The sequence below is a fragment of the Thiothrix winogradskyi genome, assembly GCF_021650935.1.
Taxonomy (GTDB): domain Bacteria; phylum Pseudomonadota; class Gammaproteobacteria; order Thiotrichales; family Thiotrichaceae; genus Thiothrix; species Thiothrix winogradskyi.
On sequence record NZ_CP091244.1, the window covers coordinates 57672 to 171237 of the forward strand.

121 protein-coding genes and 2 pseudogenes (2 of these 123 only partly in view) are annotated in these 113566 nt (G+C 52.3%); 61 read left to right on the forward strand and 62 right to left on the reverse strand.

Annotation, left to right across the window (positions count from 1 at the left end; all coding sequences use genetic code 11):
- The 5 genes from L2Y54_RS00335 to speA all read right to left on the reverse strand — a co-directional run.
- A protein-coding gene (locus L2Y54_RS00335; RefSeq protein ID WP_236499042.1) for a M14 family metallopeptidase crosses the window boundary here: on the reverse strand, positions 1-136 show its 5' portion. Its footprint begins 872 nt before the window's first position; 136 of the gene's 1008 nt are visible here — the first part of the coding sequence; the start codon lies at positions 134-136; its stop codon lies off the left edge, out of view.
- A gap of 12 nt (positions 137-148) precedes the next feature.
- Positions 149-1567, reverse strand: a complete 1419-nt coding sequence (locus L2Y54_RS00340; RefSeq protein WP_236499043.1) for a glutamate-cysteine ligase family protein — start codon at positions 1565-1567, stop codon at positions 149-151.
- 63 nt (positions 1568-1630) lie between these two features.
- A complete protein-coding gene (locus L2Y54_RS00345; protein WP_236499045.1) occupies positions 1631-1879 on the reverse strand; it encodes a YcgL domain-containing protein in 249 nt (82 codons plus the stop codon).
- A 4-nt stretch (positions 1880-1883) separates the two neighbouring features.
- Positions 1884-2594: an LSm family protein gene (locus L2Y54_RS00350; protein ID WP_236499047.1), complete on the reverse strand. Its 711-nt coding sequence runs from the start codon at positions 2592-2594 to the stop codon at positions 1884-1886.
- Positions 2595-2615: 21 nt separating this feature from the next.
- Positions 2616-4517, reverse strand: coding sequence for a biosynthetic arginine decarboxylase (gene speA / locus L2Y54_RS00355; RefSeq protein WP_236499049.1), 1902 nt, complete (start codon positions 4515-4517; stop codon positions 2616-2618).
- Between the two features lie 425 nt (positions 4518-4942).
- On the opposite strand from speA, the gene L2Y54_RS00360 reads away from it, so the two are divergent.
- A complete protein-coding gene (locus L2Y54_RS00360; RefSeq protein ID WP_236499051.1) occupies positions 4943-5266 on the forward strand; it encodes a DUF1840 domain-containing protein in 324 nt (107 codons plus the stop codon).
- A 2-nt stretch (positions 5267-5268) separates the two neighbouring features.
- Entirely contained in the window at positions 5269-7539 is a 2271-nt protein-coding gene (locus tag L2Y54_RS00365) for a hybrid sensor histidine kinase/response regulator (protein WP_236499052.1), read from the forward strand.
- 60 nt (positions 7540-7599) lie between these two features.
- On the opposite strand, the gene L2Y54_RS00370 is transcribed toward L2Y54_RS00365, so the two are convergent.
- From L2Y54_RS00370 to L2Y54_RS00410, 9 genes are read right to left on the reverse strand one after another with little or no spacing between them, the layout of a single operon-like run.
- On the reverse strand, positions 7600-8028 hold the full coding sequence (locus tag L2Y54_RS00370) for a F0F1 ATP synthase subunit epsilon (protein WP_236499054.1): 429 nt from the start codon (positions 8026-8028) through the stop codon (positions 7600-7602).
- A 12-nt stretch (positions 8029-8040) separates the two neighbouring features.
- Positions 8041-9417: a F0F1 ATP synthase subunit beta gene (gene atpD, locus L2Y54_RS00375; RefSeq protein ID WP_236499056.1), complete on the reverse strand. Its 1377-nt coding sequence runs from the start codon at positions 9415-9417 to the stop codon at positions 8041-8043.
- A gap of 39 nt (positions 9418-9456) precedes the next feature.
- Positions 9457-10314 (reverse strand): F0F1 ATP synthase subunit gamma, encoded by an 858-nt coding sequence (atpG, locus tag L2Y54_RS00380; protein ID WP_236499058.1) that lies wholly within the window; start codon positions 10312-10314, stop codon positions 9457-9459.
- A 15-nt stretch (positions 10315-10329) separates the two neighbouring features.
- Positions 10330-11871, reverse strand: coding sequence for a F0F1 ATP synthase subunit alpha (gene atpA / locus L2Y54_RS00385; protein ID WP_236499060.1), 1542 nt, complete (start codon positions 11869-11871; stop codon positions 10330-10332).
- 27 nt (positions 11872-11898) lie between these two features.
- The gene (locus tag L2Y54_RS00390; protein ID WP_236499061.1) at positions 11899-12435 is read right to left on the reverse strand and encodes a F0F1 ATP synthase subunit delta; all 537 of its coding nucleotides are present in this window, start codon (positions 12433-12435) and stop codon (positions 11899-11901) included.
- A gap of 11 nt (positions 12436-12446) precedes the next feature.
- The gene (locus tag L2Y54_RS00395; RefSeq protein WP_236499062.1) at positions 12447-12917 is read right to left on the reverse strand and encodes a F0F1 ATP synthase subunit B; all 471 of its coding nucleotides are present in this window, start codon (positions 12915-12917) and stop codon (positions 12447-12449) included.
- Between the two features lie 43 nt (positions 12918-12960).
- Positions 12961-13248 carry a F0F1 ATP synthase subunit C gene (atpE, locus tag L2Y54_RS00400; protein WP_210229885.1) on the reverse strand — a complete coding sequence of 96 codons (288 nt, stop codon included), beginning with the start codon at positions 13246-13248 and terminating at the stop codon, positions 12961-12963.
- Positions 13249-13296: 48 nt separating this feature from the next.
- Complete coding sequence (gene atpB / locus L2Y54_RS00405; protein ID WP_236499064.1) at positions 13297-14172, reverse strand: F0F1 ATP synthase subunit A; 876 nt, start codon at positions 14170-14172, stop codon at positions 13297-13299.
- 42 nt (positions 14173-14214) lie between these two features.
- Complete coding sequence (locus L2Y54_RS00410) at positions 14215-14565, reverse strand: ATP synthase subunit I (protein WP_236499066.1); 351 nt, start codon at positions 14563-14565, stop codon at positions 14215-14217.
- A gap of 224 nt (positions 14566-14789) precedes the next feature.
- Here L2Y54_RS00410 and L2Y54_RS00415 point away from each other — a divergent pair, with 224 nt between their 5' ends.
- Positions 14790-15278: a thioredoxin family protein gene (locus L2Y54_RS00415; protein ID WP_236499067.1), complete on the forward strand. Its 489-nt coding sequence runs from the start codon at positions 14790-14792 to the stop codon at positions 15276-15278.
- A 57-nt stretch (positions 15279-15335) separates the two neighbouring features.
- Here L2Y54_RS00415 and L2Y54_RS00420 read toward each other — a convergent pair whose 3' ends face one another.
- Together L2Y54_RS00420 and L2Y54_RS00425 are read right to left on the reverse strand one after the other, a co-directional pair.
- Positions 15336-16082, reverse strand: coding sequence for a LytR/AlgR family response regulator transcription factor (locus tag L2Y54_RS00420; RefSeq protein WP_236499068.1), 747 nt, complete (start codon positions 16080-16082; stop codon positions 15336-15338).
- Between the two features lie 6 nt (positions 16083-16088).
- Positions 16089-17120 carry a sensor histidine kinase gene (locus L2Y54_RS00425; protein ID WP_236499070.1) on the reverse strand — a complete coding sequence of 344 codons (1032 nt, stop codon included), beginning with the start codon at positions 17118-17120 and terminating at the stop codon, positions 16089-16091.
- A gap of 250 nt (positions 17121-17370) precedes the next feature.
- Here L2Y54_RS00425 and argH point away from each other — a divergent pair, with 250 nt between their 5' ends.
- Positions 17371-18774, forward strand: a complete 1404-nt coding sequence (gene argH, locus L2Y54_RS00430) for an argininosuccinate lyase (RefSeq protein ID WP_236499071.1) — start codon at positions 17371-17373, stop codon at positions 18772-18774.
- A gap of 86 nt (positions 18775-18860) precedes the next feature.
- Here the strand turns inward: argH and lspA are convergent, their stop codons facing one another.
- On the reverse strand, positions 18861-19382 hold the full coding sequence (gene lspA, locus L2Y54_RS00435; RefSeq protein WP_236499073.1) for a signal peptidase II: 522 nt from the start codon (positions 19380-19382) through the stop codon (positions 18861-18863).
- On the reverse strand, positions 19375-22194 hold the full coding sequence (gene ileS / locus L2Y54_RS00440) for an isoleucine--tRNA ligase (RefSeq protein ID WP_236501974.1): 2820 nt from the start codon (positions 22192-22194) through the stop codon (positions 19375-19377). Before ileS ends, lspA begins: the two co-directional genes overlap by 8 nt.
- A 194-nt stretch (positions 22195-22388) precedes the next feature.
- Between ileS and L2Y54_RS00445 the strand changes: the two genes are divergently transcribed.
- From L2Y54_RS00445 to hflX, 5 genes are all read left to right on the forward strand, one after another.
- Entirely contained in the window at positions 22389-24299 is a 1911-nt protein-coding gene (locus L2Y54_RS00445; protein ID WP_236499075.1) for a PDZ domain-containing protein, read from the forward strand.
- Positions 24299-26197: a DNA mismatch repair endonuclease MutL gene (gene mutL, locus L2Y54_RS00450; protein ID WP_236499077.1), complete on the forward strand. Its 1899-nt coding sequence runs from the start codon at positions 24299-24301 to the stop codon at positions 26195-26197. Before L2Y54_RS00445 ends, mutL begins: the two co-directional genes overlap by 1 nt.
- The gene (gene miaA / locus L2Y54_RS00455; protein ID WP_236499079.1) at positions 26197-27123 is read left to right on the forward strand and encodes a tRNA (adenosine(37)-N6)-dimethylallyltransferase MiaA; all 927 of its coding nucleotides are present in this window, start codon (positions 26197-26199) and stop codon (positions 27121-27123) included. Before mutL ends, miaA begins: the two co-directional genes overlap by 1 nt.
- 158 nt (positions 27124-27281) lie before the next feature.
- Positions 27282-27512, forward strand: coding sequence for an RNA chaperone Hfq (gene hfq / locus L2Y54_RS00460; RefSeq protein WP_028490436.1), 231 nt, complete (start codon positions 27282-27284; stop codon positions 27510-27512).
- A gap of 34 nt (positions 27513-27546) precedes the next feature.
- On the forward strand, positions 27547-28827 hold the full coding sequence (gene hflX / locus L2Y54_RS00465) for a ribosome rescue GTPase HflX (protein WP_236499080.1): 1281 nt from the start codon (positions 27547-27549) through the stop codon (positions 28825-28827).
- 38 nt (positions 28828-28865) lie between these two features.
- Here hflX and rho read toward each other — a convergent pair whose 3' ends face one another.
- On the reverse strand, positions 28866-30125 hold the full coding sequence (gene rho / locus L2Y54_RS00470; protein ID WP_236499081.1) for a transcription termination factor Rho: 1260 nt from the start codon (positions 30123-30125) through the stop codon (positions 28866-28868).
- A gap of 297 nt (positions 30126-30422) precedes the next feature.
- On the reverse strand, positions 30423-30749 hold the full coding sequence (gene trxA / locus L2Y54_RS00475; RefSeq protein WP_236499083.1) for a thioredoxin TrxA: 327 nt from the start codon (positions 30747-30749) through the stop codon (positions 30423-30425).
- A 144-nt stretch (positions 30750-30893) separates the two neighbouring features.
- Here trxA and L2Y54_RS00480 point away from each other — a divergent pair, with 144 nt between their 5' ends.
- The 10 genes and pseudogenes from L2Y54_RS00480 (at position 30894) to L2Y54_RS00530 (ending at position 37437) form a co-directional block, all read left to right on the forward strand.
- Positions 30894-31580, forward strand: coding sequence for a DUF3108 domain-containing protein (locus L2Y54_RS00480; protein ID WP_236499085.1), 687 nt, complete (start codon positions 30894-30896; stop codon positions 31578-31580).
- Positions 31581-31731: 151 nt separating this feature from the next.
- On the forward strand, positions 31732-32415 hold the full coding sequence (locus tag L2Y54_RS00485; protein ID WP_236499087.1) for a response regulator transcription factor: 684 nt from the start codon (positions 31732-31734) through the stop codon (positions 32413-32415).
- Positions 32412-32747: a hypothetical protein gene (locus L2Y54_RS00490; protein WP_236499089.1), complete on the forward strand. Its 336-nt coding sequence runs from the start codon at positions 32412-32414 to the stop codon at positions 32745-32747. The genes L2Y54_RS00485 and L2Y54_RS00490 overlap by 4 nt, the downstream gene beginning before the upstream one ends.
- Before the next feature lie 267 nt (positions 32748-33014).
- Positions 33015-33882, forward strand: a pseudogene (locus tag L2Y54_RS21940) (IS982 family transposase).
- Positions 33883-33941: 59 nt separating this feature from the next.
- Positions 33942-34157 (forward strand): hypothetical protein, encoded by a 216-nt coding sequence (locus L2Y54_RS00505; RefSeq protein ID WP_236499091.1) that lies wholly within the window; start codon positions 33942-33944, stop codon positions 34155-34157.
- A 211-nt stretch (positions 34158-34368) separates the two neighbouring features.
- Positions 34369-35085 carry a ribonuclease PH gene (gene rph / locus L2Y54_RS00510; protein WP_236499092.1) on the forward strand — a complete coding sequence of 239 codons (717 nt, stop codon included), beginning with the start codon at positions 34369-34371 and terminating at the stop codon, positions 35083-35085.
- Entirely contained in the window at positions 35082-35681 is a 600-nt protein-coding gene (rdgB, locus tag L2Y54_RS00515) for an RdgB/HAM1 family non-canonical purine NTP pyrophosphatase (RefSeq protein WP_236499094.1), read from the forward strand. The genes rph and rdgB overlap by 4 nt, the downstream gene beginning before the upstream one ends.
- Positions 35678-36223: a D-glycero-beta-D-manno-heptose 1,7-bisphosphate 7-phosphatase gene (gmhB, locus tag L2Y54_RS00520; protein ID WP_236499096.1), complete on the forward strand. Its 546-nt coding sequence runs from the start codon at positions 35678-35680 to the stop codon at positions 36221-36223. Before rdgB ends, gmhB begins: the two co-directional genes overlap by 4 nt.
- Positions 36220-36957 carry a lysophospholipid acyltransferase family protein gene (locus L2Y54_RS00525; RefSeq protein ID WP_236499098.1) on the forward strand — a complete coding sequence of 246 codons (738 nt, stop codon included), beginning with the start codon at positions 36220-36222 and terminating at the stop codon, positions 36955-36957. Before gmhB ends, L2Y54_RS00525 begins: the two co-directional genes overlap by 4 nt.
- Positions 36958-37113: 156 nt before the next feature.
- A complete protein-coding gene (locus L2Y54_RS00530) occupies positions 37114-37437 on the forward strand; it encodes a hypothetical protein (RefSeq protein ID WP_236499099.1) in 324 nt (107 codons plus the stop codon).
- Between the two features lie 88 nt (positions 37438-37525).
- On the opposite strand, the gene L2Y54_RS00535 is transcribed toward L2Y54_RS00530, so the two are convergent.
- From L2Y54_RS00535 to L2Y54_RS00565, 7 genes are all read right to left on the reverse strand, one after another.
- A complete protein-coding gene (locus L2Y54_RS00535) occupies positions 37526-38149 on the reverse strand; it encodes an outer membrane beta-barrel protein (protein ID WP_236499101.1) in 624 nt (207 codons plus the stop codon).
- 90 nt (positions 38150-38239) lie between these two features.
- On the reverse strand, positions 38240-38632 hold the full coding sequence (locus L2Y54_RS00540; protein ID WP_236499103.1) for a group II truncated hemoglobin: 393 nt from the start codon (positions 38630-38632) through the stop codon (positions 38240-38242).
- 79 nt (positions 38633-38711) lie between these two features.
- Positions 38712-39272, reverse strand: a complete 561-nt coding sequence (locus L2Y54_RS00545) for a hypothetical protein (RefSeq protein ID WP_236499104.1) — start codon at positions 39270-39272, stop codon at positions 38712-38714.
- 12 nt (positions 39273-39284) lie between these two features.
- A complete protein-coding gene (locus L2Y54_RS00550; protein WP_236499106.1) occupies positions 39285-39773 on the reverse strand; it encodes a hypothetical protein in 489 nt (162 codons plus the stop codon).
- Between the two features lie 43 nt (positions 39774-39816).
- Entirely contained in the window at positions 39817-41235 is a 1419-nt protein-coding gene (locus tag L2Y54_RS00555) for an OmpA family protein (RefSeq protein ID WP_236499107.1), read from the reverse strand.
- Positions 41236-41238: 3 nt separating this feature from the next.
- Positions 41239-42393, reverse strand: a complete 1155-nt coding sequence (locus tag L2Y54_RS00560; protein ID WP_236499109.1) for a hypothetical protein — start codon at positions 42391-42393, stop codon at positions 41239-41241.
- Positions 42394-42438: 45 nt separating this feature from the next.
- The gene (locus L2Y54_RS00565; protein WP_236499111.1) at positions 42439-43221 is read right to left on the reverse strand and encodes an RICIN domain-containing protein; all 783 of its coding nucleotides are present in this window, start codon (positions 43219-43221) and stop codon (positions 42439-42441) included.
- Between the two features lie 113 nt (positions 43222-43334).
- On the opposite strand from L2Y54_RS00565, the gene L2Y54_RS00570 reads away from it, so the two are divergent.
- Positions 43335-44279, forward strand: a complete 945-nt coding sequence (locus L2Y54_RS00570; protein ID WP_236499113.1) for a ribokinase — start codon at positions 43335-43337, stop codon at positions 44277-44279.
- Here L2Y54_RS00570 and L2Y54_RS00575 read toward each other — a convergent pair.
- A complete protein-coding gene (locus L2Y54_RS00575; RefSeq protein WP_236499115.1) occupies positions 44239-45063 on the reverse strand; it encodes a GntR family transcriptional regulator in 825 nt (274 codons plus the stop codon). The genes L2Y54_RS00570 and L2Y54_RS00575 overlap by 41 nt on opposite strands.
- A 182-nt stretch (positions 45064-45245) precedes the next feature.
- Between L2Y54_RS00575 and typA the strand changes: the two genes are divergently transcribed.
- Positions 45246-47087, forward strand: coding sequence for a translational GTPase TypA (gene typA / locus L2Y54_RS00580; RefSeq protein ID WP_236501975.1), 1842 nt, complete (start codon positions 45246-45248; stop codon positions 47085-47087).
- A 68-nt stretch (positions 47088-47155) separates the two neighbouring features.
- Positions 47156-47326: a hypothetical protein gene (locus L2Y54_RS00585; RefSeq protein ID WP_236499116.1), complete on the forward strand. Its 171-nt coding sequence runs from the start codon at positions 47156-47158 to the stop codon at positions 47324-47326.
- Positions 47327-47329: 3 nt separating this feature from the next.
- On the opposite strand, the gene folE is transcribed toward L2Y54_RS00585, so the two are convergent.
- A complete protein-coding gene (gene folE / locus L2Y54_RS00590; protein ID WP_236499118.1) occupies positions 47330-47881 on the reverse strand; it encodes a GTP cyclohydrolase I FolE in 552 nt (183 codons plus the stop codon).
- A 185-nt stretch (positions 47882-48066) separates the two neighbouring features.
- On the opposite strand from folE, the gene L2Y54_RS00595 reads away from it, so the two are divergent.
- The 3 genes from L2Y54_RS00595 to L2Y54_RS00605 all read left to right on the forward strand — a co-directional run bounded on the left by L2Y54_RS00595 (position 48067) and on the right by L2Y54_RS00605 (position 49311).
- Entirely contained in the window at positions 48067-48225 is a 159-nt protein-coding gene (locus L2Y54_RS00595) for an NADPH-dependent FMN reductase family protein (protein WP_236499120.1), read from the forward strand.
- Between the two features lie 472 nt (positions 48226-48697).
- Entirely contained in the window at positions 48698-48922 is a 225-nt protein-coding gene (locus L2Y54_RS00600; RefSeq protein WP_236499122.1) for an AbrB/MazE/SpoVT family DNA-binding domain-containing protein, read from the forward strand.
- The gene (locus L2Y54_RS00605; RefSeq protein WP_236499124.1) at positions 48919-49311 is read left to right on the forward strand and encodes a type II toxin-antitoxin system death-on-curing family toxin; all 393 of its coding nucleotides are present in this window, start codon (positions 48919-48921) and stop codon (positions 49309-49311) included. The genes L2Y54_RS00600 and L2Y54_RS00605 overlap by 4 nt, the downstream gene beginning before the upstream one ends.
- Positions 49312-49351: 40 nt before the next feature.
- Here the strand turns inward: L2Y54_RS00605 and L2Y54_RS00610 are convergent, their stop codons facing one another.
- Complete coding sequence (locus tag L2Y54_RS00610; protein WP_236499125.1) at positions 49352-49915, reverse strand: cold shock domain-containing protein; 564 nt, start codon at positions 49913-49915, stop codon at positions 49352-49354.
- Positions 49916-50012: 97 nt separating this feature from the next.
- Entirely contained in the window at positions 50013-50198 is a 186-nt protein-coding gene (locus tag L2Y54_RS00615) for a GNAT family N-acetyltransferase (RefSeq protein ID WP_236499127.1), read from the reverse strand.
- Here L2Y54_RS00615 and L2Y54_RS21800 point away from each other — a divergent pair.
- Positions 50157-50273 (forward strand): DUF559 domain-containing protein, encoded by a 117-nt coding sequence (locus L2Y54_RS21800; RefSeq protein ID WP_414718436.1) that lies wholly within the window; start codon positions 50157-50159, stop codon positions 50271-50273. The genes L2Y54_RS00615 and L2Y54_RS21800 overlap by 42 nt on opposite strands.
- 68 nt (positions 50274-50341) lie before the next feature.
- On the opposite strand, the gene purD is transcribed toward L2Y54_RS21800, so the two are convergent.
- Positions 50342-51628, reverse strand: a complete 1287-nt coding sequence (gene purD / locus L2Y54_RS00620) for a phosphoribosylamine--glycine ligase (RefSeq protein WP_236499128.1) — start codon at positions 51626-51628, stop codon at positions 50342-50344.
- 130 nt (positions 51629-51758) lie between these two features.
- On the opposite strand from purD, the gene L2Y54_RS00625 reads away from it, so the two are divergent.
- From L2Y54_RS00625 to L2Y54_RS00645, 5 genes are all read left to right on the forward strand, one after another.
- A complete protein-coding gene (locus L2Y54_RS00625; protein ID WP_236499130.1) occupies positions 51759-52103 on the forward strand; it encodes a hypothetical protein in 345 nt (114 codons plus the stop codon).
- A gap of 47 nt (positions 52104-52150) precedes the next feature.
- On the forward strand, positions 52151-52582 hold the full coding sequence (locus tag L2Y54_RS00630) for an FKBP-type peptidyl-prolyl cis-trans isomerase (RefSeq protein ID WP_236499132.1): 432 nt from the start codon (positions 52151-52153) through the stop codon (positions 52580-52582).
- 148 nt (positions 52583-52730) lie between these two features.
- Positions 52731-53525, forward strand: coding sequence for a metallophosphoesterase family protein (locus L2Y54_RS00635; protein ID WP_236499134.1), 795 nt, complete (start codon positions 52731-52733; stop codon positions 53523-53525).
- Between the two features lie 38 nt (positions 53526-53563).
- A complete protein-coding gene (locus tag L2Y54_RS00640; protein ID WP_236499136.1) occupies positions 53564-54136 on the forward strand; it encodes a DUF1415 domain-containing protein in 573 nt (190 codons plus the stop codon).
- Positions 54133-54696 (forward strand): rhomboid family intramembrane serine protease, encoded by a 564-nt coding sequence (locus L2Y54_RS00645; RefSeq protein ID WP_236499137.1) that lies wholly within the window; start codon positions 54133-54135, stop codon positions 54694-54696. Before L2Y54_RS00640 ends, L2Y54_RS00645 begins: the two co-directional genes overlap by 4 nt.
- A gap of 10 nt (positions 54697-54706) precedes the next feature.
- On the opposite strand, the gene L2Y54_RS00650 is transcribed toward L2Y54_RS00645, so the two are convergent.
- From L2Y54_RS00650 to L2Y54_RS00685, 8 genes are all read right to left on the reverse strand, one after another.
- Positions 54707-55123, reverse strand: coding sequence for a CBS domain-containing protein (locus L2Y54_RS00650; RefSeq protein ID WP_236499139.1), 417 nt, complete (start codon positions 55121-55123; stop codon positions 54707-54709).
- Positions 55124-55144: 21 nt separating this feature from the next.
- Positions 55145-55381 (reverse strand): (Na+)-NQR maturation NqrM, encoded by a 237-nt coding sequence (gene nqrM / locus L2Y54_RS00655; RefSeq protein WP_236499141.1) that lies wholly within the window; start codon positions 55379-55381, stop codon positions 55145-55147.
- A gap of 183 nt (positions 55382-55564) precedes the next feature.
- On the reverse strand, positions 55565-56785 hold the full coding sequence (gene nqrF, locus L2Y54_RS00660) for an NADH:ubiquinone reductase (Na(+)-transporting) subunit F (RefSeq protein WP_236499143.1): 1221 nt from the start codon (positions 56783-56785) through the stop codon (positions 55565-55567).
- Between the two features lie 13 nt (positions 56786-56798).
- A complete protein-coding gene (gene nqrE, locus L2Y54_RS00665; RefSeq protein ID WP_236499145.1) occupies positions 56799-57395 on the reverse strand; it encodes an NADH:ubiquinone reductase (Na(+)-transporting) subunit E in 597 nt (198 codons plus the stop codon).
- A 1-nt stretch (position 57396) separates the two neighbouring features.
- The gene (locus L2Y54_RS00670; protein ID WP_236499147.1) at positions 57397-58059 is read right to left on the reverse strand and encodes an NADH:ubiquinone reductase (Na(+)-transporting) subunit D; all 663 of its coding nucleotides are present in this window, start codon (positions 58057-58059) and stop codon (positions 57397-57399) included.
- On the reverse strand, positions 58056-58856 hold the full coding sequence (locus L2Y54_RS00675; protein ID WP_236499149.1) for a Na(+)-translocating NADH-quinone reductase subunit C: 801 nt from the start codon (positions 58854-58856) through the stop codon (positions 58056-58058). Before L2Y54_RS00675 ends, L2Y54_RS00670 begins: the two co-directional genes overlap by 4 nt.
- Complete coding sequence (locus L2Y54_RS00680; RefSeq protein ID WP_236499151.1) at positions 58853-60073, reverse strand: NADH:ubiquinone reductase (Na(+)-transporting) subunit B; 1221 nt, start codon at positions 60071-60073, stop codon at positions 58853-58855. Before L2Y54_RS00680 ends, L2Y54_RS00675 begins: the two co-directional genes overlap by 4 nt.
- 3 nt (positions 60074-60076) lie before the next feature.
- A complete protein-coding gene (locus tag L2Y54_RS00685) occupies positions 60077-61417 on the reverse strand; it encodes a Na(+)-translocating NADH-quinone reductase subunit A (protein WP_236499153.1) in 1341 nt (446 codons plus the stop codon).
- Between the two features lie 293 nt (positions 61418-61710).
- Here L2Y54_RS00685 and L2Y54_RS00690 point away from each other — a divergent pair, with 293 nt between their 5' ends.
- From L2Y54_RS00690 to L2Y54_RS00730, 9 genes are all read left to right on the forward strand, one after another.
- Positions 61711-61992, forward strand: coding sequence for a type II toxin-antitoxin system Phd/YefM family antitoxin (locus tag L2Y54_RS00690; protein ID WP_236499155.1), 282 nt, complete (start codon positions 61711-61713; stop codon positions 61990-61992).
- A complete protein-coding gene (locus tag L2Y54_RS00695) occupies positions 61983-62444 on the forward strand; it encodes a type II toxin-antitoxin system VapC family toxin (RefSeq protein WP_236499157.1) in 462 nt (153 codons plus the stop codon). The genes L2Y54_RS00690 and L2Y54_RS00695 overlap by 10 nt, the downstream gene beginning before the upstream one ends.
- 70 nt (positions 62445-62514) lie before the next feature.
- A complete protein-coding gene (locus L2Y54_RS00700) occupies positions 62515-62877 on the forward strand; it encodes a hypothetical protein (protein ID WP_236499159.1) in 363 nt (120 codons plus the stop codon).
- 8 nt (positions 62878-62885) lie between these two features.
- Entirely contained in the window at positions 62886-64571 is a 1686-nt protein-coding gene (locus L2Y54_RS00705; protein WP_236499161.1) for a CHAT domain-containing protein, read from the forward strand.
- Positions 64511-66067 (forward strand): ATP-binding protein, encoded by a 1557-nt coding sequence (locus tag L2Y54_RS00710; protein WP_236499163.1) that lies wholly within the window; start codon positions 64511-64513, stop codon positions 66065-66067. Before L2Y54_RS00705 ends, L2Y54_RS00710 begins: the two co-directional genes overlap by 61 nt.
- A gap of 110 nt (positions 66068-66177) precedes the next feature.
- Complete coding sequence (locus L2Y54_RS00715; RefSeq protein WP_236499165.1) at positions 66178-66963, forward strand: type IV toxin-antitoxin system AbiEi family antitoxin domain-containing protein; 786 nt, start codon at positions 66178-66180, stop codon at positions 66961-66963.
- Positions 66944-67858 carry a nucleotidyl transferase AbiEii/AbiGii toxin family protein gene (locus L2Y54_RS00720; protein WP_236499167.1) on the forward strand — a complete coding sequence of 305 codons (915 nt, stop codon included), beginning with the start codon at positions 66944-66946 and terminating at the stop codon, positions 67856-67858. The genes L2Y54_RS00715 and L2Y54_RS00720 overlap by 20 nt, the downstream gene beginning before the upstream one ends.
- A 77-nt stretch (positions 67859-67935) precedes the next feature.
- On the forward strand, positions 67936-68178 hold the full coding sequence (locus L2Y54_RS00725) for a helix-turn-helix transcriptional regulator (RefSeq protein WP_236499169.1): 243 nt from the start codon (positions 67936-67938) through the stop codon (positions 68176-68178).
- Entirely contained in the window at positions 68171-69379 is a 1209-nt protein-coding gene (locus tag L2Y54_RS00730) for a type II toxin-antitoxin system HipA family toxin (protein WP_236499171.1), read from the forward strand. The genes L2Y54_RS00725 and L2Y54_RS00730 overlap by 8 nt, the downstream gene beginning before the upstream one ends.
- Here the strand turns inward: L2Y54_RS00730 and L2Y54_RS00735 are convergent.
- Positions 69357-70616, reverse strand: a complete 1260-nt coding sequence (locus L2Y54_RS00735) for an ATP-binding protein (protein ID WP_236499173.1) — start codon at positions 70614-70616, stop codon at positions 69357-69359. The two genes, L2Y54_RS00730 and L2Y54_RS00735, sit on opposite strands and share 23 nt — an antisense overlap.
- 193 nt (positions 70617-70809) lie before the next feature.
- Between L2Y54_RS00735 and L2Y54_RS00740 the strand changes: the two genes are divergently transcribed.
- The 4 genes from L2Y54_RS00740 to L2Y54_RS00755 are packed head-to-tail and all read left to right on the forward strand — an operon-like array spanning position 70810 to position 74237.
- A complete protein-coding gene (locus tag L2Y54_RS00740) occupies positions 70810-71244 on the forward strand; it encodes a bacteriohemerythrin (protein ID WP_236499174.1) in 435 nt (144 codons plus the stop codon).
- Positions 71231-71788: a DOMON-like domain-containing protein gene (locus L2Y54_RS00745; protein WP_236499176.1), complete on the forward strand. Its 558-nt coding sequence runs from the start codon at positions 71231-71233 to the stop codon at positions 71786-71788. Before L2Y54_RS00740 ends, L2Y54_RS00745 begins: the two co-directional genes overlap by 14 nt.
- Positions 71789-71830: 42 nt before the next feature.
- Positions 71831-72997 (forward strand): RNA-binding domain-containing protein, encoded by a 1167-nt coding sequence (locus tag L2Y54_RS00750; RefSeq protein WP_236499178.1) that lies wholly within the window; start codon positions 71831-71833, stop codon positions 72995-72997.
- Between the two features lie 31 nt (positions 72998-73028).
- On the forward strand, positions 73029-74237 hold the full coding sequence (locus L2Y54_RS00755; protein WP_236499180.1) for an exo-beta-N-acetylmuramidase NamZ family protein: 1209 nt from the start codon (positions 73029-73031) through the stop codon (positions 74235-74237).
- Positions 74238-74242: 5 nt separating this feature from the next.
- On the opposite strand, the gene L2Y54_RS00760 is transcribed toward L2Y54_RS00755, so the two are convergent.
- The 16 genes and pseudogenes from L2Y54_RS00760 to L2Y54_RS21805 form a co-directional block, all read right to left on the reverse strand.
- The gene (locus tag L2Y54_RS00760) at positions 74243-75061 is read right to left on the reverse strand and encodes a transglycosylase SLT domain-containing protein (protein ID WP_236499181.1); all 819 of its coding nucleotides are present in this window, start codon (positions 75059-75061) and stop codon (positions 74243-74245) included.
- A gap of 72 nt (positions 75062-75133) precedes the next feature.
- Complete coding sequence (gene gorA / locus L2Y54_RS00765) at positions 75134-76498, reverse strand: glutathione-disulfide reductase (protein WP_236499182.1); 1365 nt, start codon at positions 76496-76498, stop codon at positions 75134-75136.
- Positions 76499-76511: 13 nt separating this feature from the next.
- Complete coding sequence (locus L2Y54_RS00770; protein ID WP_236499183.1) at positions 76512-77246, reverse strand: glutathione peroxidase; 735 nt, start codon at positions 77244-77246, stop codon at positions 76512-76514.
- Positions 77247-77374: 128 nt separating this feature from the next.
- Positions 77375-80002 (reverse strand): PAS domain S-box protein, encoded by a 2628-nt coding sequence (locus tag L2Y54_RS00775; RefSeq protein WP_236499184.1) that lies wholly within the window; start codon positions 80000-80002, stop codon positions 77375-77377.
- 106 nt (positions 80003-80108) lie between these two features.
- Positions 80109-81635, reverse strand: coding sequence for a complex I subunit 5 family protein (locus L2Y54_RS00780; protein ID WP_236499185.1), 1527 nt, complete (start codon positions 81633-81635; stop codon positions 80109-80111).
- Positions 81635-83158 carry a complex I subunit 5 family protein gene (locus L2Y54_RS00785; protein WP_236499187.1) on the reverse strand — a complete coding sequence of 508 codons (1524 nt, stop codon included), beginning with the start codon at positions 83156-83158 and terminating at the stop codon, positions 81635-81637. The genes L2Y54_RS00780 and L2Y54_RS00785 overlap by 1 nt, the downstream gene beginning before the upstream one ends.
- On the reverse strand, positions 83155-84609 hold the full coding sequence (locus L2Y54_RS00790; RefSeq protein ID WP_236499188.1) for a complex I subunit 5 family protein: 1455 nt from the start codon (positions 84607-84609) through the stop codon (positions 83155-83157). Before L2Y54_RS00790 ends, L2Y54_RS00785 begins: the two co-directional genes overlap by 4 nt.
- On the reverse strand, positions 84602-84901 hold the full coding sequence (locus tag L2Y54_RS00795; RefSeq protein WP_236499190.1) for a cation:proton antiporter subunit C: 300 nt from the start codon (positions 84899-84901) through the stop codon (positions 84602-84604). Before L2Y54_RS00795 ends, L2Y54_RS00790 begins: the two co-directional genes overlap by 8 nt.
- Positions 84901-85839: a Na(+)/H(+) antiporter subunit B gene (locus L2Y54_RS00800; protein WP_236499192.1), complete on the reverse strand. Its 939-nt coding sequence runs from the start codon at positions 85837-85839 to the stop codon at positions 84901-84903. The genes L2Y54_RS00795 and L2Y54_RS00800 overlap by 1 nt, the downstream gene beginning before the upstream one ends.
- A complete protein-coding gene (locus L2Y54_RS00805) occupies positions 85826-86125 on the reverse strand; it encodes a cation:proton antiporter (RefSeq protein WP_236499194.1) in 300 nt (99 codons plus the stop codon). Before L2Y54_RS00805 ends, L2Y54_RS00800 begins: the two co-directional genes overlap by 14 nt.
- Positions 86122-86382, reverse strand: coding sequence for an MrpF/PhaF family protein (locus L2Y54_RS00810; protein WP_236499196.1), 261 nt, complete (start codon positions 86380-86382; stop codon positions 86122-86124). The genes L2Y54_RS00805 and L2Y54_RS00810 overlap by 4 nt, the downstream gene beginning before the upstream one ends.
- Positions 86379-86867: a Na+/H+ antiporter subunit E gene (locus L2Y54_RS00815; RefSeq protein ID WP_236499198.1), complete on the reverse strand. Its 489-nt coding sequence runs from the start codon at positions 86865-86867 to the stop codon at positions 86379-86381. Before L2Y54_RS00815 ends, L2Y54_RS00810 begins: the two co-directional genes overlap by 4 nt.
- 165 nt (positions 86868-87032) lie before the next feature.
- Positions 87033-88181, reverse strand: a complete 1149-nt coding sequence (locus tag L2Y54_RS00820; RefSeq protein WP_236499200.1) for a hypothetical protein — start codon at positions 88179-88181, stop codon at positions 87033-87035.
- A 143-nt stretch (positions 88182-88324) separates the two neighbouring features.
- Positions 88325-88651 (reverse strand): heavy metal-binding domain-containing protein, encoded by a 327-nt coding sequence (locus L2Y54_RS00825; protein WP_236499202.1) that lies wholly within the window; start codon positions 88649-88651, stop codon positions 88325-88327.
- A gap of 86 nt (positions 88652-88737) precedes the next feature.
- Positions 88738-88872 carry an oxidoreductase-like domain-containing protein gene (locus L2Y54_RS00830; protein WP_236499204.1) on the reverse strand — a complete coding sequence of 45 codons (135 nt, stop codon included), beginning with the start codon at positions 88870-88872 and terminating at the stop codon, positions 88738-88740.
- A 26-nt stretch (positions 88873-88898) separates the two neighbouring features.
- A pseudogene (locus L2Y54_RS21805) lies at positions 88899-88982 on the reverse strand (oxidoreductase-like domain-containing protein); the annotation flags it as partial.
- A gap of 109 nt (positions 88983-89091) precedes the next feature.
- Between L2Y54_RS21805 and L2Y54_RS00835 the strand changes: the two are divergent.
- The 6 genes from L2Y54_RS00835 to L2Y54_RS00860 all read left to right on the forward strand — a co-directional run bounded on the left by L2Y54_RS00835 (position 89092) and on the right by L2Y54_RS00860 (position 91479).
- Positions 89092-89367, forward strand: coding sequence for a hypothetical protein (locus L2Y54_RS00835; RefSeq protein WP_236499206.1), 276 nt, complete (start codon positions 89092-89094; stop codon positions 89365-89367).
- 75 nt (positions 89368-89442) lie between these two features.
- Positions 89443-89697: a UPF0175 family protein gene (locus tag L2Y54_RS00840; protein ID WP_236499208.1), complete on the forward strand. Its 255-nt coding sequence runs from the start codon at positions 89443-89445 to the stop codon at positions 89695-89697.
- Positions 89684-89896 carry a hypothetical protein gene (locus L2Y54_RS00845; protein ID WP_236499210.1) on the forward strand — a complete coding sequence of 71 codons (213 nt, stop codon included), beginning with the start codon at positions 89684-89686 and terminating at the stop codon, positions 89894-89896. Before L2Y54_RS00840 ends, L2Y54_RS00845 begins: the two co-directional genes overlap by 14 nt.
- Before the next feature lie 40 nt (positions 89897-89936).
- A complete protein-coding gene (locus L2Y54_RS00850; protein ID WP_236499212.1) occupies positions 89937-90158 on the forward strand; it encodes a DUF2281 domain-containing protein in 222 nt (73 codons plus the stop codon).
- Positions 90155-90571, forward strand: coding sequence for a type II toxin-antitoxin system VapC family toxin (locus L2Y54_RS00855; RefSeq protein WP_236499214.1), 417 nt, complete (start codon positions 90155-90157; stop codon positions 90569-90571). The genes L2Y54_RS00850 and L2Y54_RS00855 overlap by 4 nt, the downstream gene beginning before the upstream one ends.
- A gap of 98 nt (positions 90572-90669) precedes the next feature.
- On the forward strand, positions 90670-91479 hold the full coding sequence (locus tag L2Y54_RS00860) for a S1 family peptidase (RefSeq protein WP_236499216.1): 810 nt from the start codon (positions 90670-90672) through the stop codon (positions 91477-91479).
- 25 nt (positions 91480-91504) lie between these two features.
- Here L2Y54_RS00860 and L2Y54_RS00865 read toward each other — a convergent pair whose 3' ends face one another.
- The 3 genes from L2Y54_RS00865 to L2Y54_RS00875 all read right to left on the reverse strand — a co-directional run bounded on the left by L2Y54_RS00865 (position 91505) and on the right by L2Y54_RS00875 (position 96242).
- Positions 91505-93757: a nitric oxide reductase activation protein NorD gene (locus tag L2Y54_RS00865; RefSeq protein ID WP_236499218.1), complete on the reverse strand. Its 2253-nt coding sequence runs from the start codon at positions 93755-93757 to the stop codon at positions 91505-91507.
- 158 nt (positions 93758-93915) lie between these two features.
- Positions 93916-94719, reverse strand: coding sequence for a CbbQ/NirQ/NorQ/GpvN family protein (locus tag L2Y54_RS00870; protein WP_236499220.1), 804 nt, complete (start codon positions 94717-94719; stop codon positions 93916-93918).
- Between the two features lie 143 nt (positions 94720-94862).
- A complete protein-coding gene (locus L2Y54_RS00875; protein WP_236499221.1) occupies positions 94863-96242 on the reverse strand; it encodes a ribulose-bisphosphate carboxylase in 1380 nt (459 codons plus the stop codon).
- A gap of 122 nt (positions 96243-96364) precedes the next feature.
- Between L2Y54_RS00875 and L2Y54_RS00880 the strand changes: the two genes are divergently transcribed.
- The 9 genes from L2Y54_RS00880 (at position 96365) to L2Y54_RS00920 (ending at position 112518) form a co-directional block, all read left to right on the forward strand.
- Positions 96365-97333, forward strand: a complete 969-nt coding sequence (locus L2Y54_RS00880) for a LysR family transcriptional regulator (RefSeq protein WP_236499222.1) — start codon at positions 96365-96367, stop codon at positions 97331-97333.
- A 106-nt stretch (positions 97334-97439) separates the two neighbouring features.
- The gene (locus L2Y54_RS00885; protein ID WP_236499223.1) at positions 97440-98357 is read left to right on the forward strand and encodes a LysR family transcriptional regulator; all 918 of its coding nucleotides are present in this window, start codon (positions 97440-97442) and stop codon (positions 98355-98357) included.
- Positions 98358-98498: 141 nt separating this feature from the next.
- Positions 98499-99965, forward strand: a complete 1467-nt coding sequence (locus L2Y54_RS00890; RefSeq protein WP_236499224.1) for a complex I subunit 4 family protein — start codon at positions 98499-98501, stop codon at positions 99963-99965.
- Complete coding sequence (locus L2Y54_RS00895; RefSeq protein WP_236499225.1) at positions 99962-103156, forward strand: DUF2309 domain-containing protein; 3195 nt, start codon at positions 99962-99964, stop codon at positions 103154-103156. The genes L2Y54_RS00890 and L2Y54_RS00895 overlap by 4 nt, the downstream gene beginning before the upstream one ends.
- On the forward strand, positions 103149-104711 hold the full coding sequence (locus tag L2Y54_RS00900; RefSeq protein ID WP_236499227.1) for a proton-conducting transporter transmembrane domain-containing protein: 1563 nt from the start codon (positions 103149-103151) through the stop codon (positions 104709-104711). The genes L2Y54_RS00895 and L2Y54_RS00900 overlap by 8 nt, the downstream gene beginning before the upstream one ends.
- Positions 104712-104724: 13 nt before the next feature.
- Entirely contained in the window at positions 104725-107949 is a 3225-nt protein-coding gene (locus tag L2Y54_RS00905; RefSeq protein WP_236499229.1) for a putative inorganic carbon transporter subunit DabA, read from the forward strand.
- Positions 107942-109495: a proton-conducting transporter transmembrane domain-containing protein gene (locus L2Y54_RS00910; protein WP_236499231.1), complete on the forward strand. Its 1554-nt coding sequence runs from the start codon at positions 107942-107944 to the stop codon at positions 109493-109495. The genes L2Y54_RS00905 and L2Y54_RS00910 overlap by 8 nt, the downstream gene beginning before the upstream one ends.
- 9 nt (positions 109496-109504) lie before the next feature.
- Complete coding sequence (locus L2Y54_RS00915) at positions 109505-111040, forward strand: complex I subunit 4 family protein (protein WP_236499233.1); 1536 nt, start codon at positions 109505-109507, stop codon at positions 111038-111040.
- Positions 111040-112518 carry a complex I subunit 4 family protein gene (locus tag L2Y54_RS00920; protein WP_236499235.1) on the forward strand — a complete coding sequence of 493 codons (1479 nt, stop codon included), beginning with the start codon at positions 111040-111042 and terminating at the stop codon, positions 112516-112518. Before L2Y54_RS00915 ends, L2Y54_RS00920 begins: the two co-directional genes overlap by 1 nt.
- A 20-nt stretch (positions 112519-112538) precedes the next feature.
- Here L2Y54_RS00920 and L2Y54_RS00925 read toward each other — a convergent pair whose 3' ends face one another.
- Positions 112539-112709 (reverse strand): hypothetical protein, encoded by a 171-nt coding sequence (locus tag L2Y54_RS00925; RefSeq protein ID WP_236499236.1) that lies wholly within the window; start codon positions 112707-112709, stop codon positions 112539-112541.
- A 98-nt stretch (positions 112710-112807) separates the two neighbouring features.
- On the opposite strand from L2Y54_RS00925, the gene L2Y54_RS00930 reads away from it, so the two are divergent.
- Together L2Y54_RS00930 and L2Y54_RS00935 are read left to right on the forward strand one after the other, a co-directional pair.
- Positions 112808-112978 carry a hypothetical protein gene (locus L2Y54_RS00930; RefSeq protein ID WP_236499237.1) on the forward strand — a complete coding sequence of 57 codons (171 nt, stop codon included), beginning with the start codon at positions 112808-112810 and terminating at the stop codon, positions 112976-112978.
- 14 nt (positions 112979-112992) lie between these two features.
- The gene (locus tag L2Y54_RS00935; RefSeq protein WP_236499239.1) at positions 112993-113313 is read left to right on the forward strand and encodes an element excision factor XisI family protein; all 321 of its coding nucleotides are present in this window, start codon (positions 112993-112995) and stop codon (positions 113311-113313) included.
- A 40-nt stretch (positions 113314-113353) separates the two neighbouring features.
- On the opposite strand, the gene L2Y54_RS00940 is transcribed toward L2Y54_RS00935, so the two are convergent.
- A protein-coding gene (locus L2Y54_RS00940; protein WP_236499241.1) for a hypothetical protein crosses the window boundary here: on the reverse strand, positions 113354-113566 show its 3' portion. 87 nt of this gene lie beyond the right edge of the window; the window shows 213 of its 300 coding nt (coding positions 88-300); the start codon falls outside the window, past its right edge; it ends in the stop codon at positions 113354-113356.

Here is a 113566-nt window from a genome sequence, read left to right on the forward strand (position 1 = left end):
AAATAAACACACGCGGCTCACGCTTGCCCTGCAAATGCAACAGCGTTGGGTTTGGCATCAAAGTGTGCAAATCACGCGGGCTGCGCAACGCAAAAAAGCCCGCTGGTAAGGTATCCAATTCAGTCAATGTCAGCATGTGTGGTTGTTCTCAATCCATAGCCCAAGTGTGAACAGGTGTGTGAGTACGCTGCAAGCGCACATAATCCAGCAATAGTCGGTAAAAACTGCCCTGAGTCCGCGCCAGATGACGCTGTTGCCACACCGCCCCGGTTTGCCCAGTTTCAATCCGTGCTGCAATAATACTCAGATAATGGCGAATATCCACCTCCGCAATTCCCAATTGTGCCAAACCATCTGCTGCTTGCGGCAATAGCTCATCCAGCATCAATGGCGGCACCTGCCATTCCTGACGCTGCCAACGCAAGGAAGCATCCAAACCCACCCGCGCCGCGTTATAGAAATTTTCCCGTGCGGTGGCAAATGCCATCGGCAAGGGTTCGCCAGCACACAATTGCGCCGCGATATACTGGGTCAACCCGTAAAATAACGCCGCATTCGCCAGCATATCCGGCACACTAGGGCCTGCGGGCAAAATGCGGTGTTCGAGACGAATATGCGGCGTACCGTCAGGATCAAACCCCACCAACGGGCGATTCCAACGCCAGACCACGCCATTGTGCAAGCGCAAGTGGGCAAAGCGTTCGGCGGGTTCATCCAGCAACTCCGGCAATAACACCGGGTAAATGTCGCGGTTCTCCTCAAAACATTCCGCAATACTGTTATCTGCAAACCCCGAACCGAAACTCACCCGTGCCGGACTCTCGCGCCCGGCATCCACCGCTTGCTCAAACACCGGAATCCGCGTTTCCTGCCACAAGGCACGCCCGAACAGAAACGGCGAATTCCCCGCCACCGCCATGATCGGTGCGGATGCAATCAGTGCCGCATTGTAGAAATGATGGGCAACGTCTGCCGACACTTGCCAATGCACCTGAAGCGATGTCGTCACCGCTTCCAGCATCACATTATCGTGGTGAATGTGCAGTGATTCGCGCCCATCAATTGCCATGCGCAACGGTCGCCCCTGCCGCGCTTTGAGGATTTCAGCATTCAACACATGGTAGCGGTTGGAATCGGTCATGGTCGCCAACCCAAAATCACTTTGCACCGCACTGGGCAAAATGCCGATCAGTAAGAAGTTTGCATCGACGGTTTGCGCCGCAGTATTCGCACGATCCAACAATTCACGCAGGGAAGTTTCAAATTCAGACAACATCAACGCCGTCAGCGGGCGCGGGGAAGTATTCAGCTCAATATTAAACTTTGCCAGTTCCGTGGTCGCCAGCGGGCTGTTTAATGCCTGTAAGAACGCGGTATTGCAAGACAAGGGGCGTAAATGTGCATCCGTGAGCCAGCCTTCCAACTCAAAGCCACCCATTGCCGCTTGCTGTGAAAACTTCCCAGCCGTTAGCTGTTCACGCAGCAAGCGGGTTTCAGCATCCAAACGCTGCGCGTATTCCCGCCAGTCTTCAGGACTAAAATGGTCGTGCGCAATTTCCTGACCCATCTGTCACCTCCCCTAAGCATGAAGTAATTATGCCACGTTTAAGGGCTTAGTGATTGACACTCGTCAGCAAGGCAGCTCTTCGTTGGGTGGAAGTTGCAGGAAAAAGCCATTTTCCTGCATCACGCGCCGCACTTCGCTGGCAGTAACCTGGAATTGCAACTGGCGCTCATCGTCCAGAAAAAACTCAAACGAGAATTCAGGCACCCCAAAAATTTTCAGTAAGACCTCAGGGACTCGCGCAAAATTATCCTTTTCCGGCAGAAACAGGAACGAACCCTGCTTGCGCCGACTGCGGTAAACGTAGCATTGCATCGCGTTACTCCTTGCCTTGTTCGTGCGTCATAATAGCGGCATCGCGGAGGTCAGCCGTTTTCAACGTGCGCGTTACCGTGCCGCCCTCCATACGCTCTTCCAGACCGATGTCGTTGGCTGATGCCGTCACGAGCTTGCCTTCACGCTTACGCCCGTCTTTCTGGGTAATGCGCACATATTGCCCGACATTGCTGGACAATTTCCCCAACTCCAAGGGCTTGAACACCACGTGGTATAAAGCGCTGGAAGGCAAACTTTTCGCCCCCGCCAACACATCCTCTGGTTTAGGCTCAGGAGCGGGAGCAGGCGTTGTTGGTGCGGCTGCGGCAAGCGCTGGCTGCTCAGCACGGGCATTGGGCGGAATGTCGATGGTATGCGTAACCGGCGCGGCTTCTGCTGGTATTGCGACCGTTTGCGCGGCAGCACTCACCGGCGCAGACACATTCATCCCCATCGCTTGCGCATGGCGATAAACGTGCTGGTTCGCACCCGCAAACCATGCCACCGCCGCCAATAACACGCCGATAAAGCTGGTAATCACCCAACCACCTACCCGATGCCACATCGCTGGCAAAGTCAGCACATTAACGCCCGGAATCAATGCCACCAAGCCCGTGACCGGATGCCTCTGGAAACACAAGCCCGCCATCACCAACCAACCCAGCAAAAATAACGCCACACCTAACAGCAGCACACCTAACAATACGTATTCCATGATTTTCCTATTTGCCCCGAATTAATCTTCGAGGTAAGTATAACCGATTAAACCTGCTTCTATTTTACGCAATAGCATTTTTTGTCGCTCAGAATCGTCAACGGCGGCGGCGAGTTTGCGACGGCATTGCGCCAGCAAGTCTTTCGGCTCGAAATGCACGTAGCGCAATAGTTCATCAATGGTATCACCACGCTCCGGTTCGGATAGCTTGTAACCGCCATCCGGCAACAATTCCACATTGATGGAATCGGTGTCACCAAACAGATTATGCAAATCGCCGAGGATTTCCTGATACGCGCCCACCATAAAAATTCCCAGCAAATACGGCTGCCCTTTTTGCAACGAATGCAGCGCCAACGTGCTTGCCAGCCGCCCACTTTCCACGTAATGCGACACCGTGCCGTCGGAATCGCAAGTTAAATCTTGCATGGTGACGCGCCGATCCGGGTTTTCCTGCAAGCGGTGCAGCGGCATAATCGGGAAAATCTGCTCGATTGCCCAGGCATCCGGCATGGACTGGAACAGCGAGAAATTGCAGAAATACTTGTCAGCCAATTTTTCCTGCAAGCTGGTTTGGATTTCCGGCTCTAAGGCTTCAAACAATTCCGGCTGGCTGAGCAGTTTGCGGCAAATGGCGCGATGGAATTCTTCCGCCCGCGCTCGCTGATTGAGATCGATAGAACCGTGCGCGTACATGCCGTGGGCATCGTCTAACCAATACGCCGCGTCGTGGTAGATTTCCGAAGGCGGCAAGCGCTTACGGTTGTGATACAAGCGGAACAGGTTGTGCAAAATCATCGGGTCATCATCATCCGGCTCACTTAGCGTCGGTTGCACTTCCGGCTGTTCCGGGTCAGTGTCGATAACGTTGGTGATTAAAACCGCGTGATGGGCGCTTAAACCGCGCCCGGATTCGGAGATGAAATCGGGAAACGGCAGTTCGTATTCTTCGCACACGTCCTGCACGCTGCGCACGATGGTATTGGCGTATTCCTGCAAGCTGTAGTTGATCGAGCATTCGTTGCGCGAACGGGAGCCGTCGTAATCCACGCCCAAACCGCCGCCGACATCCACCACGCGAATGTTGGCACCCAAGCGATGTAATTCCGCAAAATACCGGCTAGCTTCGCGCATCCCGCGTTGAATATCTTGGATATTGGCAATCTGCGACCCCATGTGGAAATGCAGCAATTGCAGGCAATCGAGTTTCCCAGCGGCTTGCAATTGCTCAATCATGTACAAGGCTTGCGCGGCAGAAAGCCCGAATTTGGATTTTTCCCCGCCAGTGTTTTGCCACTTGCCTTTGCCGAGGGTGTACAAACGGGTGCGAATACCGAGTAAGGGTTCGATGCCGAGTTTAGTGGCTTCTTCCAGCGTTTCGGCGAGTTCCGAGGGTTTTTCAACCACGATGAAAATGCGATGCCCCATTTGCCGTCCGATCAAGGCGAGGCGCAGATATTCGCGGTCTTTGTAGCCGTTGCAAATAATGGTGCTGCCGCTAGGGGCGGAACCGAGAACTGCCATGAGTTCGGGTTTGCTGCCTGCTTCCAAACCGACCTGTGTGCCACCGCCTTTGAGTATTTCTTGCACAACGCTACGTTGCTGATTGACTTTGATGGGGTAAATCGCGGTGTACTGGCTGCTTTGCCCGCAATCAGCAATCGCTTGGTTGAATGCGCCTTGCAAGCGTTGCACCCGATCATGCAAGACATTGACGAAACGTACTAACAATGGGAAACGCATTCCGTCTTCGTTGTGGACGCGCATGGCGAGGGCGTGTAAATCAACTTGTTGCGTCGGGTTGCCGGGGACGCACATGGCGACATTGCCAGCGGCATTTATGTCGAAATAGCCATCACCCCAATGCTGGATGCTGTATAGGCGACGGGCGGCTTCAATGTTCCAAGTGTTGTGGGTGTACATGGTATTCCTGCTGGCGTGGATGGCACGGTTTTAAGGTGTGCAGGATACTAGAAAAGTTGCCAAAATAAATACCCCCGCTATTGAGCCGGGGGTTAGAGGAGTCGAAGCATGGTCAGGCAAGTTATTGTTATTGATGTTTAAGCCTGCTCTCTGCCTCTTGGGGCTTGCTGATAAATTCTTTATGTTGTTTCGCTGTTCTGACTGAAAGGACTATTGCAACCCCTGTGCCAACTCTCAAAAAAACCATAAGCTAATGATAATTTTGACCTTTTAGGCATTCGCGCAATAATAGCCAACTAGCGAAACTAAGCAACACTGTCAGAAAACGACACTTATCACGTCAATGGCTGACAAACCTGCCAGTGCCGCAAGCTTTAGGTATATGATTGACAGATGACTTTTGTGATTTTAACAAGGAGCAAGCCATGATCCGCTTCACCAGCCCCGCCGCCGCCAGTGTTTCCATGTTTGAAAAGGATGCGAAAGCCCTGATTCGCATGATGGGGCATAGTGGCACTATCCCCAGCGCCATCCGTGCTGAAGACGTGGCAACAGCGCTGCAACACCTCGAAGCTGCCTTAAAAGCACAAGCAGCACAAACGGAATCTCCCGCCAAACAACCAACAGAGGAAGCCGAAGCGCCAGTGGTCAGCCTCAATGTCCGTGCTTACCCTTTATTGGAATTGCTGAAAACCGCCATTGCCACACAGAAAAATGTCATGTGGGAACAAGATAAAGCCTTTTTCTAACCTTGCTGAAACGCCTCTTCTTACTACTCATCCTGCTGACAAGCTGTCAAACGTGGGCGGCAGGTTTGCTTGTACCCGATAGGCGGGTGCAAGCCATTGACCTTGCCCCCTACCTCGAATTGCTGGAAGACCCAACGGGGCAACTCGACATTGCACAAGTCAGTTCCACCGAATATTCACATCATTTTGAGGCGAATACCGCCAGCGTGCCAGACATGGGGCGCACCCGTTCAACGTGGTGGGCGCGTTTCCAACTGCATTCCGGGCAAGCGCAGGAATGGTATTTATTGCTGGATCGCCCCATCGGTGGTTCAGTCGAAGCCTTCGTGTCGTCACAAGGTGTGCACAGTCTGCTGCACCGACTGGATAAATTCCGTTTACCGGCATGGCATTTGCCAATGAAAGCCGGAGATAACGTCACCGTCTACTTACGCGCAAACAATGGGCAAGCATTACTGACATTGCCGCTCAAGCTAATGGATGCTGAAACCTTGCTGACCAGCAACAGCCAAGAAGAGATTCTGTTTGCTGCTTTGTTTGCGGGAATGTTGGTGTTAGCCGTGTATAACTTATTGCTATTTTTCAGCTTACGGGAATACAGCCACCTGAGCCTGACATTACTACTGTTTGCTAGCAGCTTATTCTTTTTACGGGATACCAATCTATTTCCTGCTCTCACTTGGCTGAATGACTCAAATCAGTATTTTTACACCACCCCATTACTCTTGATGTTTGTTACGGGCTTCCATTATTGGCGTTATATCAATAAGGGGGCAAGCAGAGTCATAGAATATTTGTGTCAATGGATGCCCCACCTGTCTGTGGTCGCGATCCCTTTTATGGGATTGGTGTACCGGGGAGAACAAATAATTTTTGGTATTGCCTTGTCCATGATGCCTGTTTTTTTTGTCCTCACCGGTCTAAACGTGTGGCATGGGCATCGTGCTAGTCGTATTGCATACTGGGCATTGATTACCCTGATTATTGCTGCTGTTCCTTATTCCGCCGCACAGGTTGGCTGGTTCACGTATGACAAACCCGCTGTCTACTTCACTGCAAGCGGTTTTTTGCTGACCGCGTTGTTATTGTCTTTCGTTCAGGCAGAGCAAACCCACTTACTACGGGAAGAAAAAGAACGCATGGAAGCGACTAACCAAGCCAAAGACAATTTTCTCACCACCATGAGCCACGAATTGCGCACGCCTGCTCATGCCATTGTCGGGTTTGCGAACTTGTTACAGACTACCCCGCCACCCGCCGAGCAAACGGCCTACCTGAGTAAACTATTGGCCTCAACTCAACACTTGCAAGCGCTGGTGGATGATGTGCTGGATCTGGCGCGAATCAATACGCAACGTTTGGAACTGGAAAGCACGCCGTTGGAATTGGGGGACGAATTACACAAAATCCAGCAAATGTTCAGCCTGACCGCGCAACAAAAAGGCTTAACGTTAACGGTGACAACATTATCGCAACCATTATGGGTACAAGGTGATCCGGTGCGTTTGCGACAAGTATTGGTGAATTTAGTGGGCAATGCCATCAAATTCACCGAACACGGCAGTGTCAAGGTGGTGATGCAGCCGCAAACGGCAACGCAAACGCAAGCTGTGCAGGTGTATTTCGAAGTGGCGGATACCGGCATTGGCATTTCGCCACAGCAGCAACAACGTTTATTTCAACCCTTTTCGCAAGCGGACAGTTCCACCACGCGGCATTACGGCGGCAGCGGTTTAGGCTTAGCCATTAGCCACAAACTGGTCAACCTGATGGGCGGAGAACTGGAAATGGCAAGCAAACCGACGCACGGCAGCCGATTCTTTTTCACCTTGAATTTCCCGCTGGTGACACCTGAAACAAATGCGGCCCCCTTGTCTCCACTAACGAATAACAACGACCTGAGCGGATACCGTGTGTTACTGGTCGACGATGACATCTTGAACTGTTACCTCGCCGAACTGATGCTGGAACGTTTGGGCGTTAAAGCCACCGTCGTAAATAGCGGACAGGCAGCTCTGCAACAAGTAGAGCAGCAAACGTTTGATTTGGTAATGATGGATGTCAGTATGCCCGACATGGACGGTTATACCACCACACGCCATATACGCAATGCAGGACACACCCAATTACCGATTATCGCCGTCACTGCCCACGCGATTGAAGGCGAACGCGAACGCTGTCTAGCGGCGGGCATGAATGATTACCTCACCAAACCGTTTGATCTTGCAACGTTACATCGCGCACTTATCAGCAACCTAATGAAATCTAATTGAGATAATAGCAAAAAGGCTCCCGAAGGAGCCTTTCTGTTTTTTGCGGACTTGCGTCGAAACTCAGTGACCGCGTAGCTTGCCAATCCGGTGCAGCATTTCGATCTGCGCCTTCGCTGACTCTAGCTCAGTCTGGATCGCCTCATAGTCGAGGTCTTCCGGGTCTTTGCCTTGCAGCGCGTCTTGGGCTTGCTTCACTGCTTCGCGGGCGGCTGCCTCATCGAGGTCTTCCGCACGCATCCCGGTGTCAGCCAATACTGTCACGACGTGTGGCTGAACTTCCAGTACACCGCCAGAGACGAACAACGATGCCATCGCGCCTTCTTCGGTTTTGTACTGCAATTCGCCTGCACGCAGCTTGGAAATTAACTGTGAGTGACGTGGCATAATGCCTAAGTCACCCATTGCACCCGGTGCAATCACTTCTTCGACGATACCAGAGAACAACGACTGTTCTGCTGTCACCACGTCCAAATGAAATGTCATCGCCATGATGCCCTCCTATCAGAGCTTCGTAGCTTTTTCGACCACTTCTTCGATGCCGCCGACCATGTAGAACGCTTGTTCTGGCAGGTGGTCGTATTCACCGTTGAGAATTGCTTTGAAGCTGCTCAAGGTTTCTTTCAAGGTAACATACTTACCCGGTGAACCCGTGAACACTTCCGCTACGAAGAACGGCTGGGACAGGAAACGTTGGATACGACGCGCACGACCAACGACTTGTTTGTCGTCGTCGGAAAGTTCGTCCATACCCAAGATCGCAATGATGTCCTTGAGTTCTTTGTAACGTTGCAGGATACCTTGCACGCCACGCGCTACACCGTAGTGCTCTTGACCAACAACCAACGGGTCAAGCTGACGCGAGGTGGAGTCAAGTGGGTCTACCGCCGGGTAAATACCCAGTTCCGCGATGTTACGTGACAATACCAGTGTCGCATCCAAGTGGGCGAACGTGGTGGCTGGGGATGGGTCAGTTAAGTCATCCGCAGGTACGTAAACCGCTTGGAACGAGGTGATCGAGCCGGTTTTGGTGGAAGTGATACGCTCTTGCAGTGCGCCCATTTCTTCCGCCAACGTTGGCTGATAACCTACCGCAGATGGCATACGACCCAACAGTGCTGATACTTCCGTACCCGCCAGTGTGTAACGGTAGATGTTGTCAACGAACATCAGAACGTCACGACCTTCGTCACGGAAGTATTCCGCCATCGTCAAACCAGTCAACGCTACGCGCAGACGGTTGCCGGGTGGTTCGTTCATCTGACCGTAAACCAGTGCTACCTTGTCGATAACGCCGCCTTCCGTCATTTCGTGGTAGAAGTCGTTCCCTTCACGAGTCCGTTCACCAACACCCGCAAACACGGACAAACCGCTGTGTTGCTTAGCAATGTTATTGATCAACTCCATCAAGGTTACGGTCTTACCTACACCCGCACCACCGAACAGACCGATTTTACCACCCTTGGCGATTGGCATGATCAGGTCGATAACCTTGATGCCGGTTTCCAAGATGTCGATACCAGATGACAATTCATCATACGCCGGTGGCGCACGGTGGATTGGCATTTTCTTGTCGTGAACGATGTCGCCAGCGTTATCAATCGCTTCACCCAGAACGTTCATGACACGTCCCAAAGTGCCTGCTCCAACCGGAACAGAAATTGGCGCACCTGTATTCACCACTTGCATACCGCGCTTTACGCCGTCAGACGTACCCATCGCGATAGTGCGTACAATGCCGTCGCCCAACTGCTGCTGGACTTCCAAGGTCAGACCTTGGTCGGCTACTGTTAACGCATCGTAGACCGCTGGCACAGCAGAGCGTGGGAATTCCACGTCAACAACCGCGCCGATGACTTGAACGATGTTTCCAGTACTCATTATTCAGTACCTCACTAAAATTTAAAATCCGTAACAGCCTTAGACAGCCGCAGCACCTGCAACAATCTCGGAAATTTCCTGAGTAATCGCCGCCTGACGCGCTTTGTTGTAGATCAGCTTCAAATCGCCAATCATTTTACCGGCGTTGTCGGAGGCGCTCTTCATTGCGACCATCCGCGCTGCCATTTCACAGGCAACGTTTTCAACAGCACCTTGGTAAATCAGCGATTCAATGTACCGCTGCATCAATGCGTCAATAACTTCTTTCGACTCAGGCTCGTAGAGATAGTCCCAATGGTGCTTGATTGAATCCGTCGCGTCTGCCACCAGCGGGATGAGCTGAGTCACCTGCGGTTTTTGCGTCATGCTGTTGACGAATTCATTCTCGACCAAGAAAAGGCGATCAATCCGGCCTTCCTCGTAAGCATCCAACATCACCTTGATCGTGCCGATCATATCCGCCACTTTTGGGGCATCGCCCATGTGGGTTTTCTGAGCGACAATCCCATAGCGACGGAACGCAGCAGATGCTTTAGCACCAAAAACACAGATGTCGACTTCAACATCCTGCTTTTTCCACTCAGCAATACTGCGCAACGCCTGCTTAAACAAGTTGACGTTCAAACCACCACACAAGCCCCGGTCAGAGGACATGATGATGTAGCCAACCCGTTTCACGGTTTCGCGTGTCTGGGTATAAGGGTGTTTGTACTCAAGATGACCATGAGCCACGTGACCAACCACTTGGCGCATTTTCTCAGCATAGGGACGGCTGGCTTTCATCCGGTCTTGCGCACGGCGCATTTTGGATGCAGCAACCATCTCCATTGCTTTAGTGATCTTCTTGGTATTACTAATGCTCTTGATCTGGCTTAGTATTTCTTTACCACCTGCCATAGGAATAACCTCCCATTACCAAGTGTTTTTCGACTTGAAAGTTTCCAGCGCGGTTTTCATCGCACCAGCAATCTCGTCGTTGAAATCACCTTTCTCGTTGATCTTGTCCAACAGTGCCTTCTCAGAAGAACGCAGGTAGCTCAGCATTGCTGCTTCAAAATCCACGATTTTCTTCGCGTCCACGTCATCGAGGAAACCCTCGTTAGCGGCGTACAGGGAGAAAGCCATTTCTGCTACAGACAGCGGGGAGAATTGTGGCTGTTTCATCAGTTCGGTAACACGTTGACCACGCGCCAAAGACTTACGAGTGCCTTCGTCGAGGTCAGATGCGAACTGGGAGAACGCTGCCAATTCACGGTACTGCGCTAGTGCCAAACGCACACCACCACCGAGCTTCTTGATGATCTTGGTTTGAGCAGAACCACCGACGCGGGAAACCGACAAACCTGCGTTGATCGCAGGGCGGATACCGGCGTTGAACAGGTCGCTTTCCAAGAAGATCTGACCGTCAGTGATCGAGATTACGTTGGTTGGAACGAATGCAGAAACGTCACCACCTTGGGTTTCGATGATTGGCAGTGCGGTCAATGAACCGGTTTGACCTTTCACTTCACCTTTGGTGAACTCTTCAACGTATTCTTTGTTAACGCGGGAAGAGCGTTCCAGCAAACGGGAATGCAGGTAGAAAACGTCCCCTGGGTAAGCTTCACGACCCGGTGGGCGGCGCAGCAACAGGGATACTTGACGGTAAGCCCATGCTTGCTTGGTCAAGTCGTCGTATACGATCAGGGCGTCTTCACCACGGTCACGGAAGTATTCACCCATGGTGCAACCCGCGTAAGGCGCGAGGTATTGCATGGAAGCAGGGTCTGCCGCAGTAGCCGCAACCACAACGGTGTATTCCAGTGCGCCGTACTCTTCGAGTTTGCGTACTACGTTAGCAACGGATGACGCTTTCTGACCAATCGCGACGTAAACGCATTTTACGTTTTTGCCTTTTTGGTTGATGATTGCGTCAACAGCTACCGCTGTTTTACCGGTTTGGCGGTCGCCGATGATCAATTCGCGTTGACCACGACCAATGGGAACCATTGCGTCCAGTGCTTTCACACCGGTTTGCAGCGGTTGGTCGACCGATTTACGTTCGATAACGCCCGGTGCTACACGCTCAATAGGCGCGAAACCGTCGTTTTCAACCGGGCCTTTACCGTCAATCGGGTTGCCCAGTGCGTCAACGACGCGACCCAGCAAACCACGACCGTGGGGTACTTCCAAGATACGACCAGTACATTTTACAGTGTCGCCTTCAGTGATACTTTTGTAATCACCAAGGACAACCGCACCGACGGAATCACGTTCTAGGTTCAAAGCCAGACCGTAAGAGCCGTTGGAGAATTCGATCATCTCGCCGGACATTACATCGCCAAGCCCGTGAAGGCGGACGATACCATCCGTAACGGAGACAACCGTACCCTCAGTGCGAGCTTCAGCACCAGACTCAAAGCTGCTGATGCGCTTTTTGATCAGGTCACTGATTTCAGTTGGGTTAAGTTGCATATGCTATTCCTCAATTATCGGCTGGGCTTAACGCGCCAACGCCGCCTTCATATCTTTCAGCCTGCTCTGGATTGAGCCGTCAATCACCAAGTCACCCGCGCGGATAATTGCGCCACCCATTAGGGCCGGGTCTACTTTAGTAACGAGCTTAATCTCACGTCCCAAGCGTTTTTGGAGTGCCGCAGCAATGGTCTGCTGCTGGTCATCGCTCATTTCCTGTGCAGAAATGATTTCCGCTTCAATCGCACCCTCTGCTTCCGCCTTCATTTGTTCAAAGATGGTGGAAACTTCAGGCAACAATGAAAACCGGTCATTCTCCGCCAGTGCCTTGAGCAGATTACGACCTTGATCGTCGAGTGCATCACCTGCAATCTCGGCGAATACGTCCGCTTTCTGTTCTTTGGTCATACGAGGATGAGCCAACAAGGCAGATGAACCTTCAGCCGCGACCACCGCAGACATAGCCGCCAGTTGCGCTGACCATTCGGTCAGTTTCCCAGCTTCCTGCGCCATCTCAAACACCGCACGGGCATAAGGACGGGCAGCGGTTGTCAAATCAGACATGGTTCACCACCTTAAATTTGCGCAGCCAGTTCATCCAATGCTTTAGCATGAGCTTTGGCATCCACTTCGCGACCAAGAATCTTTTCCGCCCCGGCAATCGCCAGTGCAGACACCTGTGAACGCAAGCTTTCACGAGCACGGGAAACTTCCTGCTCGATGTCTGCTTGAGCTGCCACTTTTACGCGACCAGCTTCTTCCACAGCAGCATTCTTGGCTTCATCAACGATTTCAGACGCACGCTTTTGCGCTTGTGCGACGATTTCGGCAGCTTCAGCTTTGGCTTTTTTCAACTCATCCAAGGCATGTTTGCGAGCCAATTCTTCTTCGTGCTTGCCTTTTTCGGCAGCGGCAAGACCATCAGCGATACGCGCTTTACGGTCTTCCAGCACTTTCAGCATCGGTTCCCACAGTACGCTCTTGACGAACCAGATTAAGATCGAAAAAACGATCATCTGACCAATCAGGGTTGCAGTTACGTTCATGTTAACCTCCGAATGTTAGTAACAACGTTTAACAATCGGGGAATTAACCAGCGCCCAGTGCTGCTTTAGCTGCGCCGATGAACGGGTTAGCAAAGATGAACCACATGGAGATACCCAGAACGATCATTGGGAACGCTTCCATCAAACCACCGGTAAACAACATTTGACCAGTCAATTGCGCACGCATTTCAGGTTGGCGAGCAATGCCTTCGATAAATTTAGAACAGATCATACCCCAGCCCAGTGCTGAACCCAGACCAGCAGCCGCGAGGATAATGCCAACGCCTACAGCAGTGTAGGAATAGATCATTGCAATTGCATTTGCATCCATTGTGAAGTCTCCGAAAAGTTAAAAGTTAAAAAGTAAAATCAAAAAATCTTAATGGTGTTCATGGCTCTGGCTGGCTAACCCCAAGTACACAATGGTCAGCAGCATAAAGATAAACGCCTGCAATGGTACAACCAACATGTGGAAGATTGCCCATAACGTACCCAATGCAACTTGTGCAGGCATTGCCCAAACTGAAAACGCTAACAGTGCAATCAACAGGAACAGCAGTTCACCCGCGAACATGTTTCCGAACAAACGCAGACCGAGACTGACAGGTTTCGCAATCTCTTCAATCAATGTCATTAGGAAGTTAATTGGCGCGAGAATAATCTTAACGATCACATTTTTGGCGGAAAACGGATGGAAGAAGAAGGAAGTCAGATAACCGACTAAACCTTTACTTTTGATATTGTAGAAAATAATCAAGCCGAAGACGCTCAATGCTAAACCAAAGGTGGTATCCAAGTTGGTGGTTGGTACAACTTTCATATACACATGATGCGGATCAGCACCAAACAAACTGGCAATGCCGCCTGCCAACGCAGGTAACAAGTCCACAGGGATAAGGTCCATCGAGTTCATCAGCAGCACCCAGACAAAAATTGTCAGTGCCAGCGGCCCGATCAGACGGTCAGCATTCGGGAAAATATCCTTGACCTGTTGGTTAACAAACTCAACCAATGCCTCAACGACATTTTGCGCCCCCGTGGGCGTATCAGGATTCAGACTCTTACCGACTTTCCAAGCAAAGTAAGCAAACAAACCTGCGAGTAGCGAACTAAACAACAAAACATCGACGTGCAACACGCTGAAGTCAACAATTTTGACTTTCTCACCGTGTTCAACGCCAACACTCCAGTTGGTCAGATGGTGCTGGATGTACTCGACAGGATTTGAGATTGCTGGCGCATTAGACTCGCTCACAATTCACCCCGTACACTAAAGTTAAAAAACCGTTGGCTGGCATCACCCGACTTGGCGGGTTCCCATCAGCATATAAGCCAGTTGCGACACCATAAACGTGCCTAACAAAGGAACGGGGGACAACTTCAAGTAGCCCAAACCTAACCCTAACGCAACTAACACAAATACAAATCGTTGTACCACACCAAAATACAAAGCGTTCACGCTTTGCTGTGGACTAGTTTTTGCTATCTCACCCGCCTGAGTCACACGCCGTGACAACAACAAGGTGTTAGCGAGTGCAATCGCACCACCGTAAAATGCAGGCAACAGAGCTGAATCACCTTGATACGACCAAGATACGGCGACACCGCCCAGCATCAGGATGAATTGAATTATAAGAATGCTTCGCATCTGCTCCTCTGGAGAAGGCTAAATCATAACCTGCTCTCGTCTAAATCCCGGTGGAGTATAAATACATACTAATATACGGTCAACCACTAGGGCTTACCCTGACCACATCGGGCAATAGCGGGGCATTATATATCCCTTTCGGCATATCCTGCCACAACAAAATGCCCTATATTTTGTCTACAAAGTTTAATAATGATAGCGGCTTATCTTTAGGAGAGAATTTCATGCACACAAACTCACACCTCACGACAAAATGCCTGCTTGCCATCACACTATGGATGGTATCACTGACACCAGCAGCCTTTGCCGAAGCAACCATTCCTGAAGCAATCGACTTTCAAGCATTGCAACAAGAAATGCAAAGCAAGGGGCTGCCGTTGCTGTTAGCTGTTCGCGCTGATTACTGCGGATTTTGCCGACGGCTCGAAACCGAGCACTTAGAACCCATGCTACGCAGCGGCGAATACGATTCACGGATTTTGATCCGTCGGTTTGATTTAGGCAGCGAGCAAACGGTTGTCGATTTCAGCGGTGAGCGAATTGCGGCTGATGAGTTTGCAGCACGGCATCAAGCGTCGTTAACCCCGACACTGCTGTTTTTGGACGCGCAAGGCAAAGAAGTAGCGGAACGCCTGCTTGGCTACAATAGCCCAGACTTTTACGGTGCTTACCTGGAGGATGCGATTACCAAAGCACAACGTGCACTCCATTAATCGCAAAAAATAGGGGCGTGATGTACTCACGCCCCAAACAGGAGAAAACAGGAGAAATTAACGGTTGCGCACAAAGCGACGCACTTCAGCCAGATGACGGCGGCTCACTTCCAGTTGGTCATTGACGTTATCCAGCACAATCTGGGTGCGCCCGACGGAAGACTTGGACAGCCCCGCAATTGCACTTTTAGAGACCAGAGCATTGCGATGAATACGGATAAAACGATCCGCCAAATCCGTTTCCAGTGACTTCAGCGACTCTTCAATAATGACCTCGCCTTTTTTATGACGCACGGTCACGTATTTTTGATCGGCTTGGAAATACACCACATCCTCAATCGGAATCAACTCAAGGTTGCCACGCATCCGCGCACAAATATGCTTACGTGACAGCAGATTACGCCCCTCGCGGTTTTCCAGCGCTTCCATACGTTGTGCACGGTTCAGTGAACGGGCTTGTTCCAGACTTTGTAATAATTGTTCTTGTCTAATAGGCTTCATAAGATACCCTGTTGCTTTTGTTGAAAATGCTTCTAAAGCATACTCACCATACGCTGTGGTGAATATGACGGCTGGTGGGCTATCCATGCCCGAAATGTGCCGAGCCGCTTCCAACCCATCCATACCTGGCATGGAAATATCCATGAGCACGATGTCAGGTTGATAACGTTCGGTCATAATCACTGCATCCACCCCGTTTTCGGCTTCTGCAAAAACTGTGTAATCGACTTGACTTGCCAATAACCCTTTAATGCGGGCGCGAGCATATTCTTCATCGTCGACGACTAAAACTTTCAATGTCATAATTTTCTACTCCTTGGGGATGGAAAACGAAACCCGGTATTGTTGTACGTTTTTCTGGATTTTCAGGTTGGCACGGTCGCCATAAGCAAGATGCAAACGCTTCACCATATTTTCCTGGGCAATGTGATTTCCTTTGGTATGGGTGCTCATACCAGAAGGTGGCAATGGATTCGTCACACTGACATCCAGCCGATCACCTGCATCGTAAAGACTGAGCGTCACCAAACCACCGTCTTGACGCGGCTGCACGCCGTGATAGACGGCATTTTCCACCAAGGGCTGCAACAAAAACGGCGGAATATCCATATCCAAAGGCAAACTGTTTTGGTCCATATCGAGCTTGATGTGCAACCGTTTTTCACCCAAGCGCAAACTTTCCATACGCAAATACGCCAGTGTCAACTCTAACTCTTCTTTGAGTGCTATCCGCGACCGCTTGTCGAGTGTAAGGCGCATAATATCGGCTAAGTCCAATAAAGCCGCCTCCGCCTTGTTCGGATCAATGTGTACCAAGTGCGCAATGGTATTCAGGCTATTGAATAAAAAATGTGGGCGCATCCGTGCTTGCAAGGCATCGTACTTGGCTGCTGAATCGGCTTCGACCGTTTCCTCCCACTGCCCGTGGATATAAAAGTACCGCAATAGCACCACAGTAATGAGCAGGCTGATGACCAAATTTTTAAATACAAACAAGATGCTGCCCAGCGCATCATTATTGCCAGACATCAATAAACCCAGCACCGAAGCCAGCAAGGTAAAGCCAGTAATCGTAGCCAGTACAATCACAGAGGCGTGAAAAACCGTTGGTTTTGTCAAAAAACGGCTCACGAAACACAGGGTAAAAATGGAAGCCAGCGTTACCCACAGTACAAACAACGAGTGCAGCCCCAAACTGACAAAAAAGCCGCGCAAATCCGTTGCTACCACCAAAGCCAGCACCATAGCCAGCAATTCAGCAGCCAATACAGCACGCAACAATGCCTGAGGAGCACAAAGATTGGGCAGATAACTTAAGGTTTTTCCATTGAATGATGGCATTTTTTGCTCTCAAATCAGGCACACCACGCACAACAAGGTTGTTGCAAAGCTTTATCCCGACCCAGTTATAGTGTTTATATTTTTTATAATTCCCTGACCCGCCGTAGCAGGTTGAGCATTTCCTTGTATACTACGTGGCAACCAATGTTGCACGAAATACCACATCAAGAATTGCGTTTTTCATTCTTCCACAATGTGATAATGTTTGGCAACTTTTTTTAGCAACCTGATGAAAATTCAACATTAACTCATGAGCCAACAACAATCAGACAGCACCAAGGACAAACCTTGGGGCGGACGTTTCAGCGAATCTACCGATGCCTTCGTTGAAGCCTTCACTGCATCCATCCCCTTTGATAAGCGCCTGTACCGGCACGACATCCAAGGCTCTCGTGCCCACGCCCGCATGTTGGGTAAAACAGGCTTATTAAACACCATTGAAGTTGAACAAATCCTGAGTGGATTGGATGAAATCGAACAATCCATCGAAACAGGCGAATTGGAGTGGAAAATTTCGCTGGAAGACGTTCACATGAATATCGAAGCCCGCCTGACCGACCGTATCGGCATTGCTGGCAAGAAACTACACACAGGACGTTCCCGCAATGACCAAGTGGCCACCGACGTGCGCCTGTGGCTGCGCGATCAGGTCGACGGCATCAGTCACGAATTGCGCCGCCTGCAACGCGCCTTGGTCGACCTTGCTGAACGCGAAGCGGACACCATCCTTCCCGGCTTTACCCACTTGCAAGTGGCGCAACCGATCACCTTCGGGCATCACATGCTCGCATGGTTTGAAATGTTGCAACGCGATTTCGAGCGCCTACAAGATTGCCGCAAACGCATCAATGTCATGCCCTTAGGTGCAGCCGCCTTAGCAGGCACAACCTACCCTATCGACCGTGTTTACACCGCCGAATTACTCGGTTTTGATTACCCGGCACGTAATTCGCTGGATGCAGTCAGCGACCGTGACTTCGCCATTGAATTCACCTCAGCCGCTGCCCTAATCATGATGCACTTGTCACGCTTCTCCGAGGAATTGGTGTTGTGGACATCCGCGCAATTTGACTTCATCCGCCTACCGGATCGTTTCTGCACCGGCTCATCCATCATGCCACAAAAGAAAAATCCAGACGTACCGGAATTAGTGCGTGGCAAAAGCGGGCGTGTTTTTGGGCATTTATTCGCCCTGCTAACCCTGATGAAAGGCCAACCACTGGCTTACAATAAGGACAATCAGGAAGACAAAGAACCGTTGTTTGACACCGTGGATACTCTGCTGGGTAGCCTGCGTGCCTTCGCTGACATGATGCCGCACGTCCAACCCAAGCCGGAAAAAATGCGCAAAGCGGCGATGCAAGGCTTCTCCACCGCGACCGACTTGGCGGATTACCTAGTGCGCAAAGGCTTACCATTCCGCGATGCGCACGAAGTTGTCGGCAAAGCAGTCGCGCTGGGGGTCGAAACCGAACGTGATTTAAGCGAAATGCGGCTGGAAGAGTTGCAAGCGTTTTCCGACACCATCACCGATGATGTGTTTGCTGTGTTGACGTTGGAAGGTTCGGTTGCTGCGCGTAACCATCTGGGCGGCACAGCCCCGGCGCAAGTAAAGCAGCAAGTGCAAGTAGCACGGGCATTGCTGTCGTCTTGAACTAAGATTTACAGGATTAGCAGGATGGTGGAGACTCTTCAATCCTGCTAATCCCTAAATCCTACGAATCTTAGTTCAAAACAGTGCTATTCAATCTGGTCAGAGGCAAACAAACTCAAAAACACCAGCAAAATCGCCCCACAGGTAATCGCTATATCCGCCACATTAAAAATGGCAAAATGATAATTATCCATCACAAAGGGAATATCAAAATACACATCAATGAAGTCAATAACCTTGCCGTATAGCAAGCGATCAATCAGGTTGCCAATGGCACCGCCCAAGACAAGGCTTAAGCCCACTGCCGCCCAAATCTGCGTTTTTTTCAGCTTACGCAGCCAGTTGACAATAAAAACACTCACCACTATGGCCAATATCGCAAACAACCAACGCTGGATGCCGCCCAAATCGGACAAAAAGCTAAACGCCGCGCCCGTATTGTACGCAAGTGTCATATTCAAATGCGGAATTACCGCAAACGGCTCCCCCATTTCCAAATTGGCTTCTGCCATCCACTTGGTTAACTGATCGACTGCAACCACCACAGCCGATAACCACAACCAACCTAACATTCCGGTATCAGCGGAAAGCGAACGAAAACTACGCATATTCGCGCACCTCCCCAGCACCTTCAACATTATCAATGCAACGCCCGCACAATTCCGGGTGTGCGGCATGACTACCCACATCCTCACGGTGATGCCAGCAACGGGTGCATTTGCCATGCGCAGAACGGGAAACTTGCACAAACACCTGATCCAAGATTTCCACCGCATCGGCTGGCACTGCCGCCAAATCGTGCAAATGCACCGCAGACGTAATCAGCACAAAACGTAATTCGTCACCCAATTTCAGCAAGGGATCGGAGTTCACTTCCGGGCTGCCTTTGCGGTAATAAATCGCCACCTCAGCATCCAAGCTCGCGCCAATCTGACCGGCAACCCGCACCTCTTCCAGTTGCTTGCTAATCAACTCGCGCAGGGCAAAGACATAACTCCACTCACTGGCGGACAGCTTATCGTTAGCATCCAGCCTAAACAGCCCGTCATACCACTGGGTAAACAGCACAAAGTCCTCAGCTTTTTCACCCGGCATACTCTGCCAGATTTCCTCAGCCGTAAAACTCAACACCGGATACAACCAACGCACCATCGCATTCAAAATATGCCAAGCGGCGGTTTGCGCCGAACGCCGCCCCACACTCCCCGCCTGCATGGTGTACTGCCGGTCTTTGGTAATATCGAGGAACAAACTGCCCAATTCCACCGTGCAGAAGTTCAGCACTTCCTGGGCAATCAGGTGGAAATGGAAATTATCGTAAGCCGTCAGCACCTTATCCTGCACTTGTGCCGCCTGATCCACCGCCCAACGGTCTAACGGCAGCATCTCGGAAGCTGCGACCAAATCGGTTGCTGGATTAAAGTCGTTCAAATTTGCCAGCAAGAAACGCGCGGTGTTACGAATACGGCGATACGCATCCGCCGTGCGTTTGAGAATTTCATCGGAAACCGACATTTCCCGGCTGTAATCGGTCGACGCTACCCACAAACGCAGGATGTCCGCGCCCAAAGAATCCGTCACCTTTTGCGGCACGACGATATTGCCCTTGGATTTGGACATTTTCTCGCCCTTACCATCCACCACGAAACCGTGGGTCAAGACAGTGCGGAAAGGTGCCGCGCCGCGTGTCCCAATCGCCGTCAACAAGGATGACTGAAACCAGCCACGGTGCTGGTCAGAGCCTTCCAAATACACATCGGCAGGGAATTGTAGGTCGGCACGGCGTTCGAGTACCGATGCATGGGTGACGCCCGAATCGAACCACACATCCAGCGTATCGCTCACCTTATCGTAGTGCGGGGCATCGTTACCCAACAATTCTTCTGCGCTCAGGCTGAACCACGCATCAATACCGTGTTGCTCAATCCGCTGCGCCACCGCTTCAATCAGCATCGGCGTTTGCGGGTGCAATGCGCCGGTTTCCTTGTGAATGAACAGCGCAATCGGCACACCCCAAGTGCGCTGCCGTGAAATACACCAATCGGGGCGGTTTTGCACCATCCCCTCGATCCGCGCTTTACCCCAATCGGGAATCCACTTCACGCCTTGAATCGCTGCCATCGCTTGCGGGCGCAAGCCATTCTGCTCAAGGCTGATAAACCACTGCGGGGTGGCACGGAAAATCAATGGCGTTTTGTGCCGCCAGCAATGCGGGTAACTGTGGCGCAACTTATCCGCTTTCAGCAACTTGCCACGTTCCGTCAGCACTTCCAAGACATGCGGATTGGCTTTATGAACCGATTCACCCGCAAACAATTCGGTATTCGGCAAGAAACAGCCGTCGTTACCCACAGGGTTATCCACCGGCAAGCCGTATTTCAAACCCACCACAAAGTCTTCCTGACCATGACCGGGCGCGGTATGCACCGCACCTGTACCCGCGTCGGTGGTCACGTGATCACCCAAAATCACGGGGACTTGCCGTGCGTAAAACGGATGTTGTAACAGCAAACCCTCCAGCTTATCGCCAGTACAGCGGGCAATAATGGCGTATTCGCTGATCTCGGCACGTTGTAACACAGACTCATGCAAGGCATCAGCCACCAGCAAACGCTCAGCAGGCGTTTGCAATACCACGTATTCCAGTTCAGGGTTCAGTGCCACCGCTTGGTTGGCAGGCAACGTCCAGGGTGTGGTTGTCCAAATCACCACCGACAAATCACCTTGCCCCGTCGCGTCGGGCAAACGTTTCAGCACTTCTGCCTCATCCGCCACCGTAAAGCGCACATCAATCGAGAACGAGGTTTTATCGGCGTATTCCACTTCCGCTTCCGCCAACGCCGAGCCACAATCGGTACACCAATGCACCGGCTTTGCGCCTTTATGCAAATGCCCGTTAGCCGCAATCCGCCCCAAGGCACGTACAATGTCAGCTTCGGTTTGAAAATCCATCGTCAGATAGGGGTTTTCCCAATCCCCCAACACGCCCAGACGTTTGAAATCCTTACGTTGCAAATTAATTTGTTCCGCCGCGTATTCACGGCACGCCTTGCGGAAAACCAATGCATCGACCTTATCGCCCGCTTTGCCAAGTTTTTCTTCGACTTTTAACTCAATCGGCAAACCGTGGCAGTCCCAACCCGGCACATAGGGCGCATCAAAACCGCTCAGGGTTTTGCTTTTAACAATAATATCCTTGAGAATTTTATTAACAGCATGACCAATGTGAATCGTACCGTTCGCGTACGGCGGGCCATCGTGCAGAATGAATTTCGGACGACCTTGTGCTTTCTCACGCAATTGTTGATAAAGCTGGCGATTCTCCCAGTCTGCCAGCATCCCCGGCTCACGTTTTGCCAAGTCGCCGCGCATCGGAAACAAGGTGTTCGGCAGGTTGAGAGTGTGCTTGTAGTCCGTCATCATTCGATCCTATTGTCTTCTTGAGGCGTGTGCCATGCGGTAAGTGCCGAAGAATACCAAGTTTTACCCTAAAAACCGATAGATTACCGTCAGATTAAAGTGTTTTCACTCGACCGACGGATACGCTATAGTCCTTTAATTATTTATGCCTCTCGATTTGGGCTGTTATTATTTTCAATATGGGACTCCAAAAAATGCGCCAAACAACTCTTATTACTAGCACATTCCTATGCCTTGGCTTAGCCATTTCACCTAGCTTACTGGCTGAAATCAGCCTTAACCCACCGGTTTCACCCTCAGCTACCCAAGCCGTAACGCCTGCGCCAGCGGCTCCAGATACCGCGACGCCAGAAACACCCGCACCGGCTGCCAGCTCAGTTGAAGCCAGTTCCAATACAGCCCCACTCGAAGACGAAGTAATCACCACGCCTGATGGTTCGGATCCGCGAGCTAAAATCAAAGACGCCGTTGTCAAAGTCCATGTTGTGCAACACACTTACGATACGCTATCCCCTTGGAACTCCGATTCGCAAAAAGGTTCTGGCTCCGGTTTGATCATTGATGACAACCTGATTTTAACCAATGCCCACGTTGCTTCTGACGCCACTTTCTTGGAAATTCAACGCCATAGCGAAACCAAGCGCTATGAAGCCGAAGTTGTCTACATTTCACACGAGTCCGACCTAGCGATTTTACGCACCAAAGACGCCACTGCTTACAAAGATGTTACCCCGCTGGAACTGGGCGATCTGCCTAAAATGCAACAATCCGTCGAAGTTTACGGCTTCCCAATCGGTGGTAACACGCTCAGCGTGACCCGTGGGGTAGTGTCACGTATCGAAAAGCAAAATTACGTGCATACCGGTGAAAACCTGATTGCCGTGCAAGTTGACGCCGCGATTAACTTCGGCAATAGCGGTGGCCCGGTTATCTCCGATGGCAAAGTCGTCGGGGTAGCCATGCAATCGGGGTTCCTGACCGAAAATATCGGTTACATGATCCCCACCCCGATTATTCGCCATGTATTAGCCGATGTGAAGGATGGCAAAGTGGATGGCTACGGCTTCCACGGCTTCCTCGCCCAGTCGATGGAAAACCCGGCGATGCGCCGTAAATACGGTCTGGGCGACAATCAAACCGGCATGTTGGTACACAAGGTTTACAAGAACTCCCCGGCGGATGGCAAAGTGCAAATCGGTGACATTATGACCGAAATTGACGGGCACAAAGTCGAAAACAATGGCACTGTCGAATTCCGCCCCGGCGAATTCATCGACCATACACACTACATTGACATGCACCAGATCGGCGAAAACATCACTTTCAAAATCTTGCGGAATGGTCAAGAGCAAGTCATTAGCCTGCCACTCGACAAGCCGGGCAAAGAATACTTACTGGTAAAACCAAATCAGTACGACAAACAACCCACCTACTTCATTTTCGGCGGGCTGGTTTTCATGCCGCTGAACCAAGACGTGATTGATAGCCTAGACGGCACACCTGCACGCATCGGCGCACTGACTTACGAATCCCCTGATGAAAAGCGCAGCGAAGCGGTGGTTCTCACCAAAGTGCTACCGGCGGACATTAACAAAGACTACCACCACGACCGCAGTTTGCTGATTGAAAAAGTCAACGGTGAAAGTATTCGCGACTTTAAGGATTTCTACCAAAAAATACAGTCATCCAACGTCGATTACATTACCTTGGAAACGTCAGACCACTATCAGTTGGTGATTGACCGTAAAGAAGCGATTGAACGTCAGCCGAAGATTCTGACGCAATACGGGGTGAATGCCGACCGCTCCAAAGACTTGCAAGCCATCGCTCAAGCACCAGCGCCAGCAGCGCCCGCCGTATCCGAAGCAGCGCCACCGGCAGCAGCAGTGCCACCAGCAGCGACTCCCGCTCCGGCAGTACCAGCGACGGCAGTTGTGGTGCAACCAGCACCTGTTGCAGTACCAACCACACCCGTTGCCACGACACCCGCGCCCATCGCTGTGCCACCACAGCCAATGATGCCGCAACCCGTGATCCCGCAACCGGTGCTCCCACCGCAAGTGGCACCGCAAACACCACCAGCCGCTGGCAGTACCCAACCCTAATGCCAATACGCCAGCTTCCTGCCCATCTCATCAACCAAATCGCCGCTGGCGAGGTGGTTGAGCGCCCCGCGTCGGTGGTCAAGGAATTGCTGGAAAACGCGCTCGATGCGGGTTCAACCCGTATCGAGATCGACATCGAACAAGGTGGCAGCAAACGTATCCGCATCCGCGACAATGGCAGCGGCATTCCGCATGAGGAATTAGCCTTAGCCCTAAGTCGGCACGCCACCAGCAAAATTGCCAGCCTTGACGATCTGGAACAAGTGCGCAGCCTCGGTTTTCGTGGTGAAGCCCTGCCCAGTATCGCCTCGGTTTCACGCTTAATTCTTAGTTCCCGCCACACTGATGCACCCCAAGGGTGGCAACTGTTTGGGGATGGACAAGAAGTATTCGACGCGCCCGAACCCGTGGCACACGCCACCGGCACGACGGTGGATGTAGTCGACCTGTTTTTCAACATCCCCGCACGGCGCAAATTTCTCAAAACCGAAAAAACCGAATTCGGGCATATCGAAGACATGGTGCGTAAAATCGCCCTGAGTCGCTTCGATGTCAGCTTTGAACTCAATCACAATCAAAAAAACGCCCTACGCTTACGCCCGGCGGAAGATCGCAGCGGTGCAGAACGGCGCATTGCCGAGATTTGCGGCAGCACGTTTGTCGAGCAAAGCGTGTATCTGGACTACGAAGCCGCTGGCTTGCGCTTGTGGGGTTGGGTTGGCTTGCCCACCTTTTCGCGCTCGCAAGCGGACCTGCAATATTTCTACGTCAATGCCCGCAATGTACGTGACAAACTGATTACCCATGCCGTGAAACAAGCGTATCAAGACGTGATGTATCACGGGCGACACCCCGCTTTTGTGCTGTTTCTGGAATTGAACCCGCAATTGGTGGATGTGAATGCACACCCCACCAAGCAAGAAGTGCGGTTCCGGGAAGGGCGGCTGGTGCATGATTTTTTGTTTCGTACTTTGCATCAGGCGTTAGCGGATATTCGACCGGGGGATGAGGGAACCTCACCCCCTAACCCCCTCTCCTTGACAGGAGAGGGGGAACAAGAGCAGCCTGCTTTTCCTCCTCCTTTTCCCTCCCCCTCTCCTGTCAAGGAGAGGGGGTCGGGGGGTGAGGTTCCGCGTGGCGACTACGCCACTTATCAGCCGCGCTTACAGATGCCCGTGCGTGAACAGATGGCAGCTTATCAGCAGCTCTACCAGCCGGTTGTGCCACTGGACAAAGATGTCGGGCTGAAGCCCGACCTACAACCAGAACGTAGGTCGGACTTCAGTCCGACAATCCCCCCCCACGATGATGATATGCCACCACTGGGCTATGCCATCGCGCAGCTCCACGGCATTTACATCCTCGCGCAAAACGCCAGCGGCTTGGTGGTAGTGGATATGCACGCCGCGCACGAACGCATTACCTACGAATACCTCAAGCAAAGCATGGCAGCCGATGCCCTGCGCTCGCAGCCACTGCTCGTGCCCGCCAGCCTCAATGTGAGCCGCAAGGAAGCCGATTACGCCGAACAACACGCCGACACCTTCCACACCCTCGGCTTTGAGCTGGATCGCATGGGACAAGAAAAACTCACCATCCGTGCGGTTCCCAGTTTGCTGAAAGAATCCGACACCGAAGCACTGGTACGTGACGTACTCGCGGATTTGATCACGCACGGCGCAAGCAATCGCATTCAGAATGCCATGAATGAAATCTTGGCGACGATGGCTTGCCACGGCTCAGTCCGCGCCAACCGCAAACTCAGTATTCCTGAAATGAACGCACTCTTACGTGACATGGAACGCACCGAACGCAGCGGGCAATGCAACCACGGTCGCCCGACTTGGACACAAATGTCGCTGGAACAAATCGACAAACTGTTTCTGCGAGGTCGCTAATGCACAAAGCGATCTGCATTATGGGACCAACGGGCACGGGCAAAACCGACCTTGCGGTAGCATTACGCAAACATTTTCCTGTCGAAATCATCAGCGTCGACTCTGCCCTCGTGTATAAAGGCATGGATATTGGCAGCGCCAAACCCGATGCCGCCACCCTAGCAGAAGCACCACACCGCCTGATCGACTTTCTTGACCCTGCACAACCCTATTCCGCCGCCGAATTCCGCACCGATGCGTTGCGTGAAATGGCGGACATTACCGCAGCCGGACGTATTCCGCTGTTGGTGGGCGGCACAATGCTCTATTTCCGCGCCCTCGAATACGGTCTGTCGGAATTGCCAGAAGCCGACCCTGCCATTCGCGCACGGCTGGAAGCGGAAGCTGCCACTCACGGCTGGCAAGCGCTGCACGACCGTTTAGCCCGCATTGATCCTGTGGCAGCGCAACGCATCCACCCCAACGACCCGCAACGCCTGCAACGCGCTCTGGAAGTCTTTGAACTGACAGGAAAATCGTTAACCGAATTGCAACAAGCGGCTTGGCATGATGCCTGCCCTTACCAATTATTAAAAATTGCCTTGATCCCCGAAAATCGGGCATGGTTACACGCACGTCTTGCACAACGCTTCGACCAGATGTTGGCACACGGCGTGGTTGACGAAGTACGCCAACTCTTGATGCGCGGCGACCTAAATACCCACCTGCCCGCCATAAGAGCCGTGGGTTATCGGCAAATTTGGGATTATTTAATTAATGAAATAGACTACAATCAAATGCGCGATCGTGCTATTGTCGCTACACGGCGGCTTGCTAAACGTCAAATGACGTGGTTGCGATCCGAGAAAGGCATTATTAGTTACGATCCCCAAGAACTTAACCTTTCATCGGTCATCAGCAACGCTTCAACGTTTATTGGCGGATGAACGGATACGTCCGACAAACTGGCATTCTGGTGAGACGATAGAACTGATAAGCTTTTAGGCGTCGAAGGAAACAAGCGACTGGCTCACGACCACCCCCTAGCTTTAGGTGTGAGACCATAACAACCACAAACCCGAGAATATTTTTTTAGGAGAAGCTCATGTCGAAAGGGCACACATTACAAGAACCCTTCCTTAATGCTCTGAGAAAGGAACGGATTCCTGTCTCGATTTACTTGGTCAACGGCATCAAATTACAGGGTCATGTTGAATCATTTGACCAATTTGTTGTTTTGCTGGGGAATACCGTCAGCCAATTAGTCTACAAACACGCTATTTCCACGATCGTGCCTGCTCGCCCGATCAAATTGGCATTAGCACCAGAAGAATAAATCATTCTACTGAAATCATCAGGAAGGTTGCCGATTGGAACTATTTGAACGCCCCGGCGGCGGTGAAAATGCCGTGCTCGTTCAAATCAGTTTCAATGCGGCAAAAACGGCACAAGATGAAAAGGAATTCATCGAATTGGCGGATTCGGCTGGCGCTCAGGTAGTCGGATTCGTTAATGGATCGCGCCAACGACCTGACCCACGTTACTTTGTGGGCACAGGTAAAGCCGAAGAAATCCGGCAGTTACGTGAATTACGTGACGCTAATCTGGTTATTTTCGACCATTCCCTTTCCCCTGCCCAAGAACGTAACTTGGAAAAATTACTGGAATGCCGTGTCATTGACCGCACGGGTTTGATTCTGGATATTTTCGCCCAACGCGCTCGCAGCCATGAAGGCAAACTTCAGGTTGAACTCGCGCAGCTCAAACACTTGTCTACTCGACTGGTACGCGGCTGGACGCACCTTGAACGCCAAAAAGGCGGCATTGGGATGCGCGGTCCTGGTGAAACCCAGTTAGAAACTGACCGGCGTCTGATTGCCGAACGCATTAAACAAATCGACCGTCGCTTGGAAAAAGTCCAAAACCAACGCGAACAAGGTCGTCAATCACGCAAAAAAGCCGAAATCCCCACCGTTTCACTGGTTGGCTACACCAATGCGGGCAAATCCACCTTATTCAATGCGCTGACCCACGCGGGGGTTTACGTGGCTGACCAACTGTTTGCCACTCTTGACCCGACCTTGCGCCAAGTGCAACTGCCGAATCAACAAGAAATTATTCTCGCCGATACCGTGGGTTTTATTCGTTATCTGCCCCACGATTTGGTGGCGGCGTTCCGCTCGACGTTACAAGAAACCATTGACGCTGACTTGCTGCTACACGTTATTGACAGCCACGACGAACAACTGGAGTTGTTCCGCGAGCAAGTCAATAACGTCATCGCCGAAATTGGGGCGGAGCATGTGCCACAAATCGAAGTCATGAACAAAATCGACCTCGGTGGCTTAAGCCCGCATATTGAGGAAAGCACCGGCACGAACCCTACCCGCATTTACGTGTCCGCCCAGAACAATCTAGGGCTGGATATATTGCTGGAATACTTAGGGAGTTACTTTGCCGGACACATGTTCCAAGGCGATTTGACACTCAAACCCCAACACGCTCGCTTACGCGCCAAGCTGTACGCTGACAAAGCGATCCAGCAAGAAAACATCACGGATGACGGCAACTTCAGCCTGAAGATACTGATCGACCAGCGCAGACTGGAACAATATTTGCGCGAAGAAGGGTTGGCGTTAGACGATTTGTAACAGTCGTAGGGGCGGTTCATGAACCGCCCCTACCGATATTACCCGCGACGCATCACGTCGAAGAATTCACTATTCGTTTTGGTCTTGGAAAGCTTGTCGAACAGCAATTCCATTGCATCCAGATCATCCATGCTGTGCAGGAATTTACGCAACACCCACAGGGTTTGCAGTTCGTCTTGCGTGGTCAGCAACTCTTCGCGACGGGTGCCGGAACGGTTAATGTTAATCGCCGGGAATACACGCTTCTCGGAAATACGGCGATCCAGATGGATTTCCATATTGCCCGTGCCCTTGAATTCTTCGTAGATAACCTCGTCCATTTTGGAACCGGTATCAATCAGCGCGGTGGCAATAATGGTCAAGCTACCACCTTCTTCAATATTACGCGCCGCACCGAAGAAGCGTTTGGGGCGATGCAAGGCATTCGCATCCACACCACCCGTCAATACCTTGCCAGACGACGGCACCACGGTATTGTAAGCCCGCGCCAAGCGGGTAATGGAGTCCAGCAAAATCACCACGTCGCGCTTGTGTTCGACCAGACGCTTGGCTTTTTCGATGACCATTTCGGCAACCTGAACGTGACGCGCTGCCGGTTCATCGAAGGTCGAAGACACCACTTCGCCTTGCACCATGCGTGACATTTCCGTCACCTCTTCCGGGCGTTCGTCGATCAAGAGCACGATCAGGTAACTTTCCGGGTAATTAGAGGCAATGCTCTGCGCAATGTTTTGCAGCATAATGGTTTTACCGGCCTTCGGCGGCGCGATAATCAAACCACGCTGACCTTTACCAAACGGCGCTACGATGTCGATAACGCGGGCAGTAATGTCTTCACGGCTGCCGTTACCACGCTCCATGCGCATCCGTTTATCGGCGTGCAGCGGGGTCAGGTTTTCAAAGGCAATTTTGTTACGCGCACTTTCGGGCGGCTCGAAGTTAATGGTGTCAACTTTCAGAAGTGCAAAGTAACGCTCACTGTCCTTCGGCGGACGAATCTTACCCGATACCGTATCACCGGTACGCAGACCAAAGCGGCGAATCTGGCTGGGGGAAACGTAAATATCATCCGCCCCAGCCAAATAGCTGGAATCATCGGAACGCAGGAAACCAAAACCGTCTTGCAGGATTTCCAGCACGCCATCCCCGTGGATGTCAACGTTGTTGGCTGCATTGGCTTTCAGCAAGGCAAAGATGATGTCTTGTTTGCGGGTGCGAGAAATGCTCTCGATTCCCATGGCTTGTGCCATTTCAAAGACTTCGGCGGCAGATTTCTTTTTGAGTTCAGACAGGTTCATATAGTGATGAATTTGATGGGGATAGTAGGTGTAAACAATCAGGAAGCCCCTGCTCGTGCTGTGTTTCTCAATCGGAAAGCGTGGCTGAATGCCTTACCTTTGCCGTAATCGAAGCTATCGCCCGTTACAGTCTACGCAGAAATCTAGTGATTAAGAAAACGAGACAGGATTTTCAGGAATGAATCTGGATACAGACTCAAGTGCGATTAAACTAGCACGTCAGTTTCACAGAGTCCAGCAAAATAATCCCCGCAAGCCCCAAGGAGACGAAAAATCTCCAGGGGCACGAAGGTCTGTTTAGAGATTTTGGTTAAGGAATGCGGTTAACTGTGATTTAGACAGTGCACCTACCTTAGTCGCAGCCACTTCACCGTTTTTAAACAGCATGAGAGTGGGAATGCCACGGATGCCGTAACGCGGCGGAACACCTTTATTCTCGTCAATGTTCAACTTGGCTACTTTCAGCTTGTCGCCAAACTCACTGGCAATTTCATCCAGCAAGGGGGCAATCATTTTGCACGGCCCGCACCACTCCGCCCAGTAATCAACCAGCACGGGTACAGTGGATTTCAGCACATCTTGATCAAAAGTCGCATCGGAAAGGTAAATAATGTTGTTACTCACAGAAGGGTTCTCCCTGATTTTCGAGGTTTCACGACCGCTATTCTCTACTATTTTGCGCTATCTTTGTAGTATAGCGTTTAAGAACCAATACGGCTTGCGCTAGTCTAATCAGGTCGATAGCGTTTAACCAGAAGGAATACACTCATGAAGCTCTTGTGGATCGTTTCAGCAGCTTTAGCCTTAGCAACATCGACCAGCGTCGCCGCCCCTGATGCGTTTCAAGCCAGTTATACCGTCAGTGCCAAAGGGTTAGACATGGGCATTATGAATGCCAGTTTACACTACGACGGTGAGACGTATACCTACCAAAAAACCACCAAGGCAAACGGTTTAGCCGCCTTACTCAGTGGCGACACCTTGACCGAACGCAGCACTGGCAAGAAACAAGCAGCACAATTAATTCCCGAACAGTACCTGCACCACCACAAAAACAAACGCAAGGACCGAAAAGACGAATTTCGCTTCACCACCCCCACCCAAGTGGAAGGCACCTTTGATGGCAACGCCTATCAGCTCAGCGTTCCCAAGGGCACTTTGGATATGGCTGCGCTGGAATTGCATCTAATGGAGGCGCTTGCCACCAATCAAGCACTCAATTACCGCCTGATAAGCAAAGGAAAACTTCGGGATTACCGCTTGCGCAAACTCGGCAAAGAAACCATTGAGGTTCCCGCTGGCAGCTACGTATGTGAAAAGGTGGAAGTCATACACGACAATAATGAGCGCGAAACCACTCTATGGTTAGCGCCCAAACTGGATTACGCCATTGTACAGGTACGCCATAAAGAAGAGGGCGATGTGATCGAAACCCGTTTAAAACAATACCAATAACAGGGAAATACCATCGACAACCCTAATAATGGCAGCACCAGCCGACATTTTTTAGATTTTTGCAGCAAGACCCACTAAAATGTGGCGACGTCTGTTTTCAATGCTGTAATTTCTGGAAAAAATGAGTATCAATCACTATGAACACCACAACATGCCTCGCCGGGAGATTCTGCTAGTCGATGATGACGTGGTATTACATGCACTGTTACAAGAATATTTAACGGAACATCACTACCGCATTCATACTTTATTGAATGGCGAAGAAATAGATAGCTTTTGCCAAAACTCTCAACCGGATTTGATTTTGCTCGACATTATGTTACCTGGCAAAGATGGGCTATATTGGCTTGAATGGATAAAAAAACACCACCCGCACTTGCCAGTGATGTTATTGTCTGCAAAGAAATCAGCCGATGAGCGTTTGGCAGGGCTAGAGGTCGGTGCGGATGACTACCTCACCAAGCCATTTCATCCTAAAGAATTGCTTATCCGTCTCCAGAAAATTATCCGTAACCCTGCCCCCCCCAATAACCTCATAGCCATTGGTGACAACCGGTTTGACCCCCTGCACGAGAAGTTAGAGCGGGATGGCACGGTTATTAAACTCACCACGCAAGAAAACCGTTTATTAGAATTTTTTTGCCAAAATGCCGGGCAAGTGTTAACCCGCGACGCAATCTCCCACGCAATGAGCGGCAATGAACACCTGCCCCTCAATCGCAGCATCGACATGACCATCAACCGTTTACGCAAAAAACTGGGGGATGATGCCCATGACCCACAACACCTGCGCACCATTTGGCGCAAAGGTTATCGCCTGCTCATCAACGCATGAGCAGCGGCGTTTTATTTAGCACACTGATTGAGATGCTAGGCAAGGAAGCAGCCCATCGCTTTCTCACCCTAGCGCTGCCAGAACTTCAGCGCTCCCAACAGATGCTAATGACTAACCTGCAACAACAAGACTGGCAAGCGGCTGCGGCACTTGCCCACAAACTCATTGCCACCGCGCATTTGTACGACGTCGCCCCCCTGCAAGACACGCTGATCCACATTAAAGAGCGGAATCTGGCAGCGTTGCAACACCCCTCATTCATTCCCTCCCTCGCCCAGACATTCCAGCAAGTTCAGGACAATATCCTACTTTTCATATCGGATAATTATTGACCGAACCTTGTCCTGTTACATTTTCTTACAATTTTTTACGTTACAAACTCGGTAGCATTCGTTAAGGTTGTGTACGGCAAATAAAATAAGCTTGCTATAGAAAAGAAAAACTGATTAAGGATGTGGTCAATGATCAAGGGAATAAAAAGTGCAGTGTGTGCATCATTGCTACTTAACCTGAGTTCGGGATAAGGTAAGGCGCAGCCTTTCATGGGAGAATGTGAGTAACCACACACAACATTGACCCCACCAAAGGCTGCTACTGAGATGCTAACACGGTTATTCTGTGCCATTGACGATTTTTGTCAGGACTTTCATCCCGAATGGAACAAAACGTTATTGACCCCGAAAGGCGGGCATCGTCGTCGCCACAGTGGTCTTGGCGATAGTGAAATCATGACGATTTTGGTGCATTACCACCAAGTGGGGTATCGTACTTTCAAGTGGTATTATGAGCGTCATGTCAAAGTATTTCTTAAGGGTCATTTCCCGCAACTCCCTAGTTATCAACGTTTTATTGAGTTAATGCCGCGTGTTCTTTTGCCACTAACCCTGTTTATGCAGCAACGCTGTGAAACGGGGCGAGGTATTGCCTTCATAGACTCTACCCCTTGAAAGTCTGTGAAAATTTGCGTATTCCACGTCATCACACCTTTCGCAAAGACGCAGGGCGGGGTAAATCGTCAACAGGCTGGTTTTATGGGTTCAAACTTCATTTGGTCGTGGATGACTGCGGCAATATTTTATCGTTTGCCATTACTTCGGGTAATACCGATGACCGTAAGCCCGTTCCACGTTGCTGAAAAAAGTGGTCGGCAAAGTCTTTGGTGATCGTGGCTACATTTCCAAGGCATTGACAGAATCGTTGGCAGAGCAAGGGGTTGAATGGATTACCTCGCTGAAGAAAAACATGAAACCCGTGGCGCGTGACACGTTCGATACACTGATGTTGCGTAAACGGAGCATCATCGAAACCATCAATGATCAGTTGAAAAATATTTCACAAATTGAGCATTCACGCCACCGTTCACTCACTAACTATATGATTAACATCATTGCTGGCTTGGTGTCATATGCCTATCAAGATAAAAAACCAGCACTGGATTTAAAAACATCAGCATTGGTTGTGATCTAAATTGAGGGATGGCTTATCCCGAACTCAGGTTACTTAGCTGTCTGAATGTACAACCGGCTATGGCGTTATCGACCAAGGCAGTGCAAGCGCTGCAACAAACAGAGCACAGCGTTACCACCGAAGAAACGCTAGAGACAACGGAATTATTTACGGACTCATCCGGTTTGAACGACTTTTTGCCTGAATTGATTGGCCCGCACTTATATGTGTATTTATTGCAATCGGATCAATTCATTACCTTACTGGGTCTGATGAACACCCTCTGGGAAGAATAAATGATAAAAAAACCGTAAAACCTCCTTACTCGGCTCCCCGAACTGCGCCAAAATCGGAGAGTCTTTAACAGCCCTACTTACTCCCCTGTAGTTAGGGCTGTTTTTTTTTGCCTCACCCCTGCTTGCCTCTTTGCTTGTCATAACCGTGAAACCCACGCAAATGACGAGTATAATCCCCCCTCCCCCATCTAAGCGACATAAAGGATTCCCCATGAGGCCAAGCGAACGCGCCCCTGAGCAAATGCGAACGGTTACATTTACCCGCCATTACACCTGCCACGCGGAAGGCTCAGTACTAGTGGAATTCGGCAACACCAAGGTGCTGTGTACCGCCACCGTCGAAGACCGTTTACCCGGCTGGCTCAAAGGCAAAGGTCAAGGTTGGGTCACGGCGGAATACGGCATGTTGCCGCGTGCCACGGGTTCACGCACCGCACGCGAAGCCGCCAAAGGCAAACAAGGCGGACGCACCATGGAAATCCAGCGCTTAATCGGGCGTTCCCTGCGGGCAGTGGTCGATCTCGAAGCCCTCGGCGAATTCCAAATCACCATCGACTGCGACGTGATTCAAGCCGACGGCGGCACGCGCACGGCTTCAATCAGCGGTGCTTACGTCGCCTTGTGTGACGCGATTACTTGGCTGCAAAAAAACCGCCGCTTGAAGAAAAACCCGCTGCACGGGCAAATTGCCTCGGTTTCCGTCGGCATTTTTGACGGCGTGCCGGTGCTGGATTTGGATTACGCCGAAGATTCCAAAGCCGAAACCGACATGAACGTGGTGATGAACGAAGCCGGACAATTCATCGAATTGCAAGGCACTGCCGAAGGTCACGCCTTCCGCCGCGACGAACTCGATGCCCTGCTGGCATTAGCAGAAAAAGGCATTCGGGAAATCATGCAAGCACAACAACAGGCATTGGCATCATGAGTCAACGTATCGTCTTAGCGTCCGGCAATGCCGGAAAGCTGCGCGAATTCAACACAATGCTGGCAGATTTGGGCATTGAATTTGTGCGCCAAAGCGAATTCGGGGTGCAAGATGCTGACGAAACCGGCTTAACCTTCGTCGAAAACGCCTTGATCAAAGCGCGTAACGCCGCCCGATACACCGGAATGCCCGCCATGGCAGACGATTCCGGCATTGTGGTCGATGCTCTCGGTGGCGCACCGGGGTTATATTCCGCCCGTTATGCGGGGGAACACGGCGACGATGCTGCCAATAACGCCAAATTGCTGGAAGCCTTGCAAGACGTGCCGGACGCACAACGCACTGCACGTTTCTACTGCTGCATCGTTTACCTGCGTCATGCAGAAGATCAATTGCCGATCATTGCCGAAGCCAGTTGGGAAGGTCGTATTCTGCACAGCTTAAGCGGGGCAAACGGCTTTGGTTACGACCCATTGTTCTACGTGCCAACCCACGGCTGCTCCTCCGCCGAACTGCCAGCGGAAGAAAAAAACCGCATTAGCCATCGCGGGCAAGCCTTGCGTAAATTGCATGAATTGTTGGAAAACGCCCGGTGAAACTCATCATCCTCGACCGTGACGGCGTGATTAACGAAGACTCCGATGCGTTCATCAAATCGGTGGACGAATGGATTCCGATCCCCGGTAGCATTGCAGCGATGGCGCGACTCTATCACGCCGGGTACACGCTGGCGATTGCCACCAACCAATCGGGCATTGCTCGCGGCTATTACGACGTTGCGACCTTGGATGCGATGCACGCCAAACTGCGCCACTTATTAGCCGCGCACGGTGGTGAAGTCGCTTACATCGCCTATTGCCCGCACCTTGGCAGCGATCATTGTGACTGCCGCAAACCGAAACCGGGGATGCTGCTGACTATTGCAGAACATTTCGGCATGAATCCCGCGCAAGCCCAAGTTGTCGGTGATTCGTTACGCGATTGGCAAGCTGCCGCTGCGGTAGGCGCAAGCTATGCCCAAGTCCGCACCGGCAAAGGCTTGCGCACGCTGGCAGAGGGCAAGCTCCCTGCCGCTATACCCGTGTTTGATAATCTGGCAGACTACGCCGACTCACTTTTGGGAAACACTTTCGCATGAATGCATTCAACACGCTTTGGCTAGGCACTCGTGCCGCGATTTTCTGGGTAGGCTTTGCGGTCAGCACCTTATTGGCAGGCTTGCTAACCCCGTTGGCTTGGCTGTTTCCGCTCAAATACCGTTACCCCGCCACCACCTTGTGGAACTGTTTCAACCGCTGGTGGCTGGAGGTGACTTGCGGGGTGAAATACCAAGTGATCGGGCGCGAAAACATCCCCACCGATAGCGCCTTCATAATCATGGCAAATCACCAGTCAACTTGGGAAACCTTCGCGATCCCCTGTATTTTTCCGCAACAATTAAGCTGGGTGATGAAACGCGAATTGTTGAAGATTCCGTTTTTTGGCTGGGGCTTGCGACTGATTCGCCCGATTGCGATTGACCGCAATGCTGGGAAAGCGGCCGTCAAACAAATTTCGCATCAAGGTAAAGCCCTGTTACAAGAAGGTATCAGCGTGGTCATTTTCCCCGAAGGCACGCGCGTAGCACCTGAGGAGAATGTGCCGTTCAAAATCGGTGGGGCAATCCTCGCTTCACACTCTGGCTTTCCGGTACTTCCCGTCGCGCATAACGCGGGGTTAAGCTGGAAACGCCATGCGTGGATCAAAAAACCCGGCACTATTACCGTTAGCATCGGTCCGGCATTTGCCACCAAGGGCTTAAAAACCGATGCCATTAATCAACAGGCACAAAGCTGGATTGAAGCTGAAAAAGCCCGCTTGCCTGCGATTTAGATCGCTCCATACCTTGCTAATTTATTTATTGGCATCCATAAATAAATTCACGGTCACTAATTGCGCATTTCGTGTTCACTTCCATCAAAATCAGACTACTATTTAATCCGTAGTTCAGGTTTTGTTCACAGTTACCGATCAGCAAGGAGTGCGCCCATGTCAGTAAGAAAGCTCATACGTAACGCTATAACAACTTTCGTTACCACCCTTGTTTTAAGCAGTGCTTACGCCTACGCCGCGCCTAATGGCGAAGTGCTGTTTAGTGCAACCGAGGGCGGCAAACCCATTATGCGTACAGTTCAATGGGAAATTTTTAATCTGGATAGCAACAGTAAGCAAGAAGACGTGCGGCATACCTTCACCGTCAAGCTACCACCGGGTGAATACCTCGCCAAGCTCAGGTGTGACGGCAAGGATTACGAGCGCCCATTCAAAATTGCCACGCCATTCCATAACGTGCTGATTGAGTGTGGTCATTGAGACCGGGCAATAGGGAAGTGGAAAAACAGCCGGATAATGTTCATCATCCGGCTCAAAACAGACATCAAAACCAACTCAACAAAAATTGTTAGAAGTTGTAGTGCAGACCTACCGTTGCGGTGGTGACACCCGTGTCAGCCGTACCAACCACGCCTGACTCAATGATCTTGGATTGCTCACCCATACTTACAAAATGATCAACGCCTGCACGCATCCCAAAATGTTCGCTGAAATTGTACTCAGCCCCCACCCCAACAACCGGCGTCACACCGGAATCATCGGCATTACTTGCGCTGGTGAATGCTTCACTTTCCCAAAAAGCAGCGCCAACTTTACCAAACAAGCCCACGTTTTGGGTCAAAGCTTTACGCCCGACAGCACTCAAGGTCAAGGCTTGAGATTGTTGATCGCCACGGACTGCGCCACCATCTTGCTCGATACGTGCCGTGTAATCCATATCCGTGAAGCCTGCTTCTACCGCCAGATTAGGGCTAACCGGATAACCTGCATACACATTGACTGCCCGGTCAGTGTCACACACTTCACGACACGCCACACCACCCACACCACAAGTTGAACTCAGATCATTGTCATCGACAGAGCTATTAATACCGTAACCTGCGCCCACATAAGGCGCTTTCGGCGAACCTGCCATTGCTACACTGCTGAACAATACAACCGCAACACTTACCAAAGGCAAATATTTATTCATCTACGTTTCCTCATTTATGTTTATGCTCTAATGAATTTAGCAGAAATGAAGGAAATCGTTATTTATTGTTTTTATAAGGATGAATATTTATCAGCCCGCCCGATTCCGCATGTGGTCTGCTACGTTTGCAAAGGAAGCTTTTAACTGCATTTTTAGCAAATCATCGCCCACTTGCTCATCCAACGCGGTATCCATGCACAATAACCATTGATCACGCATTTGCGTATCCACCGGAAACGGCAAATGCCGCGCCCGCAAACGCGGATGCCCGTATTCCGCTTCATACAATCCCGGCCCGCCTAGCCAGCCAGATAAAAACTTGAACAGCTTATCACGGGCAGATTGCAAATCTTGCGCATGAATCTTGCGTAACTCCCACGCTTCCGGCAATTCATCCATCAAGTCATAAAAGCGGTTCACCAAGCGCAACACGCCTGCCTCGCCGCCGAGCATGTCGTAATGGGTTCTAATTGGTAATTCCATCCTGAATAATCCGTAGCCTGCTTAAAAGTGGCAAGTCTACGGATTTTCACGCCAATTGGGGATGGGATTTCGCAAAGGCTTACAGTTTATCCGCAGCTACGCGGGCAAGATTTTCGAGTTTACTGACCTCAGGGTCTCCTTTGAGAGCGACTGCACCGAGCGTCATCACCACGCGCCCTTTGCGGAAAATCAGTTGCGTGTTGGATAGCAGATCGAGATTGCCAACATGCAGGTAGGCTTCATCGCCAATCCCGCTGAGTGTCCGCTGAGACTGCTGGTTGGTAGTTTTCATGGCATCATTAATAACGCCCCCCATGAAGTCCTGCATTTTCAGCGACATCCGCATGGTTTCTTGGGCTTCTGCTGCATTAGCGTTGGGCATGAGCGTGATGGTTAACATGGAAAATGGGGCAATATCCGTCACATTGCCTTTGCTGTTGTAAACACAGGTTTCTGGTTCGTCCGCCATCACCTCCACGCTGTTACTGAATGTGCCTTGCACGTCAGCCGGGGTAAGCAATTGGCAGGGTGACAGGATTTCACGCGATGATGAACTGGTTGTCGCTTGGCTAGACGCCGTGTCATCTCCGCAACCAACCAATACCAGAAGCAATACGGGCAACAGTAAGCGTGTTTGCATGGCAAGATTCTCTTACAGCTTGGGAGCACTGACATCTTTGTAACGGGTAGCCGAGGTGGTTTTGCCATCCTCGGTAGCGGATTTGTAGGGCAAGCCATCATCCTTACCGATATACAATTTGACTGTACCCTCACCCAATTCACCTGCCTCGCCACTGTGGTAACTCAATACATTGACATCGACACCATCAATGCTATCCGTACCTGCATCCTTGCATTCGCTCACTTTGAATGAGCCATCTTTAATCATGCCAATCGCAATTTTTTCAGCTTCGTCCAAATTCATCGGCGATTTTTCCCATTTACCATCCATATTCATGAAAAACTGCCCGTCTACTTTAATGGATTCGAGTTTTGTACCTTCCGATTCCACCGTGGAATGCCATGCGGCTTGGGTGAGTTTGGCTTCGCTGGCTTTGAGAATGGGTTCACAGGCGGCATCCAGTGCAAAAACCGGCGGCAGCAGGGTGAATAATACGGTAGCGGCAAGTATACGTTTCATCGTCAACTCCTTAGGGTGATCAGCTTTGATTAAGTATAGGCAATTATTGGCGCACCAATTCTACCCGACGGTTACGGGCGCGGCCTTCGAGGGTATCATTGGTATCACGCGGACTGGCTTCGCCATACCCTTGAGTGCTCAAACGGTTATCCGCAATCTTGAAGCGTTCCACTAGGGCGGTTTTCACCGCTATGGCACGGCGGTTGGAGAGGTCAAGGTTAAAACTGTCGCTGGCGATGCTATCCGTATGCCCGCCGATAGCGAGCTTCCAGTCGGGGCGTTTGTTGAGTAGGTCGGCAATGATGTGTAGGGTTTCATCCGATTCCGGGCGCAGTGTGGCGCTGTTGAAGCTGAAAAAGATGTCGTAGATGTCGACTTTCTCGCCTTCTTGCAGGGCTTTTTCCAACTCGGCGGCTTTGTTGCCACTGCCTGTGCCGTTGCCACTATCTGTACCAAGACTCAGGCTACCTGCACCGTTGCCCATTGAACCCGTACCTGTGCCACCGCCACCATTGCCAGTACCCGCGCCCGTACCGCTGCCACTGTTCGCGCCGCCACTACCTGTGGGGAAAGGTTCGGTATCGGTGTCGAATTCGCCGGATATTTCCAGCGGTTTACCCGTATTGGTCGCTATCGGCAAGTCATCGCTGCTGTGGCAGTCAAACGTAATCTGTGTGACCTGCAAACGATCCCGTTCTGACGGTGCGGGCGATGTTGCGGCGATTTCTTCCAACATTTTAGTCATCACTGGGTCGTCGGCAAACTTGGCTCTCAAGGCTTCATCTGCACCAAAACCCAGACGGAATTTGAGTATCAGTGGATTATCGGGATCATCCAGCACAAAAAACTCAGCTTTTTCCTCACCGAACAAGCCGTTGATGTGTAATGCAGGCAATTCTGCCGGTTTGCCATTCAGCAATACCGGAAAGGGAACGGGGGTTTTATCGGACAATTCCAGCGCGTACACCGAGGGCGCAAACCACCAACGATAGGGCGAATCGGGGTCAAGCACGTTTTCCGAGGTGGCACTGTAGTTGAGCGTGGTAACGATGGAAACGTCTGCTTTGCCCGTGGTTTTCAAGCGGGTGTAGTTGTCGTGGGTCAGGCTGATAGCAACGCTGTTCGGCACAGTTTCCGGCAGAATCGGGCTGAAAATTGCCAGATAGTAAGGTGCTTTTTGCTGGTCTGCGTGCAAGATACGGCGGGTGACGTTGGTGGCAACCAGTTCCGGTGGCTTGTCGCTGAAGGGGTCATCGACCTCGTGTTCGCTGGAATAATGCAGGGTGATACTGGCTTCATCCAAGGCAGTAATGCGCTTGATGGATTCATAGTCGCCGCTGCTTTGGTTGATGGCAGTGACAATGTGCAAACCGGGGCATAGCGGAACGGTGGGTGTAGTGGCTGCAACACTGGCATTGCTGACGATGAGCAAAAGCGGGAGCGCAATGGGGTGGGTATTCATGCTTTAGCGTCCTATCGCACCCATGCCGGGTACACCTATACCGAGGCAGAACATGTTTTGTTTTTTGGCACGATACACGCAGGCATCGCCACCACCTGCTTCGGCATTGTAACCAGCGGAAAAAATACCTTCCCCATCGGGTTGACGGATGGTGATATTACCACCTTCACCTGTACCCTCCTGACTTTTGGCAAGTGTGGTAATCGCTTCCCCTGCGTCGTTGTACAACACAATCATGCGTGGTTCGGAGATAAGCGCAGCGGTGTCTTTTCCACCTTTTGCCACACTGACAACGCCCGTTTGACCGTCGCTGGATGTGCCAACGAAAGCAACGTTTTCGCCTTGAGTGTTGGCTGCCATGACAGTGCCGGAGCCGCTGGTGGTGGGGTTTGTGCCTGCGGAAACCACTACTTTGCCCGCTTCGTCATACAAGCGCAGGGCAAATTTCTTGCCGGGGCGCAAAGCCATTTCGCCCAAGGGTTGTCTGCTGTCAGCGTTACTGACGACCATACCATTGACTCCTTCTTCAGGAGAGCCAAGGGCGGTACGGACACCATTGCTGGTTAAAACGGCTTGGCTGATATTGGCATCCGCATTGAGGTAGCCAATATTGCTTTTATTCGCGGCAACAACACGGGCAGACTCACCGTCAATCAACAGTTCCGCCATGGCTTTGCCAGGCTCACCCAGACGCAGGCTTGAAATGCCTTTGTCAGAATTAACTGTCATCAGGGTTTTGCCTGCGGCATCAATTACTTTAAACGGGGCTTGTACAGTATGACGACTGGCTTCCAGTTTTTGTTCGAGTGTATTTATCCGCGCTTCTAAGCGGGCGAGTTCTTCCATTACCTGACTTAAATTAGGTGGAGTTGGTGTGCTGCCTCCACCGTTACTGGGTGGACGATCTTTGCCTTCACGCCAGGTATTCATCTCCTCCATCCAGTTAATGATCTCGCCAAGGCTTTGGTCAATAAAGTGAACGGTATCTTCTGCACTAAACACCTTGATACCTGACCCTGCCACTTCAACGGGAGCAAGCTGAATGTCTAATCTTTTCTGCCAATAGGTGGGCAACTCTTGCGGTGCAGCAAATGCCAATGTTGCCCACGGCAACAGTATGAAAAAGACAGTTAAACGCAAGCGAAACAAAATAGACATTAACTCTCTCCTCTGCACTATTAACGTATAACGTAAGCCACTGCTTTATTTAATAGGAATTGAATAACAGCCACCCAACTCTGTGTCCCGTGCAGCAGTTTCTGCTTTCAGCATATCGGCATTCGCCTTATTATCCACACACCACCCGTAATGACTGTCACGGTTTCCTTGCCAGCGTGCATTAGGACCTAATTTGCAATCCAGTTGATTAGCTTTTTCAAACGCCACTTTTTTCTCGAACTGGGCAACCGCTCCATCAGCATACTCACCACACAGTTTTTCAATCATCGTTACAGGTGGAATCGTCGGCAAGGGAGATGTGTATGCAACCATTTCCCAGCGTACATTGGGCTGATCCACGCATTCCCACCCCGTGATAGGGTCGCCGTTGTTCAGTGTTGCCCCCTGCTGATGCAAGCAGTATCCATTGGAGGACTGAAGTTTGATGAATTTCCCTTCACTAGGTAATTGCAGCCAAGTTTGGGTTGGCTTGCCATCGTAAGTACACGTTTCCTGAATGAGCGGTATATCGTTCACCCTCTCCGGTGTTTTCAATGCCAAACATTTACCACTATGCTGGAAACGCAGAGAAAAATAACCGCTACCCAGTGGCATTTTTTCAAGCCTTACATTCGGTTGATCGACGCAATCCCATTGCGTGACTGCGCCCCCGTCGGCTTGGGATGCGCCGTGTTGATGGGCGCATTTACCGCTGTGTTGTGCCTTTAAATAAAACGTTCCTTCCGGGGTAGGGTCTGCCATAACGCTTGCTGTCAAACCAAGCATAGCTATCGACATGGATACAAGGCAGGCATTCATTCTGTTCATGACATCATCCTCGCAAATGATTTTAAGATGCCAATATAGTACCAAAATATCCTGTTTGCAACCCCTCTTATTCCCCCTACACTGCGCTCAATCAAATTGCGAAGGAACACTGTATGGGTGTATTTGTATTGGGTAGCTACATCAATGCCAACAGTATGACAGTCAAGCAATTGCCCACAGCGGGGGCATCGGTACAGGCTGAAAACTTATGGACAGAACACGGCGGTAAAGGGCTGAATCTGGCCGTGGGAATGCACCGTTTAGGCTTACTAACACATACACTGCTTGCCGTGGGAGATGATGCCGCCGGGGATTCGCTGTTAACACGGTTACAGGTCGAAGGCATGAATACACAAGGGATTGTGCGTAGCACAGTTCCCTCTGGTTTTGGTATCGGTTTGGTAGCGGCTGATGGCAACAACATTATCGTGGTCTATCCGGGAGCTAATGCACAACTGAATACACATCACGTACAAGCAGCCAGCAGTATCCTGCGTGACTGCCAACTGGTTTGCGCCCAATTTGAAATCCCCGATGCCCCAATATTGGAAGCCTTCCAGCAAGCACGGCAACACGGCATTAAAACCTTACTGAATCCCTCCCCTTGGCGCGTTCCTGACCCGGCAATATTGGCACTGACCGATATGTTGGTACTCAACGAAACCGAAGCAGCGGCTTGTTTTGGCATTGAAGACGCGCCGACCTTATCGCCTGCCCAATGGTTACGCTTATTGCCGACATTGGCCTGGCAGGGGCAATTATTGGTGGTGACATTAGCAGAGCGCGGCTGTATTGCGTTCTCGTGTGGGCAGCCAGCCATTCATGAACCGGCATGGACTGTTACCCCCGCTGACCCCACCGGAGCAGGCGACGCATTTACTGCGGGGCTGGTATATGCGCTGCTACACCACTATCCGCTGCCAAATGCCTTATGTTTTGCGAATGCCTGTGGGGCAATGGTGGCATCCCAACCGGGCGTATTGCCTGCATTGCCGCAGGTTGCCGCCGTGCAGGTGTTTATGGCTGGGCAGGAGCGGGCGGACTCATTTTCAAAGTAATCCGGTAAGTATACGCATCGCCACGGAATGTCCCCTCGACGTATTCCACCATTTGCCCGCTAGTGGCGTAAGTTTTACGCTTCAGTAACAAGCATGGTCCTGGTTCGGCAAAGCCAAACGCCGTCATTTCATCGGCATTGCTCATCGCCGCTTCAATGGTTTGCTCACCATCCGCCAAGGTCACACCACAGTGCTGTTGCAGGAATTGGTAAGCCGAACCGACCACATCCCAATCTGCCAATGCGGGGGCAAGTGTCAAGTCATACCAAGCTACTTCACGGGTCATCGGCACACCATCGCCCAGACGCAAACGCACCAACTTGAGAAAACGTGCAGTGGAAGGACGGTTGAAAATCGAAGCAATAGTGCGATCACAAACAATCTGGCGTTCCAGCAATTGAGTAGAAGGCTCCACCCCGATTTCGAGCATTTCCTCGGTAAAGCCTTTGAGCTTGCCAATTTCCGGGTTGATACGTGGTGGCGATTTAACAATTACCCCCGCCCGCCCATGCGTACTAATGAAATCCTGCTCACGCAACTCATCGTAACAGCGCCGAATCGTGGTACGACTTAACCGCAGTGCTTCCGCCAAGGTTCGTTCAGAGGGCAAACTATAGCCTTCCCCCAACTCCCCCGCTTGGATCATCTGGATAATTTGGCGTTGTAATTGCCGATACATGGGTTCCGCGATCCCGGTATCCGGCTTCAAACGCTGAATGAACGCAGCACTATCATTGACCGCATTCAGCGTGGTATCAACTTCTCGGAAAGCAACTGAACTCATAAGCGTTTATTTAACCTTTACACTGAACCCATGTGATAACCATACCATAAAAAACCATATTTTCGGCTCACTCTACCATTTACTTGCAGCAATCAGACGCTAAAACCGTAAATTCATTAGAAAATTACTATATTGTCAGTATAATCGCGCCTTTCCATGAATACTTATTGAGTACCTTAGCTGTGATCCAGAATCTGCGAAACATCGCCATCATCGCCCACGTTGACCACGGGAAAACCACCTTGGTTGACAAATTGTTACAACAATCCGGCACGTTAGGCGAACGCGCCGACGTAACCGAACGGATGATGGACTCTAACGCGCTGGAGAAAGAGCGCGGCATTACCATCTTGGCAAAAAATACTGCCCTGCGTTGGACTAACCCTGCCGATGGCATCGAATACCGCATTAACATCGTCGACACCCCAGGGCACGCGGACTTCGGTGGCGAAGTAGAGCGTGTATTGTCAATGGTTGACTCCGTATTACTGCTGGTTGACGCGGTGGATGGCCCTATGCCACAAACCCGTTTCGTTACCCAGAAAGCCTTTTCCCACGGTTTGAAACCGATTCTGGTTGTGAACAAAATTGACCGCCCCGGCGCAAACCCGCACCGCGTGATGGATCAGGTGTTTGAACTGTTCGACAACCTCGGTGCAACCGATGAGCAACTCGACTTCCCCGTGGTGTACGCTTCTGCCCTGAACGGCTTTGCCGGTTTGGAAGAAACCGTGAACAGTGGCGACATGACCCCATTGTTCCAAACCATTATCGACAGTGTAGCTGCACCCGACGTTGACCCTGACGCACCGTTCCAGTTGCAAATCAGCCAATTGGACTACAACTCCTACCTCGGCATTATCGGGATAGGGCGTATCAAGCAAGGTCGCGTTAAAACCAACACCCAAGTTAAAGTCATCGACACCGAAGGCAAGATCCGTAACGGTCGTGTCCTGAAAATCCTCGGCTTCAACGGTCTGGATCGCGTCGAAGTCAACGAAGCGCAAGCGGGCGACATTATCGCATTCTCCGGCATGGACGAACTGCACATTTCCGACACCGTGTGTGACCCGGAAAATGTAGTAGCACTGCCAGCGTTGAGCATTGACGAGCCGACCGTCACCATGACATTCCAAGTCAATACTTCACCGTTTGCAGGCAAAGAAGTCAAAACCGGCACCTCTTCACGCCGCCTGAACGAGCGTTTGAAGCAAGAATTGCTGCACAACGTGGCGTTGCGCGTCGAAGACACCGATGACCCTGAGAAATTCAAAGTTTCCGGTCGTGGCGAATTGCACTTGGGCATTCTGATCGAAAACATGCGTCGTGAAGGTTATGAACTCGCGGTTTCCCGCCCTGAAGTTATCGTGCGCGAAATCGACGGCGTGAAAATGGAACCGTTTGAAAACGTGACCGTTGACATTGAAGAGTCCAGCCAAGGCAAAGTCATGGAAGCACTGGGTGAACGCCGTGCTGAACTGAAAGACATGGCACCGGATGGCAAAGGTCGGGTACGTTTGGAATACCGGATGCCCGCACGCGGCTTGATCGGCTTCCAAACCGATTTCATGACCATGACCTCTGGTACTGGCTTGATTTACCACGTTTTTGATAGCTACGCACCGTACAAAACCGGTGCGATTGGCAACCGTCACAACGGCGTATTGATTTCCAACGGCACAGGCAAAGCCTTGGCTTACGCCCTGTTCAGCCTGCAAGATCGGGGCAAGTTGTTCGTCGGTCACACCGAAGAAGTGTACGAAGGTCAGGTCATCGGCATCCATACCCGTGACAACGACCTGGTGGTTAACCCGCTGAAAGCCAAGCAGTTAACCAACATTCGCGCTTCCGGTACTGACGAAAACCTGATCCTTGTCCCGGCGATCCGCATGACGCTGGAACAGGCGATGGAATTCATCGACGACGACGAACTGGTTGAAATCACGCCAAAGAACATCCGTATCCGCAAGCGTTTCCTGCTTGAGCATGAGCGTAAGCGTGCTACGCCAAAGAAAGAGGCGTAAGCCAAACAGCGAAAAGGGGTCAATCAAGACCCCTTTTTCCATTTAACCTTGAGAGAAAGGGCTTTATTATGAAAAAAACGTTATTACTGACCGTATTACTCAGCAGCGTGCTCTTGCAGGGCTGCGCCGTGCAAATGGCAAGTTCTGCTGTGGGCGTCGTGGCTGGCACGGCCATTGGGGTGGCGAAAGTGCCTTTCCAAGTCGGTGGTGCTGTCGTTGATGTGGTCAGCGGCGACTAAACCTTACCCCTTGATCAGTTGCAGGAATTCCTGCCGCGTGCGGCTATTCTCGCGGAACTCCCCTAACATCATCGACGTTACCGTGGAGGATTGCTGTTTTTGCACGCCGCGCATCATCATGCAGAAATGCTGGGCTTCCAGCACCACACCAACGCCTGCCGCGCCGGTCACTTGCTGAATCGCGTCGGCAATCTGCTTGGTCATGTTTTCCTGAATCTGCAAACGTCTGGCGTACATATCGGTAATGCGGGCAATCTTCGATAGCCCCAGCACCTTACCCTTGGGCAAGTACGCAATATGCGCCTTGCCGACAAAGGGCAGCATATGGTGTTCGCACAAGGAATAAAATTCGATGTCTTTCACCACCACCATTTCGTCATTATCAGAATCGAAAACCGCGCCATTCACGATGGTTTCCAGCGATTGTTGGTAGCCTTGGGTCAAAAAACCGAAGGCTTTGGCAGCGCGTTCCGGGGTTTTTTGCAACCCGTCGCGGGTAATATCTTCACCGATGCTGGTAATCAGCTCGGCGTAGAGTTGGCTGGCGTCTGTCATTGTTATTGTCCTGCTGGGTAGTTTACATATGACAGCAACGTTAAGCTGATTACCCACCGATGACAAGTAAGACGGAAAAAACTAGTACATATTGATGCTCACCTCATAAACCCCACCAACAACCAAAAACTCCCCCTCCCCCCGATACAGCGTCAGGTGCGACTGTAGCGAATGCAACAAAGCCAGTGCGTACTGACGTCCGGCAAGGTGATTGCGCTGTACGGGCTGGGCGATCAGGAAAGCTGGTGTTGGATCAGCAGTCACAGAGTTTGCTGACCGAGGCGCGGTTGAGTGCATGGATTGAGGCGATTAAACCGGCGTTATTGGCGAAATTGGTTGGATAACTCTCCCATAGGGGCTGCAAACCAACCTGTGTCACGCCCCATAACCGACTTTATCCCGCGTCGTTAGGGCGATTAGATTGGATTTGCCTAAGTTCAGTTTTGCCAGCACCTTTTGCGCTAAAGAATCGCCCAATGGCGGTGAGTAGGCGTTGTAACAGGCAGCACATCCCCTTGAATACAAACGTAATGACGCAAACCTAATCGTCGGGTATGAGTAGCGCAAGCGACCCTACGCACCCATTGCATTTATAGGCGCATTATTATAAAATGATCCTACGCGGCTGGCACTGTATCCGGCTTTCCTGATGTAGTGGCTGCCGCACTCGTGGCAGACGATTTTTCATGCAGAGATTGTACAGTGTTTATCAGGTCTGAACCACTACCCAGCATACTATCGGTGGGTATCGCTTGCGCTTCTCTCACCCTACGCCTAAACTAACGTTATTACATTCGTACTAACGGAAGCTCATCCATGCTACAAGTCAAACTCACCGCCATCGGCAATTCTGTTGGCATTGTTCTTCCCAAAGAAGCACTGGCAAAGCTGAAAGTAGGAAAAGGCGACAGCCTGTATCTGGTAGAAAGCCCGGAAGGTTTCACCCTGACACCCTATCAGCAGGATTTCGATGACCAAATGCAGGCTGCTGAAAAGGTGCTGAAGAAATACCGCAATGCCTTCCGTGAGTTAGCAAAATGACTGAACCGAGATGGGTGCTGGAAGATGTCACGTTAGCTGTGCATCAGATGTTGCTGGCAGAACATGGCGGTAGTCCGGGCATTCGTGACAAGTCGCTGCTGGATTCTGCCCTCGCACGACCCAAGCAACGCTTAGCTTACAAACCTGATTCAACGCTGTTTGAGCTTGCCGCTTCCTACAGCTTTGGCATTGCCAAAAATCATCCGTTCATTGATGGCAACAAGCGGGTAGCCTTGGCAGTCGGAGCAGTTTTTCTGGAACTCAACGGTTTTGAGCTGGATGCTCCCGAACCCGAAGCGGTCATTATGTTTGAGCAATTAGCGGCTGGAAATATTGCAGAGGCAGAACTTGCCGACTGGTTTAAAAAGTCCTGCCTACAGATACCGTGAGGGTCGTAGGAATCACAACGATGGAGACTGGCTAATTGTATTAACCACACCACTGCGATTCACACGGAACACCATCATTATCACCATCCATTTCGGTATCGGGGCAATTTTTCTGATAATACGTCGCCTCAGCACAAGAGGTCATTTGAGAACAAAACTGCTTCCCCTGACACTGAAAAGCGGAAGTATTCGACGTTGGAGCAAGTGGTTCAGCAAGCCGTTGTATGCCTACAGATTCGGTAACAGGGTAAGATCCACTAGCTGTTGACGTAGCATTCTGCCACGCATAAACCCCGCCCCCAACTGCTAACAGGACAGCAATCAGTGGCGTTAAAATGCCCTGCCCTTGCTTCTTTGCATAAGCGCCACGAGCAGGTTTATGCGGCTGATTCGCCATCTGGACATACTGAACATCAGCGGCACAGAAGCCACGTTTTTCATCCTTGATACATTCATACGTGACCAGCTCATTCACTGCCGGGCGTTTTTGCCCGCGAGCGAACGCACTGATATGCAAAAACACTTTGGTATTGGAACTATTCTGGGTGATGAAACCAAAGCCACGATCATCTTTCCAATCGGTGATTTTACCCTGATAACGCATGTTGCCTCGAAAATTAGTTGTTGTAGCGAAAAGGCTGCCGTTCTCATGAAATTAAACGTCAGTAACCTCAACTCAACAAATTTTCAAGATGAATGGCTTACGCTAACATCAAGCGCAGCGGCAGCATCGGCGAAACCACAAACCCTTGCCGTTGGTAAAAGCGTTGCGCGGCATCATTCACCGCATCCGTCAGCAGGATAATCCGCAAACAGCCATTCGCCTTGGCAAGCGCGATAACTGGATGCAGCAACAACAGTTTCAGGTACTGCGCTTCTGGAATCACGAAATACTGAACCACCAAGAAGCCGTTTTACAACAAATCCGCCACGCCTTACACCTCAGTCACCACACCTCTTAGCCCCTTCACCCCTTGCGGGGGAAGGGGTTGGGGATGGGGGGAAGTTCGGAGTGATAACGTAAGCGGGGTTAGCCCTGTTCCCGCGCTACTGCCCGATGCCCAATATCCGTGCGGTAATACACCTTATCCCAATCAAGCGCTTGCACCAGTTTGTAAGCATTTTTCTGCGCCTCGGTGACATTATTGCCTAAACCTACCGCGCACAACACCCGCCCACCGCTGGTAACAACCTTGTCATCTTGGAACGCAGTACCCGCATGAAACACCTTGCCATCGAGGATTGCAGCCACTTCCAACCCCGCAATCACGTCACCTTTGCGGTAAGCATCCGGGTAGCCCCCCGCCGCCAGCACCACACCCAATGACGCACGGCTATCCCATTCTGCGGTCACTTTATCCAAACGCGCATCCAACGCCGCTTCCAGCAAGCCGACGAAATCGGACTGCAAGCGCACCATGATCGGCTGGGTTTCGGGATCACCAAAGCGGCAATTGAATTCCAACACTTTCGGCACACCTTGCGCATTGATCATCACACCCGCGTACAAAAAGCCGGTGTAAGGAATACCATCCGCCGCCATGCCGCGCACGGTGGGGTAAATCACTTCCTGCATAATGCGTTCGTGCATCGCAGGCGTAACCACTGGCGCGGGGGAATACGCCCCCATACCGCCGGTATTGGGGCCTTTATCGCCATTATCGCGGGCTTTGTGATCTTGCGAACTTGCCATTGCCAACACGTGTTCGCCATCCACCATCACGATGAAACTAGCTTCTTCGCCCAGCAAAAACTCCTCGATTACCACGCGACTGCCCGCCGCGCCAAAGGCATTGCCTGCCAGCATATCCTGCACCGCTGCAATCGCCTCGTCCTCGGTTTGCGCCAGAATCACACCCTTGCCCGCCGCCAGCCCGTCGGCTTTCACCACAATCGGCGCACCCATTTGGCGGATGTAGGCAATCGCGGGTTCAACCTCGGTGAAATTCGCGTATTCGGCAGTGGCAATGTGATGCCGCGCCAGAAAATCCTTGGCAAAGGCTTTCGATGACTCCAATTGCGCTGCTTGTTGGGTGGGGCCAAAACAACGCAAACCCGCCGCACGGAATTTATCCACAATGCCTTTGGAAAGCGGTGCTTCGGGGCCAACCACGGTCAGTTCAACCGCGTGTTGCTGCGCGTATGCCAGCAACGCATCCACGTCTTCTGCCGCAATCGGCACATTGCGCATATTGGGTTCTAACGCCGTGCCCGCATTACCGGGAGCAACCAGCACCTCGCTTACCCGCCCGGATTGTGCAATCTTCCATGCCAGCGCGTGTTCACGTCCGCCGCCGCCTACTACCAGTACTTTCATCGTGTTACTCCCATTGCATCCTGAAAAACGCACCATTAAAGCGGGATTAGGTAGCCGTTTCAAGCGTTCATGCGTTTAATCATCAGTAAGTTGAAGCCGGAAACACCGCGCATAAAGGAATAGCCGGGATATGAATCAGTATTGTTACTATGGATGCTTGCTCATCGCCGCCGCATTAATGGGATGCGGGCAAAAAACACACCCATCAGCGGTCACATTACCCGCCAGCCGCGTGATTGCCACCTTGTACGCCGTGCACACTGACACTAACACGGATACTGTCCCCTGTTATCACCGGCCCGATGCCAGCTCGCCTGCTGTCCTGCATTTGCGCCATCAACAACAGGTTCACTTGGCTTCACCACAGGGTACGATGGTGCAACAGGGTGAAACTTACTGGCTGCATATTAACCCACGCACCGCCCCCATCCCCGCCTGTTACCTGAATGTGCGCCACCTAATGCCACTGGCATGAACACTCTGGTATCCTCACGGTTTTCTCAAGCAACAAGCACCACCACCATGAGCAATACCGTCCAAGCCAATAGCCGCATTCGCTGGCATTACCAGTTATTCCTCGCCGATGGGCATAAAGTGGAAGCCAGCGAAGACCCCGCTGGCGAGATTCTGCAACTGGGCAAAGGTGAAATTCACCCCAATCTGGAAAGCGCCCTGATCGGTTTGCCCCAAGGCGAACCCATTCGTCTGATTATTATGGCGGATCAAGCCTTTGGGTATCCCGACACTGATGCCATTCAGACCTTGGCACGTGATGAATTTCCCGCCGACTGGCAGGTAAATGCCGGGCAAATCATCAGCTTTGCACTACCATCAGGGCAAGAAATCCCCGGCAAGGTGCGCGACATCACGGCTGATAGCGTGGTCGTCGATTTCAACCATCCACTGGCTGGGCATAACATCACCTTTGAATTGGAAATTCTCGACATTTTATAAGGTAGCGTCGTAAAAGGTGGAGGCGTAAAATCGTGCGTCTCTACGCTGTAATTACCTTAGCAATCAAGGTATAAATTCTAAAAATTTCCCCTGCACGTGCATTTGGTTGATGATAAGCGGCATCAAAATCAACAACCAAATTAGTTACATGACAACAATTGCGCATATTTCCGACCTGCATTTTGGGTGTGAAGCACCGATGCTGCGGGAAGGCTTACTGGAAACGCTGGAACACATCCACCCCGAACTGGTGGTCATCAGTGGCGACTTAACCCAACAAGCCAGCCGCCGTGAATTCCGTGCCGCGCGGGAGTTTCTGGACAACCTCCCCTACCCTTACCTGATTGTTCCCGGCAACCACGACCTCACCGAACGCAATCTACCGGAACGCCTGCTATTCCCTTGGCAAAAATGGCGGCACTATATTTCCCCCGAACTCGAACCCGTCAAACACGCTGACGCTTTTATTGCTATCGGCATTAACACCGCACGACGTGCCAGCTTACACCCCGACTGGTCACGCGGCAGTATCAGCCGAATGCAAGTCGCCCGTATCCGTCGCCAATTGCAAACCACCCCGGCAACCAGCCTGCGTCTGTTAACCGCACACCATCCCTTCTGGTTGCCCGCCATGTTCGCGCACCGTGAACTGATCAGACGCGGGGAAACTGCCCTGCAAGCCTTCCAGTCCGAAGTCGACATTATCCTCAGCGGGCATGTGCATCTGGCTTACGCGCAAGTCACGCAAGGTGTCATCGTGTCTCATGCGGGTACAACACTCTCCAACCGCCTGCTGCTGCATCACACCAATAGCTTCAACGTCATTCGCGGCGACCGCCAACGCCTCAGTCTGGAATTGATGGAATGGGGCAGCCAGCGCTTCCGCCTGTCACGCCAGCAAGTATTCCGGCGGCACGAGGATGGCTGGCACCAGCAGCATTAGTGTTATAATAAGCACCCGATCACCATAACCAAGACGCCATGCAATACCCCAACGCTACCTACATTGCCCAAACCCGCTGCTGGCTGGAAAACGTTGTCCTCAAACACAACCTCTGCCCGTTTGCCCACAAGCCGTTCAAAGGCGGGCAAATCCATTTCGTCGTCACTGATTCCGCCCGTCCCGAATTTTTGCTGGAAGACTTGCAGCACGAACTCGAACAACTCCGCGCCACCCCCGCCAGCGAAGTCGAAACCACCTTGCTGATTCACCCCGGCACGCTGGAAGATTTCCTCGACTACAACGACTTCCTCGATCTGGTCGATGCGCTCTTGGAAGACAGCGGCTTTGCAGGTGAATTCCAAGTTGCCAGTTTCCACCCCGATTACCAATTTGAAGGCACGCGCCCGAACGACGCGGAAAACTTCACCAACCGTTCGCCCTGGCCAATGCTGCACTTAATCCGCGAAGACAGCCTGGCGCAAGCCATTGACAGTTATCCTGATGTCGATGCCATTCCTGAGCGCAATATTGCCACCATGAATGCACTGGGAACGGCACACCACCGTCACGTGTTGGAAACCTGTTTACAAACCAAAAAAGAGCCTGAATGAAAAGCCACATCCACCGTATCCGCGAAGAATTACCGCTGGTTCTCCTGTTTCTCGCCACCATTTGGGGCGTATTTCTTTTGGATCGTATCCTGCCACTGGAACGCTTGGGGCTGATTCCGCGTGATCTCGGTGGGTTAATTGGCATTGTGACCATGCCGTTTCTGCATTCCAACTTTACGCATTTGCTGAACAATACTGTGCCGTTGGCGGTATTGCTGACGTTACTGGCGGGTTCGCGCACTGATTCACGCGCTGCGGTGGCACTGGTGGCTGTCGTGGGCGGGGTATTGCTGTGGCTGTTTGGACGCGGGCATTCGCTGCACATTGGCGCAAGCGGGCTGGTGTTTGGGCTGGCTGTGTTTTTAATCGTCTCCGGCGCATTGGAACGGCGCATTGTGCCGCTACTCGTCAGCGCTTTCGTGGCATTCACTTACGGCACAACGTTGCTCACGGGGATTTCGCCTTGGCAAGCCGGTGTATCGTGGGATGGGCATCTGCTCGGCGGGGTCGCTGGGGGTTTGGTCGCTTGGTTGTTGGTGCGCAAAACCCCAGCCGCCTGATTGCCTATGCTTACACCGGAACGCCGGACTCACCAATGGTGCGCAGGGCTTTCAGGACATCCAAGCGCGTAATGACCCCCACCACGCGGTTGTCATCTACCACAGGATAACGGCGATAATGGTCATCCATGAACATTTTTGCCACATCGAGGATGCTATCTTCCGCATCCACGGTGCGCACATCTCGTGACATTTTTTCCCCTATCGTGCCGCGCCAACCAGAGTGGTAGCCCGAACGCAATGCCGCATCAATGCAGTCGGTAACGGATAGAATCCCGACCAAATTACCTCTGTTGTCCATCACCGCACCACCAAACAGGTTGCGGTCGGTAAAAATATCAACGGCTTCGCGCATATCCTGATTTTCATACAGGGTGGCGAGGCGGTTTGACATGTAATGACGTACCGACAATGAAACTTCCGCCATGATGGACTCCTCCAGCTTAATTCAAGATTTTAAAATATCATGCCGTTTCAGTACGGCTTCGCGTTGTTCTTGTGCCATTCTTTGCTTGCGTTTCTCACAAGGATTAGAACAGGAACAGTCACTTTTTTCTATACCCGGAATCGCGGACAAGCCACCACAACTGCCTTGCAGGCTACGATGATTCAAAATCCAGCCCAAAGCCAAGCCGATAATTGCCAACCCAAAAATAAGAAAAGTTAATAGAAAAACTTCCATCATTATTTACCGTTAATCTTAGTAATTCGGAATATTATCATGCTGCACTGCAAAAACATTTCACGTTTGCGAATTTTGAGCTACTATTACCTTGGGTTAGGCAACTAACCCATTTCCTCCTAGCGGTTCGGGGTGGACATCCACCCCGCTCTTTATCGCCAAAAATCAATGAATTAGAACAAAAGCCTACCCACCAAAATCATCCAGCAGAATATTTTCGCGCTCCACGCCAATATCCAATAGCATCCTTACCACAGCCGCATTCATCATCGGCGGTCCGCACAAGTAATATTCGCACTCTTCCGGTGCAGCGTGATCCTTTAAATAATTTTTATAGAGCACATCGTGGATAAACCCAACGTACCCCGTCCAATTATCTTCCGGCTGCGGTTCGGATAAGCCCATGTGCCACATAAAATTCGGGTTTTCGGCGGCTAAGGTATCAAACTCATCCACGTAAAACGCTTCCCGCAAACTTCTTGCACCGTACCAGAATGACATTTTGCGCTTACTTTTCAAGCGGCGTAATTGGTCGTAAATGTGCGAACGCATCGGAGCCATGCCCGCGCCACCGCCGATAAACACCATTTCATTATCCGTCTTACGCGCAAAGAATTCACCGTAAGGCCCTGAAACGGTTACTTTATCACCCGGTTTGAGGTTGAAAATAAACGACGACATTTTGCCAGCAGGAATGTCATTCTTGCCCGGTGGCGGGGTCGCAATGCGCACATTGAGCATCACAATATCGTCTTCTTCGGGGTAACTTGCCATTGAATAGGCACGCAATACCGGCTCTTCGACATGCGATTCAATATCCCACAGTTTGTATTTATCCCAATCGTCGCGGAACTTGGGTGGAATATCAAAGCTGGAATACTTCAAATCATGCGGCGGGCATTCGATCTGAATATACCCCCCAGCACGGAAGTCGATCTTTTCGCCCTTTGGCAACTCCACCACCAGCTCCTTGATAAAGGTGGCTTTATTGTCGTTGGAGCGTACCGTGCATTCCCACTTTTTCACGCCGAATACGTCTTCCGGCACTTCGATTTTCATGTCCTGCTTGACGGCAACTTGGCAGGCTAAACGCTCACCTTCGGCTGCTTGGCGGCGGTTAATGTGACCTTCTTCGGTAGGCAGTAACGTACCGCCACCTTCCAGCACTTTTACGCGGCATTGCGCACACGTACCACCACCACCGCAGGCAGACGACACGAACAAACCTTTATCCGCCAATGCGCCCAGCAGTTTCGTACCGGGTTTGACGATGAGTTCTTTTTCGCCATTCACCAGAATGCGAATATCGCCAGTGGCTACCAGTTTGGAACGTGCAAACAAAATGCCGTACACCAAGCCAATAATCATGAGGTTAAACAGGGCTACGCCCAAAATAACGGTTGTCATTGCGTCTTGCCCCTTATAACTGAATGCCGGAGAAGGACATAAAGCCCAACGACATCAGCCCGACCGTAATAAAAATTATCCCCAAACCTTGCAAACCGACGGGGACATCGCTGTATTTCATGCGTTCGCGCACACCTGCGAGTACCACGATAGCCAGCATCCAGCTAAAACCGCTGCCGAAACCGTAGACCACGCTTTCGGTGAACGTGTAATCGCGTTCCACCATGAATAACGCTCCGCCCAAAATCGCACAGTTAACCGTAATCAGTGGCAGGAACACCCCTAAGGCTTGGTACAGCGATGGCACGAATTTATCCAGTACCATTTCCAGCACCTGTACTATCGCCGCAATCACCGCAATGTAGCTGATCAAACCCAAAAAGCGCAGGTCGACACCCTGCAACAGGGCACTTTCCTTCAGAAAGACATTGAGGATCAGGTTGTTGGCAGGCACGGTAATCGCTTGCACAATTACCACCGCGATCCCCAGCCCCACCGCCGTTTCAATCTTTTTGGAAATGGCGATGAAGGTACACATTCCCAAAAAGAAGGTGAGAGCCATGTTCTCAATGAACACGGCTTTGATAAACAGACTTAACATGGCTTCCATATCAGCGATTCCCCAGTCCGTGTTTCTCATGAATCTTGAAGTCGTGGACTTCGCACTGTTCCGGGTATCGGGTGCGGATGACCCAAATCAACATACCGATGATAAAGAACGCACTCGGCGGCAATAGCATCAAGCCGTTGGGTTCGTACCACCCACCATTTTTGACCAGCGTGAAAATTTCATACCCCAGCAGTGCCCCTGAACCAGACAATTCGCGAATGACTGCCACGATAATCAGTATCAGGCTGTAACCCAAACCATTGCCAATCCCGTCAAGGAAACTCATCCCCGGCGGATTTTGCATGGCATAGGCTTCTGCCCGCCCCATGACGATGCAGTTGGTGATAATCAAACCAACGAATACGGACAATTGCTTAGCCGTGCTGAAGGCATAGGCTTTCATCAACTGATCCACCACGATAACTAGTGACGCAATGATGGTCATCTGCACAATAATGCGGATACTGCTAGGAATGTGGTTGCGGATGGCACTGATGGAGGCGTTGGAAAACGCCGTTACCGTGGTCAACGCGACCGCCATCAACAACGCCGTTTTCAGCGAGCTGGTGACAGCCAAGGCGGAACAGATGCCGAGGATTTGTAGGGTAATCGGGTTATTGGCGACCAAGGGGGTCGTAATTACCTTGCTGGTTTCAGGCTTCATGCGCCACCTCCATTACGGAATTTTTGCAGGTATGGGCCGAAACCATCCGCACCCATCCAGAATTTAACGAGGTTATGGACACCGTTGCTGGTCAGGGTTGCACCGGAAATCGCGTCGATTTCGTGCGTGGCTTTTTCGCCTTCGGTCGCTGCCATCTTGGTGACACGGATAGCTAGGCTGCCATTGGCATCAAATACCTGTTTGCCCGACCACTTGTCTTTCCACTGCGGGTTATCGACTTCGCCACCCAAGCCCGGTGTTTCAGCGTGTTCATAGAAACCCAAGCCCACCACGGTATTGGCATCGCCTTGCAAGGCAATGAAACCGTGCAAGGTTGACCACAAGCCATAGCCGTGGATAGGCAGGATGATTTTCTGCACCTGCCCTTGCGGGTCTTTCACCAAATACACCGTGGCGTATTTGGCACGGCGTTTGATCGACGCAATATCCTGTTCCTTGGTCAGCACTAGGTTTTGCTTGGGGTCAACCGAGGCGGCACGCGCATCGAAGGTGTTGGCATCGATCCCCTCCGCGTATGCGCCAGTTTGCAGGTCAACCACTTTGGCTTCCACCTGTTTGAAGGCTTCCTCCACCGACTGCCCCGGTTTGGCTAAACCGGCGATTTGCAGGATGTTCTTTTTCTTGTCCAGCAACTTGTTTTCGTCCTGCACTGGCTTCAAAGCCACGGCAGCGGCGGAAACGGCGACCGAACACACCAGACACAACAGCAACGCTACCCCGTAGGTTTTCACTTTGCTGTCATTGGGTAAGTCTAAAAATTGACGCACGAGTTTCATGATTTCGCCCCCGCATTGGCTGCTTGACGCTTCAGGCGGCGTTTGATGTTGGCTTTCATCACCGAATAATCCATCAGCGGCGCGAACATATTCGCAAACAAAATCGCCAGCATCATGCCTTCAGGGAACGCCGGATTCACCACGCGAATCAGGATGACCATCACCCCAATCAATACGCCGTACCACCAACGCCCGGTATCGGTATGCGCCGCCGTGACCGGATCAGTCGCCATAAAGATCATCCCGAACGCAAAGCCACCCGTGACCAAATGCCAGTACCAAGGCATGGCAAACATCGGGTTAGTGTCGCTACCGATGGTATTCAGCAAAATCGTTGTCACAACCATGCCGAACATCACGCCCGACACAATGCGCCAACTCGCAATCTTGGTGAACAGCAAAAACGCCCCGCCAATCAGGATTGCCAACGTGGAGGTTTCACCCAAAGAACCGGGTTCAAACCCGATAAAGGCATCCCACCAGCTCACTGTTACCGCCTGCATTCCACCAGCCGCAGCCGCAGACAGCGTAGTTGCGCCGGAATAACCGTCAACCGCTACCCATACCGCATCGCCGGACATAAACGCGGGGTACGCAAAGAACAGGAACGCCCGCCCCGCCAGCGCTGGGTTAATGAAGTTTTTACCCGTACCGCCGAATACTTCCTTGCCAATAATCACCCCGAACAAAATACCCATTCCCACCATCCATAACGGAATATCGGGAGGTAACACCAGCGAGTACAGAATGGAAGTCACAAAGAAACCTTCGTTGACTTCATGCCCACGCACTAGCGCGAACACCACCTCCGCCATCCCGCCCACAATAAACGTGGTCATGTAAATGGGCAGGAAATACAAAAAGCCGTGGAAAAAGTTATCGAAAAAGCTTTTCGGATCGTAACCGATCATATCCATGATCACGCCGCGCCAGCCTTCCGCGTGTTCCAGCCCCATGCCTTGCATCGCCAGATTTGCCTGATAGCCGGTGTTGTAACACGCCATGAACATCACGGGAAACGTTGCCAACCACACATAACCCATGACACGCTTCAAATCGAGCGCGTCACGTACATGCGGTGCGCCAATGGTGCGGTTGGGCGGGCTATACAGCAGGGTATCGACCATTTCAAACAGGCCGTAATACTTGTGATATTTGCCGCCTTTGGCAAATTTCGGCTCAACCTTGTCGAGCAGGCGGCGTAATTTATCCGTCATCGCTTATTCCCCCTTTTCCAGCATCCGCAAGCATTCACGCAAAGCAGGGCCGTATTCGTATTTGCTGTGACACACGAAAGTACACAGGGCGAGATCATCTTCATCGAGTTCCAACGCGCCGAGCTGTTGCGCCATTACGGTATCGCGTACCAGCAAGGAACGCAGCAATTGCGTTGGCAAAATATCCAGCGGCATGACCTCTTCGTAATTGCCAATCGGCACCATCGCACGGTGACTGCCGTGTTGCGTGGTGGTCATCGCAAAACTGGCGTGCCGCACATCGGGGCGCAAAAACACATTGAGGATGGAAAACTGCTTGAGTAACGGATTCAACCAATGCAGGAACAAACGCGGCTGCCCTTCGGCAATCACTGCCACTTGCACGGTGTAACGCCCCAGATACGCGCTCCAACCCGCTGCACGGAACCCCGCCAACAACGAACCGGCAATCACGCGGCATTGCTGGCAATCGAGTTGCCCTTCCACAATATCGTCGGTGCTTGCGCCCAAACGGGTACGCAGCAAACGCGGCTTTAACACCGTCGGGCCTGCCAGCGAAATAATGCGTTCCACGTACAGCTTGCCGGTGGTGAAAAGCTTGCCAATCGCAATCACATCCTGATAGCCGATGTACCACACGGTTTTGTGTTCGCTAACGGGATCAAGGAAGTGGATGTGCGTACCGGGCAAACCTGCCGGATGTACCCCCGACCATTCGTGATAGCTGATATTGCTAGCGGTCGATTTGGGAATGGCATCGCCAGCTTTGTGATTGACGAATACCTTGGGGGCAAGTTTGGCAATCAGCGTCAAACCGTGCTGGAAGGCTTCCGCCTGTTCCGCCAAGATAATCGCGGGGTCGGCAGCCATTGCGTAGGTGTCAATCGCCGTGACGAAAATGGAGGCTGGTGAACTGTCGGCTTTAGGCACTTTGCTGTAAGGACGGGTACGGAATGCGACCCACTGCCCTGAATCCAGCAATTGCTGGCGAATGCTATCCACATCCAATGTCGACAATTGCTCAGGGGAATAAGCGGGGAAACTGACTGCCTCTTCCTGCGCATCCAACTGAATGACGACCGAGTTCAACACCCGTTTCGCCCCTCGGTTGATCGCTTTGATGACACCGCCGCCCGGTGAAGTGAAATTAACGCCCGGACTCTTGCGGTCAGTGAACAGAACCTGTCCACATTGTACCCGATCCCCTTCCTGAACTTGCAAAGCAGGGCGCAAGTCGTGGAAGTCACGCCCCAACACGGCAACCGTCTGGGGGGCAGGGTGTGCATAAACCGCTTGTTCCGGCTTACCCGTAATGGGCAAATCCAGACCTTTTGTGATTTTCATGTGCTGCAACAACGCTCTTGAGGGGAAATGCGCCCGCCGTCGTTAGCGGACGTTTAAGCTTGCGAATTATCAAGAAATGTCGACAATGTTGCAAGCTCACAGGGCAAATAATGCGATTTTTTGGGTTTTTTCGTAAAGAGTGTCAGCACTTTAATGGTGCGGGGTTGCACCAGTACGAGTAGGTGTGCACTGAGCATGAAACATCTGCCGCAGGAGCTTGCCAGGCAAGCGAATCGCTCGCCAAAATACATATTTTATGTATAATGCACAGAATCAGTATTCGAGGTAACACAATGGCAAACGTACTTACCCCCCGGATTTCCGCCACCGAACTGGCACGAAATCTCGCTTCCGCTATTGATCAGGTGCGCGTATCGCGCTCTCGCCTGATTATTACACGCGGCAATCAAGACGTTGCCCAGCTTGTTCCTGTAATCAGCAATGGCGCAACTTTGGCAGACTTGGATAGGTTATTAAAACGCCATAGCCTCAGTCAGGAAGAAAAACGTGCTTTCAGCCAAGATCTGCGCACCATCCGTGAGGCGGCAGCGTTGCCGACATCAGCATGGGATTGATCATCGACACCAACGTTTTCATTGACGCTGAAAACGGACGACTGGAACTGGGGGCAATCCCGGTATTGCAAACCGAGCCAGTGTTCATTGCGGCGATCACGGTGTCAGAACTGCTTGCCGGGGTTAAGCTTGCCAAAACCCCAGAGGAATACATGCATCGGCATACCTACGCCGAGAGCATCCTCAATAGCATTCCGGTGCTGGATTTTGATACTGAGGTCGCTCGCACCTATGCTGAGTTGTATGCGCAAGCTTTGGGGCAACAGCGGCGTAGTAATTTGAATGTGCATGACCTGCAAATTGCCGCGACGGCGTTGGTGCAGGGTTATAGCATCCTGACTACCAATGTTGATGATTTCAAGGGTGTTCCCGGTGTGAGGTTGATCAGCCCGTATGCGTTGCGGGGGAATACGATTCACGAAGAGCAAGCGAGTTACGTTGCAAATTCTTAACACGTTATAGAATCTTATATGTCGTGCTAAACTCTTAAGCAATCATTTTCTTGGGCTTAAGGGGCAATACATGGCAATTATCACACTGCGCGGCGACGATGCCGCATTCATGCAAGATTTATCCGCACAACTGGCGCAAGACCTGCAATGGGTCGGGCTGGATGCGGATGTGCAACTCAATACACCAAGCAATAGTGAAGCGACACGCGGCGATCCGGTGACGTTAGGGGTGATTGCGTTGTCAGCGGTGGCGGCGGGTGGTGCGCTCACGGTTTTCTTGGGGAAGGATGGCGGTTTGTCGGCACTGGCGAAGGTGCTGGAAAAGTACATCGAAAGCCGTAAGGTGGAAGTGGCTATCGAAACCGATGATGGCAAGAAGGTGAAGGTTAGCGGGTCATTGACGGCGATTAAGGCGGTATTGAAACAAGTGTAGGGTATCCCATGCAGCAGTACACACTGGAATTGTTCCGCAAGGATGACTCGCGCTTTGAGTTACGGGTGTTGGATGGCACATGGTTAACGTTTCCGCTGATTGAGCAGGCGGAGATTGATGCGCTGTTGGTATTAGCGGCGCAAGATTACCGTGTGAATGCGCCTGATCTGGAGCAACGTGGGCAAGACTTGTTCAACTGGATCGATCGGCATAGTAATGGTTGGTTGCGGCGGGTGCGCCAGATGCAGCAGCCGATGACCTTGGTGTTGGATGTGCGCGAGGCGGGTTTGCGGCATTTGCCGTGGGAATTGCTGCACGATGGCGTGAAATTTTTGTGTGCTGATCCATTCCAGTGGTTTACGCCGTTGCGCCGTGTGACTCCCGCCGAACGCAAGCATGACTGGCAGCCGCAAAAGCGTCAGCTTGGGGTGTTGTTCATGGCGAGTTCGCCGGAGGATGTGCAGCCGGTGCTGGATTTCGAGGCGGAAGAATCCGGTATTTTGCAAGCGACGGCACGCAAGCCGCTGGATTTGCAGGTGGAAGAAAGCGGTTCCTTGCAGGGCTTGGAGGAACGGCTGACGGAACGTGCCGATAGCCCGGATGTGATTCACTTCAGCGGTCATGCCGACATTGACAAAGCCAGTGGTCAGCCGGTGTTTTTGCTGGAAGATGAAGTGGGTCGGTGCGCTCCTGCTACCCCGCAAGCACTGGCGAAGACTTTGCGCGATGCCAACAGTGCGCCGCGTGTGGTGTTCCTGTCCGGTTGCCGTACCGGGGAATCCAGCCAGCAAGACGGTATGTTGTCGTTCAGCGAACAAGTGGTGACAGCGGGTGTTCCAGTGGTACTGGGCTGGGCGTTGCCGGTGGGCGATGTGGCGGCTTCGCAGGCTGCGGCAGCGTTGTATGACAAGCTGGCGACGGGCTTTGGGATTGCCGAGGCGGTGGCATTGGCACGGCAGGCATTGCTGGAAAACCATTCCCCCTATTGGCATTTGTTGCGCTGTTACGTGGACGGCTCGGCGCTGAATCCGCTGGTGGCGAAAGGCAGGCAGCCGATACGTCGGCATAATACGCCGCAACAGTTTCTGGATGCGGGCGGGCGTGTGCCGGTGTGTGCGCGGACGGCGTTCATCGGGCGGCGGCGTTTGTTGCAACGCAGTTTGCGGTGCTTGCGGGCATGGCAGGGGGATGAGGCGTATGCCGAGGGTATCCTGCTGCACGGCATGGGCGGCTTGGGCAAAAGCAGTACAGCGGCGCGGCTGATTGACCGTTTGCGTAACAGCCACGAAGCGGTAGTGTGTTACGGCGGGCTGGATGAAACCGCGTTGGTCGCCGCGCTTGGCAAGGCATTGCCCAAGGCACAAAGCCTGCTGAACGATGCCCAGCAAACGCTGGAACAACGCCTGCGCGAACTGTTCGAGCCGGAAGACAATCCGCTGTGTGCAAAACCGCTGCTGCTGGTGTTTGACGATTTCGAGCAAAACATCCCGCTGGAGCGGCGCAAGCTGGGGCAGGCGGATTACCATCCGGCGAGTCTGGCGGTGCTGCATACCGTGTTGCAAGCCATCCACGATAGCCAGAGTGATACGCGGGTGATTGTCACCAGCCGCTTTGCTGTGCCTGTGCCGCGCCCGTGCCGCGCCCGTGCCGCTTGCATAGCGAGAACCCGCAAACCTTGCACGCTGCCGACCTGAAGAAAAAGCTGGCGCAATTGCCGGGTTTGTTGCCTGTCACCACGGGCAATGAGCAGGATAGGGACGTGGAAAATGCCTTGCGCTTGCGGGCGGTGGAGGTGGCAGCGGGCAATCCGCGATTGCTGGAATGGCTGCATGGCGTGTTGCAAGAGCGCAGCCTGCCAATCAGTTCCTTGCTCGACAAGCTGGAACAGGAAGAGGCGCGATTCCGCGAAGACGTGCTGATCAGCGAATTGGTGGACGCGCAAACGCCCGCCGTGCGCCATACGCTGGCCTGTGCCGCGCTCTACCGCCTGCCCGTGGTGCTTGCCGCCATCGAAGCCCTGAGCGATGACCCACAAACCGCGCAACACCTGCAAACCGCCGCCCGCGTCGGGCTGGTGGAAATCACCCCCACGCTCGACGGCGACCACTACTTCGTCTCCAACCTGCTCGACAGTGCGCTCGCCGACACCCTCGATGTGAGCGAACGCCAGCCACTAGCCGCCAAAGCCAGCCAATATTTGTTTGAAACCACTAAAGATGGCAGATCAGAAGCGTGGAGTCTGGAAATCGTGCGGCTGGCAGTGCTGGGGCAGGAGCAAGCGATTGCGTTGGAAGTGGGTGATTTACTCGCCGATGAGATGAGAATACAAAGTCGCTATCGGGAAATTGAAACACTTTGTAACTCTATTTTGGCTTTGGGTGATAGCTGCCGCATTTTGGCGCAACTCACAGTGGCATCCATGACATTGGGGTATTCAAATGCCTCAAAACATATTGAACGTGCCGTTTCCTTACTGCCTGTTGATCGCTCAAACTTGTCGAATGAGAAATTAAAAGAGACAGCATTTACTTTGGGTGTTTACGCCGACATCCTGCAAGCCCGTGGGCAACTCGACGAGGCGCTCAACATACGTGAGAATCATGAGCTACCCGTCTATGAGAAGCTCGGCGATGTGCGCTCCAAAGCGGTGACGATGGGGAAGATCGCCGACATCCTGCAAGCCCGTGGGCAACTCGACGAGGCGCTCAACATTCGCCAGACAGAGCAGCTACCCGTCTATGAGAAGCTCGGCGATGTGCGCGAAAAAGCGGTGACGATGGGAAAGATCGCAGACATCCTACAAGCCCGTGGTCAACTCGACGACGCTCTCAACATCCGGGAGAACCACGAACTTCCGGTCTATGAGAAGCTCGGCGATGTGCGCTCCAAAGCGGTGACGATGGGTCAGATCGCGGACATCCTGCAAGCGCGGGGGCAACTCGACGACGCTCTCAACATCCGGGAGAACCACGAACTTCCGGTCTATGAGAAGCTCGGCGATGTGCGCGAACTGCTGGTTGGGCGTGCCAAACTTGCCATGCTGCTGTGGCAAATGGATGCAGCCGCCAACGCTGCCCGCGTGCAGGAATTGCTGTGTCTCGCCCTGAGCGATGCGCGGCGTTTACGCATCCCCGAAGCCGGAATCATTGAAAATATCCTGTCGCAAATGGGCTTGTCCTGCGACCCATAACACCCTCTTGCCCCCTTCACCCCTTGCGGGGGAAGGGTCGGGGATGGGGGGTAACGGTTCGGAGTGAGGTTTTCATGGTTTATCTATAGAAATAATTGCATACTATAACTATGCAAAACACAAATATTACAAACCTCTCGCTTTCACTTCCCGACGGCCTAGTCGTTGATCGCTCGTGGTTACAACGCAAAGGCTTCACCCGTCCCCACATCGACTACCTCATCCGTTCCGGCAAGTTGCAAAGCGTTGGGCGCGGCGCATACCGCCGACCGGGGCCACCGCTAAAATGGCAACATTTCGTCTATTCCTTGCAAGAACAGGGCTACTCCATCCACGTAGGTGGGCGTTCCGCGCTGGATTTGCAAGGTTTTGCCCACTATCTGCCGTTGGGTGGCATCCAGACCATCGACCTCTACGGCATCAGTAAATTACCCACTTGGTTGCAGGAAGCGCAAACCATGCCGCAGTTTAAGGCGTGCGGAATGGCTGCGTTTAACCCAATGCCACCACAAGCCCTGACAACCCAGCCATTCGGGCATTGGGATTGGTTATTGCCTTTCGCCACGCCCGAACTCGCCTTGTTTGAATTACTCGCCCAAGTCAGGGATGAGGCAGACTTTTCCTTGCTGGATAAATATGTCGAGTCCTCCCCAACCTTGCGCCCTGAATTATGCAATGCCCTACTGCAAACCTGTGGGAGCATCAAAGCCAAACGCCTGTTTTTATGGTTTGCTGCCCGCCATCAGCACCCGTGGTTGAGCCATTTGGAAACCGTCGGCGTAAACCTTGGCAGCGGCAAGCGCATGATGATTGCCGGGGGCGTGTTGGATAAAACCTATCAAATAACCGTACCCCGCCGCATGATGGAGGAACAAGATGCACCCGATTTTTTCTGAACAAGTCAGGTTATTGGTCGCAACCATCCCGTATGTGGCGCAAGAAACCTGCTTTGCCCTGAAAGGTGGCACAGCGATTAACCTGTTCCTGCGCAACTTGCCACGCTTGTCCGTTGATCTTGATTTGGTGTATTTGCCAATAGAAGAGCGCGAAACCAGCCTGAGCCATTTGGATGCGGCGATGCGGCGTATTGCTACCCGCATTCGCCAATCACAGGCAGGCACGACGGTGGCGGAAACCTTGCTACCCAAAACGGATAAGTGCATCCGGCTTCAGGTGATGCGCAACAATACCTCCATCAAGATTGAAGTGTCACCCGTGATGCGCGGAACGTTGAACCCGATTAGTGAAACCGTTTTAGCGGCTGATGCACAGGCTGAGTTTGGGTTTGCCCGCATGAATTTGCTGCATTTCACGGATATTTACGCCGGAAAACTCTGCGCCGCTCTCGACCGCCAACACCCCCGCGACCTGTTCGACGTACATTTCTTACTGGCAAACGAAGGCATCACCTCTGCGCTGAAAGACACCTTCCTCATCTACCTGATTAGTTCCAACCGCCCAATGGCGGAACTGCTTGCCCCCAATCGGCTCGACATCAAGGCAGTGTACGCCACCGAATTTGTCGGCATGACCAACACCCCCGTTGCGCTGGAGCAACTGCTGGCAGCACGTGAACAGATGATTGCCACCTTGCATAACTTACTCACGGATCAGGATCGTGAATTCCTACTGTCCGTCAAACGCGGCAAACCGGACTGGGGTTTATGTGCGTTGCCGAATGCAGCAAACCTGCCCGCCGTGCGCTGGAAACTGCACAATCTGACAGCAATGAAACCCGCCCAACATAAGCAAGCTCTCGCCAAATTGGAACGAGCATTAGCAGCACCCTAAATTCTCTCATCCCCTTGAAAAGATGCCCATATTCATCAATACTCCCCAATATCCCCATTTTGATGAACATAACCATCATGCTAACCACCATCGGTGAAACCATCCGCGCTACCCGCAAAGCACGCGGCTGGAGCCAGCAACAACTGGCAGACCTCTGCCATCTCGACCGCACCACCATCGGCGCACTCGAACGCAACGATTTCAACGACCTCGGCATCCGCAAAGTCGAGTGCGTATTAATGGTGCTGGGCAAAACCCTCACCACCAAAGATGTCGGCTTACCCACGCTTGACGATTTAAAGGCACAACAACATGGCTGAAGTCGACGTTTACACCGGACACGATTCGCAACCAGCCATCGCAGGACGACTGAGTGCCAGCCAACACCACCACGTTTTCAGCTACCGCCACGATGCCCGCGAAGCCCTATCGCTGACCATGCCACTACGCCACGAAAGCTACAGCTACGCGCAATTGCACCCCATTTTCCAGATGAACCTGCCCGAAGGCGCATTGCGCGAAGCCTTGGAGCGTATGACCGCCAAGCAATACGGCAGCGACGACCTGACCCTGCTCACCATTCTCGGCACGCATCAAATCGGGCGCATGGCTTACGCACTCGCCGACCAGCCCTTGCACCATCCCACTGACCAGCCCTTAACCCTGCAAGCCTTGCTGAACAACCCCGATGCCAACCTGTTCAGTGAATTATTGCAACGTTACGCCCAACAATCCGGCGTTGCTGGGGTACAACCCAAAGTCTTGCTCGACCTGCAAGGGCATCTCACCTTGCCGCTGGAACACTACATCGTCAAAAGCTGGGGGGCGGATTACCCGCATCTGGGCTGCAACGAATACCTGTGCATGAGCATTGCCAAAGATGCTGGCTTGACCGTGCCGGTGTGTTACCTCAGCGACAACGCCAAGCTGCTGATCAGTCAGCGTTTCGACATTGACAGCCACGGCGAAGCCTTGGGCTTTGAAGATTTTTGCGTGCTGCAAGCCAAAAGCACCAAGCAAAAATACGACAGTTCGCTGGAAAGTTGCGCCAATACCATCCGCCAATTCGTTTCCGCCGCACACCAAGCGCAAGCCTTGCATGACCTGTACAAACTCACCTATCTCAATGTCAGGATCAGAAATGGTGATGCGCATCTGAAAAACCTTGGAATACTTTATTCACGGCTGCAAGACTTTCGTGTGGGTGAAATACCCGCGATGACGCGCACTCTCGCGCCGGTATTTGATCTGGTTAGCACCGTTCCGTATTTGCCGCACGACACGATGGCATTGACCCTGACCGGCTCGAAACGCTGGCCTAAACGCAAAGTGTTGCACACGTTTGCCCGCCACCATTGCCTGCTTGATACGCAACAAATTGAGGCGAGTGAGGCAGCCGTGGAACAGGCGATTCAGCAAAACTTGCCGTTGTTGGAGCGTTTTCAGCAGCAATATGCGGGGTTTGCACCGATTGCAGAACGCTTGTATGCGTTGCTGATTACGCCCCCCACAACACACTAATCGGCACTGCCCACATCCCCGCCCCAAACGGCACAACATGCTCCCCCGTATACACCACCACCCCAACAAACCGCTTACTTTTCGCCATATGGTCACGAAACCAATACAAGTGTTTGAAACTGTCCTTGCTGACGGCTGACCCCGCCTTAACCTCAATACCCAACAAATCGCCGTCTTCGTTTTCGACAATGAAATCGACCTCGCGCTGTTCGCGGTCGCGGTAATGGTAAAGCTGATAGTCTTCTTCTTGCGCATCCCGTTGTGCTGCCAGTTGGGTGAAAACAAACGTTTCAAGCAGCTTGCCGTTTTTCTCACCATCCAACCGCACCTTATCGAAACGCCAGCGTAATACCGCCGCCATCAAGCCCGTATCAGTCATGAACAGTTTGTCTTGCTTGCTAACCCGCTCGTAATCTGCTTTTGTCCACGGGCGCACCCGTTCCACCAAATACAGGGCTTCCAGCGCATTGATGTACGTTTGGATAGTGGCGCGAGCCAGTTCTAACCCCGTGCCAATGCCCGCAATATCCATGAATTTGCTCGACCATGCTGCCAAGACTTCTACCAGCAATACCATACTGTCACGCCGCCGGATATTGATAATGTCCTGCAAATCACGGTCTAGCAAAGCATCAAGGTAATCGTTCAGCCAGCGCCGCGCTTCGCGCTCCTCCGATTGGCGCACCACCTCCGGGTAGCCACCACGCAATGCCAGCAGGATATAGCGATCTTTCAGCGAATATTCCCCAGTTGCCTGCAAGCTGCTATCGGGCAGAAAGGTTTCTGCAAAAGCGTTAGGCAGAAAATGCGCTGGCACACCTTTGATTTCACCCTGCGCCAGCGGACGTAAGCGGATTTTGCGTATCCGCCCCGCCAGTGATTCAGAAACACCGGGTAATGCTTGGATATTGGCAGAGCCAGTCAGCAGGAAGCGCCCCGGCAATTGCTGAACATCCACATCCTGCTTAATGGCTGGCAATAGCACGGGGGCTTTTTGCACCTCGTCAATAATCATCAGATTATCGCCGTGCCGGACAAAACCGTGCGGGTCGCTTAGCGCGGCTGCCAGCAACGTGGTGTCGTCCAGAGTGCGGTAAACCGTTGCATCGGTAGCAATCGCTCGGGCAAGCGTGGTTTTCCCACATTGGCGCGAGCCAGCTAATACCAGCACACGGCGGGATTGCAGCGCTTTACTGATGATGTGTTGTTGCCAGCGGGAATATTGAAACTGGGGCATTAGTGAGTATCCTGAGTCTTTTAGCCTTTATACCATAGATCACCCGCGATTTTGACAATAAAAGTTCCGCGATTTGCAAAGTAGTTAATCCGCGATTTTAACATTAGCGCAATCGGCAAATTAAGGATAATTGAAATTCCCATCCCGCTACATCACTCTTTGCGTCCATCGCTTTATCAGGAACAACCTCACCATGCACATTGCTGACAACGCTTTCATGCCACAGGAAATCCCCGCCATGACCCAACTCCACGAAGAAGAGCGGGTCATGCTCAACGCCCTCTACCCCTTACTAGCGCAAGCAACGCCGGATATTGCCAGCATCGACGCACACCTCGACGCGCTGCTCCAGCACACCACCGTGCATTTCGAGCAAGAAAACCGCAATATGCTGATCATCGAATTCCGCCCTTACCCGGTACACAAAGATGAACACGACCTCGCCCTCAGCGCCATGACCAGCGCGTTCGATCACTGGAAAGCCAGCCGCGACCTGCCCGTCTTGCGCCATTATCTCGAAACCGAATTACCCGCTTGGTTGCAACAACACATTGCCACGATGGACATGATCACCGCGCGTTTCCTGAAAATGCATCAGGACAAAGGCGGCGTGCTTGCATTCGCCTGAGTCACCCACCGTGCTAAGCCTGCATTGCCACCCCAGCACCCCCTGCCCTGCCGTCGATGCCTTGCAGGTGCAAGTAACACCCAGCGCAAGCGGCTTGCACCTGCGTTACACCCTCAGCGGCACCCTCGCCGCACTCAATATTCCCCGCCCGCAAGCCCCGACCGCCACCGATGGCTTGTGGGAACACACCTGCTTTGAAACATTCATCCGCGTGTTAGGTGAAAACCATTATCATGAGTTCAACTTTTCGCCTTCGAGCCAATGGGCAGCGTATGCATTCAGTGCTTATCGGGAACGACTGGCATGGCAAGCGCAACAGCCGCCTGTGATAAGTACCGCAATACGTGGCAATGAATTCGTGTTGGAAGCCTTGCTTGCCAGCGCTGATTTACCCGACAATTGCACCCAACAGCCTTGGCAATTGGGGATCACGGCGGTGCTAGAAACCACCAGTGGCGAAAAGTCCTACTGGGCATTGCAACATCCCGCCACGCGCCCGGACTTCCACCATAACGGCAGTTTTGCATTTACGCTGTTGCCCTGATATATACTGGTAACACATCACTCGCAGGAATCCGCGCACATTATGGACATCGCCACTCTACAAGCCATCGTCGATCGAGGTGAAGATGGTCAACACCAATTCAAATCTGATGTCAGCAACATCAATGCATTAGCGGCTGAAATCGTAGCATTCAGTAATAGCGTTGGCGGAATAATTCTAATCGGTATCAACGATGACGGCTCATTCACTGGCTTAAATCGCGAAGACATGGGGCGTTTAAATCAATTAGTCTCCAATGCCGCTTCTCAATCTGTACGACCTCCGGTAAACCCACAAACTGAAAATATTGCCACACCGAACGGTTTAGTCATGGCAGTGCAAATTCCACAGGGAATCAGCAAACCCTATATGGATAACAATGGCTTAATTTGGGTTAAGAGTGGTGCAGACAAACGCAAAGTGACCGCTCGCGAAGAAATCCAACGCATGTATCAATCAGCAGGTTTATTGCATGGCGATGAAATTCCCGCCAAAGGTCTCACGGTCAATGACCTAGACAAAGACTATTTTGCCGGATTCCTGCAAAAACATTTCAACACTGACGTGAATACACTCGACGTCCCCTTGCCGACACTTTTGGAAAATATGAACTTGATGCGCGATGGCACATTGAATGTCGCTGGTGCATTGCTCTTCACACGTAACCCTAGTTTTTATTTACCAACATTTGTCCTCAAAGCAATTGCTTTTCCCGGCAACACTATTGATGTCAATACGTATCTCGATAGCCAAGACATGAGTGGTAAGTTGTTAGATGTATTTCAGCAAACCCTCAGCTTTGTGATGCGCAACTTACACCATGTACAAGCTGGGCAAAATGTTAACTCGCTAGGAGAGCTGGAAATTCCACGTGTTGTCTTTGAAGAACTGATTACGAATGCATTAATTCACCGCGATTACTTTGTGTCAGCCACCATTCGCTTGTTCATATTTAAAGACCGCATTGAAATTATCAGCCCCGGACATTTACCCAATAATTTGACCATTACTAAAATCAAACTGGGTAACTCCAATATACGCAATCCCATTTTGGTTTCATTCGCCAGTCGCATCTTACCCTATCGCGGTTTAGGCAGTGGTATTGTTCGAGCCTTAAGTGCTTACCCGGATATTGAATTCGTTGATGACCGAGAAAACAACCTGTTCAAAGCCATTATTAAGCGCCCACCTTTTCCAGCTTTGCCATAACAACAATAACTTTTAAGGGACACCTAACATTATGCAATTTGGTCTTGACCGCTTTCTAAACGATGCCAGCCTTCGCGCCCCCTTGCACGGCAAACGGGTTGCCCTGCTCGCACACCCTGCCTCCGTCACCGCCGACTTGACCCATTCGCTGGATGCACTCGCCGCGTTGCCGGACATTCACCTCACCGCCGCGTTCGGCCCGCAACACGGCATTAAAGGCGACAAACAAGACAATATGATGGAATCGCCCGACTTCATCGACCCGCAACACGGCATTCCGATTTTCAGCCTGTACGGGGAAGTGCGCCGCCCTACTCCCGCGATGCTCGACACCTTCGACGTATTGCTGGTGGATTTGCAGGACTTGGGTTGCCGCATTTACACCTTCATCACCACCCTGCGCTATGTGCTGGAAGCCTCCGAACAACACGGCAAAAGCGTGTGGGTACTCGACCGCCCCAACCCTGCCGGTCGCCCCGTGGAAGGCTTAACCTTGCGCACGGGCTGGGAAAGTTTCGTCGGCGCAGGCGCAATGCCGATGCGTCACGGCTTAACGATGGGCGAACTGGGCTTATGGTTTATCCGCGAACTCAAGCTCACGCTCGAATACCGCGTAATCGGCATGGAAGGCTGGCAACCCAAGCAAGCACCCGGCTACGGCTGGCCACTGGGTGAGCGCGAATGGATCAACCCCAGCCCCAACGCCCCCAATCTGTCCATGGCACGTTGCTACGCCGGAACAGTGATGCTGGAAGGCACCACCCTCTCGGAAGGGCGCGGCACGACCCGCCCGCTGGAACTGTTCGGCGCACCTGATATTGATGCACGAGCAGTTATCCACACCATGCAAACCCTTGCTCCTCACTGGCTGCACGGCTGCCGTTTGCGTGAATGTTGGTTTGAACCCACCTTCCACAAACACGCGGGCAAATTGTGTGCGGGAGTACAAATCCACGTCGAAGCGCCGCATTATGACCACGCCGCGTTCCGCCCTTGGCGCGTGCAAGCGTTGGCGTTCAAAGCGATTCGCCAGTTGTACCCTGATTATCCGCTGTGGCGAGATTTCCCCTACGAATACGAATTCGGCAAACTGGCAATTGACGTGATCAACGGCTCCAGCTTGCTGCGCGAATGGGTGGATGATCCGCAAGCCACCCCAGCGGATTTGGATGCGTTCACCCTGCCCGACGAACAAGCATGGGAAGCCACCCGTGAGCCATTTTTGCTGTACACGGCTTAAACGGTTTAATGCGCATCTTTGAGCAGTTGCGCGATATTCCACAAACTCGGCACGTATTCCACCGCCGCTTTCAAGGATCTATCGCTCGGCTGCTTGAGGTGTTGCGCATAAAGTTCATGGTAAAAATTGGCAAAATTAGGCGCAATTCCCCGGCTTTCCATGTCCGCAATCAGACGTTTGACATTGCCCGACCCCCAGTTATACGCGGTAAACGTCAATAACCACGCATCGCTTTCCGCAAACCCTGCCACATCCGCAAAATAGAAATGGTAACGGTGCAGATGCGCTTGTGCCGCTTGGGTGCTCAAGCTGGCATTTGAGCGTAACTTATTGATGCCCGTGGTTTTGATGGCATCGCTGACATAATCCAGCGTCTGAATTTCTTTCAAGACTTCCGGGGTCATTTGCCAATAACCGTAATCGGCGGATTTTTTACCTTTTTTGCCATGCCACTGCGATTCCAAATACGCAATCAACAAAATGCTATCCGGCATTCCTTGTAAATCGACGTTTTTCACAAACGGATACGAGCGGACAAAGGCATCCAGATAAGCATTGTCACCCTGCTTGTCACGCCACTGAATTTTATTGCGCACCTGTTCGGTCACTTGCAAGAAGGTGGTTTTGCCCTCGCCGTGCAGCGCATTGCTCAGAAAAAACGCGAACAAATCGTAATGTTTATGCGCTAACTGGGCGCTGGAGGCTTTCGCGGGTACTTGGTAGGCAACTTTGTGCCACGCGGGGGGTTCTGCCTGTGAGGTGGCACTGAGTGAAACGGTCGCGAATAACAACAAAGCAATAACGGCGGATTTTGACAGCAACATAAGCAATCTATTTTGCAGAAGAATGAGCCTATTTTAGCGAGGCTCACTCCATCTGCATGGATTATTTTTGGCTTATTTCATCGTGACCATTTCTTCAGCACTAACAGGGTGAATCGCAATGGTGTCATCAAAGTCCTGCTTGGTTGCACCCATGCGAATAGCCACCGCGAAACCTTGCATCATTTCATCCACACCCAAACCGATCGCGTGGCAACCGACGATCTTTTCGTCTTCGCCGACCACAACCAGCTTCATCGCGGTCTTGGCTTTGTGCTTGACGAAGGAATAATACATTGGGGTGAATTCGGTGCTGTACACCTTTACCGCATCGCCGTATTTTTCCCGCGCCGCTTCTTCCGACAAACCAATCGTGCCAATCGGCGGATGCGTGAACATTACGGTTGGAATCAAGCTGTAATCCAGCTTGCGGTCTTTCATGCCACCGAATAAACGATCACCGAGGCGACGGCCTGCTGCAATCGCTACCGGAGTCAGTTGCACCCCGCGCTTATTGATAATGTCACCAATCGCGTAGACACCGGGAACGCTGGTTTCCTGATACTCATTCACGTCGATGAAACCACCGGGGGCAAGCACCAGACCAATGTTTTCCAAACCAATATCGTCGGTGTTGGTCTTGCGACCAATCGCCCATAACAACTGATCCAGATCACTTAAGGTGCTGCCATCCGCATAGTTCACGGTAAGTTTGCCATCAGCCTGCTTTTCCACGCTGGCAATTTTCGCCGTGTCATTGAACACAATGCCGTCATGTTCCATTTGCGTGCGCAGGGTTTTCTGCATCAGGCTATCGAAACCGATCAACACGGGGAAACCTTGGTGCAACATGTGCGTTTCTGAACCGAGCGCATTCAATACGCCCGCCAATTCCAACGCAATGTAACCACCACCGACAACCGCGACTTTCGCAGGCTGCTCTTCCAGCTCGAAAAAGCCGTCGGAGCTGATGCCGTGTTCTGCACCGGGAATATCCGTTGGCACAATCGGGCGACCACCCGTGGCAATCACGATATGGTCAGCGGTATAAGTTTCGCCGTTCACGTCTAGGGTTTTCGCATCGACAAAACGTGCTTGCCCTTGAATCAGATCAATACCCGCTTCGGACAAAAAGCTATCCATGTACCAGTCGGTAATGCCGCCGATCATATTGTCGCGCTTGTTCACCAGCTTGCCCCAATCGAGCTTGCCGGGAACAGTTGCGAAACCGTAATCCTGTGCGTCGTGCTGGGCATGAGCCAAGTTCGCGGCAAACCACATCACTTTTTTGGGGACACAACCCCGATTGACGCACGTACCGCCGAGGTCGTCATTGACTTCCACGACGGCGCACTTCGCGCCATGTTTCGCAGCCTTTTCGACCACTGACAAACCACCGCTGCCCGCGCCGATGGCGATTAAATCGTAATGTTGGCTCATGCTTTGCTCCTGATTATCGTGCGCTCAACCACGCTTCCAATTTATCCGAACCGCCAATCAGTTCACCGTTGATGAACACTTGCGGAACCATATCCACACCGGCGATAGCACGCAGGCTGCGGTTGGTATAATCGCGGTTCAATTCCAATTCGTCAAAATCAATTTCTGCGTCGTGCAACATGCCTTTGGCTTTGGCGCAGAATGGGCAACCTTGACGGGTGAATACGGTCACATCCAATGGTGCTTTGGCATTCGGGGCAATGTAAGCCAGCATGGTATCAGCATCGGAAACTTCAAACGGGTCGCCCGGCTTGTTCGGTTCGATGAACATTTTAGCAACCACGCCGTCTTTGACCAGCATGGAATAACGCCATGAACGCTTGCCGAAACCGAGGTCGTTTTTGTCAACCAGCAAACCCATGCCGTCAGTGAAGTCACCGTTACCATCGGGGATGAAGGTGATTTTGTCGGCTTTCTGGTCAACTTTCCACTCGTTCATGACGAAAGTGTCGTTGACGGACATGCAGATAATCTCATCGACACCGTATTTCTTGAAAGTGTCAGCCAACTGGTTGTAACGCGGTACATGGGTAGACGAACAAGTTGGGGTAAACGCACCCGGCAGTGAGAAAACGATCACGGTCTTGCCCGCAAACAATGCATCGCTGGATACATCAACCCACGTGTGGTTTTGGCGAGTGCGGAATGTCACGCTAGGAATACGCTGACCTTCTTTATTTTCAAACATGGGAGTCTCCTTTTGAGAAAAAACAATTTAACAATTACTTAACAATCTATAAAACTGATTGGAATGGGCGCAGTATAAGGAGTCGCTGATGAATTTTACAGTGGATTGTTTCTAATGTTACGTTCGATTTATTCAATTAAGCCCATGAGCGTTTGCAATAAGGCATTGGGTTCAAACGGTTTCGCCACATGCGCATTCATCCCTACTGCCAAACAACGTTCTCTTTCTTCATGCATGGCATTTGCCGTCAACGCGATAATCGGCATGGCAGCGTAACGGGCATCAGTACGCACCATGCGAGCGGCTTCGTAACCATCCATCACCGGCATTTGAATATCCATCAATACCACGTCATACGCGGGTGATGTGCTGGCAAGGATTTTGTCCACACCCTCTTGACCGTTATCCGCACACTCCACTATCGCCCCGTATTGCGTGAGGATCTCAGAAGCAATCAATTGGTTAATCGGGTTATCTTCCACCACCAAGATACGCTTATCCCGTAACGGCAACGCGACAACCGGAGGTGTGGCTTCTGGCGCATGTGTTTGGCTAACCGCAGGCGACAGCGCATGTGGCAAGGTAAGCGTGACGGTGAAACGCGAACCTCGCCCCGGTTCACTGCTCACCGTGACCTCACCGCCCATCAAATCCAGCAAGCGTTTCACAATGCTCAAACCCAAACCCGTGCCACCGTAACGGCGCGTGGTCGAATCATCCGCTTGCGAAAATTCTTGAAACAAACCGTTCACCGCCACACTATCCATGCCGATGCCGGTATCTTCGATGCAAAAGCGTAAGTAACTGCTGTTTGCTCCGCGTTCCAATTCATCAATGTACAACGCCACATGACCTTGGCTGGTAAATTTCACGCCATTGGTGAGTAAATTGGTGAGTATTTGTTCCAAACGCAAGGCATCGCCTAAGAAAAAGCCCTGTTCCCCCTCCAGATGCGGGCTGCGTAACTCGAATAACAACCCAATATTTTTTTCCTGCGCCTGTTGACGCTGCAACGTTAGCGCATTACTTACCACGTCTTCTAAACGGAAGGGAGCCATTTCCAACGTTAATTTGCCCACTTCGATCTTGGAAAAGTCGAGGATGTCATTGATGATACGTAACAACGATTGTGCTGCGTGCTGTATTTCAACCACGTAATCGTGCTGCCGCTGGTTCAGGTCACTGCCCAGTGCCAAATGACTCATGCCAATAATCGCATTCATCGGGGTGCGGATTTCGTGACTCATATTGGCCAGAAACAAGCTTTTGGCTTTGCTGGCTTCTTCCGCTTTCGCTGCCATCGCGAGTGAATGTTCGGTGGCTTGCGCCAACTTGAGATTGGTTTCACGCAACGCCACTTCCGAGCGATGCCGTATCACCGCCGCGCCGACCGATGCTGCCATCGAAGTGAGGATTGCCTGATCTTCCAGCCCCCATTGGTAATCAATGTAGCAGTTATCAAAACCGATAAAGCCCCAAAAACGCCCCTCCACGTTCACGGGTACAACCATCAACGACACAATATCTTGTGGTTCGAGAATGGCGCGTTCCGTCTCAGGAAACGTAGCCACTAAACCCGATATAGCTCGCCCTTCTGACAGCGAGTCAAACCAGCGCGGAAACAAGCCGTCAAACGACAAGTATTGTAACTCAGGGTTATCGATTTGGATGCTAATGCCGTTGCGCACCCATTCGTAACGCTGACTCATGAAACGTTCAGCCGTGAGCGGGTCAACGTGGTATTCAAATAAATACACCCGATCCTGTTTGGTAGCATTCCCCACCGCAGCCAAGGCCTGTTGCATGGCTTCATTGATGCAGGGTTCAAATAACAATGCCTGCATCGCAATCGCCACCGCTTCAAACAAGGCATCCTTGCGTAGCAATAACTCTTCCGCTTGTTTGCGCTCAGTAATATCGCGCCCGGTTTCGAGAATGTATTCGGGTTGCCCTTGCGCATCCCGAATCAGGCGGTGACTGCTATTACACCAATAGTGCGAACCGTTTTTGCGGATAACATCAAGATTCACCTCGAAGGCAATCTCACACTGCGGGTCGGCTAATTTCTCCGGGGTTAAATTCTCCGCCACCAATTGCTGGAGTCGCGCATAGGATTCGCTTGTCATCAACTGATCAAAAGGCAGACAGCGAAATTCCGCTGCACTATAACCCGTGCGCTGGTATAGCGAGGGCGTGGCATACAACACACTCATATCGAGATTGAGCACGCCGATGTAGTCGTGCATGTTCTCGGTAATCAAATTGAACAGGCGGGTTTGCTCGCGAGCTTCTGCTTCAGCCTGCTTACGTTTGGTCACATCGCGTACATCGACCACCAATTTGCCACCGTCTTCATGGCGGTTCAGCGAAGCCATGAACCAGCGTGTTTCACCCTGAAGCACCAAGGGGTATTCGTAACGACGGTTTTCCCCGGTGCGGCGCACATAGTCGGCGCATTCCAAGTAAGGCTCACTGGTATCAGGCGGCAACACTGCCGTAATGGGTTTGCCGAGGAATGCCTCAGGCGGCATCAGTAACAGTTCTGGGGAGCGACACTGAACATCTAATAAACAATCTTGGGCATCTATCAGGAAAATTAGATCACTCATGGACGATACCAAGGTCTGGTAACGTTCTTCGCTGCGCTGAAGAGCCTGACGTGTTTGCGCCAACAATACCCGCAAGGCGTGCGGATCATCGGGCAAATCATCCACTGCCAATAATGCGGCGGCGTGAGTATCTGAATAACAATTCATGCAGTTCCCTAGCAGTGCTTATGATTGTAATGGGTAACAGCACGTAGCATATCGCCCTAAACGCTAGGTTTCCACACCATCCAGAGTAAACGCATTAAAGATTACGTTAAGCGGATAAACAACGCCTATGTTTACGCCACCATTCCCGCATCCAATGCCACCCACGGTAGCCAGCGTGCGCCACCAACACCGGCACATCCCCCGCCGGAATACGCGGCAATAACGCCAAGGCAATCATCCCCAAACCCAGCAAAATCGGCACGACATCCCACCATTTAAACGCCGGTAGCGCAAACAGAAACGGCCACCACAACACCCATTCCACCAAAATAGCCCAACCCAACCATTGCGTCAGACCGGGGGAAGTGCTGGTGTGATGGCTGGAAGCTCCCCCATGCTGGCGGCGATAACGCCACAAACTCCACACAAAGCGCCCCATCAGCAAGGTGGTTGCCAAGCTACTCAGCCATAAACCCAGCGCCAAGTGCTGCCAATCGGCTGGCAATGCCGCTTTCACACTGCCTTTTGCCAACGCCCCACTGGTCAATGGCACGCCTATCAATACCAACGCCAAAATCACCAGCACGCCCAACAACCACCAAGACAAGGTTTGCTTAAACAAGCCCACCCCAAGGAATAATGCCCCTTTCACCCAAGCATGGTGTGCCACATACAATACCAACGCCATTGCCAACGCCGCATCCGCAGGGGCCTGCAATACCAACCCCGTCAATAAGGTCAACACCCCCAACTGACTCATGGTCGAATACGCCAGAATCACTTTCGGCGCGGTTTGCCGCAAACCAAACACCACCCCATAAAATGCGCCCACCAATCCCAGCCACACCAACCACTCTGCCACCCACACCGTGCTGGCTGCACCCGCTGGCAGAAAGCGTACCAAACCCAGTATCCCCGCTTTCACCATCACGCCGCTCAACAATGCCGACACTGCTGGAGGGGCAGCACCGTGCGCAATCGGCAACCACACATGCAAGCCCGGCAATGCCACCTTAATTCCCAAGCCCAGCGTCACCAATATCACCGCAGCAAGAGGCAACTCCTTGCCCACCACCTCACTGAAATACACACTCCCGATTGCACCCGCCGTGAACACTGCACCGGCAAACAACAAGACCTCACCCAACACCGTCCAAATCAGGTAAATGCGCCCGGCACGGCGCGTCGTCACCGAAGCCTGTTGCGCAATTAACCCATACGCTGCCAGCCCCATTAAGGCAAACCCCAGAAAAAAGCTCCCCATGTCCTGCGCAATCACCAACAACACATTGCCGCTCAAGGTCAACAGGAAAAACACCCGAAAACGCCACCAACTTGCCCCCGCAGGCGTACCACTCACACTGTACAAGCCCGCCAACAGCCACAATAGTGCTGTCACCAGTAAAAATACCTGCCCCGTGGCATCAATCCCCCATTGCACCCCCAATAATACCCAAGGCAACGCTACCGACGTTCCCGCTGGCAAAACAAAAGCCGCCACTAACGCAGGCAATGCTGCCACCGGCAATAGCCATTGCCCAATACGGTCATTCGCCACCAAGGCAAAGCACAACGGTAACAAGGGCGCTAACAGCAATAAAAACGGTAACTCCAGCAGCACGGGTTGCAGCATTATTTGTACTCCCTAGCGGTAATCAATTGCGCCCACTCCAACGGACTAAACGGTGCGGACGCGAGCAAGCCCGCCAACAATGCCAAACTCGCGGTAATCACGGGCGGCCACAACAACATGCCATGCGTTTCCCAACGCTGCGCCTTAATGTGTTCGTCTGGCCAAGGGTCAGCAGGCAAAAACCACGCTCGGTACAAAATGGGCAGAAAATACGCCGCATTCAGCAAGCTACTGGCAATCAACACTGGCATTACCCACAGCAATACGCCCGCTTCCAACGCCCCTAACCCCAAATACCATTTGGAAATAAACCCCGCCATTGGTGGAATCCCGATCATTCCCAACGCCCCCAAGGTAAACGCCAGCGTGGTTAACGGCATTCGTTTGCCCACCCCGTTCATTTGGCTGACGCGATGAATCCCCAAGGTTTCCGCGTAATTACCGGCTGCAAAGAACAAGGTAATTTTCATAATGCCTTGGTGTACCAAATGCACAATACCGCCCACGGTTGCCAGCGGCCCTAGGATTGCCGTCCCCAAAATGATGTAAGACACCTGACTCACCGTCGAATACGCCAGCCGTTTTTTCAAACTATCCTGAAATAACGCCAGCGTCGAACCGTACACAATGGTCAACGCGGCGACTACTCCTAACGGCACTAATACGCCCAAGACAGCGGCAAACTCCACCCCATACACATCGTAAACCACGCGCACAATCCCAAATGCCCCCGCTTTCACCACCGCCACCGCGTGCAATAAAGCACTGACCGGCGCAGGTGCAACCATTGCTTTAGGCAACCAACCGTGCAAAGGCACCAAGGCGGCTTTGACCCCCAAACCCACGATCATCAGCAAGAAAATCCAACGCAAGGCGCTGTGCGTTTCCGCAGGCAAGCCATCCAGAATCCCCCCTTGCACAAACGTCAACGGCCCGGCAATCGACTTCAACCACACCACTGCCACCAGCAACAGCAACCCACCCGTGAAGGTATAAGCCAAATACAAACGCGCAGCTTTGCGAGCTTCATGCGAGCCTTTGTGCGCCACCAAGGGGTAAGTCGCCAAGGTCAAAAACTCGTAAAACATCACAAACGTCACCAGATTGCCCGCCAACGCCAAGCCCACGGTTGCCGATACGCACAAGCTGAAAAACCCAAAGAAGCGGCTGCGGTGCGGGGAATGTTCCAGATACCCAATCGCGTAAACCGTTGTCACCAACCACAGCAAGGCGGATAAGGTCACAAATAACATCGACAGCGCATCGGCGTGCAATAGCAATTCCAAATTGGGCGCAATCACCCAGCGCACTTCGTACACCTGCCCGTGATACACACCCCAGATCAATACGCCCACCAATAGTAATTTCACCACTGCCGCGAGCAAATTCAAGGTGGTACGTAAGCGATGGCTGCCTTCTTGCACAAAGAAAATCACCAAACCGACGCTAAACGAACTCAGCACAATCCACAGCGGTAAATTCTCTCCCAGTGCGTCGGTGAGAACATTCAATAACTCGTTCATAGCCCTGCCCCCGTGCCAGTCTGCGCCAACCATGACCACAGACTCATTGCCCCTAAGCCCAGCCCAAAAGTTGCCATCAATGCTAACGCCAAGGCAGGAATTTCCTGCGTAGCCGCCACGAACGGGCGCTTAACCGCTGGCAAATGCCCGAACGCGTGCCCCAACAAACGGAACACATAAGCGGTTGCCAATAACGACCCCACCACCAAGACCAGCACCCACCACCATTGCCCCGTCTGGAACGCCGCATCCAACAAATACCACTTCCCCAGAAACGCCCCACTCGGCGGCAAGCCCACCAAGGCAATGCCCGCCAACGCAATTATAAACGTGGTCAACGGCAAGAATTGCGTCGTACCACTCAACTCACGGATACGGTCATGCCCCGCGTATCGCAGTAAAATCCCCGCTGCCAAAAACAATGCCGATTTCGCAAACGCATGAGACAGCGCAAACAACACCATTGCCCCGAACAACCATTGCCGTGCTTCGCCTTCCAACACCATCAACAGCGGGAAAAACATCACCAAATAGCCCAATTGCGCCACACTGGAATACGCCGCCAATAATTTCAAGCGTTCTGCCCGCAACGCTGACCAAGACCCCCACAACACCGCCATCGCGCCTAATGCGCCCAAAACATTCGCCAGCACCGGTGTTGTCAACGGTGCAAACACCTCAAACCACAGCCGTACCACCAAATAAAATGCCGCTTTCACCACCAACGCTGACAATGCCGCACTCACCGGGGCGGGCGCATTGGAGTGCGCCGGAGGCAACCAGAAATGCAGCGGAAATAACGCCATTTTCAACGCCAACCCTGCCAACATCAGCAACAGTGCTGCCCAGCCCAAGGGGTTAACTTGCAATGCCTCGGCAATTTGCACAGCGTTCAGCGTGCCATACGCGGCATACAGCAAGGTGATAGCCATTAGATACAGCATCGACCCCAATAGCCCCACCACCAGATAGCGCAAGGCTGCCCGCAATGCCGCCCGTTTCGCCCCTAACGCGGTGAGTGCCGACGCTGAAATTCCCAACAATTCCAAGGTGACATACACATTGAACAAATCACCCGCCAAAAACAATGCATTCAACGCCGTGGCTAACAACAACCACAACGGCCAAAACAATTCATGCTGACGCTGCGTCCGAAAATATTGCCGCGCATACACACTGCACCCCAACACCACCAGACTGCTCATCAGCACCATGACTGCCGCCAAGCCATCCGCATACAAACTGATGCCCAGACCGATTTCCCAGCCACCCAGCGCCAGCTCTTGCACCCCGGCGTGTTGCACCACCCACAACAGCCAGACCGCACATCCCGCCGTTAACGCGCTGCTAACCCAACCAATCGTCGCCGCGTGTTGCCGCCACACCGTTGCCAGCAATGCGCCCAGCAACGGCAGACTAATCACCCAAACGACACTCGCAGCTTCATTCATTGGCTGCATCCTCCAAACGGCGGATAATCACCAATGCCAGTGCCGTTGCACTGACAGCCACCACAATACCGGTCAAAACCAAGGCATGAGGCACAGGGTCTGGGGGCAGATTTTCACCGCGATACGCCACCGCGATCAGCGTCAGAAACACCCCCGCGCCCATCACATTCAAGCTAATAATTTTGCGCACATAATGGGCATGTAACCAAGTTCCCCACAAACCAATGGCGAACAGGAAAATGCCAGCGCACACATACAAAAACTGCGGATTGATTGCACTTAACCCCGCCATCACGCTGCCTCCTTCTGCGGTATCCCGCCCATGAAAGCCAACGTCAGCGTCATCCCAATCGACACCGTAGCCAGCATTTCAATCAATAATATCCACCATTTTGCATAAGCGACCGGGTAATGCAGGAAACCCTGCCCCCACCCCAACAGCCCCAAACCCACCAGCAAAAACACGCCCGTTCCTGCCACCAAGCCCAAGCGCACCAACCACCGCGCCGTCGGCAAACCCGCAGAGGAATAACCTGCCAAGCGCAGCAAAATGCCCGCCCCCGCCAGCAATGCCCCCGCCTGAAATGCTCCACCCGGTGAATGCGCTCCCGCCCACAGAATGTAACCCGCCATTAGAATCAATAAGGGCACTAACCACACCGCCAATTGGCTGAACGCGGCTTCCGTCACATACGTCGCACGCACATACCCCAAGGCACGAATCCCCAAAATGGCCGCCAACAACACCGCCAATTCCAACAAGGTATCCCACGCCCGAAAATTCAATAACACCGCCGTTACCGGGTGGCTAACCCCGCTGAATGCCAATTGCGCATCCACCGCCGCACCTTTGCGCCAGGTTTGTTCCACCGTCGGCAATATTGATAACAAGCCCCACGCAATCGCCGTACCCAACACCATCACCAACACCCCCGCGCCCCATACCAAGGCAGGGTGTTGTGGAAACCGATCGGTTTGTTGATGCGTATCGCGCCGCAAGGTTGCCATTAACAACGCCCCGCCCAACCCCGCCCCAATCGCGGCTTCCGCCAGCGCAATATCCGGGGCGTGTAACCGCGCCCACACCAACGCCAATACCAAACCAAACACGATAAACAGCATCATGCTACGCCGCCGATCACTGCTAAGTACCGCCGCTACTGCCAATAACAGCAACACCGCCACCAGCAACAGATCCAAAACACCCCATAAGCCATCAAGCAGATTCATCGTGTCTCTCCTGTTGCCGATGCAGGAATACCGCAATCAAATGCGCATTCACCGCACTCGCCACCAATGCCAGCAACCACACCAAGACGAATTTAATCGCCCACAACACATCGGGTACTTGGAATAGCAAGCCTGTCATGATTAACCCCAAGCCCAAATTATCCGCCTTCGTCAGGGCATGAAGCCGCGCAAACGTATTGGGAAACCGCCACAACCCCAACAAACCGGACACGAAGAAAAACAAGCCCAGCAACAGCAATAGCACGGAAAGCGCGTCAAGGATCATGATTTGCCCCCCCGTTGCCGGTGAGTAAAGACTGCCGTCACCAATACCGCCAACAACACCAGAATCAAGGCAGTATCCAAAAACGCCCGTTGCTGCATCACCACTGCCAGCACCAACAAAATCGCGACACCCAAGGTTCCCAACAACTGCACCGCCAACAAGCGGTCAGTCAACCGCGCCCGCGATAAAATAATCAGTAAACTGATGAGTAACACCAGCGCCAATACCACCACCACCGCCAATAGCACCGTATTCATAGCGTCCCCTTGTAACAAGGCAATGCAAACAAATCACAGACCCGCCGCTCCAAACGGGCTAAATCTTCCGCCACTGCCCCACGATCATCGAGTACATGCAAGCACAACTTGCCATTTTCTGACACGCACACGCTCACCGTACCCGGCAATAAACTGATGCAATACATAAAAAACGAGCGGATTGGCCCTTGAGGAAAAATAAGACGGTATTCATAGAACGCGACAGACAATGACACGCGCGGTTGCCACACCCGCAACGCAATATCCAAGCCACCACGGAATGACTCAAGCAGGAAAAACACCACAAAACGCAGTGCACCAAGGAATGAAAATGTTAAGGGATAAGGAACATGGCGCTGCAACCGATAACTCCACAGCGCCAACATAATGAACGGCAGCCCTACCAGCAAAGAACTGAGATCACCACTGGTCAACAACAACCAAAGTGCCAGCAATAACACAAAGAAGAGACTCACTAACCGCATAACGCTTTACCCTCTGCTTGGGCTTATTTCCTAGTAGCAATGTCAAGAATGACATTACTATAGTTAACGCGCAGGGGGTCCTGCCAATTTACGTCAGATTAATTGAATAGCTTGACAAACCAATGCAGATTAGTTAGTGAGATTCAGTGGTAGGCACACACAACGTTAATACGGCAAATGCAGGTAAATCTCCTCTTCTTCTTCCATCATGTGAATCGCGTCATCTAACGGTAGCTGTTGGGGGTTTTCCGAGCTGCACGCATTGAGCTTTGCAAACAGCGCATCTTGTTCCAGCAGGTAACGTTCACCGCTCGCCAGTTGCACATACGCTGCCCAAGGGATGAATTTGGTCAGAACAAAGGTCTGCTCCGGTGAGGGGGAAATGTCGACATGCAGCCCTGCAAGGTATACAAGGTTACGTCCGCGATAGTTTTTATCCTGTGAAATGCTGCGATAAGCGCGGTCAAATTCCGCTTGAGTATTGGCTTGCGCGGCGGTCAACATCGGTTCGGCAGAAGTGACAATCCACGGCATCGCGCCAATCAGGTTTTGTTCGAGCTGGCGGCTACCATCCACGTCTTCGCGCAAGCTGGTGTGGAATGTGAAATATTCCGGCAACAGTGCATCCCCAATGGGCTGACGCTCCCCAGCTTTGAAAAACCAGCTCATGTGTTGGCAGAAGGTTTGCGTTGCCATAAAGGTGCGCGACGTGCTCTGGATCGACAGCGGAATCACTTCACCATCAAGGTTGTGTTCCACAATCTTTTCCAAGTGCAATACCAAACTGCGTTCACGGCTGCGTGACAGGTATTGATTATCCAGCGTCACGCGGCAATGGTCGGCTCGCATGTCGACGGTGATATTGCGGCAGGCGAATTCGTATTCATTCAAATACCAATTAATCGTGGCGTGGATTTTGCCGCAGTTGCTGGAGCAGCGGTGATTAACGGACTGGATGCGCCGGTATGTGCCAAAGGTATAGGTTTCAGGGTCATAACCGACATGGCTGGCATGGACAATCACCAGATCTTTACCGTGATGGGCGTGCGGGCCATGACGGTCACACGCCATAATGCCGCCGACCTGCCCATGATTAAAGGGGAATGTACCGAAATGCTTTGCCAGCAAAATGATCGGGTAGCCTTGGCTTTCGTCCGAGCAAAACGCACGTGAGGGCATGATTTTGCCCGGTTCAAAGCCTAAATCAAGACACCAGTTATACAGACGTGGTACGAAACTGCTGTAACGGAACCAGTAGTCTTCCATACGGAAGTGACCGAGGCTGGCTTGCACGTTCTGATGGACGTTGTACATGAGAGGCTTCCGGTGATGACAAGAATGTTAAAGTGTCGACATTACCAAAAAATAGTGCGCTGCACAAAGCAGTGATTCAACCAGAGTTGGGATCAAGAACTGACCCGGCGCGTCAATGGCGAGTAGTTCGTAGTAGTCTGTTTCTATTGAAGGTTGACGGCTGTACCGCTAACCGTGACCATCAACATGCCGCCACTGTTACCCATGGTGATGTTTTCGTAGTCAAGGTCGATGCCGACGACAGCGTTTGCACCCAGGCTTTTGGCTTGGGCTTCCATTTCGGTAAAGGCGATTTCACGGGCTTTACGCAATTCTTTTTCGTAGGAGGCGGAGCGTCCGCCGATAATGTCGCGGATTCCGGCAAAAAAGTCTTTGAAGACGTTTGCGCCAAGAATGGCTTCGCCTGTCACCACGCCGAGGTATTGGGTGATGCGTTTGCCTTCAATCGTGGGGGTAGTGGATTGGATCATGGGGCACTCCTGTTTTACAGTGATTTCTGGTGTTGATCATATAACAAGGGCTGAAAATGACTGGTTCAGCCCTTTCTGGATAGGGTTTATGGTTGCGCTGGCTTGGCGGTATCGGTGTTTTTTGTGCCTTGCTGCGCTTGTTCCCATTTCTGTAATTCTGTGCGGTAAATGTCCCACACGCAGGGGTCACAGCCGCTTTCGCAGCATTCGTTTGTTCCCATTTCTGTAATTCTGTGCGGTAAATGTCCCACACGCAGGGGTCACAGCCGCTTTCGCAGCATTCGTTGGGGGCGGGTGGTTGGGGTTTTTCGGTGAGGTCGAATTCTGGCATAGAGGGGTCTCCTGATTGAGTTAGCGAAACATAGCAAGTTGGGATTGGTGGGGCTAGTGTTTTGCATTATGCGATACTTTGCGAACATAACGGATTTGAGGAATACGCCATGAAGCATTCAGATTTTCAAATTGGCACGGAGTTTTTTACAGCCGCCGGACGTTGGCGGTGTACTGACGTGGGTACTCGTGTGATTGTGGCGATTTCGCTAGAGCCAAGGGAAATTATGCGTCAGTGGACTGACGCGAAAGGGGAACGTATGCAAGAAACCTTCATCAGCGATGACCCGCGTGACCTTATCGGGCCACCGTATAGTGTGGCGGAGTTGGTGTTTGACGAATACGATCTGGATGGGTGTTCCACTGACCCCGATGATTTTCTCTGACGGGGGCTGAGATAACAATTTGTTTGAGTTTGCTATACTGAGCCATCGACATCACAGCATGTGAGGAAATAACGTATGACAACGGTAACAGTCCAAGTGCCTGATTCTGTGCTGCCTTCGCTGCACCTTGATCCTGCGGGTTTCGTGCGTGAGATGCGTCTTGCTGCTGCGATCAAATGGTACGAATTGCGGCGCGTATCTCAGGAAAACGCTGCTGGGATTGCAGGCGTGAGTCGTGCAGACTTCATCACCGCATTATCACAGGCACAAGTTTCCCCCTTTCAGTTAAACGAAGCAGAATTGTGTGAGGAGCTGCATGAACTCTGTTAAGCACAACTACACAGACGAGCGTCAGCAATGGTTGGATAATCCGACATTGGAAGAAATCAGAGCCGATATTCTCAGACTCAAGCAAGACCCACGCAATCCATTGAAGCAGCAAGAATCCCACTTTCGGCTGCGGGTAGAGCGGGGACGTGGCAAGACTGAGCGCGGGCTGGAGTTGCTACGTAAGGCGATGCGTGAGTAGAATGAAACATCCTATTTTTCTTGTGCAAAGGTGAAATACCATGATCCCTAATGCCGTACTACAGGACTTTGAAACACTACCCTCAGATGCGCAACAGCAGGTTATTGATTTCATAGCTTTTATCAAGGCACGTTACCAAGCAAGGGTAACAAAACAACCCCAGAGTACACTGGAAAGCTCTTTCGGCAGCATCAAGGTGAAGAAAAAAGTGACCTTGGAACAAATGGATGAAGCTATCCGTCAACGTGGGGCAACACTTTGATTGCGGTCGATACCAACATACTGGTTCGGGTTCTGACAAATGATGAGGAATCACCAGCACAAACAGAGCAAGCACGCGCTTTGGTAAAAGCGGCGGGGCGTGTTTTTGTGCCACAAGTAGTGCAGGTTGAGTTTGTTTGGGTCTTAGAGCAGGCTTATGATCTTGAAAAAGATGAAGTTGTCGCTGCTTTAGAAACTTTGCGCGATGATCCTACTTACGAGTTGCAGAATCCTGAGCACTTCATACAAGCCTTAATGCGTTTTTGCCAAAGCAATGCAGGGTTTGCGGATTCGATTATTGCGGTAGAAAGCCAGCAGGTCAACATGACGTTGTGGACATTTGATCGTAAGTTGAGTAAGCAAGAAGGTGTGCAGCGTTTATTACTGGCATCACTAGCAGAGTTTGAGAAATAGAACACTATTGTGGCGAAAACAGGGTATGTTCCAGATTTTCCCAGAAAAGATATATAGGTATTTGTTTTTAATGAGTTTTAAATGGTATTCATAGATTAATGAGTGAGTTAAAATTTAACCCAATATCTCAAAGTTCCTACTTTGTAACCGCACGATTTAATGAAGTTGAGTTATCTACCGCTACTGCGTTTTTTGTTGTTAGGAATAATAAGCGTTTCTTAATTACAAATTGGCATGTAGTAAGTGGTCGAAATTCAGAAACAGGGAAATGCTTAGCAGAGAAAACCGCCGCAATTCCAAACAATTTAGTTATTAGAGTTCATAAAAATAAGGAACATATTGAGTTTGAGGATTTTGCAATAGATCTATTAAATTCAGAAACAGATGAACCATTATGGCTACAGCATCCTCACTATGGAAAAAGTGTTGATGTGGCTGCATTGGAGGTTGATATTCCAGCACATTTGTTGGCAATGACTGTAGAGGAATTTATCGAGCCATTTAATGAGGAAACTACTGAATCAGTAGCTGATGATGTATTTATTTTGGGCTATCCTTTTGGTATAAGTGTTGGAAATATATTTCCAATTTGGAAACGCGCTAGTGTTGCAAGTGAACCTATAATCGACATAGATGAATTACCTAAGATTTTAGTAGATACGGCCTCTAGACAAGGCATGTCAGGCTCTCCGGTTATCCTTTTCAAAAAACGACCTGTCAGCATCATGGATAAACATCCAGAACCAACAAAGATTTCAAATTACTTTATGAAGCTTATAGGTATTTATTCAGGAAGAATTGGTGCAAGTGATGATAATCATCAAATTAAAGCACAATTAGGCATTGTATGGAAGGCTAAAGTAATAGACGAGATAATTACGCAAAAAATCTTCACTTCTGATGAGTAAATTTTCCGTGTTTTTAATTTACGTATCACCCCGTCAACGTAACAAACACCTGCGTCATCCTTTCCGGCAACCGCTGCACATTATCCACCACGGTCACGCGCTTGCCGAAAATATCCCGCACGTATTCATCCGCTCGCGGATCAAGGCTAATGCAATAGCTGTAAATGCCTTTCTGATCCAGTTCTTTCACCGCTTGGCGGGTATCTTGCGTCAGTAATTGCGGGTCATCCACGTCAATATCCGACGGTTCGCCATCGGTTAAAATCAGCAGCAGTTTTTTATCCGCCTGTTGATGCTCCAGATAATGCGCCGCATGACGCACCGCCGCGCCCATCCGCGTCGAATACCCCGCCTGCATCGCCGCCAGCCGCCCCTTCACCTCATCGTTCCAATGTTCCTTGAAACCCTTGATGTGCTGGTAACGCACCTCATGCCGCGTATTGGACGCAAATCCCGCAATCGCAAATGGGTCGCCCAACGCCTCAATCGCATACGCCAGCAACGACACCGCTTCCTGACTCAGCTCCAGAATGCTTTGGGTCGCGCCTTCCGGTACTTCGCTGATAGAAGCCGACAAATCCAGCAACAGCATCACTGCAATATTGCGCCCGTCATGCTTGTGGCTCATATTGATGCGCGGATCAGGGTTCGCCCCGCCCTTGAAATCAATCAGGGAACGGATCGCCACATCCAAATCCAGCTCGCTGCCTTCTTCCTGATAGCGTACCCGCGTGTAATTTTGCGGCTTCAACAAATCCACAATCTGCTTCAAACGCTTCGCCAACGCCGCGTGTTTCTGCAACAGCGCATCAATCACCGCCGGATTACCCGCCGGATGCAAACTTTCATACACGCTCGTCCAGTCCGGGCGATAGGTCTGCGTGCTGTAATCCCACTCAGGGTAATGGCGCGGCGGCAAGCCCGATTGCTCGTTTTGTTGCGCGGTCTGCTTGTGTTCGTCGAAGAATTCTTCGTCGTCGCTTTCCTCGATGTACTGCCACAAATGGCGGTTATCATCGCGGTAAGGAATGGTGGTATTGTTGAAATACACGCTCGGTAACTGGTCAGTTTGCAAGCGCGTCTGCGCCACAAACGAAATCGCCAGTTGCGTCATATCCGCCGTGGTCGCGTTGCCTTCCGCCATTTTCGCGTGGAACTTGCCCGCAAACTCATTGATTTTCGCGTTTTGATAGCCATGCGCCGGATTCAGTATCGCCCAGGACAACATCGCCAACCGATGCCGGAAACACGATTCCGTCTTGGAATCACACTCGTTTTCCAGCGGGGCAGGGTGTAATGCCGTGAAAATCCGCCGCAAACCGGGGTATTCCTGCATCGCCAGATATTCCACCCGACTATCTTCCAATCGTTCAATCGCAATGCGCTGTTGCGGGCTGAAATTATCCGCCACCACTTTGCGCGTCCAGCGTTGATGCGCCGCCATGTGCGCCAACACCGCCCGGTAACGGTCAATCCCCGTCACGCCGTGCGCATCGTCGAACACGTCAGGAATGCGCATCCCGAACTCATCAAAATACGGCTGCTGTTCGCGCATATCGCGGAAATCCACCGAATACGGCACGAGGTATTCGTGACTTTCCCAGCAGGCTTGCAGGTACAAATTCAGCTTGCGCTCGTGGTGCGTAAACAGCGTGCCGTGGCGTTCGTGCTGCAACATCGCCTTGGCATCGGCGGATTGCAGGCTGAAATATTCTTCCTGCCGATGCGGGTGTTTACCGTAGTTACGGATGCCGTATTCGATCCAGTTTTTCAAGCCACCCAAGGCTAACTGGCTCATCAAATAAGGCATTTGTTCTAGCAGTTTCGGCAAACCGGGGCTGGGAATGGTGGTGTGGAAGCCGTGGATTGAGCCGGTGGTACGATCCATCATGTCGAACACGATGGCGATGTAATTTTCAACCAATTCAGCACTGCCAAAACGGCGACTGGCTTCCGGCAAGGCTTGCAAAAAGGCAGGGATAGAACGCCCGTTCGGGGTACGCGACATTTTCCACACCGCTTGGCTAACTTGAGTAAGCACACCTTCGCCAAGGCGATGCGCCAATACCGGCATTTCCTCCAGATAAGTCAGCACGGGGTCGAAACCGCGCCCGATTTTGCACACCAACGATGCACCGTCGAGGTAATCCTTGATGCCTTCCTCGCTCAATAGCGCGAGCGCGTCCTGCATACAGGCGGCGAAGGCTTCATCAAGCTGCTTGAAGTTGCAGCTTAGTTGGGCGCGGTAACGGGCGATGACTTCATTTGGTTCTGACATGGTGACTCCGAGATTTACCTGCATCCTCCGAACCTCCCCCCTCCCTAACCCTCCCCCCGCAAGGGGTGGAGGGGACAAGAAACTTTCTCTTCTTCTATCTTGCTCCCTTCACCCCTTGCGGGGGAAGGGCTGGGGATGGGGGGGAATCTTCGGAGTTCCTACCCAAAAATCGCGTCAATCGCGTGGTTCAGCGTGCTGCGAATATCCGCATCATCGGTAATCGGGCTAACCAGTGCCATGCGGCAAGCGTCACCCGCTGCAATCCCGTCGCGCATCAAGTTGGCGGCGTACACCAGCAAACGGGTGGAAATGCCCTCGTCCAACCCATGCCCTTTCAGGTTACGGGCGGTATGGGCAATCTTCACCAACTTATCCGCCATTGCCGCGTCCACATTTGCTTCATTTTGCAAAATGGTGGATTCCACGTCAGCAGCAGGGTAATCAAAATCGAATGCCACAAAACGTTGCTTGGTGGACTGTTTCAAATCTTTCATCAGGCTCTGATAGCCCGGATTGTAGGAAATCACCAACTGAAAGTCGGGGTGCGCGTTCACCAGTTCGCCTTTTTTATCCAGAGGCAAAGTGCGGCGATGATCCGTCAGCGGGTGAATCACTACGGTAGTATCTTGGCGTGCCTCAACAATTTCATCGAGGTAGCAAATTGCGCCAATGCGGGCGGCGGTGGTCAACGGGCCATCCAGCCAGCGTGTACCATTGGCTTCGAGTAAATAGCGTCCGACCAGATCGGAAGCGGTCATGTCTTCGTTACAAGCGACTGTGATCAGTGACTTGCCGAGTTTCCATGCCATGTGTTCGACGAAACGCGATTTACCGCAACCCGTCGGGCCTTTCACCATCACCGGCAAGCGGGAACGGTACGCAGCTTGGTACAGTTCGACTTCGCGTCCGGTGGCTTGGTAGAAGGGTTCGTGTTGGATGGTGTATTGGGAAGCGTCGGTCATGGGGTGGATCTCGAATGAAGAAGGAAGACCCCCATCCCCAACCCTTCCCCCGCAAGGGGTGAAGGGAGTGAAGAACTCTTGTCCCCTCCCCCCTTGCGGGGGAGGGTTAGGGTGGGGGGTTCTTTACTGTGGTTGCTTGCGGCTTACTTGTGTACGCCCAATTTTTCGCGCCAGCCTGGGAAGATCTTGTCAGCATCGCCAGGGAATGACTCGAATGCGCGAGCAAATTCTTTGTGCTCTTTCGCAAATTCGATAGGGTCAGCACCGGATTTCCAGCACTCATAGGATTGACGCAGGGAAATCGCGCCAGCCGCTGGGCTGTCAATGTGACCGTAAGAACCACCGCCGGATGTGTTGATAACGTTACCGTGACCCAAGTTCTCGAAGAAGCCAGGCAGACGCAGTGCGTTCATACCGCCAGAGATGATTGGCGTAGTTGGCTTCATACCGTGCCATTCTTGGTGATAGTACGGACCGTCAGCGGAATCACGCTCAATCATGTAGGCGATGTTGCGGTCATCGGCGGCACCTTCCATCTTGCCGTAGCCCATGGTGCCGACGTGGATACCGGAAGCACCTTGCAGACGCGACATTTTGGACAACACGAACGCGCTGTAGCCACGCAATGCGGATGGGGAAGTCACAGCGCCGTGGCCAGCACGGTGGTAGTGCAGGTATTGACCAGGGTACTGACGACGGGCGGTAGTCACCATGCCGGGGCCGCCGACGTAGCCATCAACCAAGAATGCCACCTTGTTGGCATCCGGTCCGAACGTTTCCAAGATGAAATCGGCGCGGGCGCACATCTCGAAGTGATCGTCAGCGGTGATATTGGCAGAGAACAGTTTCGCCTGACCGGTTTCGTCCATGGCACGCTTCATTGCATCATAAACGAGTGGGTAAACTTTTCTCGCCGGGCAGAACACTTGGTTGCCTTGCGGTTCATCGTTCTTGATAAAGTCGCCGCCGAGCCAGAACTGGTAAGCCGCGTGAGCAAATGGTTCAGGACGCAGACCCAATTTAGGCTTGATGATCGTGCCTGCGATGTAACCACCGTTAACACGTGGACGACCTAAAATGTCCCACAGATCAGAGATGTCTTTGGATGGGCCATCGAACAAACGCAGCATCGACCATGGTACGTAGAAGTCATGCATCTTCAAGCACTTGACATCACCCTGACCTTGGTTATTGCCGATGGCAAGAGTCAGGAATGAAACGATCATGGCGCGACCGTCAGTCATATTGCGGTCGAACAGGTCGATCGGATAAGCGACTTTCATCACGCCATTGGCTTCGTCGATGAAGTACACCAGCGCATCAACACCCTTGGTGAAATCATCAGTGGTGCAAACTTCAACGTTAGTACCGGTGGAAGACTCGGCGGCGATATGCGCAGCAGTTTCCAAATAACCGTAACCAGCGACAGGCTGCATGTGATAAGCGACGAGGATGTGCTTATCACCCTTGATCAGATCTTCCTCTTTCAGGCTCAAGTCTGCATAACGTCCAGATTGGTCCATGACTCTCTCCTCAATTGTGAGTAAAAAATGGTTCAATAACTTTCAATGGAATGCAGTATAAGCAATGATTAACATAATAGAAACTCATTTATTCTTACTTAAACATCAGCTTTAATTATGTTATGCTGATTGCAAGAAACCCTGAATTTCCGAGTGATTTAATCAAGATGCACATCTCGTTCCGCCAGATCCAGATCTTCCAAACCGTTGCCCAAACGGAAAACTTCACCCGTGCCGCAGAATTGTTGCACATGAGCCAGCCCGCCATATCCATGCAGGTAAAGCAATTGGAAGAGAACGTGGGTTTGTCGTTATTTGAACGTCAAGGCAAGCGCATTGTGTTGACCACAGCGGGGCGGGCGATGCACGCCTACACCTGCGAGATTGCAGCAAAATATCAGGGCATGGTGGAAACGCTGGAAGAACTCAAGAATGTGCATCAGGGCTATATCAAGGTTTCCGCCGCCAACACGTCGATTTATTTTATCACTAGGATGCTGGCGGGCTTTTCACAGCAGAATGAAGGGATTACCGTTTCCCTCAATATCACCAACCGTAAAACGCTGGTGGAACAGTTGCAGAATTATGAGGCGGATTTGGTGGTGATGGGCGAACCGCCCGCCAATCTGGATTTGCATTCACAACGCCTGATGTGTAATCCGCTGGTGTTGATTGCGCCTGCGAATCATCCGCTGGTGGGGCAAAAAGACATTCCAGTATCGGCGATTATTGGGGAAAAGTTTGTGGTACGTGAGCCGGGGTCGGGGACACGCGCCGCGATTGAACGGTTCTTTGCCGAGCACGGGTATACCTTTTCCAGTATGCTGGAAATGGGCAGCAATGAGTCGATCAAGTATTCGGTGATTGCGGGGCTGGGCTTGGGGATTGTGTCCTTGCACAGCATCCAGTTGGAAATGGAAACGCACTCGCTGACTCTGCTGGATGTAGTTGGTTTCCCCATCCAGCGTTACTGGCATATCGTAACGCGGGAGGGAAAATGGCTTTCCCCTGCGGCACAGGCGTTTAAGGCATATGTGATTGCGGAAGCAGCGACGTATTCGCAGGATTACCAGCAATTGTTGCTGACTTAAAATTACAAATGCTGGAAGGATTTAGTATGGCAAAGACTAGGTATAATTGAACCCCAACATTGAAACTGATAGATATAAGGAATGCTGATGTTTTTGGAGGAACACCGTGCCGTACTCATTGAGCCAAATTCGCATTTTTGAAGCCGTTGCCAAATACGAAAGCTACACCCGTGCTGCGGAAACACTCAATATGACTCAGCCAGCCGTTTCCATGCAAATCAAGCAATTGGAGGATGATAGCGGGTTGGCATTGTTTGAGCGTCAGGGCAAAAAGATGTGCCTGACCCCTATCGGCAAAGAAATGCAGCACTATGCCAGCCGCGTATTGCAAGCCCATAACGATATGCTGGAGGCAATGAAAGAGCTAAAAGGCACGAAAGGCGGGCATCTGATTGTGTCGGTCGCCACAACAGCCAATTATTTCGTCACGCAATTGCTCGCCGAGTTTTCGCGCCAACACGAAGGCATCCATGTCACACTGGACGTGACCAATCGCCACATGCTGTTGGATCAATTGGAAAATCACGAGCCAGATATGGTCATCATGGGTGAGCCACCCAAAAGTCATGGCTTGCAGTCCGAGCGTTTGATGGCAAACCCGCTGGTGATGATTGCCCCCCCCAACCACCCCTTGACCAATGTGCCCCCCCCCATTTCCTTGGCGGATGTCATGGAGGAGCGCTTCATCGTGCGTGAAAAAGACTCAGGCACTCGCAGCGCGATTGAACGCCACGTCCATAAGCACGGCACAAGCTGTAAGAACATGCTGGAAATGCGCAGCAACGAAACCATCAAACACGCCGTCGAAGCAGGCCTGGGCTTAGGTATTGTGTCGATGCACACGATTCAGCCCGAACTCGATAGCGGACGGCTGGTGATGTTGGATGTGGAGCATTTCCCGATCCAGCGTCATTGGCATATCGTAATGCGCAAGGGCAAACGCTTGTCGCCGATTGCGCAGGAGTTCAAGCGGTTTGTAATGCAAGAAGCTCCGCGTTTCGTCAAAAACTTGGCGGCAAGGTGATGACGGTGTGTGCATCAATTGTTGATCCCTCCCATTAGGTATGGTTTATCCCACACATTAGGTTAGATTTATTCTATCCATCACTGGCTTATCGGTGTATTATCGCCCGCTTATATTCCTCCTGACCTAAGCGTGGACTGCATGGATCCGCTCATCCTTTTATTGCTATTGCCTGCTGTAGGGGCAGGGATTGTGGCTTTATTGCCCGATCAACGCCCACACTTGATCCGTCATACGGCGATTGGTGTCGCAGTCGTGACCTTGCTGTATGCCTTCAGTCTGCTTGCCAGTTTTTCATTTGATAATCCGCAAATCCAGTTTTACACCTATCAGGTATGGAATGAACGGCTAGGCACATCATTTGCGGTGGGCGTGGATGGTTTGTCATTACCGCTGATTTTGCTGACCACGGTGCTGGTATTGATGGCTCTGTTGGCTTCGCACATGATCAACCACCATGTCAAAGGCTATTACCTGCTGATGTTGCTGTTGGAAGCTGCCACGATGGGGGTCTTCATGGCGCAGGATTGGGGTCTGTTCTACGTCTTTTGGGAGCTGGTGCTGATTCCGCTGTTTTTCCTGATTGACCGCTGGGGTGGCAAAAACCGTCAGACGGCTGCCTTGAATTTTGTGTTGTATACGATGGGTGGCTCGGTCTTCATGTTGTTGGCGTTGCTGGTGCTATTTGATGCCACGCCGTCACACAGTTTCAGTTTTACGGCAATGGCAGAAGGCGCAAAATACTTATCCGCCAATGAACAAGTGCTAATTTTCCTCGGATTATTGATCGGTTTTGGGGTAAAAATGCCCATTTTTCCCTTGCACGGCTGGCTACCGTTGGCGCACGTGGAAGCCCCTAGTCCGGTGAGTATTTTGCTATCGGGCATTTTGCTGAAAATGGGTTCGTATGGCTTGTTGCGAGCGGTAGGCATTCTGCCAGATGCTGCCATTTTCCTGCAAACGACGCTGTTTGTCATCGGTGTAATCGGCTTATTGTATGGCGGTTTGCTGGCTTGGCGGCAAAGCGACATGAAAAAGATGATTGCCTATTCGTCGGTCAGTCACATGGGGGTGGTGATGATCGGCATTGCCAGCCTGAATGTTTACGGCATTACCGGCGCGGTTTACCAAATGGTGGCGCATGGCTTGGCGGCTGGGGCAATGTTCATGCTGATTGGTTTGCTGTATGAGCGCACCCACACCCGCGATATTAACGATTACGGCTCGTTGATTAAGATTACGCCACGCTTTGCTTTCCTGATTATTATGGCGTTTGTCGGCGGGGTCGGGTTGCCGAGTACTGCCGGGTTTGTGGCTGAATTGCATGTGCTGATTGGCGGTTTCCAGACGTGGGGTTGGGCAATTGTGCTGTTGTCGCTAGGGGTGTTGATTACGGCGGCTTACAGCATCCGTACCGTAAAACATCTGTATACCGGCCCGGTGCGGCTGGATATGCAACAGGTGGAAGATTTGCGCCCCCTAGAAATGGTGGCTGCGGGTAGCCTGATTGTCGGCACGGTCTTGCTGGGCTTATATCCTGCACCGTTGCTGGCGATGATGCAGGTGTCGGTGCAACATTTCGTGACTTCAATAGGGTTGATGCCGTGAGTGTTGCCGGAAACTCACATCAGCATTCCCACGACTTCCACCATCTGCTGGAGCATCTGGAACACATTTTGCCGAGTCAGGCACCGCTGCGCGACTTTGTACACCACAATACCTTGCACGGTTTACAACACCTGCCATTCCCACAAGCCCTTAAAACGGCGCATGAAATAACGGGTGCTGATGGTTATTGGCCGACGGAAAAATTCCGTGAGCAATTCCGGCGTGGGCGCATTGACGCTAGCGATTTGCAGGCGGTGCTGGCGGCGGATGCCAGCCTTGCCAGTGAAGAGCGGGTTTTTACCCACAGTACCGGGGATGTGTGCCGGGGCGATATTTACCGGACTGCCTTGGCTTGTCCCATCAAGCCCATTGCCCCCAGCCAGTTTGTGTGGGAAGTGGAGGAAAACAAGGTTCTGGAGCGCGATGGCGAACGTTGGGCAGCGTGTTTGGCAGCGTTACAACTCGATCATCACGTATTGCACTCTGAAGACCTGCTGAATTTCACCCCGCAACGCGCAGCGCGGTTGTTTGCCACACAGCTTGAAGATCAGGCAGAAGACATCGGTGCACGGGTGACGCACGAGGCGCATGAATTGTTGTTGCATCTCATCTTGCAAGTGGGTGAAAACTTCACGTTGCGGGGGTTGTTACAGGCGGTAACAGGTGAGGACATCCTGCACGATATGCGTCCACTGCTGGTGCGTCAGGTCGCTGCTTGGTTGGATCAAGGCATATCGGCATGGCATAACGGTACGGCGGGTGATAATTTTTTCACGGCTTGGCGCACTGCCAGTCACCATGATTTATTACCGGAGCTGGAAGATTTACCCGACTGGCAGGAACACCTGTATTCCCTGCCCGATAATGCAGCTGATGCGATTGTCGCAGAATTGCAGCGCATCGGCATTCCGCAAGAGTACTGGGATGGCTATCTGGAACGGTTGGCACTGGAAATGCCCGGCTGGTCGGGGATGTTCCTGTGGCGGCATTTTCACCCCGATTATGTCAAAACAGCGGCTGAACACACCGATATGCTGGATTACCTTGCGGTGCGCTTGAGCATGGAGCACTTGTTTGCACGGCGTTTGTGCCGCCGCATCTGGCTGATGGAAGCCAATCTGGGCGATATTCGCGGGCGTTTCCGCCGCCACCCGGCAGAGTTTCTGGTGCGCTATTACACCTTTAACCGCCCGTTACCGGAATACCTGCTCACCCCGGCACAGCAACTGATGTACCACCGCCGCCCTAAGGTATACGACGAGCAGCAGTGGGAATTGCTAGCACACCAAATCTGGACATGGGCGCAGGTTAGTGCGGGAAGTGACGGGTTTTCCGCTTACAATCATGGCTGGCGTTTGTTCCGCCTGATGCAGCAGTTGCAAGTGGATGCAAGCAGCATCCGCAGTCTCACCCCCATGCAAATCCAGACGATTTTCACCTGTATGGAAACGCTGGATGACGAACACAGCGGCTTCCTGTGGTTGCAGGCGTATGAGCGCCATTACCGCGAACAAATTTTCAATGCACTGCTCAACAACCACGGGCGCGGCATGTGGGAACAGCGTGCACAACCCCCGCAAGCGCAGGTAGTGTTTTGCATGGATGAGCGCGAGGAAGGTATCCGCCGCCATCTGGAAGAACTGAACCCGCAAATTGAAACCCTTGGTGCAGCGGCATTTTTCAACCTGCCGATGAACTGGCAAGGGCTGGATGATGAAAGCGTCACCAAACTCTGCCCCGTGCCGGTCACACCCGTGCATTTGGTGCGCGAATTGCCCGCTGAGGATGCGGCTGATTTGTATCATGCCCACGTTCGTCGGTCGGGGTGGCGCAAACAGTTGTTTACCGGCTTGAATCACGTGACCCGCCATAAGTTGTGGCTGGGAACCCTCAGTCAGCTCGTGCTTGCGCCTTTTGCATTAGGCGTATTGCTGGGCAAGTCTTATTTGCCGTTGCGCTTCGGACATTGGGTGCAACGCTTGCGCCGTCAGGTGGATCAGCAGGTGCCGACCAAAATTGTCTTCATGGCAGAACAGGTGGATTCCGAACGTTCCAGCCAGCGTAATCAATTGGGGTTTAGTGATGCGGAACAGGTGGAAAAGGTCGGTGGTTTCCTACGTACCGTCGGTTTGACGGATGGTTTCGCGCCGCTGGTCGTCATTATGGGGCATGGTTCATCCAACCAGAATAATCCCCATGCTGCGGCTTACGAGTGCGGCGCGTGCAGCGGTCGCCATAGCGGGCCGAATGCGCGGGTCTTCGCGACGATGGCAAATCGCCCGGAAATCCGTGAGCTGTTGGCACAGCAGGGCATTCGTATTCCGGCGGACACTTGGTTTGTGGGGGCGGCACACGACACCTGTGACGAACAGATTCCTTGGTATGACACCGATAAAGTGCCAAGTACGTTGCTGGATCAGCTCTCCCGTTTGCAAGCGACACTGATTGACGCTGCTCGCCATTCCGCCCACGAACGTTGTCGCAAACTGGCATCTGCCCCGCGCAAACCCACCTTGGAACAGGCATCGCGGCACATTGCCGGACGGGCGTTCGATTACAGCCAAGCCCGCCCAGAACTGGGCCATGCCACCAATGCCAGTGCCTTGATCGGGCGGCGTTCGGCAACCCGTGGCAGTTTCCTCGATCGGCGTTGTTTCCTGATTTCCTATGACTGCACCCGTGACCCTGACGGCAGAATTTTGGAAAATATCCTGTTGAATGCAGGGCCGGTGGGCGCGGGGATCAACCTCGAATACTACTTTTCCACCGTCAATAACGCGCATTACGGCGCAGGTACCAAAGTGACCCATAACCTCACCGGCTTGTTCGGGGTGATGGAAGGGGTGTTCAGCGATTTACGTACCGGCTTACCACAACAGATGATCGAAATCCATGAACCCATGCGCCTACTGGTGGTAGTGGAAGCGAAAACGGCGGTAGTCGGCGAGATTTATGCGCGGCAGCCCCCCTTGCAGGAACTGATCGGTGGCGGCTGGTTGCAGGTAGCGGTGAAAGACCCGGATGCGGCGATGATTGATTTGTTTGTGCCGGGGACGGGGTTTGTGCGTTGGGAAGGTGAACGCACCGAGTTGCCCACCGTGCAGCGTTCCGTGGAATGGTATGCGGGGGATTATGGGCATTTATCGCCTGCGTTGGTGACGGCGAATACACGTGAGGCGCAATATGCCTAACGAATTACTCCTATTAATCCCCGGTTTCCCCTTCCTTGCCGCTGTCTGGATTATTCTCGGCTTCATCTTCGGCTGGAACCGGGGCGAAAAAGGTGAACGTGAAACGGCTTTCGTTGCGGTCACTGCCAACACCCTGAGCCTGCTGATCATGTTGGGATTGGCGATTTACGATTTTACCCACGGCGCACCGGGTTATGTCGCGTTGTTTCCTTGGCTGCAAAGCGGTACGTATCAGGTTTTCTTCAGCCTGATGCTGGACACCCTAAGCTTAAGTTTCGGGGTGGTGATGGCAACCATCAATCTGCTGGCGGTGCGCTTTGCGGTCAATTACCTGCACCGTGAAGCCGGTTTCCAGCGGTTTTTCATTGTGATGTCGCTGTTTTCCTGCGCGATGTTGCTGATTGTGTTGTCGGGCAGTGCCTTGCTGGGCTTTATTGGTTGGGAAATGGCAGGCATCAGTTCCTACATGCTGATTGCTTACGCATGGCAGCGCGAAACCGCGACCGAAGGTGCAACCCGTGCATTTGTCACCAACCGTTTCGGCGATACCGGCTATTTGTTCGGGATGTTCATTGCCTTTACCGCGCTGGGCAGTACCGAGTGGAATGTGTTGCTGCAAGATCATGATGACGAAAGCATTTCCGGCATGGTGCTGGGCATTATGACGATGGGCTTCATGTTGGCGGCACTGGTGAAATCATCGCAGTTTCCGTTCAGTGCGTGGATTACCCGTGCGCTCGAAGGCCCCACACCATCCAGTGCAGTATTTTACGGTGCGGTAATGGTTCATGCAGGCATTTACCTGTTGCTGCGCCTTGAACCCTTGATCGAACAAGTGCCGCTGCTGGGTAACATCCTGCTGCTGATTGGCAGCCTGACCGTACTGTATGGTTGGTTGGGGGCGCAAGTGCAAACCGACATCAAAAGCTCCCTGATCTTTTCCACCCAACAGCAAACCGGTTTGATGCTGATTGCTATCGGCTTGGGTTGGTATACGGTTGCCGCGATTCACATGGGGCTGCACGCGATGTGGCGGGCGTATCAGTTCCTGCATTCGCCGTCTTTTCTGCAACAAACCGGCTGGCAGGCGGCAAAACCTGTCCCCGCGTGGTTACGCAAACAGCATTGGCTGTATACCGCTGCCCTCCAGCGTTTCTGGCTGGTGCCACTGGAAAACTGGTTGCTGGTGCGCCCGACCGAAGCACTGGCACGCGAGGCGCAAGCCTTCGATTCCCGCGTGGTCGACCGCATGACCGGCACGCCCTCACACAGCAATATGCTGACCACCTTTGCGGAACTGCAAGCCTTCCAGCAAGGTAAGTTGCGACTGGAAAGCGGCATTGGCAAAGGCTCAGGTGTACTCGGCAAGCTGATGCAGTGGGTCGCCGAACAAATGGAGTGGCTGGAAGACCGGCTCTTGTTAAAAAAAGGTGGCGGCGCACTGGGCGAACGCTTGCGTCAGCTAGGGGAAAACCTCGATCTGGTGGAAGAATTGCTCTCCCAGCCGCGCTACCTGATGGTATTGATAGCGGCAACCCTTGCCGTTATTTTGTAGGAAAACACCGATAATGACTCACCACAGTCAGGCACATACCGACCCGTTGACGCAGTTGCGTGAAGCCATTGCGGCGCTGGATGCGGTATTGCCCATACAAGCACCGTTGCAGGATTTTGTGCATTTTAATCCCCTGATGCATTACGAACACTTACCGTTTGCACAGGCATTGCGGGCAGCCCATGCCGATAGCGGCTCATTAGGCTATTTGCCTGCCAGTGAATACCGGCGTTTTTTCCGTGCCGGGCGTATTACCCGTCACGATCTGTTTACTGTCTTGGCGGATGAGCCGGAACAATGGGCGGAACGCGAACTGTATGTCACGGCTCTGAGCAACGATATTAAGGCGATCAGTTTCCAACAAATGCGTTGGCAGGTGGAAGAAAACCACGCGCTGGAACGTTTTCAAAGCGATGTAGCCTTTGAGCAGCGCGACAAACTGCTGGCAAACAGCGGGCAAACAGAAGCCGAGGCAATTCAGGCATTGTGGGAAACTTGTTTGCAAAAGCTGGAACTGGATTACGCCTTGCCACACCCCGAAGCCATGCTCAATCTGCCGTTGAGTGACCTTAACAGCGTGTGGGATCGCCTCAAGCAACACGAGCAATACGGGCAAACCATTGCCGATGCGGAAACCTTTATTCACGCAGAAAGCCGTCATCTATTACATCAGTTACTGGATGAAGTCGGCACGCGGATTACTGTGCGTGGTTTGTTGCGTCAACTCGCTGACGTTGATGTACTGGAACAAATGCTGCCCTTGCTGGATCGTCATTTTGCCAGTTGGCTGGATCAGGGCATCGCGGCACTGAATCCCCAAGCACACGGTTTTTACGCTTACTGGCGCGAAGCCACCTTACATGACATCACCCTGTCGCTGCACGGGCTGGATAACTGGGCAGACCATATCGAATCCTTGGACTCCGACCCGTTGGAAACCATCCATCAGGAATTGATGCGCTTGGGTATCGACAAAGCGCATTGGGCTGGCTACCTACGGGCATTGGCACTGGAACTGCCCGGCTGGTCGGGGATGTTCAACTGGCGAGCCAAACATCCGCACTACTACGGGCTAAGCGCCCCCGTGAGTCTGGAAGATTACCTCGCGGTGCGGCTGGTGCTGGAACACCTGTACTGCCGCCATTTCACCAGTGAACACTGGCAGATCAATGCCAGTCTGCCCAATATTCGTGGTTACTTCCATCAGCATCAGGATGAGTTTTTCGTCCGTTATCACGCCTACAACAGCAATTTGCCGGAATACCTGCAACACATTGCCCAGCAATTCCTCAATACCGAGGAAGACGTGCAGCCACACGAATGGCACCAACTGGCGCACCAGATTCTTACTTGGAAACTTGCCCCGGAAACCATCCTGCCCATGGGAACGGACATTTACCGCAAGGCATGGCGGCTGTTCCACCTAGCGCAACACATGGCTCTGGATGCCAAGGCAGTAACACAACTGGAACGGACGCGACTTGAACAAATGCTGGCAATCCTCGAAGCATTCGATGACCCGCATACCAGTGGATATTTGTGGTTACGCGCTTACGAACACCACTACCAAGAAGAAGTGTTCAGCGCAATTTTAAACAAGGAAACTGCACCGGCATTGTCTGCCCCACCCGCTGCGCAACTGATTTTCTGCATGGATGACCGTGAAGAAAGCCTGCGCCGTCATCTGGAAGAAATCGCCCCTGATGTGGAAACGTTCGGTGCGGCGGGCGTTTTCGGCTTACCGAATAACTGGCGTGCGCTCGATGCACCGCGTCCGCTGAAACTGGCGCAGCCAGTGGTAACGGCAGTTCACGAACTCCGCGAAACCCCGACCACAACCGCACGGCAACGCTTGCCTGCCCATTTGCGGCGTTTGCGTGCGCTGAATTGGCTGAAATACTGGAAAAATCACCGGATGCGCCACAGTGTTTTGGGTACTGCCATTAGCCTGCCACTGCTTGCACCGTTTGCCGTCTTGGACATGCTAGGGCGCAGCATTATGCCTGCCACCTACCAACGCTTACTGAGCAAAGTACAGCAGCGCAGCAGCGTGCCCTTGCAGACACAAGTGGCGTATACCGCGACACAGGTGCTGGAATGCCCGAACGCTGCTCACAATCAGATCGGCTTCAGTGCGGATGAGAAAGTGGCAAAAGTGGCGACCTTCCTCAAGCTGACCGGCTTTACCAGTGGCTTTGCGCCGTTGGTGGTATTAATGGCGCACCGTTCGCACCACCTGAATAACCCGCACATCCTTGGTTACGGTTGCGGCGCGTGCAGCGGGCGTTTCGGCGGACCGAATGCACGCGCATTTGCAGGCATGGCAAATGAACCGGAAGTGCGGGCGCAACTGGCAGCGCAACACGCCATCCACATTCCGGCAAGCTGCTGGTTCATTGCCAGCGAACACGATACCAGCAGCGATGACATCGACTGGTTTGATACCGACCTGATTCCGGCAAGCCACCAAGCCGTGTTCCAACGGGTACGTGCCGTGACTGAGCAAGCGGCACAGCACTCGGCACTGGAACGTTGCCGCAAATTTGCCTCTGCCAGCCATAAGCTCAGCCCACAGCAAGCCAAGCATCATGTGGCAGGACGTGCCGCTTCCCCCGATCAGGTGCGGGCAGAGCTGGGGCATCAGGGCTGTGCGGTTGCGTTTATCGGGCGGCGCGAACTCAGCAAAGGGATTTTCTGGGATCGGCGTTCTTTCCTGATTTCCTATGACCCGCATAATGACCCCGATGGCAAGTTGTTGGAAGCGCAGTTGCAAGGCAATGGCGTCGTCGGGGTCGGTATCCAGATGGATTATTACTTTTCGCGGATGCAAAACGGTTACTTCGGCTCAGGCAGCAAAGCCACCCACAATCTGACCGGCTTGTTCGGGGTGATGGAAGGGGGAGCCAGCGATTTGCGTACCGGGCTTGCCCAGCAGATGGTGGAATTGCACGAGCCTATGCGCTTACTAGCCATTGTGGAAGCCGACATTGCTACCTTGGTGGCAATTTACCAGCGTCATGACTATTTGCGTTTATTGCTGGATAACGGTTGGGTGTTGCTGGCAGCGAAACCGCCGGAACGTCAGGAAATTCACCTGTTCCAGCCCGGCAAGGGGTTTGTGCACTGGCAAGGCGCAGTGCAGCCCTTGCCCAAGGTAGCCTCATCGCGTGACTGGTACGCGGATCATGATCGGTATTTACCGCCAGCGGCAATTCAGCGGGGGGTGGCTCATGCCTGATGCTTTGTTATTACTGATTCCCGGTTTGCCATTGCTGGCCTTTGGCGTAATCGGGTTATTGACTTTGTTTCGTTGGAACAAAGGGGATGCCGGTGAACGCTTAAGCGCACGCATTGCCTTGGGTGTGGGGCTTGTCAGCCTGTTGCTGGTATTGTGGGCGGATGTTACCCATTTTGCCAGCCCTGCGCCGCATGTGCCGCTCTTGCCTTGGTTACATAGCGGGGTATACATCACCAGTATCAGCATGACGGTGGATGGTTTAAGCCTGACGTTTGCCACGCTGATTGCCGTCATCACGCTGTTGGTGACGCGGTTTTCGGTCAATTATTTGCATCGGGAAGCCGGTTTCCAACGCTTTTTCATGGTGTTGATGCTGTTTGTAGCGGCGATGCAATTGATTGCCTTGTCGGGTAGTGCGATTTTGGCGTTTGTCGGCTGGGAATTGGCAGGGGTGAGTTCGTTCCTGTTGATTGCTTACAACTGGCAGAGCCGGGTTGCTACGGCAAATGCTGTCAGGGCTTTCGTCACCAACCGCATCGGCGATGCCGGTTTTTTGTTGGGAATGTTCATGGCGTTTAGCCTGTTCCACAGTACTGAATGGGATGTGATGCTCGTACCGCAACCGCTGGAATCCGGTTTGCTCATCGGCGTGATGACACTGGGGTTCATGGCAGCGGCACTGGTGAAATCGGCACAGTTTCCGTTTTCGGGGTGGATTACGCGGGCATTGGAAGGCCCTACGCCATCGAGTACGGTGTTTTACGGTTCGATTATGGTTCATGCGGGCATTTTCCTGTTGCTGCGCATCCATCCCTTATTGGAACAAGCCCCCCTATTGCAATACCTGTTGTTACTGTTGGGTGGTTTGACGGTGTTGTTTGGTTGGCTGGGTGGTTTGGCGCAAACGGACATTAAAACCTCGCTGATGTTTTCGACGTTGGCGCAAACCGGCTTGATGTTGGTAAGCATTGGGCTGGGTTGGTATACCTTGGCATTGGTGCATCTGGTGTTACATGCCTTGTGGCGGGCTTACCAGTTTTTGCACTCCCCCTCCTTTGCCTTGCATACCCAGTGGCAGGCTGCCCCACCAGCACCGGCATGGTTACGTAAACAACGCTGGCTGCATAACGCTGCCTTGCAACGTTTCTGGTTAGACCCGCTGGCGGATTGGTTACTGGTGAAGCCAACACTGGCGTTATCACAGGAAACCCAGGTGTTTGACGGGCAGATTCTCGACAAGCTCAGCGGTACACCGGGGCATTACTCCGGCATTTCGACACTGGCGGATATGCAGGCCATGCAGCAAGGGCAACAACGTCTGGAAAGTGGCATTGGTACAGGTTCAGGGCTGCTGGGCAAGCTGATGCAGTGGGTGGCGGAAAAACTGGAATGGTTTGAGCAGCATCTGTTACTGCAACGCGGTGCTGGTCCGGCGCAAGCCTTGCTGAATGCGTTAAGCCGTTATCAGGACAGGATTGAACGTTTGCTCACCCAGCCGCGCTATCTGGTGCTGTTGGTGGTGGTGACGCTGGTCGTGATTTTTTAGGAGTGGGACATGACATTTACTGAAATCCCTAGCCAAACCCCGTTATTGGGGATGCTGCAATTGCTACCGCTCATCACCGGGCTAATCCTGATCAAGGTGCGCGGGGAGGCGGCGGTTGCCTTGGGGAGTATTGCCGCGCTGGCGCAACTGTTAATGGCGGTGATGCTGTATATCCGTTTTGATACCCAGCAGCCTGCCGGGGTCATGCAGTTTGCCGAGAACGTGCCAATCGTTGGGGCATTTCACTACCACGCCGCCGTCGATGGGATTGGTGTGCTGTTTGTCTTGTTAACCAGCCTGATCAGCTTGCTGAGTATTGTGTTTATTCTGGTGCGCCGCCTGCATGAAAGCTCGATTCTGGCAGTGATGATGGTGATTCAGGCGATTATTACCAGCCAGTTTGTCACCGTGGATTTGTTGTGGTTCACGCTGATGTCAGCATTGGAAGTGCTACTGATTGCTTCTATGACCAAACGCTGGCCGACATTCCACGATATTCAACCAACACTGGCGCGTTACCTGCAATTCATGGCGGTGGGAATTGCCTTGCTGGTGTTTGGCACCTTGGTATTGGGCTGGAATTATGCCGATGCCAATGACGGACGCTGGAGTTTCAGCCTGTACGAATTGGCGCAACTGGGCTTTGAGCCGGGCAGCGTGGTGGCGACGCTGGTATTTTTCGCGCTGTTTTACGGGTTGGGGGTGCGGATTCCGTTATTCCCGCTGCATGGTTGGCTACCAAGTTTCATGCACCACGGCAATGTGGCAGTCGCCCCGATTTATTTGCTGGGTTTGAAAGTGGGCATTTACGGTTTGCTACGCTTTGTCATGCCGATCGTGCCGCACGCGGTGTGGGAATGGCACACGATTGCGGTGATTTTTGCCAGCACTGGGGTGTTCTATGCCGCGTTTCTGGCGATGCGTGAGCGTAATTTGCGGCGTTTACTGGCGTTTGCCGTGGTCAGTCATACCGGGATTTTGACGATTGGCTTGTTTAGCCTGCACCACATGGCGTTTCAGGGGGCAATCCTGCTGGCGTTGAATTTTGGTCTGGCGATTTCAGGGCTAATCCTAATGACCGGGATGGTGTGGCAACGTACCCGCACGACCAATCTTGATAAGCTGGGTGGCATGTTCGATTACATTCCAGTGGTAGGCTTGGCGTTTTTGGTGGCAGGTTTGGCAGTGGTGGGAATGCCGGGAACACCGGGCTTTGATGCCGTGCATTTCGTGCTGGAAGGGTCGATCAAGCGTTTCGGGGCATTGGTGACAGTGGCAGCCGCCTTGGGTAACTTGGTGGCGGCTGGATTTTTATTGCGTTCGTTTCAGCGGGCGTTTTTGGCACAACCGGGGGGGAATACCAGTCGTTGGGATACCAGCCCCGCACATCCTGCGGAAACCCTCATGGCGGGCATTGTGATTACGGTGACGGTGGTCGCCGGTTTCTATTCCGCACCTTGGCTGGAGTTGATTGAGCAGCCAGTCAATGGTTTAAGCAGTTTATTTGCGGCAATGAGCGGCGATGCGCCCGCAGGAGGTCACTAATGGCAATTTTAACCGGTGTGGAATTTCCCTTGCTGAGCCTGTTGTTGCTGCTGTTGCCCTTGGGGGCAGTCTTGACCGCCGTGTTTCCGGGGCGTGAAGCACGCTGGGCGGCACTGACGACTGCGGTACTGGCGTTACTGGTAACGCTGGTGATTGTCGGGCAGTTCGATACCCAACTGGTCGGCTTCCAATTGGTGGAAAAGACCCCTTGGATGGCAGATTTGGGTATCCATTACCTGCTGGGGGTGGATGGCTTGTCGATCCTGTTCCTGCCGTTTACCGCGCTGCTGTTCATCGCGGTGATCTTGGCGTCGTGGAATGCGATCCGCACCTTGCCGCGTTTGTATTTCGCGCTATTGCTAGTGTTGGAATGCACCATCATGGGCATTTTTACCGCACTGGATACCATCTTGTTTTTCTTGTTCTGGGAACTGACGCTGTTACCGTTGTTCTTCCTGATCAGCTTGTGGGGCAATGGTGCAAACCGGCGTTATGCAGGGGTGAAATACAGCCTGTTCATGTTGGCAGGGGGCTTGCCGCTGCTGATCGGCTTTGTGGTGCTGGCAATGCATAACCCCGGCGGCATGAGCTTTTCCTATATCGACTTGCTGCAAGGAAGCCGCGATTACGGGGTGCAGGTGACAGTGTTTTTCCTGTTGCTGCTGGGGTTTGGGGTGAAAATTCCGCTGTTCCCGCTGCATACCTGGCTGCCGTTGGTGGCGCAGGAAGGCCCGGCAACTACCGTGGCATTGCTGACTGGCTTGAAAGTGGGCGCGTATGGTTTGCTGCGCTTTGCCTTGCCACTCGCACCGGATGCCGCACGCGAATTCCAATGGGTGTTGGTGGGCTTGGGGATGATCGGCGTGCTGTATGGCGCAGTCGCGGCATTGAGCCAAACCAGTTTGCGGCGGATGCTGGCGTTTTCCTCACTCAGCCACGTGGGGCTGGTGGTGCTGGGGATTGCGGCGTTCAGTGTGCAAGGGGTGCAAGGGGCCGTGTTTCAGTTGCTGAATTTCACTGTGGTCGCGGGTGGTCTGTTTCTGATTACCGGCTTTTTGCATCAGCGCACCGGCTCGACCGAAGTATTGAGTTTGGGCGGGGTGGCGAAATCCATGCCCTTGCTGGCATCGCTGTTCTTCTTCCTCGGTCTAGCGGGGATCGGAATGCCTGCCACCAGCGGCTTTCCGGCTGAATTCCTGCTGATTGTCAGCGTGTTGGAAACCCATACCGGCGCGGGGCTGGTGGTGCTGTTTGTGGTGATTTTGGGGGCTGCGTATTTCCTCAACTTCTTCCGCAAGGCATTTTTAGGGGAAACGCGCCACGACATTATCCGTGATGCACCGGATTTAAAGCCGCGTGAACTGGCAGTATTGCTGGTGCTGGTTGTGGTGGTGCTGGTGTTCGGGTTCTATCCGCAAGCGATTTTGGATGTGACGGAAACCAGCAGCCAGTATTGGGTGAGTTTGATGTTGCCTTAGTCGTATTCATTGCTTGATGATCAACCAGCCACCAACTCATCACCCTCACATGGCTCTTGCCCACCTTGGCGTGTCAGAATGCGCTTGAAGGCATCCACATCGGCTCTTTGTTGACGTTCGTTGAAGAACTTGAGCGTATCCTCCTGATCCGTGGGCGAAGGCAATGGGTAGGTTGCAGTTTGTTGTTCCATATACAGATTCTCCTTGTCTCATTGCTGATGCTAGATGAAAATCCTTGAGAAATCTTGTTTTTTGGTATCATGTCGCTCAGTCACTTGGAGGTTAAACCATGATGGATGATCTAATCGTTGAAGAAGTACGCAAACATCGGCAAGCCCATGCCGCCAAGTACAGCAATGACCTGAAAGCCATTTGTGCAGCATTGAAAATCCGTGAGCAGCAATCCAGCCGCAAGGCGGTCAATCGTAGTCCTCGCTTGCCCCTGAAAAAGGTCAGCTAAAGGTCGAACTTCAAATGAACACGGAAAACTACCGGCTAGCGGTAAAGCACGTCATTGAAACTTACGCCAGATTTCGCCCTTCTCACGGCAACATTCGGCTGGATACTGTGTTTGATGAAACTCACGACCGTTACGCACTTATGCAAGCAGGCTGGGACAGAGGCAGACGGGTAAGCGGCAACCTGATCTACATCACCCTTCAGGATGGCAAAGTAGTGGTCGAATATGATGGCATCGAACACGGCATCACCGATGACTTGATCCGCGAAGGGGTAGAGGAAAAAGACATCGTGCTGGCGTTTTTGGAAGAGCCGGAAATGGCAGCCGCAGCTTAACTAAACTTTTGCTACCATAAGATTAGCTCTTCCCGTTGCCTTAATCGTCGTCGCCCAGCTCGTTATCCCAGCCATTGGCTTTTGCTTCACTAATCGCACGGCTATGCAAGTCGCTATGCCGCTGCTGCAATTCCGGTGGCAAACGGCTCGGTAAATGCCCGTATTTCATCCACTCTGTATGGACTTTTTCATACAGGTTTTGCAGCATCCCGGCACTCCAGCCTGCGCATTGCTCGGTGTCGGGCAGCAAACC

Excerpts from the sequence above, each read along its gene's own strand:
- L2Y54_RS00340 (WP_236499043.1), bottom strand. The coding sequence starts at position 1,567 with ATGGGTCAGGAAATTGCGCACGACCATTTTAGTCCTGAAGACTGGCGG.
- L2Y54_RS00345 (WP_236499045.1), bottom strand. The coding sequence starts at position 1,879 with ATGCAATGCTACGTTTACCGCAGTCGGCGCAAGCAGGGTTCGTTCCTG.
- L2Y54_RS00350 (WP_236499047.1), bottom strand. The coding sequence starts at position 2,594 with ATGGAATACGTATTGTTAGGTGTGCTGCTGTTAGGTGTGGCGTTATTT.
- speA (WP_236499049.1), bottom strand. The coding sequence starts at position 4,517 with ATGTACACCCACAACACTTGGAACATTGAAGCCGCCCGTCGCCTATAC.
- L2Y54_RS00360 (WP_236499051.1), top strand. The coding sequence starts at position 4,943 with ATGATCCGCTTCACCAGCCCCGCCGCCGCCAGTGTTTCCATGTTTGAA.
- L2Y54_RS00370 (WP_236499054.1), bottom strand. The coding sequence starts at position 8,028 with ATGGCGATGACATTTCATTTGGACGTGGTGACAGCAGAACAGTCGTTG.
- atpD (WP_236499056.1), bottom strand. The coding sequence starts at position 9,417 with ATGAGTACTGGAAACATCGTTCAAGTCATCGGCGCGGTTGTTGACGTG.
- atpG (WP_236499058.1), bottom strand. The coding sequence starts at position 10,314 with ATGGCAGGTGGTAAAGAAATACTAAGCCAGATCAAGAGCATTAGTAAT.
- atpA (WP_236499060.1), bottom strand. The coding sequence starts at position 11,871 with ATGCAACTTAACCCAACTGAAATCAGTGACCTGATCAAAAAGCGCATC.
- L2Y54_RS00390 (WP_236499061.1), bottom strand. The coding sequence starts at position 12,435 with ATGTCTGATTTGACAACCGCTGCCCGTCCTTATGCCCGTGCGGTGTTT.
- L2Y54_RS00395 (WP_236499062.1), bottom strand. The coding sequence starts at position 12,917 with ATGAACGTAACTGCAACCCTGATTGGTCAGATGATCGTTTTTTCGATC.
- atpE (WP_210229885.1), bottom strand. The coding sequence starts at position 13,248 with ATGGATGCAAATGCAATTGCAATGATCTATTCCTACACTGCTGTAGGC.
- L2Y54_RS00410 (WP_236499066.1), bottom strand. The coding sequence starts at position 14,565 with ATGCGAAGCATTCTTATAATTCAATTCATCCTGATGCTGGGCGGTGTC.
- L2Y54_RS00415 (WP_236499067.1), top strand. The coding sequence starts at position 14,790 with ATGCACACAAACTCACACCTCACGACAAAATGCCTGCTTGCCATCACA.
- L2Y54_RS00420 (WP_236499068.1), bottom strand. The coding sequence starts at position 16,082 with ATGACATTGAAAGTTTTAGTCGTCGACGATGAAGAATATGCTCGCGCC.
- L2Y54_RS00425 (WP_236499070.1), bottom strand. The coding sequence starts at position 17,120 with ATGCCATCATTCAATGGAAAAACCTTAAGTTATCTGCCCAATCTTTGT.
- argH (WP_236499071.1), top strand. The coding sequence starts at position 17,371 with ATGAGCCAACAACAATCAGACAGCACCAAGGACAAACCTTGGGGCGGA.
- lspA (WP_236499073.1), bottom strand. The coding sequence starts at position 19,382 with ATGCGTAGTTTTCGTTCGCTTTCCGCTGATACCGGAATGTTAGGTTGG.
- ileS (WP_236501974.1), bottom strand. The coding sequence starts at position 22,194 with ATGACGGACTACAAGCACACTCTCAACCTGCCGAACACCTTGTTTCCG.
- L2Y54_RS00445 (WP_236499075.1), top strand. The coding sequence starts at position 22,389 with ATGCGCCAAACAACTCTTATTACTAGCACATTCCTATGCCTTGGCTTA.
- mutL (WP_236499077.1), top strand. The coding sequence starts at position 24,299 with ATGCCAATACGCCAGCTTCCTGCCCATCTCATCAACCAAATCGCCGCT.
- miaA (WP_236499079.1), top strand. The coding sequence starts at position 26,197 with ATGCACAAAGCGATCTGCATTATGGGACCAACGGGCACGGGCAAAACC.
- hfq (WP_028490436.1), top strand. The coding sequence starts at position 27,282 with ATGTCGAAAGGGCACACATTACAAGAACCCTTCCTTAATGCTCTGAGA.
- rho (WP_236499081.1), bottom strand. The coding sequence starts at position 30,125 with ATGAACCTGTCTGAACTCAAAAAGAAATCTGCCGCCGAAGTCTTTGAA.
- L2Y54_RS00480 (WP_236499085.1), top strand. The coding sequence starts at position 30,894 with ATGAAGCTCTTGTGGATCGTTTCAGCAGCTTTAGCCTTAGCAACATCG.
- L2Y54_RS00485 (WP_236499087.1), top strand. The coding sequence starts at position 31,732 with ATGCCTCGCCGGGAGATTCTGCTAGTCGATGATGACGTGGTATTACAT.
- L2Y54_RS00490 (WP_236499089.1), top strand. The coding sequence starts at position 32,412 with ATGAGCAGCGGCGTTTTATTTAGCACACTGATTGAGATGCTAGGCAAG.
- L2Y54_RS00505 (WP_236499091.1), top strand. The coding sequence starts at position 33,942 with ATGGCGTTATCGACCAAGGCAGTGCAAGCGCTGCAACAAACAGAGCAC.
- rph (WP_236499092.1), top strand. The coding sequence starts at position 34,369 with ATGAGGCCAAGCGAACGCGCCCCTGAGCAAATGCGAACGGTTACATTT.
- rdgB (WP_236499094.1), top strand. The coding sequence starts at position 35,082 with ATGAGTCAACGTATCGTCTTAGCGTCCGGCAATGCCGGAAAGCTGCGC.
- L2Y54_RS00525 (WP_236499098.1), top strand. The coding sequence starts at position 36,220 with ATGAATGCATTCAACACGCTTTGGCTAGGCACTCGTGCCGCGATTTTC.
- L2Y54_RS00530 (WP_236499099.1), top strand. The coding sequence starts at position 37,114 with ATGTCAGTAAGAAAGCTCATACGTAACGCTATAACAACTTTCGTTACC.
- L2Y54_RS00535 (WP_236499101.1), bottom strand. The coding sequence starts at position 38,149 with ATGAATAAATATTTGCCTTTGGTAAGTGTTGCGGTTGTATTGTTCAGC.
- L2Y54_RS00540 (WP_236499103.1), bottom strand. The coding sequence starts at position 38,632 with ATGGAATTACCAATTAGAACCCATTACGACATGCTCGGCGGCGAGGCA.
- L2Y54_RS00545 (WP_236499104.1), bottom strand. The coding sequence starts at position 39,272 with ATGCAAACACGCTTACTGTTGCCCGTATTGCTTCTGGTATTGGTTGGT.
- L2Y54_RS00550 (WP_236499106.1), bottom strand. The coding sequence starts at position 39,773 with ATGAAACGTATACTTGCCGCTACCGTATTATTCACCCTGCTGCCGCCG.
- L2Y54_RS00555 (WP_236499107.1), bottom strand. The coding sequence starts at position 41,235 with ATGAATACCCACCCCATTGCGCTCCCGCTTTTGCTCATCGTCAGCAAT.
- L2Y54_RS00560 (WP_236499109.1), bottom strand. The coding sequence starts at position 42,393 with ATGTCTATTTTGTTTCGCTTGCGTTTAACTGTCTTTTTCATACTGTTG.
- L2Y54_RS00565 (WP_236499111.1), bottom strand. The coding sequence starts at position 43,221 with ATGAACAGAATGAATGCCTGCCTTGTATCCATGTCGATAGCTATGCTT.
- L2Y54_RS00570 (WP_236499113.1), top strand. The coding sequence starts at position 43,335 with ATGGGTGTATTTGTATTGGGTAGCTACATCAATGCCAACAGTATGACA.
- L2Y54_RS00575 (WP_236499115.1), bottom strand. The coding sequence starts at position 45,063 with ATGAGTTCAGTTGCTTTCCGAGAAGTTGATACCACGCTGAATGCGGTC.
- L2Y54_RS00585 (WP_236499116.1), top strand. The coding sequence starts at position 47,156 with ATGAAAAAAACGTTATTACTGACCGTATTACTCAGCAGCGTGCTCTTG.
- folE (WP_236499118.1), bottom strand. The coding sequence starts at position 47,881 with ATGACAGACGCCAGCCAACTCTACGCCGAGCTGATTACCAGCATCGGT.
- L2Y54_RS00600 (WP_236499122.1), top strand. The coding sequence starts at position 48,698 with ATGCTACAAGTCAAACTCACCGCCATCGGCAATTCTGTTGGCATTGTT.
- L2Y54_RS00605 (WP_236499124.1), top strand. The coding sequence starts at position 48,919 with ATGACTGAACCGAGATGGGTGCTGGAAGATGTCACGTTAGCTGTGCAT.
- L2Y54_RS00610 (WP_236499125.1), bottom strand. The coding sequence starts at position 49,915 with ATGCGTTATCAGGGTAAAATCACCGATTGGAAAGATGATCGTGGCTTT.
- L2Y54_RS21800 (WP_414718436.1), top strand. The coding sequence starts at position 50,157 with ATGCAGCAACAACAGTTTCAGGTACTGCGCTTCTGGAATCACGAAATA.
- purD (WP_236499128.1), bottom strand. The coding sequence starts at position 51,628 with ATGAAAGTACTGGTAGTAGGCGGCGGCGGACGTGAACACGCGCTGGCA.
- L2Y54_RS00625 (WP_236499130.1), top strand. The coding sequence starts at position 51,759 with ATGAATCAGTATTGTTACTATGGATGCTTGCTCATCGCCGCCGCATTA.
- L2Y54_RS00630 (WP_236499132.1), top strand. The coding sequence starts at position 52,151 with ATGAGCAATACCGTCCAAGCCAATAGCCGCATTCGCTGGCATTACCAG.
- L2Y54_RS00635 (WP_236499134.1), top strand. The coding sequence starts at position 52,731 with ATGACAACAATTGCGCATATTTCCGACCTGCATTTTGGGTGTGAAGCA.
- L2Y54_RS00640 (WP_236499136.1), top strand. The coding sequence starts at position 53,564 with ATGCAATACCCCAACGCTACCTACATTGCCCAAACCCGCTGCTGGCTG.
- L2Y54_RS00645 (WP_236499137.1), top strand. The coding sequence starts at position 54,133 with ATGAAAAGCCACATCCACCGTATCCGCGAAGAATTACCGCTGGTTCTC.
- L2Y54_RS00650 (WP_236499139.1), bottom strand. The coding sequence starts at position 55,123 with ATGGCGGAAGTTTCATTGTCGGTACGTCATTACATGTCAAACCGCCTC.
- nqrM (WP_236499141.1), bottom strand. The coding sequence starts at position 55,381 with ATGATGGAAGTTTTTCTATTAACTTTTCTTATTTTTGGGTTGGCAATT.
- nqrF (WP_236499143.1), bottom strand. The coding sequence starts at position 56,785 with ATGACAACCGTTATTTTGGGCGTAGCCCTGTTTAACCTCATGATTATT.
- nqrE (WP_236499145.1), bottom strand. The coding sequence starts at position 57,395 with ATGGAAGCCATGTTAAGTCTGTTTATCAAAGCCGTGTTCATTGAGAAC.
- L2Y54_RS00670 (WP_236499147.1), bottom strand. The coding sequence starts at position 58,059 with ATGAAGCCTGAAACCAGCAAGGTAATTACGACCCCCTTGGTCGCCAAT.
- L2Y54_RS00675 (WP_236499149.1), bottom strand. The coding sequence starts at position 58,856 with ATGAAACTCGTGCGTCAATTTTTAGACTTACCCAATGACAGCAAAGTG.
- L2Y54_RS00680 (WP_236499151.1), bottom strand. The coding sequence starts at position 60,073 with ATGACGGATAAATTACGCCGCCTGCTCGACAAGGTTGAGCCGAAATTT.
- L2Y54_RS00685 (WP_236499153.1), bottom strand. The coding sequence starts at position 61,417 with ATGAAAATCACAAAAGGTCTGGATTTGCCCATTACGGGTAAGCCGGAA.
- L2Y54_RS00690 (WP_236499155.1), top strand. The coding sequence starts at position 61,711 with ATGGCAAACGTACTTACCCCCCGGATTTCCGCCACCGAACTGGCACGA.
- L2Y54_RS00695 (WP_236499157.1), top strand. The coding sequence starts at position 61,983 with ATGGGATTGATCATCGACACCAACGTTTTCATTGACGCTGAAAACGGA.
- L2Y54_RS00700 (WP_236499159.1), top strand. The coding sequence starts at position 62,515 with ATGGCAATTATCACACTGCGCGGCGACGATGCCGCATTCATGCAAGAT.
- L2Y54_RS00705 (WP_236499161.1), top strand. The coding sequence starts at position 62,886 with ATGCAGCAGTACACACTGGAATTGTTCCGCAAGGATGACTCGCGCTTT.
- L2Y54_RS00715 (WP_236499165.1), top strand. The coding sequence starts at position 66,178 with ATGCAAAACACAAATATTACAAACCTCTCGCTTTCACTTCCCGACGGC.
- L2Y54_RS00720 (WP_236499167.1), top strand. The coding sequence starts at position 66,944 with ATGCACCCGATTTTTTCTGAACAAGTCAGGTTATTGGTCGCAACCATC.
- L2Y54_RS00725 (WP_236499169.1), top strand. The coding sequence starts at position 67,936 with ATGCTAACCACCATCGGTGAAACCATCCGCGCTACCCGCAAAGCACGC.
- L2Y54_RS00730 (WP_236499171.1), top strand. The coding sequence starts at position 68,171 with ATGGCTGAAGTCGACGTTTACACCGGACACGATTCGCAACCAGCCATC.
- L2Y54_RS00735 (WP_236499173.1), bottom strand. The coding sequence starts at position 70,616 with ATGCCCCAGTTTCAATATTCCCGCTGGCAACAACACATCATCAGTAAA.
- L2Y54_RS00740 (WP_236499174.1), top strand. The coding sequence starts at position 70,810 with ATGCACATTGCTGACAACGCTTTCATGCCACAGGAAATCCCCGCCATG.
- L2Y54_RS00750 (WP_236499178.1), top strand. The coding sequence starts at position 71,831 with ATGGACATCGCCACTCTACAAGCCATCGTCGATCGAGGTGAAGATGGT.
- L2Y54_RS00755 (WP_236499180.1), top strand. The coding sequence starts at position 73,029 with ATGCAATTTGGTCTTGACCGCTTTCTAAACGATGCCAGCCTTCGCGCC.
- L2Y54_RS00760 (WP_236499181.1), bottom strand. The coding sequence starts at position 75,061 with ATGTTGCTGTCAAAATCCGCCGTTATTGCTTTGTTGTTATTCGCGACC.
- gorA (WP_236499182.1), bottom strand. The coding sequence starts at position 76,498 with ATGAGCCAACATTACGATTTAATCGCCATCGGCGCGGGCAGCGGTGGT.
- L2Y54_RS00770 (WP_236499183.1), bottom strand. The coding sequence starts at position 77,246 with ATGTTTGAAAATAAAGAAGGTCAGCGTATTCCTAGCGTGACATTCCGC.
- L2Y54_RS00775 (WP_236499184.1), bottom strand. The coding sequence starts at position 80,002 with ATGAATTGTTATTCAGATACTCACGCCGCCGCATTATTGGCAGTGGAT.
- L2Y54_RS00780 (WP_236499185.1), bottom strand. The coding sequence starts at position 81,635 with ATGCTGCAACCCGTGCTGCTGGAGTTACCGTTTTTATTGCTGTTAGCG.
- L2Y54_RS00785 (WP_236499187.1), bottom strand. The coding sequence starts at position 83,158 with ATGAACGAGTTATTGAATGTTCTCACCGACGCACTGGGAGAGAATTTA.
- L2Y54_RS00790 (WP_236499188.1), bottom strand. The coding sequence starts at position 84,609 with ATGAATGAAGCTGCGAGTGTCGTTTGGGTGATTAGTCTGCCGTTGCTG.
- L2Y54_RS00795 (WP_236499190.1), bottom strand. The coding sequence starts at position 84,901 with ATGGCGGGGTTAAGTGCAATCAATCCGCAGTTTTTGTATGTGTGCGCT.
- L2Y54_RS00800 (WP_236499192.1), bottom strand. The coding sequence starts at position 85,839 with ATGAATCTGCTTGATGGCTTATGGGGTGTTTTGGATCTGTTGCTGGTG.
- L2Y54_RS00805 (WP_236499194.1), bottom strand. The coding sequence starts at position 86,125 with ATGATCCTTGACGCGCTTTCCGTGCTATTGCTGTTGCTGGGCTTGTTT.
- L2Y54_RS00810 (WP_236499196.1), bottom strand. The coding sequence starts at position 86,382 with ATGAATACGGTGCTATTGGCGGTGGTGGTGGTATTGGCGCTGGTGTTA.
- L2Y54_RS00815 (WP_236499198.1), bottom strand. The coding sequence starts at position 86,867 with ATGCGGTTAGTGAGTCTCTTCTTTGTGTTATTGCTGGCACTTTGGTTG.
- L2Y54_RS00820 (WP_236499200.1), bottom strand. The coding sequence starts at position 88,181 with ATGTACAACGTCCATCAGAACGTGCAAGCCAGCCTCGGTCACTTCCGT.
- L2Y54_RS00825 (WP_236499202.1), bottom strand. The coding sequence starts at position 88,651 with ATGATCCAATCCACTACCCCCACGATTGAAGGCAAACGCATCACCCAA.
- L2Y54_RS00830 (WP_236499204.1), bottom strand. The coding sequence starts at position 88,872 with ATGGGAACAAACGAATGCTGCGAAAGCGGCTGTGACCCCTGCGTGTGG.
- L2Y54_RS00835 (WP_236499206.1), top strand. The coding sequence starts at position 89,092 with ATGAAGCATTCAGATTTTCAAATTGGCACGGAGTTTTTTACAGCCGCC.
- L2Y54_RS00840 (WP_236499208.1), top strand. The coding sequence starts at position 89,443 with ATGACAACGGTAACAGTCCAAGTGCCTGATTCTGTGCTGCCTTCGCTG.
- L2Y54_RS00845 (WP_236499210.1), top strand. The coding sequence starts at position 89,684 with ATGAACTCTGTTAAGCACAACTACACAGACGAGCGTCAGCAATGGTTG.
- L2Y54_RS00850 (WP_236499212.1), top strand. The coding sequence starts at position 89,937 with ATGATCCCTAATGCCGTACTACAGGACTTTGAAACACTACCCTCAGAT.
- L2Y54_RS00860 (WP_236499216.1), top strand. The coding sequence starts at position 90,670 with ATGAGTGAGTTAAAATTTAACCCAATATCTCAAAGTTCCTACTTTGTA.
- L2Y54_RS00865 (WP_236499218.1), bottom strand. The coding sequence starts at position 93,757 with ATGTCAGAACCAAATGAAGTCATCGCCCGTTACCGCGCCCAACTAAGC.
- L2Y54_RS00870 (WP_236499220.1), bottom strand. The coding sequence starts at position 94,719 with ATGACCGACGCTTCCCAATACACCATCCAACACGAACCCTTCTACCAA.
- L2Y54_RS00875 (WP_236499221.1), bottom strand. The coding sequence starts at position 96,242 with ATGGACCAATCTGGACGTTATGCAGACTTGAGCCTGAAAGAGGAAGAT.
- L2Y54_RS00880 (WP_236499222.1), top strand. The coding sequence starts at position 96,365 with ATGCTGATTGCAAGAAACCCTGAATTTCCGAGTGATTTAATCAAGATG.
- L2Y54_RS00890 (WP_236499224.1), top strand. The coding sequence starts at position 98,499 with ATGGATCCGCTCATCCTTTTATTGCTATTGCCTGCTGTAGGGGCAGGG.
- L2Y54_RS00900 (WP_236499227.1), top strand. The coding sequence starts at position 103,149 with ATGCCTAACGAATTACTCCTATTAATCCCCGGTTTCCCCTTCCTTGCC.
- L2Y54_RS00905 (WP_236499229.1), top strand. The coding sequence starts at position 104,725 with ATGACTCACCACAGTCAGGCACATACCGACCCGTTGACGCAGTTGCGT.
- L2Y54_RS00910 (WP_236499231.1), top strand. The coding sequence starts at position 107,942 with ATGCCTGATGCTTTGTTATTACTGATTCCCGGTTTGCCATTGCTGGCC.
- L2Y54_RS00915 (WP_236499233.1), top strand. The coding sequence starts at position 109,505 with ATGACATTTACTGAAATCCCTAGCCAAACCCCGTTATTGGGGATGCTG.
- L2Y54_RS00920 (WP_236499235.1), top strand. The coding sequence starts at position 111,040 with ATGGCAATTTTAACCGGTGTGGAATTTCCCTTGCTGAGCCTGTTGTTG.
- L2Y54_RS00925 (WP_236499236.1), bottom strand. The coding sequence starts at position 112,709 with ATGGAACAACAAACTGCAACCTACCCATTGCCTTCGCCCACGGATCAG.
- L2Y54_RS00930 (WP_236499237.1), top strand. The coding sequence starts at position 112,808 with ATGATGGATGATCTAATCGTTGAAGAAGTACGCAAACATCGGCAAGCC.
- L2Y54_RS00935 (WP_236499239.1), top strand. The coding sequence starts at position 112,993 with ATGAACACGGAAAACTACCGGCTAGCGGTAAAGCACGTCATTGAAACT.